The organism is Streptomyces sp. NPDC038707, assembly GCF_040636485.1.
GTDB lineage: Bacteria > Actinomycetota > Actinomycetes > Streptomycetales > Streptomycetaceae > Streptomyces.
Genome location: NZ_JBEZUP010000010.1, coordinates 169,336 through 266,246 on the forward strand (window position 1 = coordinate 169,336; position 96,911 = coordinate 266,246).

At 70.6% G+C, this 96,911-nt stretch carries 104 protein-coding genes, 4 tRNA genes and 2 pseudogenes (1 of these 110 running past the window's edge); 19 read left to right on the plus strand and 91 right to left on the minus strand.

Annotated features, from left to right (window positions below):
• The 4 genes from AB0E62_RS16465 to AB0E62_RS16480 form a co-directional block, all read right to left on the minus strand.
• Nucleotides 1-346, minus strand: the beginning of a protein-coding gene (locus AB0E62_RS16465; protein ID WP_362193239.1) for an alpha/beta hydrolase. The gene continues 920 nt to the left of window position 1, outside the view; the window shows 346 of its 1,266 coding nt (coding positions 1-346); its start codon is at nucleotides 344-346; its stop codon lies beyond the left edge, outside the window.
• Between the two features lie 117 nt (nucleotides 347-463).
• A complete protein-coding gene (alr, locus tag AB0E62_RS16470) occupies nucleotides 464-1,633 on the minus strand; it encodes an alanine racemase (RefSeq protein ID WP_362193242.1) in 1,170 nt (389 codons plus the stop codon).
• Between the two features lie 206 nt (nucleotides 1,634-1,839).
• Nucleotides 1,840-3,273: an NAD(P)H-hydrate dehydratase gene (locus tag AB0E62_RS16475; protein WP_362193245.1), complete on the minus strand. Its 1,434-nt coding sequence runs from the start codon at nucleotides 3,271-3,273 to the stop codon at nucleotides 1,840-1,842.
• Nucleotides 3,274-3,325: 52 nt separating this feature from the next.
• Nucleotides 3,326-3,697: a holo-ACP synthase gene (locus AB0E62_RS16480; RefSeq protein WP_189994091.1), complete on the minus strand. Its 372-nt coding sequence runs from the start codon at nucleotides 3,695-3,697 to the stop codon at nucleotides 3,326-3,328.
• A gap of 63 nt (nucleotides 3,698-3,760) precedes the next feature.
• On the opposite strand from AB0E62_RS16480, the gene AB0E62_RS16485 reads away from it, so the two are divergent.
• Complete coding sequence (locus AB0E62_RS16485) at nucleotides 3,761-4,543, plus strand: SDR family oxidoreductase (RefSeq protein ID WP_362193249.1); 783 nt, start codon at nucleotides 3,761-3,763, stop codon at nucleotides 4,541-4,543.
• Between the two features lie 182 nt (nucleotides 4,544-4,725).
• Here AB0E62_RS16485 and glmS read toward each other — a convergent pair whose 3' ends face one another.
• Entirely contained in the window at nucleotides 4,726-6,573 is a 1,848-nt protein-coding gene (glmS, locus tag AB0E62_RS16490) for a glutamine--fructose-6-phosphate transaminase (isomerizing) (RefSeq protein WP_362193252.1), read from the minus strand.
• A gap of 213 nt (nucleotides 6,574-6,786) precedes the next feature.
• Between glmS and coaA the strand changes: the two genes are divergently transcribed.
• Nucleotides 6,787-7,755 carry a type I pantothenate kinase gene (coaA, locus tag AB0E62_RS16495; RefSeq protein ID WP_362193487.1) on the plus strand — a complete coding sequence of 323 codons (969 nt, stop codon included), beginning with the start codon at nucleotides 6,787-6,789 and terminating at the stop codon, nucleotides 7,753-7,755.
• A gap of 21 nt (nucleotides 7,756-7,776) precedes the next feature.
• Entirely contained in the window at nucleotides 7,777-8,712 is a 936-nt protein-coding gene (locus tag AB0E62_RS16500) for a DUF389 domain-containing protein (protein ID WP_362193255.1), read from the plus strand.
• Nucleotides 8,713-8,725: 13 nt separating this feature from the next.
• Here the strand turns inward: AB0E62_RS16500 and glmM are convergent, their stop codons facing one another.
• From glmM to rplM, 3 genes are all read right to left on the minus strand, one after another.
• Nucleotides 8,726-10,084 (minus strand): phosphoglucosamine mutase, encoded by a 1,359-nt coding sequence (gene glmM / locus AB0E62_RS16505; protein WP_362193258.1) that lies wholly within the window; start codon nucleotides 10,082-10,084, stop codon nucleotides 8,726-8,728.
• Nucleotides 10,085-10,301: 217 nt separating this feature from the next.
• Entirely contained in the window at nucleotides 10,302-10,814 is a 513-nt protein-coding gene (gene rpsI / locus AB0E62_RS16510; RefSeq protein ID WP_103812805.1) for a 30S ribosomal protein S9, read from the minus strand.
• 42 nt (nucleotides 10,815-10,856) lie between these two features.
• A complete protein-coding gene (gene rplM, locus AB0E62_RS16515) occupies nucleotides 10,857-11,300 on the minus strand; it encodes a 50S ribosomal protein L13 (protein ID WP_014674395.1) in 444 nt (147 codons plus the stop codon).
• Between the two features lie 267 nt (nucleotides 11,301-11,567).
• On the opposite strand from rplM, the gene AB0E62_RS16520 reads away from it, so the two are divergent.
• Nucleotides 11,568-12,443: a hypothetical protein gene (locus AB0E62_RS16520; RefSeq protein WP_362193261.1), complete on the plus strand. Its 876-nt coding sequence runs from the start codon at nucleotides 11,568-11,570 to the stop codon at nucleotides 12,441-12,443.
• Between the two features lie 24 nt (nucleotides 12,444-12,467).
• Here the strand turns inward: AB0E62_RS16520 and AB0E62_RS16525 are convergent, their stop codons facing one another.
• The 32 genes from AB0E62_RS16525 to rpsJ form a co-directional block, all read right to left on the minus strand.
• A complete protein-coding gene (locus tag AB0E62_RS16525; RefSeq protein ID WP_362193264.1) occupies nucleotides 12,468-12,635 on the minus strand; it encodes a hypothetical protein in 168 nt (55 codons plus the stop codon).
• 156 nt (nucleotides 12,636-12,791) lie between these two features.
• Nucleotides 12,792-13,655, minus strand: coding sequence for a tRNA pseudouridine(38-40) synthase TruA (gene truA / locus AB0E62_RS16530; RefSeq protein ID WP_362193267.1), 864 nt, complete (start codon nucleotides 13,653-13,655; stop codon nucleotides 12,792-12,794).
• Nucleotides 13,656-13,730: 75 nt separating this feature from the next.
• Nucleotides 13,731-14,231: a 50S ribosomal protein L17 gene (rplQ, locus tag AB0E62_RS16535; RefSeq protein ID WP_362193270.1), complete on the minus strand. Its 501-nt coding sequence runs from the start codon at nucleotides 14,229-14,231 to the stop codon at nucleotides 13,731-13,733.
• 172 nt (nucleotides 14,232-14,403) lie between these two features.
• Nucleotides 14,404-15,426 carry a DNA-directed RNA polymerase subunit alpha gene (locus AB0E62_RS16540; RefSeq protein ID WP_003966937.1) on the minus strand — a complete coding sequence of 341 codons (1,023 nt, stop codon included), beginning with the start codon at nucleotides 15,424-15,426 and terminating at the stop codon, nucleotides 14,404-14,406.
• A gap of 149 nt (nucleotides 15,427-15,575) precedes the next feature.
• Nucleotides 15,576-15,980 (minus strand): 30S ribosomal protein S11, encoded by a 405-nt coding sequence (rpsK, locus tag AB0E62_RS16545; protein WP_003956432.1) that lies wholly within the window; start codon nucleotides 15,978-15,980, stop codon nucleotides 15,576-15,578.
• Between the two features lie 65 nt (nucleotides 15,981-16,045).
• Nucleotides 16,046-16,426, minus strand: a complete 381-nt coding sequence (gene rpsM / locus AB0E62_RS16550; RefSeq protein WP_067240336.1) for a 30S ribosomal protein S13 — start codon at nucleotides 16,424-16,426, stop codon at nucleotides 16,046-16,048.
• 192 nt (nucleotides 16,427-16,618) lie between these two features.
• The gene (gene rpmJ / locus AB0E62_RS16555) at nucleotides 16,619-16,732 is read right to left on the minus strand and encodes a 50S ribosomal protein L36 (protein WP_003998809.1); all 114 of its coding nucleotides are present in this window, start codon (nucleotides 16,730-16,732) and stop codon (nucleotides 16,619-16,621) included.
• Nucleotides 16,733-16,792: 60 nt separating this feature from the next.
• Nucleotides 16,793-17,014 (minus strand): translation initiation factor IF-1, encoded by a 222-nt coding sequence (infA, locus tag AB0E62_RS16560; protein WP_003948620.1) that lies wholly within the window; start codon nucleotides 17,012-17,014, stop codon nucleotides 16,793-16,795.
• A gap of 324 nt (nucleotides 17,015-17,338) precedes the next feature.
• Nucleotides 17,339-18,175: a type I methionyl aminopeptidase gene (gene map, locus AB0E62_RS16565; RefSeq protein WP_362193490.1), complete on the minus strand. Its 837-nt coding sequence runs from the start codon at nucleotides 18,173-18,175 to the stop codon at nucleotides 17,339-17,341.
• Between the two features lie 100 nt (nucleotides 18,176-18,275).
• Nucleotides 18,276-18,938 (minus strand): adenylate kinase, encoded by a 663-nt coding sequence (locus tag AB0E62_RS16570; protein ID WP_362193273.1) that lies wholly within the window; start codon nucleotides 18,936-18,938, stop codon nucleotides 18,276-18,278.
• Nucleotides 18,938-20,251, minus strand: coding sequence for a preprotein translocase subunit SecY (secY, locus tag AB0E62_RS16575; protein WP_362193276.1), 1,314 nt, complete (start codon nucleotides 20,249-20,251; stop codon nucleotides 18,938-18,940). The genes AB0E62_RS16570 and secY overlap by 1 nt, the downstream gene beginning before the upstream one ends.
• A 189-nt stretch (nucleotides 20,252-20,440) precedes the next feature.
• Nucleotides 20,441-20,896 (minus strand): 50S ribosomal protein L15, encoded by a 456-nt coding sequence (gene rplO / locus AB0E62_RS16580; RefSeq protein WP_095748086.1) that lies wholly within the window; start codon nucleotides 20,894-20,896, stop codon nucleotides 20,441-20,443.
• A gap of 2 nt (nucleotides 20,897-20,898) precedes the next feature.
• Complete coding sequence (gene rpmD, locus AB0E62_RS16585) at nucleotides 20,899-21,081, minus strand: 50S ribosomal protein L30 (protein WP_003998814.1); 183 nt, start codon at nucleotides 21,079-21,081, stop codon at nucleotides 20,899-20,901.
• A 2-nt stretch (nucleotides 21,082-21,083) separates the two neighbouring features.
• Nucleotides 21,084-21,689, minus strand: coding sequence for a 30S ribosomal protein S5 (gene rpsE / locus AB0E62_RS16590; RefSeq protein WP_324936594.1), 606 nt, complete (start codon nucleotides 21,687-21,689; stop codon nucleotides 21,084-21,086).
• A 36-nt stretch (nucleotides 21,690-21,725) separates the two neighbouring features.
• The gene (gene rplR, locus AB0E62_RS16595; protein WP_029380981.1) at nucleotides 21,726-22,109 is read right to left on the minus strand and encodes a 50S ribosomal protein L18; all 384 of its coding nucleotides are present in this window, start codon (nucleotides 22,107-22,109) and stop codon (nucleotides 21,726-21,728) included.
• A gap of 3 nt (nucleotides 22,110-22,112) precedes the next feature.
• Nucleotides 22,113-22,652, minus strand: coding sequence for a 50S ribosomal protein L6 (rplF, locus tag AB0E62_RS16600; protein ID WP_362193280.1), 540 nt, complete (start codon nucleotides 22,650-22,652; stop codon nucleotides 22,113-22,115).
• 24 nt (nucleotides 22,653-22,676) lie between these two features.
• Complete coding sequence (gene rpsH, locus AB0E62_RS16605; protein ID WP_014674378.1) at nucleotides 22,677-23,075, minus strand: 30S ribosomal protein S8; 399 nt, start codon at nucleotides 23,073-23,075, stop codon at nucleotides 22,677-22,679.
• Nucleotides 23,076-23,289: 214 nt separating this feature from the next.
• Nucleotides 23,290-23,475 carry a type Z 30S ribosomal protein S14 gene (locus AB0E62_RS16610; RefSeq protein WP_003948630.1) on the minus strand — a complete coding sequence of 62 codons (186 nt, stop codon included), beginning with the start codon at nucleotides 23,473-23,475 and terminating at the stop codon, nucleotides 23,290-23,292.
• A 5-nt stretch (nucleotides 23,476-23,480) separates the two neighbouring features.
• The gene (gene rplE / locus AB0E62_RS16615) at nucleotides 23,481-24,038 is read right to left on the minus strand and encodes a 50S ribosomal protein L5 (RefSeq protein ID WP_030345436.1); all 558 of its coding nucleotides are present in this window, start codon (nucleotides 24,036-24,038) and stop codon (nucleotides 23,481-23,483) included.
• Nucleotides 24,038-24,361 (minus strand): 50S ribosomal protein L24, encoded by a 324-nt coding sequence (gene rplX, locus AB0E62_RS16620; protein WP_030601194.1) that lies wholly within the window; start codon nucleotides 24,359-24,361, stop codon nucleotides 24,038-24,040. The genes rplE and rplX overlap by 1 nt, the downstream gene beginning before the upstream one ends.
• Before the next feature lie 2 nt (nucleotides 24,362-24,363).
• A complete protein-coding gene (gene rplN / locus AB0E62_RS16625; RefSeq protein WP_003998823.1) occupies nucleotides 24,364-24,732 on the minus strand; it encodes a 50S ribosomal protein L14 in 369 nt (122 codons plus the stop codon).
• 103 nt (nucleotides 24,733-24,835) lie between these two features.
• Nucleotides 24,836-25,123 carry a 30S ribosomal protein S17 gene (gene rpsQ, locus AB0E62_RS16630; protein ID WP_020941675.1) on the minus strand — a complete coding sequence of 96 codons (288 nt, stop codon included), beginning with the start codon at nucleotides 25,121-25,123 and terminating at the stop codon, nucleotides 24,836-24,838.
• A complete protein-coding gene (gene rpmC / locus AB0E62_RS16635; protein WP_007494763.1) occupies nucleotides 25,120-25,344 on the minus strand; it encodes a 50S ribosomal protein L29 in 225 nt (74 codons plus the stop codon). Before rpmC ends, rpsQ begins: the two co-directional genes overlap by 4 nt.
• Nucleotides 25,344-25,763: a 50S ribosomal protein L16 gene (gene rplP, locus AB0E62_RS16640; protein ID WP_009190136.1), complete on the minus strand. Its 420-nt coding sequence runs from the start codon at nucleotides 25,761-25,763 to the stop codon at nucleotides 25,344-25,346. Before rplP ends, rpmC begins: the two co-directional genes overlap by 1 nt.
• A gap of 5 nt (nucleotides 25,764-25,768) precedes the next feature.
• Nucleotides 25,769-26,593 carry a 30S ribosomal protein S3 gene (gene rpsC / locus AB0E62_RS16645; protein WP_010036723.1) on the minus strand — a complete coding sequence of 275 codons (825 nt, stop codon included), beginning with the start codon at nucleotides 26,591-26,593 and terminating at the stop codon, nucleotides 25,769-25,771.
• Nucleotides 26,593-26,940, minus strand: a complete 348-nt coding sequence (rplV, locus tag AB0E62_RS16650; RefSeq protein WP_030601197.1) for a 50S ribosomal protein L22 — start codon at nucleotides 26,938-26,940, stop codon at nucleotides 26,593-26,595. The genes rpsC and rplV overlap by 1 nt, the downstream gene beginning before the upstream one ends.
• A 45-nt stretch (nucleotides 26,941-26,985) precedes the next feature.
• On the minus strand, nucleotides 26,986-27,267 hold the full coding sequence (rpsS, locus tag AB0E62_RS16655; RefSeq protein WP_362193287.1) for a 30S ribosomal protein S19: 282 nt from the start codon (nucleotides 27,265-27,267) through the stop codon (nucleotides 26,986-26,988).
• Between the two features lie 12 nt (nucleotides 27,268-27,279).
• Nucleotides 27,280-28,116 (minus strand): 50S ribosomal protein L2, encoded by an 837-nt coding sequence (gene rplB, locus AB0E62_RS16660; protein WP_359326348.1) that lies wholly within the window; start codon nucleotides 28,114-28,116, stop codon nucleotides 27,280-27,282.
• A 40-nt stretch (nucleotides 28,117-28,156) separates the two neighbouring features.
• Nucleotides 28,157-28,576, minus strand: a complete 420-nt coding sequence (gene rplW, locus AB0E62_RS16665) for a 50S ribosomal protein L23 (RefSeq protein WP_121787376.1) — start codon at nucleotides 28,574-28,576, stop codon at nucleotides 28,157-28,159.
• Nucleotides 28,576-29,226 carry a 50S ribosomal protein L4 gene (rplD, locus tag AB0E62_RS16670; protein WP_189750914.1) on the minus strand — a complete coding sequence of 217 codons (651 nt, stop codon included), beginning with the start codon at nucleotides 29,224-29,226 and terminating at the stop codon, nucleotides 28,576-28,578. Before rplD ends, rplW begins: the two co-directional genes overlap by 1 nt.
• Before the next feature lie 8 nt (nucleotides 29,227-29,234).
• Nucleotides 29,235-29,879 (minus strand): 50S ribosomal protein L3, encoded by a 645-nt coding sequence (gene rplC, locus AB0E62_RS16675; RefSeq protein ID WP_103781446.1) that lies wholly within the window; start codon nucleotides 29,877-29,879, stop codon nucleotides 29,235-29,237.
• A 16-nt stretch (nucleotides 29,880-29,895) separates the two neighbouring features.
• A complete protein-coding gene (gene rpsJ / locus AB0E62_RS16680) occupies nucleotides 29,896-30,204 on the minus strand; it encodes a 30S ribosomal protein S10 (protein ID WP_003948644.1) in 309 nt (102 codons plus the stop codon).
• Between the two features lie 482 nt (nucleotides 30,205-30,686).
• Here rpsJ and AB0E62_RS16685 point away from each other — a divergent pair, with 482 nt between their 5' ends.
• On the plus strand, nucleotides 30,687-31,319 hold the full coding sequence (locus AB0E62_RS16685; RefSeq protein WP_362193292.1) for a hypothetical protein: 633 nt from the start codon (nucleotides 30,687-30,689) through the stop codon (nucleotides 31,317-31,319).
• On the opposite strand, the gene AB0E62_RS16690 is transcribed toward AB0E62_RS16685, so the two are convergent.
• The 7 genes from AB0E62_RS16690 to AB0E62_RS16720 all read right to left on the minus strand — a co-directional run bounded on the left by AB0E62_RS16690 (nucleotide 31,309) and on the right by AB0E62_RS16720 (nucleotide 36,058).
• Nucleotides 31,309-31,818: a hypothetical protein gene (locus tag AB0E62_RS16690; RefSeq protein ID WP_362193295.1), complete on the minus strand. Its 510-nt coding sequence runs from the start codon at nucleotides 31,816-31,818 to the stop codon at nucleotides 31,309-31,311. The genes AB0E62_RS16685 and AB0E62_RS16690 overlap by 11 nt on opposite strands.
• Nucleotides 31,819-31,822: 4 nt before the next feature.
• The gene (locus AB0E62_RS16695; RefSeq protein ID WP_362193298.1) at nucleotides 31,823-32,311 is read right to left on the minus strand and encodes a hypothetical protein; all 489 of its coding nucleotides are present in this window, start codon (nucleotides 32,309-32,311) and stop codon (nucleotides 31,823-31,825) included.
• A gap of 29 nt (nucleotides 32,312-32,340) precedes the next feature.
• Nucleotides 32,341-33,669: a hypothetical protein gene (locus tag AB0E62_RS16700; RefSeq protein WP_362193301.1), complete on the minus strand. Its 1,329-nt coding sequence runs from the start codon at nucleotides 33,667-33,669 to the stop codon at nucleotides 32,341-32,343.
• A 65-nt stretch (nucleotides 33,670-33,734) separates the two neighbouring features.
• Nucleotides 33,735-34,148 carry a hypothetical protein gene (locus AB0E62_RS16705; protein WP_362193304.1) on the minus strand — a complete coding sequence of 138 codons (414 nt, stop codon included), beginning with the start codon at nucleotides 34,146-34,148 and terminating at the stop codon, nucleotides 33,735-33,737.
• Nucleotides 34,149-34,301: 153 nt separating this feature from the next.
• Nucleotides 34,302-34,958: a serine/arginine repetitive matrix protein 2 gene (locus AB0E62_RS16710; RefSeq protein WP_362193306.1), complete on the minus strand. Its 657-nt coding sequence runs from the start codon at nucleotides 34,956-34,958 to the stop codon at nucleotides 34,302-34,304.
• A gap of 6 nt (nucleotides 34,959-34,964) precedes the next feature.
• Nucleotides 34,965-35,216, minus strand: coding sequence for a DUF397 domain-containing protein (locus tag AB0E62_RS16715; RefSeq protein WP_362193309.1), 252 nt, complete (start codon nucleotides 35,214-35,216; stop codon nucleotides 34,965-34,967).
• Nucleotides 35,213-36,058: a helix-turn-helix transcriptional regulator gene (locus AB0E62_RS16720; protein WP_362193312.1), complete on the minus strand. Its 846-nt coding sequence runs from the start codon at nucleotides 36,056-36,058 to the stop codon at nucleotides 35,213-35,215. The genes AB0E62_RS16715 and AB0E62_RS16720 overlap by 4 nt, the downstream gene beginning before the upstream one ends.
• A gap of 150 nt (nucleotides 36,059-36,208) precedes the next feature.
• On the opposite strand from AB0E62_RS16720, the gene AB0E62_RS16725 reads away from it, so the two are divergent.
• The 3 genes from AB0E62_RS16725 (at nucleotide 36,209) to AB0E62_RS16735 (ending at nucleotide 38,389) form a co-directional block, all read left to right on the plus strand.
• Nucleotides 36,209-36,685, plus strand: a complete 477-nt coding sequence (locus AB0E62_RS16725; RefSeq protein WP_362193315.1) for an ATP-binding protein — start codon at nucleotides 36,209-36,211, stop codon at nucleotides 36,683-36,685.
• A 200-nt stretch (nucleotides 36,686-36,885) separates the two neighbouring features.
• Complete coding sequence (locus AB0E62_RS16730) at nucleotides 36,886-37,740, plus strand: helix-turn-helix domain-containing protein (protein WP_362193318.1); 855 nt, start codon at nucleotides 36,886-36,888, stop codon at nucleotides 37,738-37,740.
• A 49-nt stretch (nucleotides 37,741-37,789) separates the two neighbouring features.
• A complete protein-coding gene (locus AB0E62_RS16735; RefSeq protein ID WP_362193321.1) occupies nucleotides 37,790-38,389 on the plus strand; it encodes a Uma2 family endonuclease in 600 nt (199 codons plus the stop codon).
• 123 nt (nucleotides 38,390-38,512) lie between these two features.
• Here AB0E62_RS16735 and AB0E62_RS16740 read toward each other — a convergent pair whose 3' ends face one another.
• A complete protein-coding gene (locus AB0E62_RS16740) occupies nucleotides 38,513-39,964 on the minus strand; it encodes an aldehyde dehydrogenase (RefSeq protein WP_362193324.1) in 1,452 nt (483 codons plus the stop codon).
• A 203-nt stretch (nucleotides 39,965-40,167) separates the two neighbouring features.
• Between AB0E62_RS16740 and AB0E62_RS16745 the strand changes: the two genes are divergently transcribed.
• Entirely contained in the window at nucleotides 40,168-40,887 is a 720-nt protein-coding gene (locus AB0E62_RS16745; RefSeq protein ID WP_362193327.1) for a TetR family transcriptional regulator, read from the plus strand.
• A gap of 95 nt (nucleotides 40,888-40,982) precedes the next feature.
• On the opposite strand, the gene AB0E62_RS16750 is transcribed toward AB0E62_RS16745, so the two are convergent.
• Complete coding sequence (locus AB0E62_RS16750) at nucleotides 40,983-44,045, minus strand: glycosyl hydrolase 115 family protein (protein WP_362193330.1); 3,063 nt, start codon at nucleotides 44,043-44,045, stop codon at nucleotides 40,983-40,985.
• A gap of 172 nt (nucleotides 44,046-44,217) precedes the next feature.
• Here AB0E62_RS16750 and AB0E62_RS16755 point away from each other — a divergent pair, with 172 nt between their 5' ends.
• Complete coding sequence (locus AB0E62_RS16755; protein WP_362193333.1) at nucleotides 44,218-44,766, plus strand: hypothetical protein; 549 nt, start codon at nucleotides 44,218-44,220, stop codon at nucleotides 44,764-44,766.
• 294 nt (nucleotides 44,767-45,060) lie between these two features.
• Here the strand turns inward: AB0E62_RS16755 and tuf are convergent, their stop codons facing one another.
• The 16 genes and pseudogenes from tuf to AB0E62_RS16835 form a co-directional block, all read right to left on the minus strand.
• Nucleotides 45,061-46,254: an elongation factor Tu gene (gene tuf, locus AB0E62_RS16760; RefSeq protein ID WP_362193336.1), complete on the minus strand. Its 1,194-nt coding sequence runs from the start codon at nucleotides 46,252-46,254 to the stop codon at nucleotides 45,061-45,063.
• 156 nt (nucleotides 46,255-46,410) lie between these two features.
• A complete protein-coding gene (gene fusA, locus AB0E62_RS16765) occupies nucleotides 46,411-48,537 on the minus strand; it encodes an elongation factor G (RefSeq protein ID WP_362193339.1) in 2,127 nt (708 codons plus the stop codon).
• A 39-nt stretch (nucleotides 48,538-48,576) separates the two neighbouring features.
• Nucleotides 48,577-49,047, minus strand: a complete 471-nt coding sequence (gene rpsG, locus AB0E62_RS16770; RefSeq protein WP_003998848.1) for a 30S ribosomal protein S7 — start codon at nucleotides 49,045-49,047, stop codon at nucleotides 48,577-48,579.
• Nucleotides 49,048-49,049: 2 nt separating this feature from the next.
• On the minus strand, nucleotides 49,050-49,421 hold the full coding sequence (gene rpsL, locus AB0E62_RS16775; RefSeq protein ID WP_003948652.1) for a 30S ribosomal protein S12: 372 nt from the start codon (nucleotides 49,419-49,421) through the stop codon (nucleotides 49,050-49,052).
• Nucleotides 49,422-49,941: 520 nt separating this feature from the next.
• Nucleotides 49,942-53,841 carry a DNA-directed RNA polymerase subunit beta' gene (locus AB0E62_RS16780; RefSeq protein WP_362193342.1) on the minus strand — a complete coding sequence of 1,300 codons (3,900 nt, stop codon included), beginning with the start codon at nucleotides 53,839-53,841 and terminating at the stop codon, nucleotides 49,942-49,944.
• Between the two features lie 97 nt (nucleotides 53,842-53,938).
• Complete coding sequence (rpoB, locus tag AB0E62_RS16785) at nucleotides 53,939-57,424, minus strand: DNA-directed RNA polymerase subunit beta (protein ID WP_362193345.1); 3,486 nt, start codon at nucleotides 57,422-57,424, stop codon at nucleotides 53,939-53,941.
• Between the two features lie 548 nt (nucleotides 57,425-57,972).
• Entirely contained in the window at nucleotides 57,973-58,359 is a 387-nt protein-coding gene (gene rplL, locus AB0E62_RS16790; protein WP_362193493.1) for a 50S ribosomal protein L7/L12, read from the minus strand.
• Between the two features lie 109 nt (nucleotides 58,360-58,468).
• Entirely contained in the window at nucleotides 58,469-58,999 is a 531-nt protein-coding gene (gene rplJ / locus AB0E62_RS16795; RefSeq protein WP_362193348.1) for a 50S ribosomal protein L10, read from the minus strand.
• 863 nt (nucleotides 59,000-59,862) lie between these two features.
• Nucleotides 59,863-60,012: pseudogene (locus AB0E62_RS16800) on the minus strand (ATP-binding domain-containing protein); the annotation flags it as partial.
• Nucleotides 60,013-60,981: 969 nt separating this feature from the next.
• A complete protein-coding gene (locus AB0E62_RS16805) occupies nucleotides 60,982-61,914 on the minus strand; it encodes a hypothetical protein (RefSeq protein ID WP_362193351.1) in 933 nt (310 codons plus the stop codon).
• Between the two features lie 166 nt (nucleotides 61,915-62,080).
• Nucleotides 62,081-62,806, minus strand: coding sequence for a 50S ribosomal protein L1 (rplA, locus tag AB0E62_RS16810; protein WP_362193354.1), 726 nt, complete (start codon nucleotides 62,804-62,806; stop codon nucleotides 62,081-62,083).
• A gap of 109 nt (nucleotides 62,807-62,915) precedes the next feature.
• Nucleotides 62,916-63,350 carry a 50S ribosomal protein L11 gene (gene rplK, locus AB0E62_RS16815; protein ID WP_030601313.1) on the minus strand — a complete coding sequence of 145 codons (435 nt, stop codon included), beginning with the start codon at nucleotides 63,348-63,350 and terminating at the stop codon, nucleotides 62,916-62,918.
• A 130-nt stretch (nucleotides 63,351-63,480) separates the two neighbouring features.
• Nucleotides 63,481-63,870: a hypothetical protein gene (locus tag AB0E62_RS16820; RefSeq protein ID WP_362193358.1), complete on the minus strand. Its 390-nt coding sequence runs from the start codon at nucleotides 63,868-63,870 to the stop codon at nucleotides 63,481-63,483.
• Nucleotides 63,871-63,956: 86 nt separating this feature from the next.
• Nucleotides 63,957-64,841 (minus strand): transcription termination/antitermination protein NusG, encoded by an 885-nt coding sequence (nusG, locus tag AB0E62_RS16825; RefSeq protein WP_362193361.1) that lies wholly within the window; start codon nucleotides 64,839-64,841, stop codon nucleotides 63,957-63,959.
• An 80-nt stretch (nucleotides 64,842-64,921) separates the two neighbouring features.
• Nucleotides 64,922-65,206 (minus strand): preprotein translocase subunit SecE, encoded by a 285-nt coding sequence (secE, locus tag AB0E62_RS16830; RefSeq protein ID WP_362193364.1) that lies wholly within the window; start codon nucleotides 65,204-65,206, stop codon nucleotides 64,922-64,924.
• 106 nt (nucleotides 65,207-65,312) lie between these two features.
• A tRNA-Trp gene (locus AB0E62_RS16835) sits at nucleotides 65,313-65,385 on the minus strand.
• A 261-nt stretch (nucleotides 65,386-65,646) separates the two neighbouring features.
• On the opposite strand from AB0E62_RS16835, the gene AB0E62_RS16840 reads away from it, so the two are divergent.
• Nucleotides 65,647-66,873, plus strand: coding sequence for a pyridoxal phosphate-dependent aminotransferase (locus tag AB0E62_RS16840; protein ID WP_362193367.1), 1,227 nt, complete (start codon nucleotides 65,647-65,649; stop codon nucleotides 66,871-66,873).
• Between the two features lie 127 nt (nucleotides 66,874-67,000).
• Nucleotides 67,001-68,041 (plus strand): adenosine deaminase, encoded by a 1,041-nt coding sequence (locus tag AB0E62_RS16845; protein WP_362193370.1) that lies wholly within the window; start codon nucleotides 67,001-67,003, stop codon nucleotides 68,039-68,041.
• Between the two features lie 75 nt (nucleotides 68,042-68,116).
• On the opposite strand, the gene AB0E62_RS16850 is transcribed toward AB0E62_RS16845, so the two are convergent.
• On the minus strand, nucleotides 68,117-68,740 hold the full coding sequence (locus AB0E62_RS16850) for a helix-turn-helix domain-containing protein (RefSeq protein WP_362193373.1): 624 nt from the start codon (nucleotides 68,738-68,740) through the stop codon (nucleotides 68,117-68,119).
• Between the two features lie 114 nt (nucleotides 68,741-68,854).
• Between AB0E62_RS16850 and AB0E62_RS16855 the strand changes: the two genes are divergently transcribed.
• Nucleotides 68,855-69,487, plus strand: a complete 633-nt coding sequence (locus AB0E62_RS16855) for an NAD(P)H-binding protein (protein ID WP_362193376.1) — start codon at nucleotides 68,855-68,857, stop codon at nucleotides 69,485-69,487.
• 30 nt (nucleotides 69,488-69,517) lie between these two features.
• Here AB0E62_RS16855 and AB0E62_RS16860 read toward each other — a convergent pair whose 3' ends face one another.
• From AB0E62_RS16860 to AB0E62_RS16895, 8 genes are all read right to left on the minus strand, one after another.
• Nucleotides 69,518-70,573: a UDP-N-acetylmuramate dehydrogenase gene (locus tag AB0E62_RS16860; RefSeq protein WP_362193379.1), complete on the minus strand. Its 1,056-nt coding sequence runs from the start codon at nucleotides 70,571-70,573 to the stop codon at nucleotides 69,518-69,520.
• 239 nt (nucleotides 70,574-70,812) lie between these two features.
• A complete protein-coding gene (locus AB0E62_RS16865) occupies nucleotides 70,813-72,222 on the minus strand; it encodes a DHA2 family efflux MFS transporter permease subunit (protein ID WP_362193382.1) in 1,410 nt (469 codons plus the stop codon).
• Between the two features lie 293 nt (nucleotides 72,223-72,515).
• A complete protein-coding gene (locus AB0E62_RS16870; protein WP_362193385.1) occupies nucleotides 72,516-73,088 on the minus strand; it encodes a TetR/AcrR family transcriptional regulator in 573 nt (190 codons plus the stop codon).
• 229 nt (nucleotides 73,089-73,317) lie between these two features.
• Nucleotides 73,318-73,746, minus strand: coding sequence for a MaoC family dehydratase (locus AB0E62_RS16875; RefSeq protein ID WP_362193388.1), 429 nt, complete (start codon nucleotides 73,744-73,746; stop codon nucleotides 73,318-73,320).
• 7 nt (nucleotides 73,747-73,753) lie between these two features.
• The gene (locus tag AB0E62_RS16880) at nucleotides 73,754-74,206 is read right to left on the minus strand and encodes a MaoC family dehydratase N-terminal domain-containing protein (protein ID WP_362193391.1); all 453 of its coding nucleotides are present in this window, start codon (nucleotides 74,204-74,206) and stop codon (nucleotides 73,754-73,756) included.
• Between the two features lie 168 nt (nucleotides 74,207-74,374).
• Complete coding sequence (gene rpmG / locus AB0E62_RS16885; protein WP_003948671.1) at nucleotides 74,375-74,539, minus strand: 50S ribosomal protein L33; 165 nt, start codon at nucleotides 74,537-74,539, stop codon at nucleotides 74,375-74,377.
• A 90-nt stretch (nucleotides 74,540-74,629) separates the two neighbouring features.
• A tRNA-Met gene (locus tag AB0E62_RS16890) sits at nucleotides 74,630-74,702 on the minus strand.
• A gap of 46 nt (nucleotides 74,703-74,748) precedes the next feature.
• Nucleotides 74,749-74,821, minus strand: a tRNA-Thr gene (locus AB0E62_RS16895).
• Nucleotides 74,822-75,112: 291 nt separating this feature from the next.
• Here AB0E62_RS16895 and AB0E62_RS16900 point away from each other — a divergent pair.
• Both AB0E62_RS16900 and AB0E62_RS16905 read left to right on the plus strand, forming a co-directional pair.
• A complete protein-coding gene (locus AB0E62_RS16900; protein WP_362193394.1) occupies nucleotides 75,113-76,405 on the plus strand; it encodes an amidohydrolase family protein in 1,293 nt (430 codons plus the stop codon).
• A gap of 120 nt (nucleotides 76,406-76,525) precedes the next feature.
• The gene (locus AB0E62_RS16905; protein WP_362193397.1) at nucleotides 76,526-77,182 is read left to right on the plus strand and encodes an SDR family oxidoreductase; all 657 of its coding nucleotides are present in this window, start codon (nucleotides 76,526-76,528) and stop codon (nucleotides 77,180-77,182) included.
• A 17-nt stretch (nucleotides 77,183-77,199) separates the two neighbouring features.
• Here AB0E62_RS16905 and AB0E62_RS16910 read toward each other — a convergent pair whose 3' ends face one another.
• The 3 genes from AB0E62_RS16910 to AB0E62_RS16920 all read right to left on the minus strand — a co-directional run bounded on the left by AB0E62_RS16910 (nucleotide 77,200) and on the right by AB0E62_RS16920 (nucleotide 78,554).
• Nucleotides 77,200-77,412 carry a hypothetical protein gene (locus AB0E62_RS16910; protein ID WP_362193400.1) on the minus strand — a complete coding sequence of 71 codons (213 nt, stop codon included), beginning with the start codon at nucleotides 77,410-77,412 and terminating at the stop codon, nucleotides 77,200-77,202.
• 114 nt (nucleotides 77,413-77,526) lie between these two features.
• A complete protein-coding gene (locus AB0E62_RS16915; protein ID WP_362193403.1) occupies nucleotides 77,527-77,751 on the minus strand; it encodes a hypothetical protein in 225 nt (74 codons plus the stop codon).
• A 77-nt stretch (nucleotides 77,752-77,828) separates the two neighbouring features.
• On the minus strand, nucleotides 77,829-78,554 hold the full coding sequence (locus tag AB0E62_RS16920; protein WP_362193406.1) for a class I SAM-dependent methyltransferase: 726 nt from the start codon (nucleotides 78,552-78,554) through the stop codon (nucleotides 77,829-77,831).
• A 91-nt stretch (nucleotides 78,555-78,645) separates the two neighbouring features.
• Between AB0E62_RS16920 and AB0E62_RS16925 the strand changes: the two genes are divergently transcribed.
• Complete coding sequence (locus AB0E62_RS16925) at nucleotides 78,646-81,258, plus strand: SpoIIE family protein phosphatase (RefSeq protein WP_362193409.1); 2,613 nt, start codon at nucleotides 78,646-78,648, stop codon at nucleotides 81,256-81,258.
• 62 nt (nucleotides 81,259-81,320) lie between these two features.
• Here the strand turns inward: AB0E62_RS16925 and AB0E62_RS16930 are convergent.
• A tRNA-Tyr gene (locus AB0E62_RS16930) sits at nucleotides 81,321-81,402 on the minus strand.
• Nucleotides 81,403-81,626: 224 nt separating this feature from the next.
• Between AB0E62_RS16930 and AB0E62_RS16935 the strand changes: the two genes are divergently transcribed.
• On the plus strand, nucleotides 81,627-82,115 hold the full coding sequence (locus tag AB0E62_RS16935; RefSeq protein ID WP_362193412.1) for a YajQ family cyclic di-GMP-binding protein: 489 nt from the start codon (nucleotides 81,627-81,629) through the stop codon (nucleotides 82,113-82,115).
• 84 nt (nucleotides 82,116-82,199) lie between these two features.
• Here the strand turns inward: AB0E62_RS16935 and AB0E62_RS16940 are convergent.
• Nucleotides 82,200-82,304: pseudogene (locus tag AB0E62_RS16940) on the minus strand (GlsB/YeaQ/YmgE family stress response membrane protein); the annotation flags it as partial.
• Between the two features lie 70 nt (nucleotides 82,305-82,374).
• On the opposite strand from AB0E62_RS16940, the gene AB0E62_RS16945 reads away from it, so the two are divergent.
• Nucleotides 82,375-83,628: an amino acid permease gene (locus tag AB0E62_RS16945; protein WP_362193415.1), complete on the plus strand. Its 1,254-nt coding sequence runs from the start codon at nucleotides 82,375-82,377 to the stop codon at nucleotides 83,626-83,628.
• 28 nt (nucleotides 83,629-83,656) lie between these two features.
• On the opposite strand, the gene AB0E62_RS16950 is transcribed toward AB0E62_RS16945, so the two are convergent.
• The 12 genes from AB0E62_RS16950 to AB0E62_RS17005 form a co-directional block, all read right to left on the minus strand.
• Entirely contained in the window at nucleotides 83,657-84,049 is a 393-nt protein-coding gene (locus AB0E62_RS16950) for a YccF domain-containing protein (protein WP_362193418.1), read from the minus strand.
• On the minus strand, nucleotides 84,046-84,906 hold the full coding sequence (gene htpX / locus AB0E62_RS16955) for a zinc metalloprotease HtpX (RefSeq protein WP_362193421.1): 861 nt from the start codon (nucleotides 84,904-84,906) through the stop codon (nucleotides 84,046-84,048). Before htpX ends, AB0E62_RS16950 begins: the two co-directional genes overlap by 4 nt.
• 187 nt (nucleotides 84,907-85,093) lie before the next feature.
• Nucleotides 85,094-86,611, minus strand: coding sequence for an NADH-quinone oxidoreductase subunit N (locus tag AB0E62_RS16960; protein ID WP_362193424.1), 1,518 nt, complete (start codon nucleotides 86,609-86,611; stop codon nucleotides 85,094-85,096).
• Nucleotides 86,608-88,182 (minus strand): NADH-quinone oxidoreductase subunit M, encoded by a 1,575-nt coding sequence (locus AB0E62_RS16965; protein ID WP_362193427.1) that lies wholly within the window; start codon nucleotides 88,180-88,182, stop codon nucleotides 86,608-86,610. Before AB0E62_RS16965 ends, AB0E62_RS16960 begins: the two co-directional genes overlap by 4 nt.
• A 6-nt stretch (nucleotides 88,183-88,188) precedes the next feature.
• Nucleotides 88,189-90,183, minus strand: a complete 1,995-nt coding sequence (locus AB0E62_RS16970; RefSeq protein WP_362193430.1) for an NADH-quinone oxidoreductase subunit L — start codon at nucleotides 90,181-90,183, stop codon at nucleotides 88,189-88,191.
• Nucleotides 90,180-90,560, minus strand: coding sequence for an NADH-quinone oxidoreductase subunit NuoK (nuoK, locus tag AB0E62_RS16975; protein WP_362193433.1), 381 nt, complete (start codon nucleotides 90,558-90,560; stop codon nucleotides 90,180-90,182). Before nuoK ends, AB0E62_RS16970 begins: the two co-directional genes overlap by 4 nt.
• Nucleotides 90,560-91,162 (minus strand): NADH-quinone oxidoreductase subunit J, encoded by a 603-nt coding sequence (locus AB0E62_RS16980; protein WP_362193436.1) that lies wholly within the window; start codon nucleotides 91,160-91,162, stop codon nucleotides 90,560-90,562. Before AB0E62_RS16980 ends, nuoK begins: the two co-directional genes overlap by 1 nt.
• On the minus strand, nucleotides 91,159-91,710 hold the full coding sequence (locus AB0E62_RS16985) for an NADH-quinone oxidoreductase subunit I (RefSeq protein WP_362193439.1): 552 nt from the start codon (nucleotides 91,708-91,710) through the stop codon (nucleotides 91,159-91,161). The genes AB0E62_RS16980 and AB0E62_RS16985 overlap by 4 nt, the downstream gene beginning before the upstream one ends.
• Before the next feature lie 2 nt (nucleotides 91,711-91,712).
• Nucleotides 91,713-92,681 carry a complex I subunit 1 family protein gene (locus AB0E62_RS16990; RefSeq protein ID WP_362193442.1) on the minus strand — a complete coding sequence of 323 codons (969 nt, stop codon included), beginning with the start codon at nucleotides 92,679-92,681 and terminating at the stop codon, nucleotides 91,713-91,715.
• Nucleotides 92,678-94,213 (minus strand): NADH-quinone oxidoreductase subunit C, encoded by a 1,536-nt coding sequence (locus AB0E62_RS16995; protein ID WP_362193445.1) that lies wholly within the window; start codon nucleotides 94,211-94,213, stop codon nucleotides 92,678-92,680. Before AB0E62_RS16995 ends, AB0E62_RS16990 begins: the two co-directional genes overlap by 4 nt.
• Nucleotides 94,210-94,815 carry an NADH-quinone oxidoreductase subunit B family protein gene (locus tag AB0E62_RS17000; protein WP_362193448.1) on the minus strand — a complete coding sequence of 202 codons (606 nt, stop codon included), beginning with the start codon at nucleotides 94,813-94,815 and terminating at the stop codon, nucleotides 94,210-94,212. Before AB0E62_RS17000 ends, AB0E62_RS16995 begins: the two co-directional genes overlap by 4 nt.
• Nucleotides 94,806-95,225, minus strand: coding sequence for an NADH-quinone oxidoreductase subunit A (locus AB0E62_RS17005; protein ID WP_362193451.1), 420 nt, complete (start codon nucleotides 95,223-95,225; stop codon nucleotides 94,806-94,808). Before AB0E62_RS17005 ends, AB0E62_RS17000 begins: the two co-directional genes overlap by 10 nt.
• A gap of 233 nt (nucleotides 95,226-95,458) precedes the next feature.
• Here AB0E62_RS17005 and AB0E62_RS17010 point away from each other — a divergent pair, with 233 nt between their 5' ends.
• A complete protein-coding gene (locus tag AB0E62_RS17010; protein WP_362193454.1) occupies nucleotides 95,459-96,667 on the plus strand; it encodes a sensor domain-containing protein in 1,209 nt (402 codons plus the stop codon).
• Nucleotides 96,668-96,911 lie beyond the last annotated feature (244 nt).

Consider the following 96,911-nt stretch of genomic DNA (forward strand, 5'->3'; position numbering starts at 1 on the left):
ACAGCCGGCGGCGGCGCGGGGAGACGTCCGGGCCGTGGTCGGGCTCGGCCTCGTCGACCTCGTAGTACAGCTCGGTGCCGTCGTCGGCGTACGCCTTGCCGGGGGTGCCGCGCAGGGTGCCGTACGGGCCGGCCGCGTCCAGCGCCAGCCGGGCCTTGCGGCGCATCCCGCGCCCCACCGTCATCCGCTCCACCGCGACGCCGGCCGCCGCGCCGGCGGCGAGCACGCCCAGCGCGGCACCGGCGATGCCGGTCGCCCTGCGCCAGCTCCCGGCCGCCCCCGCGGCGGAGGCGACGGCGGCCGAGGCGACGACGTCCGCCACGGTCTCCGCGCTGCTCTCGCTCACGTACCGCTCCTCTTCGCCTGGTCGGGTGAAACGGATGTGCCGCCGGACGCCGGGCCGGGACGACGGCGTGCCGCACGCGGTCCCGCCGGCCGGGCCGGCCGTCGCTTCCCGGACGGGTTACCCGGCTTCCCGCTCGTTCACATGGACGCGGGGAACCCGGGTGCCGATGCGGGTGACGATCTCGTACGCGATCGTGCCGCAGGCCTGCGCCCAGTCCTCGGCGGTGGGCTCGCCCCGGTCGCCCGGCCCGAAAAGCACCGCCTCGGTGCCCACCGGGGGCTCGTCCCCGCCGAGGTCCACCACGAACTGGTCCATGGCGACCCGCCCGGCGACCGTCCGCCACTTGCCGCCGACCAGCACCGGCCCGGTGCCCGAGGCGTGCCGCGGGATGCCGTCCGCGTAACCGACCGGCACCAGGCCGAGGGTGGTCTCGCCGGGGGTGACGTAGTGGTGGCCGTAGCTGACGCCGTGGCCGCCGGGTGTGTGCTTGACGAGGGCCAGCGAGGCGCTGAGCGTCATCACCGGGCGCAGCCCGAAGTCCGCCGGGGTGCCCAGCTCCGGGCTGGGCGAGACGCCGTACATCGCGATGCCCGTGCGGACCAGGTCGAAGTGGGTCTCGGGCAGGGTGAGGGCGGCCGGCGAGTTGGCGATGTGCCGCACCTCGGGCCGTACGCCCCGCTCCTCCGCGTACGCCACCATCTCCCGGAACCGGTTGAGCTGGGCGGCGATGGAGGGGTGCCCGGGCTCGTCGGCGCACGCGAAGTGCGACCACAGTCCGGTGACGCGGACCAGACCCTCGGCCTCGGCGCGCAGCGCGGCGCCGACCAGCTCGGCCCAGTCGGCGCCGGGCTGGCAGCCGTTGCGGCCGAGCCCGGTGTCGGCCTTGAGCTGCACGCGCGCGGGGCGGCCCGCCGCGCGGGCGGCGGCGGTGACCTCGCGCAGCGCCCACATGCCGCTCAGCGACACGTCGATGTCGGCCTCGACGGCCTCCCGCCAGGGGCCGCCCGGCACCCACAACCAGCACAGCACGCGGCCGGACAGCCCGGCGGCGCGCAGTGCGAGGGCCTCCTCCGCGGTGGCCGTGCCGAGCCAGGTGGCACCGGCCGCGAGGGCGGCGCGGGCGCACGGCACCGCGCCGTGGCCGTAGGCGTCGGACTTGACGACGGCCATCACGGCGGCGCTCTGCGCCCGGGCGCGCAGGGCGCGCACATTGGCGCGCAGGGCGCCCAGATCGATCTCGGCGCGGGCGCGCAGGGCGGCGGTCGGCTCAGGTGCTGTCTCAGTCATCGCGCCCCCAGTCTCTCAGAGCCCCCCGCCGGCCCCCGGCGCCCGGGCCCGCGGCCCCGGCCGGCACGGCCACCGGCGGCGGCGGTGACGAGGCCCCGGACCCCGCGCGCCCGGCCGCGGGCACCCTGTACCCGGCGCGCAGCCGGTCCCCGCCCTCCGCGGGGTCCCGTCCCCGGGTCCTGCGCGGACGGCCCCCTGAGGGTGGCTCAGTCCCGTACGCTCCGCCAGGCCTCCGGGATGCGGGACGCCACGTCGTGGGCGCCCGCCGGGGCGCCGGACGCGGCGAAGCGGCCCGCCAGGCCGTGGAGGTACGCGGCCACGCTCCCGGCGTCCAGCGGGTCCAGGCCGGCCGCCAGCAGGGAGCCGGCGAGGCCGGAGAGGACGTCGCCGCTGCCGGCCGTGGCCAGCCAGGGGGTGCCGGTGGGGTTGACCCGTACGGGTCCGCCGCCGGGGCCGGCGACCAGGGTGGTGGAGCCCTTCAGCAGGACCGTCGCCCGGAACACCGCGGCCAGTTCGCGCACCGCGGCCAGCCGGGCGGCCTCGACCTCCTCCCGCCGCACCCCCAGCAGCGCGGCGGCCTCCCCCGCGTGCGGGGTCATCAGCGTGGGCGCGCCGCGCCGCCGTACGGTGTCCCGGTCGGCCAGCCGCAGCCCGTCCGCGTCGAGCAGCACCGGTACGTCCGTCGCCAGCACCTCCGCCACGGTGGCCGCGTCGTCCCCGGCGCCCGGACCGGTCACCCACGCCTGCACCCGGCCGGCCTTGGCGGGTCCGGCGTCGGAGACCAGGGTCTCCGGGAAGCGCGCGAGGACCGCGTCCCCGGCCGGGCCGACGTACCGTACGGCCCCGGCTCCGCCGCGCAGCGCCCCGGACACCGCCAGCACGGCCGCGCCCGGGTAGCGCGCCGAGCCCGCCGCGATGCCGACCACCCCGCGCCGGTACTTGTCGCTCTCCGCCTCCGGAGCCGGCAACAGCCCGGCCACGTCGGCGTGCTGGAGGGCCTGGAGCACGGCGTCGGCGGGCGGCGGTTCGATGCCGATGCCGACGAACCGCACCACCCCGGCGTACTCCCGCGCGGGGTCCACCAGCAGTCCGGGCTTGTACGCGCCGAAGGTGACGGTCAGGTCGGCGCGCAGCGCGGCCCCCCGCACCTCCCCGGTGTCCGCGTCGACGCCGCTGGGCAGGTCCACGGCGACGACGGCGGCCCCGGAGCGCGCCACCGCCTCGGCGAGCCGTGCGGCGTCCGGCCGCAGCCCGCCCTTGCCGCCGATGCCGACGATCCCGTCCACGACCAGGCGGGCCCGCGCGATCGCCTCCTCGGCCCGGTCCGCCGGGACGGTCCTGCCGCCGGCCCGGCGCAACGCGGCGAGCCCTCCGGCGTGGGCCCGTCCCGGTGTCAGCAGGACGGCGGTCACCCCGGCGCCGCGCCGGGCCAGCCGGGCCCCCGCGTACAGGGCGTCCCCGCCGTTGTCCCCGCTGCCGACCAGCAGTACCACCCGGCTGCCGGACACCCGCCCGAGCAGGCCGGCGCAGGCCGCGGCCAGCCCGGCGGCGGCCCGCTGCATCAGCGCGCCCTCCGGCAGCCGCGCCATCAGGGCCCGTTCGGCCGCCCTTACCGTCTCCACGCTGTACGCAGTACGCATGGCACCGAGTCTGCCCCCGAATCCCCGCCGTCCACACCCGGGGCGGGCGCGGTCAGCCCTCGGCGACCACCACGGCCGAGGCCACCCCGGCGTCGTGACTGAGCGACACATGCCAGGCCCGCACGCCCAGCTCGGCCGCGCGCGCGGCCACCGTGCCCTTCACCCGCAGCCGGGGCTGCCCGCTGTCCTCCACGTACACCTCGGCGTCGGTCCAGTGCAGTCCGGGCGGTGCCCCGAGCGCCTTGGCGAGCGCCTCCTTGGCGGCGAACCGGGCCGCCAGCGAGGCGATGCCGCGCCGCTCCCCGCTGGGCAGCAGCAGCTCCCGCTCCACGAACAGCCGGCCGGCCAGCCCCGGCGTCCGCTCCAGGGACGCCCGGAACCGGTCGATCTCGGCGACGTCGATGCCCACCCCGATGATGCTCATGGCGAGCACCCTACGACTCCGGGCGACGGCGTCCCGGCGACACACGTCGCCTACGCTGCGGACATGACCTCATCGAACGCTTATCTCTCCGGCCTGTTCTCGCTGGACGGCCGGGTCGCGCTGGTGACCGGGGGCAGCTCGGGCATCGGGCGGGCCGTGGCGGGGGCGCTGGCGCGGGCCGGGGCGAGCGTGGTGATCGTGGCCCGGCGCGAGCGCGAACTCACGGAAACGGTGGCCGAGTTGACGGCCGACGGCTGCCGGGCGGCCTGGGTGAGCGCCGATCTGGGCAGCCGGGCGGGGGTGCGTGCGGCCGCCGAGGAGGCGGCGGCCGTGTTCGGGGAGCCCGACATCCTCGTCAACTCGGCCGGGATCAACCTGCGTCCGCCGCTGGGCGAGCTGGGCGAGGACGTGTGGGACGCCACCATGGCGGTGAACCTGGAGGCGCCGTTCCTGCTGGGGCAGCGGTTCGGGCCGGGGATGGCCGGACGGGGCTTCGGCCGGATCATCCACATCAGCTCCCAGCAGGCGCACCGGGCGTTCGTGCAGAGCGGTGCCTACGGCGTGTCGAAGGGCGGGCTCGAGTCGCTGGCCCGTTCCCAGGCCGAGGCCTGGTCTCCGTACGGGGTCACCTGCAACACCCTGGTGCCGGGCTTTGTGATGACCCCGCTCAACGCGCGGCTGTCGGCCGACCCGGAGCGGGTGGCGGCCCTGGCCGCGCGCACGATGACCGGCCGCAACGGCCTGGCCGAGGACTTCGCGGGCGCGGCCGTGTTCCTGGCGAGCCGCGCCTCCGGCTACGTCACCGGCCAGTCGATCCACGTGGACGGCGGCCTGTCCGTGCACTGAGCACCCGCGCGGGGTCCGCGCGACGCCCCTGCGCACCGGGACCGTCGCCGGCGCCGGCCCCGCCTCCGCGGCGTCCCTGCCGAGGGACCGCGGCGAGGCGATCACCGACGTCGAGGCCAAGGAGACCGTCGACGTCCGCACCTCCCGGGTACCGGGCCGTTCACGCCGTCCCGTTCCGGGCGTCACTCCACGGTGACGGACTTCGCCAGGTTCCGGGGCTGGTCCACCTCGTTGCCCCGGGCCGTGGCCAGCTCGCAGGCGAAGACCTGCAGCGGCACGGTGGCCACCAGCGGCTGGAGCAGCGTCGGCGTGGCCGGGACGCGGATCAGGTGGTCGGCGTAGGGGACCACCGTCTCGTCGCCCTCCTCCGCGATGACGATGGTGCGGGCGCCGCGCGCGCGGATCTCCTGGATGTTGGAGACGATCTTGTCGTGCAGCAGGGACCGGCCGCGCGGCGAGGGGACGACCACCACCACCGGCAGGTCCTCCTCGATCAGTGCGATCGGGCCGTGCTTCAGCTCGCCGGCGGCGAAGCCCTCGGCGTGCATGTAGGCGAGTTCCTTCAGCTTCAGCGCGCCTTCCAGGGCCACCGGGTAGCCGACGTGCCGGCCGAGGAAGAGGACGGTGTTCTTGGCGGCCAGGCTGCGGGCCAGCGCCCGGACCGGCTCCATGGTCTCCAGGACCCGTTCCACCTCGTCCGAGATCCGGGACAGGTCTTTGATGACCGCCTGCACCTCGTCTCCCCACTTGGTGCCGCGCACCTGCCCGAGGTACAGGGCGACCAGGTAGCAGGCGACGAGCTGGGTGAGGAACGCCTTGGTGGAGGCGACGGCGACCTCGGGACCGGCGTGCGTGTACAGCACGGCGTCGGACTCGCGGGGGATGGTGGAGCCGTTGGTGTTGCAGATCGCCAGCACCTTGGAGCCCTGCTCGCGGGCGTGCCGCAGCGCCATCAGGGTGTCCATGGTCTCGCCGGACTGGGAGATGGCGATCACCAGGGAGCGACCGTCCAGGATCGGGTCGCGGTAGCGGAACTCGCTGGCCAGCTCGACCTCGCACGGGATGCGGGTCCAGTGCTCGATGGCGTACTTGGCGATCAGGCCGGCGTGGAAGGCCGTACCGCAGGCGACGATGACGACCTTGTCGACCTCGCGCAGTTCGGAGGGGCTGATCCGCACCTCGTCCAGCGTCAGGGAGCCGTTCGGGTCGATGCGGCCGAGCAGGGTGTCGGCGACGGCCTTGGGCTGCTCGGCGATCTCCTTGAGCATGAAGTAGTCGTAGCCGCCCTTCTCGGCGGCCGAGGCGTCCCAGTCCACGTGGTAGGAGCGGACGTCGGCCGGGCGGCCGTCGAAGCCGGTCACCGTGACGCCGTCCCGGCGCAGTTCGACCACCTGGTCCTGGCCCAGCTCGATCGCGGAGCGGGTGTGGGCGATGAACGCGGCGACGTCGGAGGCGAGGAACGCCTCGCCCTCGCCGACGCCCACGACCAGCGGGGAGTTGCGGCGGGCGCCGACCACCACGTCCGGTTCGTCGGCGTGCACGGCGACCAGGGTGAACGCGCCCTCCAGCCGGCGGCACACCAGCCGCATCGCCTCGGCGAGGTCGGCGGTGGCCGAGAACTCCTCGGCGAGCAGGTGGGCGACCACCTCGGTGTCCGTCTCGGAGGTCAACTCGTGCCCGCGTTCGGCGAGTTCGGCGCGCAGCGCGGCGAAGTTCTCGATGATGCCGTTGTGCACCACGGCGACCCGGCCCGCGTTGTCCAGGTGCGGGTGCGCGTTGGCGTCCGTGGGACCGCCGTGGGTGGCCCAACGGGTGTGCCCGATACCGGTCGAGCCGGCCGGCAGCGGACGGTCGACCAGTTCCTTCTCCAGGTTGACGAGTTTCCCGGCCTTCTTCGCGGCGGCCAGCCCACCGTCCGCGAGCACGGCGACCCCCGCGGAGTCGTACCCCCGGTACTCCAGCCGCTTCAGCCCGGCCATCACGACGTCCAGCGCTGACTGTGACCCTACGTATCCCACGATTCCGCACATGAGCGGCAGCCTAAGGGCCAACAGTGATCAGAATCTTCCGAATCCTGCCCGGAATCAGAAATTCCCACCGTCGTACGAAGGCCCTTTGTGTGGACGCACGGACAGAAGTGAGGAAGTGGACGATGTGCCCTGGGGAGGGCCACGTGACCCACCCCACCCCCCACCCCGTTCAAACTCCGTTAACAATGGACTGTGATCTCACCGGTCTCCCCGATGCCCAGGAGCGCCCACCGGCACAGGCCGGAGGCGACTCCCTACGTCGACCTCACCCGCGCCGAGTGGAGCGCGCTGCGCGACAAGACGCCGTTGCCGCTCACCGCCGAGGAGGTGGAGAAGCTCCGCGGTCTCGGTGACGTCATCGACCTGGACGAGGTGCGGGACATCTACCTCCCGCTCTCCCGGCTCCTCAACCTCTACGTCGGCGCCACGGACGGTCTGCGCGGCGCGCTGAACACCTTCCTCGGGGAGAAGGGCTCCCAGTCCGGCACCCCGTTCGTGATAGGCGTCGCCGGCTCCGTGGCCGTGGGCAAGTCCACCGTGGCCCGCCTGCTCCAGGCCCTGCTCTCCCGCTGGCCCGAGCACCCCCGCGTGGAGCTGGTGACCACGGACGGCTTCCTGCTGCCCACCCGGGAACTGGAGGCCCGCGGCCTGATGTCGCGGAAAGGGTTCCCCGAGTCCTACGACCGCCGGGCCCTCACCCGCTTCGTCGCCGACATCAAGGCCGGCAAGGACGAGGTGTCCGCGCCGGTCTACTCCCACCTGATCTACGACATCGTGCCGGGCGAGCGGCTCGTCGTCCGCCGCCCCGACATCCTCATCGTCGAGGGGCTGAACGTCCTCCAGCCCGCCCTGCCCGGCAAGGACGGCCGCACCCGGGTCGGTCTGGCGGACTACTTCGACTTCAGCGTGTACGTCGACGCGAGCACCGAGGACATCGAGCGCTGGTACCTCAGCCGCTTCCGGAAGTTGCGGCAGACCGCCTTCCAGAACCCGTCGTCGTACTTCCGCAAGTACACCCAGGTCTCCGAGGAGGAGGCCCTGGACTACGCGCGCATGCTCTGGCGGACCATCAACAAGCCCAACCTGGTGGAGAACATCGCCCCGACCCGCGGCCGGGCCGGCCTCATCCTGCGCAAGGGCCCGGACCACAAGGTGCAGCGGCTGCGGCTGCGCAAGCTGTAGCCGGTCCGGTTGGATGGGCGCATGCTGCATCTGCGTCTGATCACCCCCGCCGAACGGACGGAGGAGGTGGTGCGGCTGATCGAGCGGACGGTCGGCACCACCCACCTCGTCGTCCTGCCCGGCGCCGCCCGCGACCCGGCCGGCGACCTCGTCCTGTGCGACGTGGCGCGGGAGGCCGGGGACGAACTCATCGCCGGGCTGCGGCGGCTGGGCCTGGAGGAGACCGGTTCCATCGCCGTGGAGGACATCGGCCTGTCGCTGTCCCGGCGGGCCGAGAAGGCCGAGGAGGAGGCACCCGGCGAGGGCGCGGACGCGGTGCTCTGGGAGGGCCTGATCGAGGCCACCCACGAGGAGTCGACGCTGACCGTCACCTACCTCGCGTTCATCACCCTGGCCACGATGATCGCCGCCTGCGGTGTCGTCCTGGACAACGCGATCCTGATCGTGGGCGCGATGGCGGTGGGACCGGAGTTCGGCCCGCTGGCCGGCATCAGCACGGCGCTGGTGCGGCGCCGGCCACGGCTGGCGCTGCGCTCGCTGATCGCGCTGCTGGTGGGCTTCGCCGTGGCGATGGCGGTGACGGGCGGCTTCGCCGTGCTCATGGACGCCCTCGGCCTCTTCCACCGCTCGGACCTGGAGGGTGAGCGGCCCAACACGGCGTTCGTGTACGCCCCCGACACCTTCTCGTTCATCGTCGCGGTCCTGGCCGGCATCGCCGGCACCCTCTCGCTGACCTCCGCGAAGTCGGGGGCGCTGGTGGGCGTGGCCATCTCGGTCACCACGGTGCCGGCCGCGGCCAACGCGGCGGTGGCGCTGACCTACGGCGACATGTCGCAGACCAGCCGCTCGACCGTCCAGCTGCTGCTGAACCTGCTGGGCATCGTCCTGGCGGCGACCGTCACCCTGCTCGCCCAGAAGTACTTCTGGCAGCGGCAACGGCAGCGACGGCGCCCCTGAGGGGCGCCCGGCCCTACCCCAGCGCCGCCTTCACCGCGTCGGCCAGCCGCCCGGCGACCGCCCGGGCCTGCTCGATGTCGGCGGCCTCGACCATGACCCGTACCAGCGGCTCCGTACCCGACGGCCGCAGCAGCACCCGGCCGGTCTCGCCGAGTTCCCGCTCCGCCTCCGTGACCGCGGCGGCGAGGTCCGCGGACGTCTTGACCCGCGACTTGTCCACGTCGGGCACGTTGATCAGGACCTGCGGCAGCCGCTCCATGACGGAGGCCAGGTCCCGCAGCGTACGGCCGGTCTGCGCGACCCGCGCCGCCAGCAGCAGGCCGGTCAGCGTGCCGTCGCCGGTGGTCGCGTGGTCGAGGATGATGACGTGCCCGGACTGCTCGCCGCCGAGGGCGTAGCCGTGCTCCTTCATCTCCTCCAGGACGTACCGGTCGCCCACGGCCGTCTGCACGAGCCGGATGCCCTCGCGTTCCATCGCCAGCTTGAAGCCGAGGTTGGACATCACGGTGGCCACGACGGTGTCGGCCGGCAGCGCGGACCGCTCCCGCAGCGACAGCGCGAGCACGGCGAGGATCTGGTCGCCGTCGACCTCCTCGCCGGTGTGGTCCACGGCCAGGCAGCGGTCGGCGTCACCGTCGTGCGCGATGCCGAGGTCCGCGCCGTGCTCGACGACCGCGGCCTTGAGCAGGTCCAGGTGGGTCGAGCCGCAGCCGTCGTTGATGTTGAGCCCGTCCGGCTCGGCGCCGATCGTGACGACCTGGGCGCCCGCCCGGGCGAACACCTCCGGCGAGACCCCCGAGGCCGCGCCGTGCGCTTCGTCCAGGACGATCTTCAGGCCGTCGAGCCGGTTGGGCAGCACCGCCAGCAGGTGGGCGATGTACTGCTCGAAGCCCTCCTCGTACGACCGTACGCGGCCGACCCCGGCCCCCGTCGGCCGCTCCCAGGGCTCGCCGTGCCGGTGGGAGTCGTAGACCGCCTCGATGCGGTCCTCCAGCTCGTCGGCGAGTTTGTGGCCGCCGCGGGCGAAGAACTTGATGCCGTTGTCCGGCATGGCGTTGTGGCTGGCGGAGAGCATCACGCCGAGGTCGGCGCCGAGCGCGCCGGTCAGGTGCGCCACCGCGGGCGTCGGCAGCACGCCGACCCGCAGGACGTCCACGCCCGCGCTGGCCAGACCGGCCACCACCGCCGCCTCCAGGAACTCCCCGGACGCGCGCGGGTCCCGTCCGACCACCGCCGTCGGCTTGTGGCCCTCGAAGGTGCCCGCCTCGGCCAGCACATGCGCCGCGGCGACGGAGAGGCCCAGCGCCAGCTCGGCCGTCAGATCCGCGTTGGCGACACCGCGCACGCCGTCCGTGCCGAAGAGTCGTCCCACTTGTCCTCCTGAGGAAGCATCGATGTCGGAAGCGGACCGCGCCGCGTCGGGTGGCAGACGACCCGATATCCGATCACACAAGCCTTTGAGCGTCTTGTGCCGTTATACGCCCTTGGCTGGGATAAGCGAACGCCCCGGGGGCACATGTGGCGTGCCGCCGGGGCGTTCGGAGTACGCGGGGCCGAAGCCCGTACCACGTACGAGCAGGCAGCGAAGCTTAGCGCTTGCTGTACTGCGGAGCCTTGCGGGCCTTCTTCAGACCGGCCTTCTTGCGCTCGACCGCGCGGTCGTCGCGCTTGAGGAAGCCGGCCTTCTTCAGCGGGCCGCGGTTGTTGTCGACGTCGGCCTCGTTCAGCGCACGGGCGACACCGAGACGCAGCGCACCGGCCTGGCCGGAGACACCGCCGCCGGCGATGCGGGCGATGACGTCGTAACGGCCCTCGAGCTCCAGGACCTTGAACGGCTCGTTGACTTCCTGCTGGTGCACCTTGTTCGGGAAGTAGTCCTCGAGGGTGCGACCGTTGATCTTCCACTTGCCGGTGCCCGGGACGATCCGGACGCGGGCGATGGCGTTCTTGCGGCGGCCCAGGCCGGCGGCCGGCTGCGGCTCGCCGAAGCGGGAGGCCAGGGACTCCGAGGTGTACTCGCCCTCGACGGGGACCTCGGACTCGGTGGTGTAGCTGTCGATGTCAAGCTCTTCGAGCGGCTGCTCGGCAGTGGTCTCGGCCACGATTCTCCTCAGATTCTGTTCAGTCTTAGGGGGTGGCCGGACTTACTGCGCGACCTGGGTGATCTCGAACGGCACGGGCTGCTGGGCCGCGTGCGGGTGCTGGTCACCCTTGTAGACCTTCAGCTTCGAGAGCATCTGACGGCCCAGGGAGTTCTTGGGGAGCATGCCCTTGACGGCCTTCTCGATGGCCTTCTCCGGGTTCTTGTCCAGCAGCTCGTCGTAACGGACGGAGCGCAGACCACCCGGGTAGCCGGAGTGGCGGTAGGCCATCTTCTGGGTCCGCTTGTTGCCGGACAGGTGCACCTTGTCGGCGTTGATGATGATGACGAAGTCACCAGCGTCGACGTGCGGCGCGTAGATCGGCTTGTGCTTGCCCCGGAGGAGGGTCGCAGCAGTGGTGGCGAGACGGCCCAGGACAACGTCCTGAGCGTCGATGACGTGCCACTGGCGCGTCACATCGCCGGGCTTGGGGCTGTACGTACGCACGGTTCGTAGCCTTCGCTTCGAGTGAATGGTCCTAAACAAGGTCACCGAAACGATCACGACAGCCTTGACCCACGGCGGCGACGCAAACCGCGTGCGTGGGGTCGCTGGTCATCGGCCCGGTGGACCGGTGTAAGGGCCCGTCCCGTGAGAATGAGCAAGCCAATACACAACGAAGAAGCAGGTTACCGGCTGGCCCCCACACGGGTCAAAACGAGGCGGTCCGCCGGACGGCCCCCGTGTCATCGGGCCCCGTCTAAGATGCGCCCCATGAGTAACGGGCAGGGGGGACCCCAGTCTCAGTGGGATCCCTGGAAACCGCATTCCCAGCAGCCGTTCAACGGCGGAGAAGACGACGGGACGCCCGACTGGGCCGCGCTCGCCGAGGCCTCCGAGGCACGGAGCAAGCGCCGCAAACTGCTGTTCATAGCCGGCGGGGCGCTGGCCACGGTCGCGGTGGGCGCCGCGGTCGCGGTGGCCGTGGTCTCCGCGAACGGGGGCGATCCCGAGGCCGGCCCGAGCAACCCGCCCACCGGCGCCTCCGTATCGGGCACCGCCACCGCGACGCCGTCCTTCGAGCCGACCAGCGCCCCGCCGCCGCTGAACCCCGCGGACTTCATATCCAGCGCCGAGAAGGACACCGCTCCGCTCGGCCCCGGCACACTCTTCGCCGGCAGACAGGTCACCGTCGGCGACACCGCGTACACGAAGGGCGCCACCGACGACACCTCCGGCTGTGCCTCCGCCGCCGGGGGCACCCTGCCCGGCATCCTCACCGCCAACGGCTGCACCCGCCTGCTGCGCGCCAGCTACACCCACGGCGACATCGCGGTCACCGTCGGCGTCGCCGTCTTCGACAACGCGGCGCAGGCCGCCAAGGCCAAGGCCCAGACCGACGACCGGTCCATCGTCCGCTCGCTGTTCGGCAAGGGCGGCGTCAAGCCCTTCTGCGACGGGGCCTTCTGCCGCTCCACGCGCAACGCCTACGGCCGCTACGCCTACTTCACCATCTCCGGCTTCACCACCGGCAAGGACGTCACCAAGAAGGACGCCGACGTCTTCGCCGCCGGCAACGGCCTGGCCCAGTTCACCGTGAACCAGATCCACCGCCGGGGCCAGCAACAGGCGGAGGCCGCCGCCCGCTAGCCCGCCCCGCCGCTCAGTACCGCTTCAGCCGCAGCCGCAGTGGCAGCAGCGTCGTCCGACCTGGAAGCTGTGGCCGGCGCTGTCCAGGGACACCAGACCGACGTCCCGCAGGGTCCGCGCCGACCGCAGGTTGAACCCGGCGGTGTACGCCCGGCCCAGCCCGTCCTTCGCGGTGCGGTGCAGCGCGCTCATCCGGACCGGCCGGCGCCGTTGTGCCTCTCGGCCAGCTCCTCCGCGATCCGCCCGGTGCTGTCCGGGCTGGAGTCGTCGACGGTGACCCGGGTCTCGCTCCGTGCCGTCGCTGTCCCTCCCCCGTAGGGCGCCGGCCGGCCGCGGAATGCGACGCGGCTAACACGTCCCGCATCCCGTAGCGCCAGGAAGCGAGCGCTTGTTCCGCGCTTCCCGGCTCCGGGCCGCCAGCAGTTCGTCGGCCGGGTAGCCGACCTCCTCCAGCGTCAGCCCGTGCGGCCGTACGACGTGCACGGCGGAGTCCCGTACGCCCGCGGCCAGCACCTTCCCCGGCCACTCGGGCCCCCGGTGCCCGTCGCCGACGAACAGCAGCGCGCCGATCAGCGAGCGCACCATGTTGTGGCAGAAGGCGTCCGCCCGCACGGTCGCGGTGATGATCCCGTCCTCGCCCCGGACCAGGCTCAGCTCCTGGAGCGTACGGATCGTGGTCGCGCCCTCGCGCTTCTTGCAGTACGCGGCGAAGTCGTGCTCCCCGAGCAGCGCCCGCGCGGCCTCGTTCATGGCGTCCACGTCGAGCGGCCAGTCGTGCCACAGCACGTGGCCCCGCAGCAGGGGGTCCACTCCCCCCGGGTTGTCGGTGACCCGGTACGCGTAGCGCCGCCACACCGCCGAGAACCGCGCGTCGAACCCGCTGGGCGCCTCGCGCAGCGCCCACACCCGGACGTCCTTCGGCAGCCGGCCCGCCAGCCGCTTCAGCAGCTTCTGGTGGTGCTCGCGCCACACGTCCACGGGCAGGTCGACGTGCGCCACCTGCCCCCGGGCGTGCACCCCGGCGTCGGTGCGCCCGGCCACGGTCAGCTCGTAGGTCTCCTTCGACCGCGTGACCGTCCGCAGGGCGTCCTCGATCTCCCCCTGCACGGTCCGCCGGCCCCCGGCCTGCTTCGCCCAGCCGTGGAAGGCGGTGCCGTCGTAGGACAGGTCGAGCCGGACACGGACATGACCGGGCTGTACTTCATCACTCACGCACAGATCCTCTCAGGTGCACGAAAGCGGGCCCGCCCCGAAGGGCGGACCCGCTTACCGCGTTCAGGCAGAGCCTCAGGCGTCCTTGGACTCCTCGGCGGGAGCCTCGGCGGCCTCGGTCTCCTCGACCTTGGTCTCCTCGGCCTTGGCCTCGTCGGCCTCCTTGACCGCGCGCTTCGTCGCGGCCTCGGCCTCGCCCACGGCCTTCTGCTGCACCGTCAGCGCCTCGACCAGCTCGATGACGGCCATGGGCGCGTTGTCGCCACGGCGGTTACCGATCTTGGTGATGCGGGTGTAGCCACCGGGACGGTTCTCGTAGCGCGGGCCGATCTCGGTGAAGAGCGTGTGGACGATGCTCTTGTCCGTGATCACCTGAAGCACCTGGCGGCGGTTGTGAAGGTCGCCCTTCTTCGCCTTGGTGATCAGACGCTCGGCGTACGGGCGCAGCTTGCGCGCCTTCGCCTCGGTGGTGGTGATCTTGCCGTGCTCGAAGAGGCTCTTGGCCAGGTTGGCGAGGAGCAGCTTCTCGTGCGCGGCGCTGCCGCCCAGACGGGCACCCTTGGTGGGCTTCGGCATGTTCCATCTCCTGTATCTCTGCCCCGGCCGTATCAGGTACCGGGGTCAGTATCCGAGCGAGCGGTTGCCCGTCGGAGATCCAGGCCCCCGAAGGAGCCTGGAAGGGGCGCGGGGAACTGCGCGACCAGCCGCGACCGGCCCGCAGACGCAGTACGGCCTCCCCGCGGAGCGCTTAGTACTGCTCGGTCTCCACGAAACCCGCGTCCGCGTCGTCGTCCGCGCCGAACGCGTCCGCCGCGGCGGTCGGGTCGAATCCGGGCGGGCTGTCCTTCAGGGCCAGGCCCATGCCGGCCAGCTTCGCCTTGACCTCGTCGATCGACTTCGCACCGAAGTTGCGGATGTCGAGCAGGTCGGCCTCGGAACGGGCCACGAGCTCACCCACGGAGTGGATGCCCTCGCGCTTGAGGCAGTTGTACGACCGAACGGTGAGCTCCAGCTCCTCGATCGGCAGCGCCAGGTCGGCGGCCAGGGCGGCGTCCGTCGGGGACGGGCCCATGTCGATGCCCTCGGCGTCGATGTTCAGCTCGCGGGCGAGACCGAACAGCTCGACCAGGGTCTTGCCGGCGGAGGCCATGGCGTCACGCGGACGCATCGCCTGCTTGGTCTCGACGTCGACGATCAGCTTGTCGAAGTCGGTGCGCTGCTCGACACGCGTGGCCTCGACCTTGTACGTGACCTTGAGCACCGGCGAGTAGATCGAGTCGACCGGGATACGGCCGATCTCCTGGCCCACCTGCTTGTTCTGCACGGCGGAGACGTAGCCGCGACCGCGCTCGACGGTCAGCTCCATCTCCAGCTTGCCCTTGCCGTTGAGCGTGGCGAGGACGAGGTCGGGGTTGTGCACCTCGACACCGGCCGGAGGCGCGATGTCGGCGGCGGTGACCAGACCCGGGCCCTGCTTGCGCAGGTACATCACGACCGGCTCGTCGTGCTCCGAGGAGACGACCAGCTGCTTGATGTTGAGGATCAGGTCGGTGACGTCCTCCTTGACGCCCGGCACGGTGGTGAACTCGTGCAGGACACCATCGATCCGGATGGAGGTGACGGCGGCACCCGGGATCGAGGAGAGGAGCGTACGGCGCAGGGAGTTGCCGAGGGTGTAGCCGAAGCCCGGCTCCAGCGGCTCGATCACGAACCGGGAGCGGAACTCGTCGACGACCTCTTCGGTCAACGAGGGACGCTGAGCGATCAGCATGTGTGGATCAGATCCTTCTTTCGTGGACGCCCGCTATTTGACGTCCGACGGAAACCGCGCCTGTGTGGAGCGCGGGTACTGCAAGGGTACGGGCGGCACGACCCGAAGGAGCCGTACCGCCCGGGAACCCCAGCCTGCTGAGGCGTGCGTCAGACGCGACGGCGCTTCGGCGGGCGGCAGCCGTTGTGCGGGGTCGGGGTGACGTCCTGGATGGAGCCGACCTCGAGGCCCGTGGCCTGGAGGGAACGGATCGCGGTCTCGCGACCGGAGCCCGGGCCCTTCACGAACACGTCGACCTTGCGCATGCCGTGCTCCTGGGCGCGGCGGGCGGCCGACTCGGCGGCCATCTGCGCGGCGAACGGCGTGGACTTCCGGGAGCCCTTGAAGCCGACGTGGCCGGCGGAGGCCCAGGAGATCACGTTGCCGGACGGGTCCGTGATCGAGACGATCGTGTTGTTGAACGTGCTCTTGATGTGCGCGTGGCCGTGAGCGACGTTCTTCTTTTCCTTGCGGCGCACCTTCTTGGCAGCGCCCTGACGACCCTTGGGGGGCATCTATTAACTCCTACGGGAGGTGGTCGGTCCTACAGCGAAGACCGTGGACAGGTGTCCGCTGCGGACTACTTCTTGCCCGGCTTCTTCTTGCCGGCGATGGCGCGACGCGGGCCCTTGCGGGTACGGGCGTTGGTGCTGGTGCGCTGACCGCGGACGGGCAGACCGCGACGGTGACGGAGACCCTGGTAGGTACCGATCTCGACCTTGCGGCGGATGTCGGCCTGGATCTCGCGACGGAGGTCACCCTCGGTCTTGATGTTGTTGTCGACGTACTCGCGGATCGCGACGAGCTGCTCTTCCGTCAGGTCGCGGACGCGGGTGTTCGGGTCGACGCCGGTCGCAGCCAGCGTCTCCTTCGAGAGGGTCCGGCCGATGCCGAACACGTAAGTGAGCGCGATCTCCACGCGCTTTTCGCGCGGGATGTCGACACCGGAAACGCGTGCCATTCAATGGCTCCTGGTGATTCTTCGGAGGTCTTCCACAGAACCGACTCCCGGCCGCCGTACCAGGTACGAACCGGGTCCCCGGCCTCCGAACCGGGGGTGTCGAGCTGGATGGCTCGGGTCCTGCGTATGAACATATTCAGCTCGCGTCGCGCGAAACTCTGCGATAGAGGTGCAGAGGGATACGGTCGTGCGTCAGCCCTGGCGCTGCTTGTGGCGCGGGTTCTCGCAGATGACCATGACCCGGCCGTGACGGCGGATCACCCTGCACTTGTCGCAGATCTTCTTGACGCTCGGCTTGACCTTCATGGGGTGAGGTTCTCCGGGTCAGTGCCATCGCACCGGGCGGGCCCGGGGCGCGGGCAAGATCTACTTGTACCGGTAGACGATCCGGCCACGCGTCAGGTCGTAAGGAGACAGCTCCACCACGACCCGGTCGTCAGGGAGGATGCGGATGTAGTGCATACGCATCTTGCCGCTGATGTGTGCCAGGACCTGGTGGCCGTTCTGGAGCTCGACCTTGAACATGGCGTTCGGCAGAGACTCGACGACAGTGCCCTCGATCTCGATGGCACCTTGCTTCTTGGCCACGCTTCGCCCTTCGAATCGACTACCTTGATCGACTCTTGCGTGCACCGTTTGTGAGCATGCAGGCATGCGGGTGCACAAGAGCCGACGAGTCAGTCTACGTCGGCGCACCCGGAAAGGCGAATCGAGGAAGTCTGCCCCATCGGGGTGATCCTTACGCGACCGGGGTGGCAGCGGCCGCGACAGGCGGTACCGCGGCTGTGGGCAGTCGTTCCCGCTGGGGCGATGGGGATTCTCCCGCTCGAGCAAAGCCGAGAGCGGGAGAGGGTGGGCACAGCCGGACCCGCGGCCGCCCACGGCGATCGACCCGGCACGGACGGCAGGCGCTTACGCCAGCGGGTCCGGCGCCGCCGTGATGCCGTACTCGGCGAGCTTCGCCCTGCCCCCGTCGGGAGCCGTCAGCACCAGGGGCCCCTGCTCGGTGAGGGCCACCGAGTGCTCCCAGTGGGAGGACCAGGTGCCGTCGGTCGTGATGACCGTCCAGTCGTCGGAGAGCACCTCGGTCTTGGGGGTGCCGAGGGAGACCATGGGCTCGATGGCCAGGCAGAAGCCGGGGACCAGCTTGGGGCCCTTGCCGCGGCGGCGGTCGACGTAGTTCAGCAGGTGCGGGTCCATGTGCATCTCGGTGCCGATGCCGTGGCCGCCGTAGTCCTCGATGATCCCGTACCGGCCGCCGCCCGGCTTGGGCTGGCGGCGGATGTAGGTCTCGACCGCCCGGGAGATGTCGACCAGGCGGTTGCCCTGCTTCATGGCCGCGATGCCGGCCCACATCGACTCCTCGGTCACCCGGGACAGCTCGATCAGCTCCGGGGCGTGACCGGAGCCGACGAACGCCGTGTAGGCCGCGTCGCCGTGCCAGCCGTCGACGATCGCGCCGCAGTCGATGGAGATGATGTCGCCGTCCTTCAGGACGACGTCGTCGGAGGGGATGCCGTGCACGACCACGTCGTTCACGGAGGTGCAGATGGTGGCCGGGAAGCCGCCGTAGCCGAGGAAGTTCGACTTGGCGCCGTGCTCGGCGAGGACCTTGCGGGCCACCTCGTCCAGGTCCCGGGTGGTCGCGCCGGGCACCGCGGCCTCGCGCGTGGCCGCGTGGATGGCGGCTACGACCAGGCCCGCCGCCCGCATCTTCGCGATCTGCTCGGGGGTCTTGATCTGCACCATGGGGGGCCTGCGCTCTCCGTCACTCACGTCGACTGGGATACCTGTACAACACTACGGCCGCGGCGCCCGGGGAGGGCACCGCGGCCGGAAGGGCCGGGATCTACTTCCCGGCCTTCTCGCTCTTGAGGGCCTCCAGCGCCCGCTGCTTGACGTCCTCCACGGAGCCGAGGGCGGAGATCGTCACGACCAGGCCCTGTGCCCGGTAGTAGTCGATGATCGGCTCGGTCTGCGTGTGGTAGACCTCCAGCCGCTTGCGGACGGTGTCCTCGGAGTCGTCGTCGCGCTGGTACAGCTCGCCGCCGCAGACGTCGCAGACGCCTTCCTGCTTCGGCTTGCTGTAGTCCACGTGGAAGACGTGCGAGGAGTCCTTGCGGCAGACGCGCCGGCCGGCGATCCGCTTGACGACCTCGTCCTCGGGGACCTCCAGGTCGAGCACGGCGTCCAGCGTCATGTGCTCGTCCCGCAGCAGCTGGTCCAGCGCCTCCGCCTGCGAGACGTTGCGCGGGAAGCCGTCCAGCAGGAAGCCCTTCTCCGCGTCCGGCTGCTCCATGCGGTCCTTGGCCATCGCGATGGTCACCTCGTCGGGGACGAGGTTGCCGGCGTCCATGTAGGACTTCGCGAGCTTGCCCAGCTCCGTCTGCCGGCTGATGTTGGCGCGGAACAGGTCGCCCGTGGAGATGTGCGGGATGCCCAGCTTCTCTGCGAGCCGGACGGCCTGCGTTCCCTTACCGGCACCCGGCGGCCCGACGAGGACGATACGCATCAGCGGAGGAACCCTTCGTAATTGCGCTGCTGGAGCTGGCTCTCGATCTGCTTCACCGTCTCGAGGCCCACACCCACGATGATGAGGATGCTGGTCCCGCCGAAGGGGAAGTTCTGGCTCGCCCCAAAGCCCACCAACGCCATTGTCGGTACGAGAGCGATCAGACCCAGATACAGCGAACCCGGCCAGGTGATCCGGTTGAGCACGTAGCTCAGGTACTCAGCGGTCGGCCGGCCAGCCCGGATGCCCGGGATGAAGCCACCATACTTCTTCATGTTGTCGGCCACTTCTTCGGGGTTGAAGGAGATGGCGACGTAGAAGAACGCGAAGAAAACGATGAGCAAGAAGTACGAAGTGATGTAAATCGGGTGGTCGCCCTTGGTGAGGTTCTGCTCGATCCAGGTCTTCCAGCCCGAGTTGCCCCCCGCGAACTGCGCGATCAGCGCCGGGATGTAGAGCAGCGAGGAGGCGAAGATGACGGGAATCACACCCGCCTGGTTCACCTTGAGCGGGATGTACGTGGACGTACCGCCGTAGGACCGGCGGCCGATCATCCGCTTCGCGTACTGCACCGGGATGCGGCGCTGGGCCTGCTCGACGAAGACGACGAGCCCGACCATGACCAGGCCGACCGCGATGACGGTGCCGAACTCGATCCAGCCGCCGGCCAGCGAGCCCTGCTTCTTGATGGCCCACAGCGCGGACGGGAAGGTCGCGGCGATCGAGATGAACATCAGGATCGACATGCCGTTGCCGATGCCGCGGTCGGTGATCAGCTCACCGAGCCACATCACCAGGGCGGTACCGGCGGTCATGCAGATGACCATCGTGATGGTCGCGAAGATCGCCTGGTCCGAGACGATGCTCGTGGCGACCGAGCAACCGTTGAAGAGCGCGCCGCTGCGGGCGGTGGCCACCAGGCCGGTGCCCTGGAGGATGGCGAGCGCCACGGTCAGGTAACGGGTGTACTGCGTGATCTTCGCCGTGCCGGCCTGGCCCTCCTTCTTCAGGGCCTCCAGGCGCGGGATCACCACGGTCAGCAGCTGGAGAATGATGCTGGCCGTGATGTACGGCATGATGCCGAGCGCGAAGACCGTGATCTGGAGCAGCGCGCCGCCGCTGAACATGTTCACGAGGCCGAACAGGCCCTGGTTGGCGCCGGCCTCCTTCACGCACTGCTGGACGGCCTGGTAGTTGACGTTGGGGATCGGGATGTGGGTACCGACCCGGTAGACCACGATGATGCCCAGCGTGAAGAGCAGCTTCTTGCGCAGGTCGGGCGTCCTGAACGCCCGGGCGAACGCGGTGAGCACGGTGCCTCCTGCGACCCCCGCGCAACTGCGTCAAGGGTGACGGTCTGAGGTTCGACGAATACGAATAAGAACAGTGCAGGCCACCTTACCGGCGACCATGCCCCCCTAGGAACGACCAACCGGGGATACCTCATTGTGAGGTATCCCCGGTCGGGATCGTTTACGTCATCGACGCTCCGCCTGAGGGACTCAGACGAGCTCGGTGACCGTACCGCCGGCGGCGGTGATCTTCTCCTTGGCGGAGCCGGAGACGGCGTCGACCGTCACCTGCAGCGCCACGGAGATCTCGCCCTGGCCGAGGACCTTGACGAGGCTGTTCTTGCGAACGGCACCCTTGGCCACCAGCGACTCGACGGTGACCTCGCCACCCTCGGGGTAGAGCGCGGCCAGCTTGTCGAGGTTCACGACCTGGTACTCGGTCTTGAACGGGTTCTTGAAGCCCTTCAGCTTCGGGAGGCGCATGTGCAGCGGCATCTGGCCGCCCTCGAAGCGCTCCGGAACCTGGTAGCGGGCCTTGGTGCCCTTGGTACCACGACCGGCCGTCTTACCCTTCGACGCCTCACCACGACCCACACGGGTCTTGGCGGTCTTGGCGCCCGGGGCGGGACGGAGGTTGTGGATCTTGAGCGGGTTCTGCTCCGCCATGATCAGTCGACCTCCTCGACCGTCACGAGGTGGCGGACGGTGTGCACCATGCCGCGGAACTCGGGGCGGTCCTCCTTGACGACCACGGTGTTGATCCCCTTGAGACCAAGCGACCGGAGGGTGTCACGGTGGTTCTGCTTGCTGCCGATGTAGGACTTGACCTGCGTGATCTTGAGCTGCGCCATGATTACGCACCCGCCCCGGCACGCGCACGGAGAAGGGCCGCGGGGGCGACGTCCTCGAGCGGCAGACCACGGCGGGCCGCGATCTCCTCGGGACGCTGCAGGCCCTTGAGGGCCGCCACGGTCGCGTGCACGATGTTGATGGCGTTGTCGGAGCCGAGCGACTTCGACAGCACGTCGTGGATACCGGCGCACTCGAGCACGGCACGCACCGGACCACCGGCGATAACACCGGTACCGGGCGACGCGGGCTTGAGCAGCACGACGCCGGCAGCCTTCTCACCCTGGATCGGGTGCGGGATGGTGCCCTGGATACGGGGGACCTTGAAGAAGTGCTTCTTGGCCTCCTCAACACCCTTGGCGATGGCGGCCGGCACCTCCTTGGCCTTGCCGTAACCGACACCCACGGTGCCGTCACCGTCGCCCACCACGACCAGCGCGGTGAAGCTGAAGCGACGACCACCCTTCACAACCTTGGCGACGCGGTTGATCGCGACGACGCGCTCAACGTACGCGGTCTTCTCGGCGGCAGCAGCGCCGCCGTCACGGCCCTTCCGGTCCCGCCGCTCGCCGCCACCGGCACCGCTTCCGCGGCGCTGGGGTCCAGCCATTGGATTACCTCTCTCTTTCCGCTAGCTACAAGCGGCTCAGAACTTGAGCCCGGCTTCGCGGGCGGCGTCCGCCAGGGCCGCGATGCGGCCGGCGTACTGGTTGCCACCACGGTCGAACACGACGGCCTCGACACCGGCGGCCTTGGCACGCTCGGCGACCAGGGCGCCGACCTGCTTGGCCTGCGCGGACTTGTCGCCCTCGCCACCGCGGATCGACGCGTCCAGCGTGGACGCCGACGCCAGGGTGTGGCCCTTCAGGTCGTCGATCACCTGCGCCACGATGTGGCGGTTGGAGCGGGTCACGACCAGACGGGGACGCTCCGCCGTACCGGAAACCTTCTTGCGGATCCGGATGTGACGGCGCTTGATCGCGGCGCGCTTGTAGGCGTCGCCCTTGAGGATCTTCTGCCCGTATGCCATGGCTTACTTACCCGCCTTTCCGACCTTGCGGCGGATGACTTCGCCCTCGTACTTGACGCCCTTGGCCTTGTACGGGTCGGGCTTGCGCAGCTTGCGGATGTTGGCCGCAACCTCGCCGACCTTCTGCTTGTCGATGCCCTCGACCGAGAAACGGGTCGGGGTCTCCACCTTGAAGGTGATGCCCTCGGGGGCCTCGACCACGATCGGGTGGCTGTAACCGAGAGCGAACTCCAGGTTGGAACCCTTGGCGGTCACTCGGTAACCGACACCGCTGATCTCGAGCTTCTTCACGTAACCCTGGGTCACGCCGGTGATCATGTTCGCCACCAGCGTGCGGGAGAGGCCGTGCAGGGCCTTGCTCTGACGCTCGTCGTTCGGGCGCAGCACCTGGAGGGTGCCGTCCTCGCCCTTAGCGATGTCGATCGGAGCCGCAACGGTGTGGGTCAGTTCGCCCTTGGGGCCCTTGACCTTGACCGTACGGCCGTCGATGGTGACGTCCACGCCGGCGGGAACCGCGATGGGGAGCTTGCCGATGCGCGACATAGCTGTTTCCTCCGTTCCCTTCTGCTACCAGACGTAGGCGAGGACTTCCCCACCCACGCCCTTCTTGCCGGCCTGCTTGTCGGTGAGGAGCCCGTGCGACGTGGAGATGATCGCCACGCCCAGGCCGCCGAGCACCTTCGGCAGGTTGGTGGACTTCGCGTAGACCCGGAGACCGGGCTTGGAGATCCGCTTGATGCCCGCGATGGAGCGCTCACGGTTGGGGCCGAACTTCAGCTCCAGGACGAGGTTCTTGCCGACCTCGGCGTCCTCGACCTTCCAGCCCGTGATGAAGCCCTCCTGCTGGAGGATCTCCGCGATGTGCGACTTGATCTTGGAGTGCGGCATCGACACCGAGTCGTGGTACGCCGAGTTCGCGTTCCGCAGACGCGTCAACATGTCTGCGATCGGATCAGTCATGGTCATGAATTGGCCTGTGGCCTTTCTCGCCGGGGTTTCCTATATGCGCCATCCCTCTCCCCGTACTTCTGCAGACGGGACGGGTGCGGCGCGGGGACCTACGGCGTAGTAAGTCGTTCAGGGCGGCAGAGCCCAACCCCACCAGCCTACGGCATGCGGGGTTCGGGCCCTGCCGTCCCGGTTGCTTACCGAGAGGTCCAGGAATCCCTAAAGGTGGGGATTACCAGGAGCTCTTGGTCACGCCCGGCAGCTCGCCACGGTGAGCCATCTCACGGAGGCACACGCGGCACAGGCCGAACTTGCGGTACACGGAGTGCGGACGACCGCAGCGCTGGCAGCGGGTGTAGCCACGCACACCGAACTTGGGCTTGCGAGCAGCCTTCGCGATGAGAGCCTTCTTCGCCATCTCGCTCACGCCTCCTTGAACGGGAAGCCGAGGTGACGGAGAAGGGCACGGCCCTCTTCGTCGTTGGTCGCCGTGGTGACCACGGTGATGTCCATACCCCGGACGCGGTCGATCTTGTCCTGGTCGATCTCGTGGAACATGACCTGCTCCGTGAGACCGAAGGTGTAGTTGCCACGGCCGTCGAACTGCTTCGGGGACAGGCCGCGGAAGTCGCGGATGCGCGGGAGCGCCAGCGACAGGGTGCGGTCCAGGAACTCCCACATGCGGTCGCCACGGAGCGTGACGTGGGCACCGATCGGCTGACCCTCGCGCAGCTTGAACTGCGCGATGGACTTGCGGGCCTTGGTGACGGCCGGCTTCTGACCGGTGATGGTGGTCAGGTCGCGGATCGCGCCCTCGATCAGCTTCGAGTCACGGGCGGCGTCGCCGACACCCATGTTGACCACGATCTTGACGAGGCCGGGAACCTGCATGACGTTCTCGTACTTGAACTCGTCACGCAGCTTGCCCGCGATCTCCTCGCGGTACTTCTGCTTCAGACGCGGAGTGGTGGTGGTAGCCATCAGATGTCCTCACCCGTCCGCTTGGCAACGCGGATCTTGTTGCCCTCTTCGTCGAAGCGGTAGCCGACACGCGTGACGACCTTCTTGCCGTCCTTCTCCACGACCAGCTGGACGTTGGAGACGTGGATCGGCGCCTCGGTGGTCACGATGCCGCCGGCCTGGGAACCGCTGGCAGTCGGACCGGCCTTGGTGTGCTTCTTGACCCGGTTGACACCCTCGACCAGGACGCGCTCCTCGCGCGGGTAAGCGGCAATGACCTTGCCCTGCTTGCCCTTGTCCTTGCCGGTGATGACCTGGACCAGGTCGCCCTTCTTGATCTTCATGCTTACAGCACCTCCGGCGCGAGCGAGATGATCTTCATGAACTTCTTCTCGCGCAGCTCACGGCCGACCGGGCCGAAGATGCGGGTGCCGCGAGGGTCGCCGTCGTTCTTCAGAATGACGGCGGCGTTCTCGTCGAAGCGGATGTACGAGCCGTCCGGACGGCGGCGCTCCTTGACGGTGCGAACGATGACCGCCTTGACGACGTCACCCTTCTTCACGTTGCCACCGGGGATCGCGTCCTTGACGGTGGCGACGATGACGTCACCGATGCCCGCGTAGCGGCGACCGGAGCCACCGAGCACACGGATGCAAAGGATCTCCTTCGCACCAGTGTTGTCGGCGACACGCAGTCGCGACTCCTGCTGGATCACGTCTATCTCCTGATCGTCTGCCGGTTCCCGGCAGGAGCTGGCTTTTCAGACCGAGCCCCTGCCGAGCCTGGCGGAACTGACCTGCGGGTTTGCCCCGCAGGAATTACTTGGCCTTCTCGAGGATCTCGACGACGCGCCAGCGCTTCGTCGCGGACAGCGGCCGGGTCTCCATGAGGAGGACGCGGTCGCCGACGCCCGCAGCGTTCTGCTCGTCGTGGGCCTTGAGCTTGTTCGTACGGCGGATGACCTTGCCGTACAGCGCGTGCTTCACACGGTCCTCGACGGCGACGACGACGGTCTTGTCCATCTTGTCGCTGACGACCAGACCCTCACGGGTCTTGCGGAAGCCTCGGGCTTCGGTGTTCTGCTCAGTCACGTTGTTCTCGCTCATGCGTTCTCCACCGTTTCGATGCCCAGCTCGCGCTCGCGCATCAGGGTGTAGATCCGCGCGATGTCCTTACGGACGGCCTTCAGCCGACCGTGGTTTTCGAGCTGACCCGTGGCCGCCTGGAAGCGGAGGTTGAACAGCTCTTCCTTGGCCTCGCGGAGCTTCGCCAGAAGCTCCTCGTTGCCCAGCTCGCGCAGCTCGGACGCCTTGGTACCGGCCGACATCACGCTTCACCTGCCTCGCGCTTGACGATCCGGCACTTCATCGGCAGCTTGTGGGCCGCACGGGTCAGCGCCTCACGGGCGATCTTCTCGTTGGGGTACGACAGCTCGAACATCACACGTCCGGGCTTGACGTTCGCGATCCACCACTCCGGGGAACCCTTACCGGAACCCATGCGGGTCTCGGCCGGCTTCTTGGTGAGGGGACGGTCCGGGTAGATGTTGATCCAGACCTTGCCGCCACGCTTGATGTGGCGGGTCATCGCGATACGGGCCGCCTCGATCTGGCGGTTCGTGACGTAGGCCGGGGTCAGCGCCTGGATGCCGTATTCGCCGAACGCAACCTGCGTTCCACCCTTGGACATACCGTTGCGCTTCGGGTGGTGCTGCTTGCGGTGCTTGACCCTACGGGGGATCAGCATTTCGGTCAGGCCTCCGTTCCGGTGCTCTCAGCCGGAGCGGCAGCCGCGGGGGCCTCGGCCTTGGGGGCCTCGGCACCGGCAGCCTGCTGCGGCTTGCGACCGCGCCGCTCGCCACCGCGGCCACCACGGGCCGGGCGGTCGGCGCCACCGCGGGCCGGGCGGTTACCCGCACGGGCGGCAGCGTTCTCGGCGCGGACCTCGGCGATGTTCTTGACGTCGCCCTTGTAGATCCAGACCTTCACGCCGATGCGGCCGAAGGTCGTCTTGGCCTCGAAGAAGCCGTAGTCAACGTTCGCGCGGAGCGTGTGCAGGGGCACGCGGCCCTCGCGGTAGAACTCCGAGCGGGACATCTCGGCGCCGCCGAGGCGGCCACCGCACTGGATCTTGATGCCCTTGGCGCCGGCCTTCATGGCGGACTGCATGCTCTTGCGCATGGCCCGACGGAAGGAGACGCGGGAGGACAGCTGCTCGGCGACGGCCTGGGCCACCAGCTGAGCGTCCGTCTCCGGGTTCTTGACCTCGAGGATGTTGAGCTGGACCTGCTTGCCGGTCAGCTTCTCCAGGTCACCGCGGATGCGGTCGGCCTCGGCGCCGCGGCGGCCGATGACGATGCCCGGGCGAGCGGTGTGGATGTCCACGCGGACGCGGTCACGGGTGCGCTCGATCTCCACCTTGGAGATGCCGGCGCGCTCCATGCCGGACGTCATCATCCGACGGATGGCGACGTCTTCCTTGACGTAGTCCTTGTACAGCTTGTCGGCGTACCAACGCGACTTGAAGTCGGTCGTGACACCGAGCCGGAACCCGTGCGGGTTTACCTTCTGGCCCATTACCGGGTTCCTTCCTTGCTGCTGACGACCACGGTGATGTGGCTGGTCCGCTTGCGGATCCGGTAGGCACGGCCCTGGGCGCGCGGCCGGAACCGCTTCAGGGTCGGGCCCTCGTCGACGTAGGCCTCGGAAACGAAGAGGCTGTCGACATCGGTGTGGTCGTAGTTGTGCGCGGCGTTGGCGATGGCGCTGTCGAGCACCTTGCCGACGGGCACGGAGGCTGCCTGCGGAGCGAATCGCAGAACAGCCTGGGCCTCCGTGGCGTTCATGCCACGGATGAGGTCCACCACACGGCGGGCCTTCATGGGCGTCACGCGGATGTACCGCGCCTGTGCCCTGGCTTCCATGGTTGTCCCTTCAGAGTTACTTACGTGTCTGAATGCGATCCGCTACTAGCGGCGCTTCGACTTCCGGTCTTCCTTGACGTGACCCCGGAAGGTGCGCGTCGGCGAGAACTCGCCGAGCTTGTGGCCGACCATCGCCTCGGTGACGAACACCGGGATGTGGGTCTTGCCGTTGTGCACCGCGATCGTGTGGCCGAGCATGGCCGGGACGATCATCGAGCGACGGGACCAGGTCTTGATGACGTTCTTGGTGCCGGCATCGTTCTGGGCGTCCACCTTCTTCATCAGGTGGTCGTCGACGAAGGGCCCCTTCTTCAAGCTACGAGGCATCTCAACCCGTCCTTAGCGCTTCTTGTTCGTCTTGCGGCGGCGGACGATGTACTTGTTCGACGCCTTCTTGGGCGAACGAGTACGGCCTTCCTTCTTGCCCCACGGGGACACAGGGTGGCGGCCACCGGAGGTCCGGCCCTCACCACCACCGTGCGGGTGGTCGACCGGGTTCATGACCACACCACGGACGGTCGGGCGAACGCCCAGCCACCGCTTACGGCCGGCCTTGCCCCAGTTGATGTTCGACTGCTCGGCGTTGCCGACCTCGCCGACGGTGGCGCGGCAGCGCACGTCGACCAGACGGATCTCACCGGACGGCATGCGCAGGTGGGCGTAGGCGCCCTCCTTCGCGAGCAGCTGCACGGAGGCACCCGCGGAGCGGGCGAACTTGGCACCGCCACCGGGACGGAGCTCGATCGCGTGGATCGTGGTACCGACCGGGATGTTGCGGAGGGCCAGGTTGTTGCCCGGCTTGATGTCGGCCCCGGGACCGTTCTCCACGGTGTCGCCCTGGTGCAGGTTGCGCGGGGCGAGGATGTAGCGCTTCTCGCCGTCGGCGTAGTGCAGCAGCGCGATGCGCGCGGTGCGGTTGGGGTCGTACTCGATGTGCGCGACCTTCGCCGGCACGCCGTCCTTGTCGTGACGACGGAAGTCGATCACTCGGTAGGCGCGCTTGTGTCCGCCACCCTGGTGGCGAACGGTCACACGACCGGCGTTGTTACGGCCGCCCTTGCTGTGCAGGGGACGGACCAGCGACTTCTCCGGCGTGGACCGCGTGACCTCGACGAAGTCGGCAACGCTGGCGCCACGACGGCCCGGCGTAGTCGGCTTGTACTTGCGGATTCCCATTTCTCAGTCCTCGTCCGATATCGGACGATCCGGACCGCCCTTAGGCGGTCGGACCGCCGAAGATGTCGATACGGTCGCCCTCGGCGAGGGTCACGATCGCGCGCTTGCTGCCGGCACGCTGACCGAAGCCGGTCTTCGTGCGCTTGCGCTTGCCCTGGCGGTTGATCGTGTTGACCCCGGTGACCTTGACGTCGAAGACCGCCTGGACGGCCTGCTTGATCTGGGTCTTGTTGGCGCCCGGGGCGACGATGAACGTGTACTTGTTCTCGTCGAGGAGCGCGTAGCTCTTCTCGGAGACGACCGGCTTGAGCAGCACGTCACGGGGGTCCGTGAAGGACTTGCTCAGCGGGGTCTCGACGGTGTTCTTGCCCTCGGCGGCGTGACGACGCGCCTTGGCGACGCGCGCGGCCTTGGCGGCCTTGGCGGCCTTCGAGGCGATAGCGGGGTGACGGATGGCCATCAGACCTCGCTCCCTTCGGTGTCGTTGGCCTTCGGGCCGGCGACGAAGGACTCGAAAGCGGCCTGGGTGAAGACCACGTCGTCCGAGACGAGAACGTCGTACGTGTTCAGCTGGCCCGGCTCCAGGATGTGGACCTGGGGCAGGTTGCGGGCGGACAGCCACGCGGCCTCGTCGGAGCGCTCGGCGACCAGGAGCAGGTTCTTGCGCTCCGAGATCTTGCCGAACAGGCTCTTCGCGGCCTTCGTGGAGATGTCACCCTCGACCACGCCGGAGACGACGTGGATGCGGTTGTGACGCGCCCGGTCGGTGAGGGCACCGCGCAGGGCGGCGGCCTTCATCTTCTTCGGGGTCCGCTGCGAGTAGTCACGCGGCACGGGACCGTGCACGACGCCACCACCGGCGAACTGCGGCGCGCGGGTCGAACCCTGGCGGGCGCGACCGGTGCCCTTCTGGCGGTACGGCTTCTTGCCGCCACCACGGACTTCACCGCGGGTCTTGGTCTTGTGCGTGCCCTGGCGGGCAGCGGCCAGCTGCGCGACGACGACCTGGTGGATCAGCGGGACGCTGACCTTGGCGTCGAAGATCTCCGCGGGGAGCTCGACGGAACCGGCCTTCTCGCCCGCCGGCGAAAGGATGTCAACAGTGCTCATCGGTTACCTCAGGCCCCCTTGGCCGCGGTGCGGACCAGGACGAGGCCGCCGTTCGGACCGGGAACCGCGCCCTTGATGAGCAGCAGACCCTTCTCCGCGTCAACGGCGTGGACGGTCAGGTTCTGGGTGGTGACCCGCTCGTTGCCCATGCGACCCGCCATGCGGAGGCCCTTGAACACACGGCCCGGGGTGGCGCAGCCACCGATGGAACCGGGCGAGCGGTGCTTGCGCTGGGTGCCGTGACCGGCGCCGAGGCCACCGAAGTTGTGACGCTTCATGACACCGGCGAAGCCCTTGCCCTTGCTCTTGCCGGTGACGTCGACCTTCACGCCGGCCTCGAACACCTCAGCGGTGATCTCCTGGCCCAGCGTGTACTCGGAGGCGTCCGCGGTGCGGATCTCGACGAGGTGGCGACGGGGGGTGACGTCGGCCTTGGCGAAGTGACCCTTGAGGGGCTTGTTCACCTTGCGCGGGTCGATCTCGCCGAAGGCGATCTGGACCGACTCGTAGCCGTCGACGTCGTTCGTACGAACCTGGGTCACGACGTTGGGGCCGGCCTTGACGACGGTGACCGGAACAACACGGTTGTTCTCGTCCCACACCTGCGTCATGCCGAGCTTCTCGCCCAGGATGCCCTTGATCTGCTTAGCCATTCTCAGCCCACCAGCCTCAGAGCTTGATCTCGATGTCGACACCGGCCGGGAGGTCGAGTCGCATCAGAGAGTCAACGGTCTTGGGGGTCGGGTCGAGGATGTCGATCAGGCGCTTGTGCGTGCGCATCTCGAAGTGCTCGCGCGAGTCCTTGTACTTGTGCGGCGACTTGATGACGCAGTACACGTTCTTCTCAGTGGGCAGCGGCACCGGGCCCGCGACCGACGCACCAGTGCGAGTCACCGTCTCGACGATCTTCTTCGCCGAAGAGTCGATGACCTCGTGGTCGTAGGCCTTGAGCCGGATGCGGATCTTCTGTCCCGCCATGGCTACTCAGTAGTCCTGTCTCTCTAACGCTCTGGAACCCGGTGTTTCTTCTGGGTGACCCTTGCTCCTCCGACCCACGCGGTCGGGCGTGTCGCGCTCCCGCTGACATGGATGTCCCTTGTCCGAACATCCCTGCGGGATTGACACGGCCCTTCCGGAACCGCGGACCGGGGACCTGGGGCCCACCGGGCGCCTGGCCGGTATCGCGCTCACACTTCCCGGAAGATTCCCGTACGTCCGCCCCAGTGCTGCCCGAGGGCAGTTAGGACGACGAGTACTGTGGGACTCGCTTCCGGTCCTCCCGGCGGGAGGCGCGCAGCATCAACACTCGACCGAGCAACTCGGACAGTCTGCCATATGGGGCGGCCGCTGTGCCAATCGGGCCGAAGAGATTACCCCGAAGGTGACGTAGGTCAAACCGGAGTGCCGGTGCGGCGCACCGCGGCTTCCGGTACGAGATCACCGGCACCGAAGATGACCGTGTGCACGACATCACCCCGTACGCCTTCCGGATCTCGGCGGACAACCCGGTACCGCTGCCCGCCTCCGACAGGGAGCTGGTCTCGACGGTCTCCCACCGCTCCGGGAACGCGCCGCTGGCCCGGGTCTACGCCTCCCGTACGGCCGGACGCCCGCTCTGGATCCACACCGCCCCGGACGACCGCCCGCTGTGTTCCCTCACCCCCGCCGGTCCGGACGCCCACGACGTCCACGCGCCCGACGGCACTCCCCTGGCCCGCGTCACCCGCCGCCCCGGCCGCCTCCTGCCCTGGCCCCGCCGGACCCGCTGGACCGCGCGGCTCGCCGGTCAGCAGGTGCACATCACTGGCAAGGCCGGCACCTGGTACGCCTGGCTGCTCTACGTGGTCACCGCGCCCGCCTGGCTCCTCTGGGTGGTCTGCGCGACGGTGTACTCGTTCTTCGACGGCAGCCCGGACGACTTCACCTTCGGCCGCCCCGCCCGCGTCCGCTGGCGCGCCCCCGGCACCGGCACGATCCTGGACCACCGGGGCCTGAGCAGGACCTACCGTCACGCTCCCCGGCACCTGGACACCCGGGTCGCCTACGCCCTGGCGGTCCTGCACCACCGGGACCGCGAGCGGATCAGAGCTTGAACAGTGCCCCGCGCCAGGTCCACCCCGCGCCGAGGACAGCCTCCTGCAAAGGCGTCTTCAGCTCGGCGGTGTCGAAGTGGAAGTCTTCCGTCGCCCTGATCCTGCCGTCGTCGCCCCGCTCGACCGTCCAGCGCCGGGACACGGTTTTGACCTGCCCGCGGGACCGCTCGGCCGACAGCACCAGCTTGGGCGTCCCGCCGGCCCAGGTGACCTCCCACTCCCGGTCGAGGGCGCGCACCTCCCGGTTCTCCGGGACCAGGCGCATCCGGACCTCGAAGGCGCGGCTGACCTGGGTCCGGGCGAAGAAGGTGTGCCAGGCGGGGTCCCGGATGCGCCATTCGGCGACCAGATCGGCCCCGTCGGCGAGCCCCTCCCGCACGACGTACGGCGCGTCCGGCCCGCCGACGGCGAGCAGGGCGGCGCGGACCTCGTCGGCGGACCGGGGCGGGACGCCGCGGTCGGGGTGCCTGGTGCCGGTGAACAGGTCTCGCAGGCCCATGTGATCACCTTCCCGTGTCCGGGCGGATGGAGCGCACGAACTCCTGGAAGTCCGGGAGAACGGCGTCGTGCTGCGTCGTGGTGGCGGTCAGGTACGCCCGGATCACCGCCTGCCTGTGCGGATTCCCGGTGTCCAGGAGGGCCAGGTGCACCTGGGACTGGACGAGGTCACGGCGCGCCCCGTCCACGACGGCCGTGAACGTCAGCCGCTGCGTCAGGGCGGGCGCGGCGTCGGTGCCGGTCTCGCGACGGCTCACCACCACCACCGGGCCGGCCACTGCCTGCAAGCGCTGGACCGACTCGTCGGCGGACTCGGTCAGGCTCCCGTCGGCCCGGAACTCGCCGTCGATGGTGATGTTGGCGGTGAACCCGGAGTCCGGCCCGGGGTGGAGCGCGACGAAGGCGGCGGTGGAGGCGCCGACCTCGTCCGGAGGTGCCGGCCGCCAGCCGTCCGGCAGCCTGAATTCGATCGGTACCGGCAGGGTCGAGGGCATGGGAGTCGTTCCTTCCACGGGGTGGCCCATCAGAACAGACTGGTGAAGCCGTGCTTGATCGAGCCCGCGGCGTCACCGGCGAAATCGACCACGTCCCCCAGGGCGTCGGCCGCGTCGCCCGCGGCCTCGCCCACCTTGTCCGGGTCGACGGTGAACTCGGCGCCGACGGAGCCACCGAGTCCGACAGCGAGGCCCACCTTGGTACCGACATGGAACTTACCGTCGTCGCCCTTGCCGAACGTCAACTTGGCTTCCGCACCCGCACCGGCCCATCCCTCGGCCGTGGCACCGGCGCCGATCCCCGCGACCTCGCCTCCCGCCGCGCCGCCGGCCTTGCCCCCGGCGAACGCCTTCGCGCCGGCGTTGAGGCCCTCCAGTCCCACACCGGCACTCGCCTGGGCCTCGGCACCGTCGAACCCGGTACCGCGCAGGTAGCCGGCGCCGAGGTAGCCGTACTCGGCCCGCCCTTCCACGAGGGCCCGTGCTCCCGCGGACACCTCGGCGGACCCGGATATGCCCTTGTCGGTCATGGCACCGGACGCCGACGCCCGGGCGCCCACCACGAGATCACCCACCATGGCGAGCTTGAAGTCGCCGTTGGAGAGCGTGCCCTCCCCGGTGATGTGGTCGAGGTCCGCGTATGCCTTGGCCGTCCCCTCCTTGCCGTACTTCGGGCCGCTCACGCTGACTCCGGCGTCGGGCCCCGAGCCCTTGCCCTCGCCGTGCCACTGCCACCCGTCGGTCTCCGTCCGGGCCTTGCCGTCCTTGGCCGGTCCGGGGGCGTGGTACGTGCTCAGGTCCCCGTGCGCCGTGCCGTTGAAGCCGTTCATCGTGCCGTCGGTGATGTCGGTGTCGGCCACCACGGTCTGGAGGGCGAACTGGACGTCCTGGTCGGCCGTGTCCACGTTCTTCACGCACTGGTCGATGTGGGCCTGCCAGGAGGCCACGGCCTTGCGGACGCTCTCCTGGTAGTCGGGGTCGTGCGCGAGGGCCTGGTGGTCCCCGGCACTGAGCTTCGACGTGTCGTACGAGACGACGCCCTGGTCCGACACCTTCATCCCCTGGTCGACGGCGTCGTCCCGGGCCGACTCCAGTTTCTTGCGCAGGTCCACGAAACGGGTGTGCGCGTCCCGCAGGAGCGAGGCGATGGCCTTGGCCTCCACCTGGGCCTTCTGGAACTCCTTCAGCGTGTCGCCGAGGCGCTTCTGGGCGACGTCCCCGCTGAACCCCATCCAGGACGAACCGAGGGTGATGCCGTGCACGCTCTTCGCGTACGCCGTCTCCTGGTCGTGGAACTGTTTCGCCATCCCGTCCCAGCGGTCGGCCGCCGTGGTGAGCGTGGACAGGTCGGTCGTCATGACTTCGTGGTACGTCGGCATGGGTCCCCGTTGAATGCGATGCCTGTGAGTCGGATCGAGCGAAGTCAGTGCTGCGGCGGCGGCGAGTACTGGTCGAACACCGACGGTCTGCGCGTCGCCGCGCCGACCCCGGCGTCGGTGCCCTGCAAGGTGGTGTCGGCGGCCCGCAGCGCCCCCTTGTCCTGCGCCAGGAGGGTCATCAGGTTCTTGACCTGCTCACCCCACGTCTTGTGCATCGTCTGCACGGCCTTGGACGTCAGCCAGCCGTCGCCGTCCTTCGCGCCGAACGCCTTCACCGCCGCGTCCGTCTCGCCGTCCGCCCAGGCCCCCGCCGTGCGCGTGCCCGGCTCGATGTCCCGCTCGATCGAGTTCGCGGCGGCCTGCTTCTCGGCGGACGACGACGTGAGGCGCCCGCCCGCGGCACCGCCGCCCCCGGGATCGGCCAGGTGGTTCAGCCGCATCCCCGCGGGCTGGGCCACCGCCCCTGTTGTGCCCTGTTCTCCTGGTGCGCCAGTCACAACGCGTTGCCCCCGTTCCAGGTGGTGTTGTGCACCTGCCAGGGTAGCGATCATCGTGGCGCCTGCGGGGCGGGGATGTTGATCTGTGACCCGCCCGACGCGTCGGCCGTACGGCTAGGAGACCGGGCCGGACGGGGGCGGCCCCCACTGCGGCGGCCGGGCCCAGGCTGCCGTGAGCCGACGGCGGTGGCGGCTGCGGCGGACGGCGGTGACGACGACGATCGTCGCGGACGCGAAGAACGCGGCGAGCAGACAGCCGATTCCGGCGGCGATGCTGCCGATCGTGGACCCCACCTGGGGCTTGTCCCCCAGCGCGAACTCGGCCTGCACCTCAGAGGTGCAGGTGAGGGAGTAGTCGCCGCTGCTGCCGGGTTTCACCTCGAAGACCCGCTCCCAGGTGCGGGACCCCGTGGTGACGCGGAACGTGCTGTCCGGCTGGGTCATCGACCCGGACCGCATCTCCGGGATCCGGCACTCGACATGGGCCCGCCCGGCCTGGGAGACGTAGATCGCCTTGGTCTCCCCCTCCACGAAGCGGAACGTCCGCGACTCACCGTTGGAGAAACTCCGGTCCGTGTCGATCGAGTGGACCGTGTCCTTCACCGTCACCACCAGGAAGACGGCCCCGACAGCGGCCAGCACGATCCCCAGCAGCGCGGCGACCAGGTACCAGACGCGCCGCGGCCGCAGGTCCCTGGCCGGGATGCTCGGCGGCACGGGCGGCGGGCCGGCGTACGGCTGTCCCCACGGGTGGGGGTTCTGTATCGCCAAACCGGCTCACCGACCCACGGCGTACGTCAGGAAGTCGGCCCAGGCGGCCGGGGCGACGGTGAGGCAGGGGCCGTCGGTGTTCTTGGAGTCGCGGACGTGGATGGTGGTGGGGGTGGGGGCGAATTCGAGGCAGTCGTTGCCGTTGCTGCTGTCGCTGTAGCTGCTCTTGGACCAGGTGAGAGCCGCCTCGATGCAGTCGTTGCCGTTACTGCTGCTGCTGTAGCTGCTCTTGAACCAGCGGAGTTCCGGGGTGCTCATAGTTCTCCCAGCGCTTTCTCGATGATGTCCAGAGACTCCTCTGGAGGGAGCGCCTGCGACCGGATGATGCCATAGCGCAAGTCGAGGATGCGGAGCTGCCTCGGGGTCGAGACGGGGCGGCCTGAGAAGTCGCCGTCGGTGCGGCCCAATCCCGTACCGTCAGCAAACTTCAGCACCTGGATACGACCGCCCGTACCGGGATGGTTCGCACGGACCGTCGGCATCACCTGAAGCTCCACGAACGGCAACTGGGCAACCTCCAGCATGTGTTCGAGCTGACGGCGCAGCACCATTGTGTCGCCAACCGGGCGCCGCAGCGTCACCTCTTCCTGAACGAAACTGATCTCTGGTACGGGCGAGCGGTCGAAGACGGACTTGCGGGCCATCCGTGCACCCACCATGCGCTCCAACTGGTCGGGCGAGTATGCCGGGCGCCAAGTGCGAAGCAGTGCTCGCGCGTACTCCTCCGTCTGCAACAGCCCATGGATGTTGTGGTTGCTGTAGAGCAGCATCTCCACCGCCCGCCCCTCCAGCTCTGCCAACGCCCGTACCTTCTTCGGATACCGCGCCTTCCTCATGTCCTCCCGGAAGGCCCGTAGATGCCCCTGGGCCTTCAGGAACGTGTCCGCGCTATCCAGGAACTCCGGCCTCGGGATACGCACCCCGCGTTCGATCTTGCGGATCATGTCCTCGCCGTAGCCCAAGGCCTCCGCCAGCTCCGGGACACTCACGCCGGCCGACTCCCGGCAGACCCTGAGCAGTCGGCCCACCGCCTGGACCACCGGCTCGATCTCGTCGCCCGGCTCGACGTCCCAACCGGCCTCGTCCACACCGTCACCCATGGCTCCTCCTTCGGCGCGCAGCTTTACCCGTACAACGCCGGAGACAGCCGAGACAGCCGAGACAAATCGGGAGACAGTGACTGTACGTACAGGCGTTGTCACTCCCCTACGGAACCAGGCTTCGCCACGCTCTGTGATGTGAACCAAGAAATGGGTGCCCCTGAAAACCACCCCACCGGCCACATCCCCACCTTCGACATCCGGCTGTCCCCCACACCCCGTGGTGCCCGACTCGCCCGGCTGCTCGCCGAACAGCATCTGCGGTCGTGGGGGCTGCCGGTGGAGCAGGTGACGCAGATCGTCGCCGAGCTGGCCGCGAACGCCGTCACGCACGGTCGCGTACCCGGCCGGGACTTCCAGCTCCTGATCTACGTCGTCGGACACACGCTCCGCATCGAGGTCACCGACACCCGCGACGACCGCTTCCCCCGGCTGCGGCTCCCGAGCGAGGAAGGGGAGTCCGGGCGCGGGCTCCTCCTCGTGGAGGCGCTGGCCGACAAGTGGGGCGTGGCCGTGGGCCGTCGCCCGCGCAAGACGGTGTGGGCCGAGGTGACCCTGCCGCACCGGGACCCGGCGGACCGTGCTCCGGTGACGCGGGCGGTCACTCCCCAAGGAACACCGGGGTGAAAGGACCCCACCAAGCCCCACCCCTCCCGCCCACGGCGCAAACTCACCCGCGAGGGTGAACAACGCCAACTTGGCTGGATTTGGGGCCGGTTGTCTGTCCTACGCTCAGCGCGACAGACCTGCCGACATGAGTCGGCCCTCGCCGGGAGTAGCGATCCCAGTGCGAGGGCCTGACCACCGAGGAAGGCACTAACTTCCCGATGGATATCGAGGACCCTAGCGCGCCTCCGCACGCCCAGTCCCGCGTAACCGCAAACAACCACCCGAACCGGCGGAACCATCACACCGGCTGGCTCGTCCACGACCACACCCGGCACACCACCCGCTTCACGGTGATCGGCAACCACCTCGTCCAGCACGCGGAGTTGTCGCTGCTGGCGATCGGTCTGGCGTGCCACATCCAGTCGCTGCCGCCCGGCGCCCGCGTCGACATCAAGACCCTGGCCGCCCGCTTCCCGGAGGGCGCGATCCGCATCGCGGCGGCGCTGCGGGAGCTGGAGGCCCACGGCTATCTGCGCCGCGAACGCACCCGGGTCCCCGGCGGCCGGATCGTCACCCGCACGGTCTCCTGCAACCAGCCGGGCCGCCGCGCCGAGGAACCACCCGCACCCCGACGGCGGCAGCAGCAGCAGCCCCGCCGTACGGCCCTCCCGGCGGTACCGAAGCCCGCGTACTCCTCCCCGGAGCTACTCCGCGTGGCCACGGACGTCCTCGCCGGCCTGCGCCGCGGGGACCCCCGCCTGCTTCTCTCCGCCACGGAGGCCGAACACCTGGCACCGGGGGTCGCGGCCTGGCTGGAGCGCGACCTCACCCCCACGGCGGTACACGAGGCCCTGACCGGCAACCTCCCACCGGACCCCCTGACCCGCCCGGCCGCCCTCCTGGCCCACCGCCTCACGGCCAACCTCCCGCCCCTCCCGCCGTACCGCACCCCCGAACCACCCCCTCCGGTCCGCCACCCCCTCCAGACCTGCGAATCCTGCGACCGGGCCTTCCGGGCCCCGGCTCCGGGCCACTGCCGAGACTGCCGGACCCTTCTCCTGGAGGCCGCCTAGCATGAAAGCGACGATCCTTGACCCCGGGCACAGACGAGGAGCGGGCGCCATGACCATCGCACCGGACGGCCCCCGGCAGAGCGCCACCCACCTGTACCGGACCATGCGGGATGTCGTTCAGTCGATGGATGACGCCCTCCCGGGGAAATTCGAGATCACCAAGGAAGGGATCGTTCACGACATGATGTCGCCGGGTGGGCCGCACGAGGTCACGGCCGCGCGCGTCAGCCGTCGCCTGGAGAAGGTGATGCCGGACGACCTGCTGGCCCACAACGGCACACCGGACGTGGAGGACGAGCCCGAGGCGATCCTGCGACACCCCGACGTCATGGTGATCGCCTGGGAAGACCTCGATACCGAAGGCTCCATCGACCCCCGTACCGTCCTCGCCGCCATCGAGATCGTCTCCCGTTCCAACCCGGACAACGACTGGGTGGGCAAGGTCCGCGACTACGCCCTGATGGGCATCCCCGTCTACGCGGTCTTCGACCCGCGCACCGGCACCGGCGCCGTCTTCACGGACATCCACCCCACCCCGGCCGGCCCGCGCTACGCCACCCGGAAGGACTTCGTCTACGGCGAGGACGTGACCATCGCCGACTGGACGATCCCGACCCAGGGCCTGCCGCTCTACGGGACGACGACATGAGCACGCAGGCCGACCACGGGCACGAGCCGATCCCCCGCCCCGCACCGACTGACAAGTGAGAAGGGACAGCCCCAGGACGGGTTCATAAGTGGCCGGGCGGTGCTCCCCCGGTGCACGCGGTGCTCAGTCGCGGGCCGGGGCCACCCCGTAGATGGTCTTGGTCTCGCGGTAACCGGCCAGACCCTCTTCGCCCATCTCGCGGCCGATGCCCGACGCCTTGAAGCCGCCGCCCGGCGCACCGAAGTCCGGCGCGTAGCCGTTGACGCCCATGGTGCCGGTGCGCACCGCCCGGGCGACCGCGAAGGCCCGCTCCGCGTCTTCGCTGAAGACCGCTCCGCCCAGACCGTAGGCCGAGTCGTCGGCCAGGCGGACGGCGTCGTCGTCACCGTCGTGCGGGATCAGCGCCAGCACCGGGCCGAAGATCTCCTCCTGGGCGATCGTCATGCCGTTGTCGACGCCGGTGAAGACGGTCGGTTCCACGTACCAGCCGCGCTCCAGCCCCTCCGGGCGGCCGCCGCCGGTGGTGATGCGCGCGCCCTCGGCGAGACCGGCGGCGATGTAGCCCTCGACGCGGTCCCGCTGCCGCTCGGAGATCAGCGGACCGATCTGTGTGTCCTCGTCCCACGGGTCGCCGACCTTCAGCGTCCTGACGGCGGAGGTGATGGCCTGGGCGAACTCCTCGTAGCGGGCGCGCGGCAGCAGGATGCGGGTGAGTGCCATGCACGCCTGGCCGTTGTTGGGCACGATGCCACCCGCCAGTGCGTATTGGACCACCGTGTCCAAATTCGCGTCGTCCAGGACGACGGCCGCGGATTTCCCGCCCAGCTCCAGGCTCACGCGCTTGAGGTCGTTGCCGCAGATGGAGCCGATCGTGCGCCCCGCGCGCGTGCTGCCGGTGAAGGACACCTTGTCGATGCCGGAGTGGCGCACCAGGTACTCGCTGACCCGGCGGTCGGCGGCCACGATGTTCAGCACACCGGCCGGCAGGCCGGCCGCCAGCGCCGCTTCGGCCAGGAAGTAGAACTCCAGCGGTGTCTCCTCGGGCGCCTTGGCGACGACCGTGCAGCCGGCCGCCAGCGCCGGAGCGACCTTGGCCAGCAACAGGAACAGCGGGCTGTTCCACGGCACGATCGCGGCGACCACACCGACCGGCTCGTGGCGCACGGTGAACTCGGTTCCGGTCAGACCGGTCCGCACCTCCTCCATGCCGTCCCTCTCGGCCATGTCGGCGTAGTACCGGAGCAGGCCGGCGCCCGCCTGGCCGATCCACAGGTTGTTGGCGCGCGTGGTGCCGACCTCGTCGGTCATCACATCGGCGATCGCCTCTCCGGACGCGGTCAGGTTCTCCGCCAGCCGGCGCAGGATCACGCCCCGCTCGCCCGGTGACATCCGCGGCCACGGGCCCTGGTCGAACGCCCGGCGCGCCGCGTCGACGGCCCGGTCGATGTCGTCGGTGACGCCCAGCGGCGCCCGGCCGACGACCTCCTGGGTGGACGGGGAAACCACGTCGGTCATCAAGGCACCGGCCGGCTTCTGCCACTGGCCGTCGATGGAGAAGTGCTCGTAGTCGTACATGTCAGTTCTTTTCGGGAGGGCTCCGCAGCGGGGTGCGGGGGCGGCTGTGCGGGAAGGGAGGAGTTCGCTCGTCCGGCGGGCTCGGTTCCGGGAACGATCTGCACCCGCCATTAAGTACCGCCGGTATCTTGACTCGGCGTCCCCACGGTAACGGACCACCGGTCGCTTATCAACGGACCGGCGGTCTGTAATACGCTGATCCCGTGGACTTCCAACGCGCCCGCAGTGACGAACAGCGCGCTCAGAGGCGGCGGCACATCCTCGAGGTGACGGCCGGGATGCTGACCGAGATGCCGGTCGCGCAGCTGAGCCTGAACGAACTGAGCCGGCGCGTGGGCCTGGCCAAGGCGAACGTGCTGCGGTACTTCGAATCACGCGAGGCGATCCTGCTCCAGCTGCTGGACGCCGAGCTGCGGGACTGGCTCACCGAGCTGGACGCACTGCTCACCCCCGTCCAGGGAACGCCGCGCGAGCGCGGAGACCGGCTCGCCCGGGTGCTGGCCGGGTCCCTGGCCCGGCGACCGGTGCTGTGCGACCTCATCAGCGCCCAGGCCGCCGTCCTGGAACGCAACGTCTCGGCCCAGGTGGCCCTCGCGCACAAATACGCGACGCTGCGCAGTTTCCGCGCCCTGGCCGAGCTGGCCCGCCGCTGCCTTCCCGAGCTCGGCGCGGAGGACGCCTTCCGGCTGACGGGCTTCGTCTCGCTGGCGGCCAGTGCGGCCTGGCCCTACATCCAGCCGTCACGGGCCCTGACGGCGGAGTACCCGGACGATCCGGTGGTGGCGGCCATGCACGTCGACTTCGCCGGCGTCGTCCGCCAGATCCTGGAGGTGTCCATCTCCGGGCTGCTGGAGCGCCAGGAGGACGTACCGCTGGGCGCCGGGCCCCTGGCCGGGATACCGCACGGCATCGGGCAGGAGTAAGGAGAGGGGGACTCCCCCAAGGGTTCGGGGAGCCGGTCTCCCGGGGACGGACCGTGTCGTACCCCGGGAGGATCCGACGCAGCTCTACACGGTCGTCACAACCGCCGGCTCTCCAGCGGCCCCAGGTACAGCTCCGGAAGCCCGCCCGTGTCGATCAGCAGCCGCTGGACCACCACCGTCGGGTCGACCATCCAGAACCTCAGGCGGTGGACGCCCGGTGAGGTCACCGTGTGGCGGGTGGCCGTGCGGTTGATGTTGTCGGAGGTGTTACGGGCCCACACCGTGTTCAGCAGGCCGTCGTCCGCGCCCTCGGTGATGTCCACCGTGCGGATCGGGCCGTCGTCCAGCGAGACGCCGTAGCGCAGCCCCGTCACCCCGGGGAGGGACGGGTTCCGGGGGGAGAGGTACGCCCAGACCGTCACCTCGCCGGGGGCGGACAGCAGCGTCACCTCGTACTCCAGGTGGGGGGTGGAGCCCCCGGGGGTCTGGCGTGGAGCCGTCACCGGCCACGGGGTCACGCCCGCCCCCGTGCGGCCGATGCCGTCGATGCGGCGCCACTGGCCGACCGCACGGTCATAGTGCTCGGCGTCGATCGCCACGTACCCGCCGGCCTCCACGAAGCCCCGTGCCCGGACGCCCGACGGGCGCTCCGCCACACAGCGGACCGGAACCGACACGCCCGCGCCCCGCACCGTCAGGGTCGCCTCCGCGCGCCCCTCGGGGGCCCGGGACCAGTCGACCTCCACCTCCAGACGGACCTGCTTCTCCACCCGGCCCCGGGGACGGTCCACCCGCAGCCAGGGCGCCGAGACCGACACCTCGTAGGAGAAGGGCGTGCGGCCCCGGTTGAAGATCTCCACGTACTGGCGGGGGCGGGTCTGGTAAGGGCTGAAGGGCGGGAGGGCCGCCGTACCGGAAGAACCTCCGGGCCACCACTCGCCCTCGTCCTCCGCGCCGTCCACCGACACGCCCAGCTCCGCCGCCTCCGGCACCTCGATCCGCCGCACCGCCGGGAACAGCACGTCGGGTATGGCCACGTTGTCCTTCTCCGGCTGCTGCCAGCCCGCGTTCGGGCCGTAGCGCTCCACATCGCCGTAGTCGATGTGCGGCTGGGTCTGGAAGCCCTGCCACTTGCCGTCCGCCACCCGGGAGTTGAAGCGGTCGGCGAGGGCGAAGTCCCGGGCGAGGCCCGCCTCCGCCCGGGCCGCGCGGTCGTTCGCCGCGGCCCGGCCCTGCGCCGCGTAGAGCAGGTTCGTGAACTCCGCCTCCCGCAGCTCGTACAGGTTCGCGGTCGCCGTCACCTCGTAGCCGGCCAGTTCGAACCACGCGTCCCGCAGCCGCTCCGGCAGCCTGCGCTCGACGCGTTCGGCGCGGCGGCCCAGCTCGCGCCACTCCTCGGTGACCCGTTCCAGCTCCCGGTGCCCGAAGTAGTACGGGGTCTGCTGGTCGTCGTAGACGACCTTGTCACCGGAAAGAGTGATCCGGCGGTTCAGCAGCTCGGGCTTGCGGCGGGCCTGGAGCCGGCCGTACTCCGCCAGCAGCGACGCGATCTCCTTCGCCTGCGCCTCGCCGAAGTTCTGCCGGGCGTAACGTTCCTCCCAGGCGCCGAGACGCTCCAGCGGCAGGCGGTCCGGGTTCCAGGCGTAGGCGAGGAAGAACTCCGTCGGCAGTTCGTTGCCCTTCAGGTCGCCGACGTTGACCACCCACAGACCGTGGTTCCCGTAGGCGTGCGCCTGGTGGAGCTGGTCCCAGACGTTGCGGAGGTTCGCGGTGTCGACCCACTTGTAGTTGCGGCCGGCCCCGACGTAGTCGAAGTGGTAGTACAGGCCGTAGCCGCCGGTCCGCGGGCCGTCCGGGTGCTTGCGGATGTTTCCCCAGTTGTCGTCCGTGAGGACCACGGTGACGTCGTCGGGGGCACGAAGACCCCGGTCCCAGTAGCGTTGCACCTCCTTGTAGAGGGTCCACACCTGGGGCGTCTCGGCGGCCGGTTTCCCGGTCACCTCCTCGATGATCTTCCGCTGGTCGGCGATGATCTGCTGCATCAGTTCGATGCCGTCGCCGTCGGGCAGGCTGGTGTCGCCGTTGCCGCGCATGCCGAGGGTGACGACGCCCTCGAAGCCCTCGTCGACCATGCGCTGGATGCCCGCGCGCCAGTACGCCCGGATCGCCTCCGGATTGCGGCGGTACGACCACTCCCCCGTACCCCCGTAGGGGTCGGTACCCGAGCCCGCGTGCCGGTTCCACTCCTCGATGCCGCGCATCATCGGCGCCTCGTGGGAGGTGCCCATCACGATCCCGTACTGGGCGGCCCTGCGGTGGTTCTCCGGGTCGTCCTCGGCGAACGCCCGGCCCCACACCGCCGGCCAGAGGTAGTTCGCCTTCAGGCGCAGCAGGACCTCGAACACCTTCGCGTAGAAGTCGGCCGTGAAGCCGTTGGGGAACCCCGGCGCCTTTCCGGAGCCGAAGTAGGCCGGGGCCCAGGTGCCGAGCGCCGGGTTCTCGTCGTTGACGAAGATGCCCCGGTACTTCACCGCCGGGGTCCCCTGGGTGAACCGGCCGGGCTTCACCCACACGTGCTTGCGCCGCGTCGGCGGCACGTCGTCCCACCAGTGCCAGGGCGAGACCCCGATGCCGTACGAGACGTCGTACGCCCCGAAGATCGTGCCCCGCGGATCGCTGCCCGCGATGACGAACGCCCGCTCCACCCCGGGCATCGGGTGGTCCACGACGGTCTGGAGCGAGGTCTCCCACTTGCCCCGCACGCCGGTCACGTCGAGCTTGCCGGAGCGGACCAGGCCGTCGATCAGCGGGCTGCGGCCGATCGTGCCGACCAGCACCGGGAAGCGGCCGATGGTCGTACCCGGGCGGACGCCGGTCACCCGCGCGAGGTCGTCCCGCAGGTCCCCCGCGACCCGTACGACTCCGGGGTGATCCTCCGGGCTGACCACCACCGGCGCGCCCACCAGGGAGAACACCCCGCCCGTGAACGAGATGTACGACCCCGGGTCCGTCACCCGCAGCCCCTCCCCGGAGACGGCCCCGGACCCGGACCCCGGCCCGGACGCGGCCCCCGCCACCGGCCCCGACACCGCGGCCAGCCCGGCCCCCAGGACCGTCCCGCCCAGGACCGTCCTACGGCTGACGTGCGCAGACGACATACGGCACTCCTCCAGTCCCACGCGCCTCGCTATTTGCTCAGCGGCATGACAAATAGTGGGCGAGGCGACGGCACCGGGGAACGGGTCGTACGCACCGAATAGTTTCGAGACCCGTAAGGGACGCCCCCGAGACGCCCGCGGCCTGGTCGGCAGGGCTCGCTAGCCTCCGGGCATGACCCGGACGACTCCCCCGCGCCCCCTGGACATCACCGTCCCCTTCCCCGAGCTGGCACCGCTCGCCCGCACCGCCGTACGGCTGCACCCGCGGGCCGGCACCCCCGCCCCGGCGGACAGCTCGCTCGGCGGGCCGCTGCTGTGGCCGGCCGGGGAGGCGTGGCCGGGGTGCCCGGAGCACGCCGGGCCCTGGCACCGGGGAACCCCGCCCGACGACGTACGACGGGCCCGGCGCGTGCTGCGCGAGGCGTGGGCCCGGCCGCGCGCCGCGGGCGCCGCGCTGCTGACCGAGGCGGAGGAAGCCGTCGTGGACCGGGGGCGGGCGCGGACCCGGATACCCGTGGAGGGCCGCTCCCGATGGTGCCGGCGCTCCAGCTATACGCCGCCGACGTGCCCGCCCTGCCCCGCCCCGCCGGCACCGACCTGCTCCAGGTGCTGTGGTGCCCCTTCGACCACGGCCCCGGCCACCTCCCCCGGGTGGAGCTGCGCCGGCGCGACTCGGCCGCCGTCACCGGTCCGCTCGCCGCACCGCCACGGCCCGCCGTGATCGGCAACGCCGACTACCTGCCCGAACCCTGCGTGCTGCACCCGGAGACCGTCACCGAATACCCCGCCCCGGGACGCCGGGTACACCGGACCGATGTTCCAGGGGCCGTCCGGGCAGACCGAGCTGAACTTCGGCCGCGGGTACTGCCTGCAGATCTACGGGTGCGAGGCGTCGTACGACCACCCCCCGCTGACGAACATGCAGTGAAGGCCCGGGAAAGCAGAAGAGGCCCGTACGACCGGAGTCGTACGGGCCTCCCCTCAGGTCAGGTGCTGACCCTCAAGCAAGCGGAACTTACTTCAGGATCTTGGTGACCTGGCCGGCGCCCACGGTGCGGCCACCCTCACGGATGGCGAACTTCAGGCCCTCTTCCATGGCGACGGGCTGGATGAGCGACACCGTCATCTCGGTGTTGTCACCCGGCATGACCATCTCGGTGCCCTCGGGGAGGGTCACCACGCCGGTCACGTCCGTCGTGCGGAAGTAGAACTGCGGACGGTAGTTGTTGAAGAACGGCGTGTGGCGGCCACCCTCGTCCTTGGACAGGATGTAGGCCTGCGCCTCGAACTCGGTGTGCGGGGTGACCGAGCCCGGCTTGATGATGACCTGGCCGCGCTCGACGTCCTCGCGCTTGATGCCACGGAGGAGCAGACCGACGTTCTCACCGGCCTGGCCCTCGTCGAGCAGCTTGCGGAACATCTCGATGCCGGTGACCGTGGTGGAGGTCTTCTCGGTCTTGATGCCGATGATGTCGACGTTCTCGTTGACCTTGAGGACACCACGCTCGATACGGCCGGTGACGACCGTACCGCGACCGGTGATGGTGAAGACGTCCTCGATCGGCATGAGGAACGGCTTGTCGACGTCGCGCTCCGGCTGCGGGATCGACTCGTCGACGGCCTTCATCAGCTCGAGGACGGAGTCCACCCACTGCTGCTCGCCCTCGAGGGCCTTGAGCGCGGAGACCTTGACGACCGGAACGTCGTCGCCCGGGAACTCGTACTCGGAGAGGAGCTCACGGACCTCGAGCTCGACGAGCTCCAGGATCTCCTCGTCGTCCACCATGTCGGCCTTGTTCAGGGCGACGACGATGTACGGAACGCCGACCTGGCGGGCCAGGAGCACGTGCTCCTTGGTCTGCGGCATCGGGCCGTCGGTGGCGGCGACCACCAGGATCGCGCCGTCCATCTGCGCGGCACCGGTGATCATGTTCTTGATGTAGTCCGCGTGACCCGGGCAGTCGACGTGGGCGTAGTGACGCGCCTCGGTCTGGTACTCGACGTGCGCGATGGAGATGGTGATACCGCGCTGACGCTCCTCGGGCGCCTTGTCGATGTTGTCGAACGGGGTGGCCTCGTTCAGGTCCGGGTACGCGTCGTGCAGCACCTTGGTAATGGCGGCCGTGAGGGTCGTCTTACCGTGGTCGATGTGACCGATGGTGCCGATGTTGACGTGCGGCTTAGTCCGCTCGAACTTCGCCTTCGCCACTGGGGTCCTCCTGTGGAGTGGTTCTGTACGCCTTACTTCATCGGCGCCAGGTGATCTTTGCTGTAAAGGCCCGGAACCCGGGGCAAACGCTCGCGATAGCGGACGTTTGCCCCTGGAGGCTCCGGAGTCAAGCCTACGGCGTGTTTACGCGGTGCGTTACTCGCCCTTGGCCTTCGCGATGATCTCCTCGGCGACGTTCCGCGGAACCTCGGCGTAGGAGTCGAACTGCATCGAGTAGCTTGCGCGACCCGACGTCTTGCTGCGGAGGTCGCCGACGTAGCCGAACATCTCCGACAGGGGCACGAGGCCCTTCACGACGCGGGCACCAGCCCGCTCCTCCATGGCCTGGATCTGGCCACGGCGGGAGTTGATGTCGCCGATGACGTCACCCATGTAGTCCTCGGGCGTGGTGACCTCGACGGCCATCATCGGCTCGAGCAGCACGGGGCTGGCCTTGCGCGCGGCCTCCTTGAAGGCCTGCGAACCGGCGATCTTGAAGGCGAGCTCGGAGGAGTCGACCTCGTGGTAGGCACCGTCGTGGAGGATGACACGGACACCGGTCATCTCGTAGCCCGCGAGGATGCCGAACTGCATGGCCTCCTGGCAGCCGGCGTCCACCGAAGGAATGTACTCCTTCGGGATACGGCCACCGGTCACCTTGTTCACGAACTCGTACGAGGTGTCGCCGCCCTCGAGCGGCTCGATGCCGATCTGCACCTTCGCGAACTGACCGGTACCACCGGTCTGCTTCTTGTGGGTGTAGTCGACGCGCTCGACGGCCTTGCGGATCGTCTCGCGGTAGGCCACCTGCGGCTTGCCGACGTTGGCCTCGACCTTGAACTCGCGCTTCATGCGGTCCACGAGGACCTCGAGGTGAAGCTCGCCCATACCGCCGATGACGGTCTGGCCGGTCTCCTCGTTGGTGTGCACCTGGAAGGAGGGGTCCTCCTCCGCGAGACGCTGGATGGCGACACCCAGCTTCTCCTGGTCACCCTTGGACTTGGGCTCGATCGCGACCTCGATGACCGGCGCCGGGAAGTCCATGGACTCCAGGATCACCGGGTTCTTCTCGTCGCAGAGCGTCTCACCGGTGGTGGTCTGCTTCAGGCCCATGACGGCGACGATGTCGCCCGCGCCCACCGACTCGATCTCCTCACGCTTGTTGGCGTGCATGCGGTAGATCTTGCCGATGCGCTCCTTGCGGCCCTTGACGGAGTTCAGCACGGCGGTGCCGGACTCCAGGCGGCCGGAGTACACGCGGACGAAAGTGAGCTTGCCGAGGTGCGGGTCGCTCATGATCTTGAACGCCAGCGCCGACAGCGGCTCGTCGTCGGACGGCTTGCGCTTGACGACCTCCTCCGCGTTGTTGACCGCGTGGCCCTCGATGGCCTCGATGTCAACCGGGGAGGGGAGGTAGCGCACGACCGCGTCGAGCAGGGGCTGGACACCCTTGTTCTTGAACGCGGTACCGCAGAACACCGGGGTCACCGTGGTGCCGGTGCCCTTGCCGGAGGCGATGGTGATACGACGGATCGCGGCGTACAGCTGCTCCACGGAAGGCTCCTCGCCCTCCAGGTACAGCTCCATGATCTCTTCGTCGTTCTCGGCCACGGCCTCGAGCAGCTTGCCGCGCCACTCCTCGGCCGCCTCGGTGTGGGTCTCCGGGATGTCGACGATGTCGTACATCTCGCCCTTGGTGGCCTCGGCGGACCAGACGAACGCCTTCATCGTCACCAGGTCGACGACACCCTTGAAGTCCGCCTCGGCACCGATCGGCAGCTGCATGACCAGCGGCTGCGCGCCCAGGCGGTCGGAGATCATGTCGACACAGCGGTGGAACTCGGCACCGGTGCGGTCGAGCTTGTTGACGAAGCAGATACGCGGCACGCCGTAGCGGTCCGCCTGACGCCACACCGTCTCGGACTGCGGCTCGACGCCGGCGACGCCGTCGAACACCGTCACGGCACCGTCGAGCACGCGCAGGGAGCGCTCCACCTCGACGGTGAAGTCGACGTGACCCGGGGTGTCGATGATGTTGATGGTGTGGTCGACGTTCTCCAGCGACCAGTGACAGGTGGTGGCAGCAGAGGTGATCGTGATGCCACGCTCCTGCTCCTGCTCCATCCAGTCCATGGTGGCAGCGCCGTCGTGGACCTCACCGATCTTGTAAGACACACCGGTGTAGAACAGGATCCGCTCGGTGGTGGTCGTCTTGCCCGCGTCGATGTGGGCCATGATCCCGATGTTGCGGACCTTGGCCAGGTCAAGTGAAGTGGTAGCCATAAGGCTTCAGTCTTCTCTCGGTCTCGATGTGGGTAGCGACTACCAGCGGTAGTGCGCGAAGGCCTTGTTGGACTCGGCCATCTTGTGGGTGTCCTCGCGCTTCTTCACGGCCGCACCGAGGCCGTTGGAGGCATCGAGAAGCTCGTTGAGGAGACGCTCGGTCATGGTCTTCTCGCGACGGGCGCGGGAGTAACCGACCAGCCAGCGCAGCGCCAGGGTGTTGGCGCGGCCGGGCTTGACCTCGACCGGCACCTGGTAGGTGGCGCCACCGACACGGCGGGACTTGACCTCGAGGGTCGGCTTGATGTTCTCAAGAGCGCGCTTGAGCGTGATGACCGGGTCGTTGCCGGTCTTCTCGCGCAGGCCCTCCATGGCGCCGTAGACGATGCGCTCGGCGGTGGAGCGCTTGCCGTTCAGCAGCACCTTGTTGATCAGGGAGGTCACCAGAGGAGAGCCGTAGACCGGGTCGATGATGACCGGGCGCTTCGGGGCGGGGCCCTTACGAGGCATTCTTACTTCTCCTTCTTGGCGCCGTAACGGCTGCGAGCCTGCTTGCGGTTCTTGACACCCTGGGTGTCGAGCGAACCGCGGATGATCTTGTAGCGAACACCCGGCAGGTCCTTCACACGGCCGCCGCGCACGAGCACGATGGAGTGCTCCTGCAGGTTGTGTCCCTCACCCGGAATGTAAGCGGTGACCTCGATGCCGCTGGTCAGACGCACACGCGCGACCTTGCGGAGGGCCGAGTTCGGCTTCTTCGGGGTGGTCGTGAACACACGCGTGCAGACGCCGCGACGCTGGGGCGAACCCTCGAGTGCGGGCGTCTTGTTCTTTTCGACCTTGTCCTGCCGGCCCTTCCGGACCAGCTGCTGGATCGTAGGCACTACTTCTCCGGTTTCTGTGTGCCGATGGGTACAGCTAACCTGGAACGTCGCCGACCCACGCGGTCGGGTGTGTCGAATCCGCCAGACTCCCGCCGCAAGGCGGAAAGGGCGCGAATTACGGTGGCCGCTCGTGACTCGCCGCACGGTTTACAGGCACGCACAGGAGCCAGGGCACACCCCAGGCACAAGGTCTGAGCGTACCTACCTCATTCGCTGCGGTCAAAACAAATGGGGCCCACCCCAACCGGACAGGCCCGGGCTGTGCGCATGGTCACTCCCCCGGCACCTCCACCGAGTTCCCGTAGCAGGGCAGCCGGCCCGCCGCCGGCGATCCAGGCCGTCGGCGCAATGGCCCCCCAGAGCTACAGAACCGCGGCACAGAGCGCCGCTCGGGCCCGCACGCGGTCCGTGTACGCGAAGACGGCGCGGCCGCCGCACAGGAGCAGCAGAGGGGCCGCGGTCCGGACACGCCGAAGGGCGGCCACCCCGTACCGGGATGGCCGCCCTTCATGCTGCTCGCTTACTGGTTGTACGGACCGTAGTCGTAGTCCTCCAGCGGGACGGCCTGGCCGGAGCCGGTGCCGAACGGCGAGTAGTCGATGTCGTCGTAGCCGACGGCCGAGTACATCGCGGCCTTGGCCTCCTCGGTCGGCTCGACCCGGATGTTGCGGTAGCGGGACAGACCCGTACCGGCCGGGATGAGCTTACCGATGATGACGTTCTCCTTGAGGCCGATGAGGCTGTCGGACTTGGCGTTGATCGCCGCGTCCGTCAGGACTCGGGTCGTCTCCTGGAAGGAGGCGGCCGACAGCCAGGATTCCGTCGCCAGCGAGGCCTTGGTGATACCCATCAGCTGCGGACGACCGGAGGCCGGGTGACCGCCCTCCTGGACCACACGACGGTTCTCCTGCTCGAAGCGGGAGCGCTCGACCAGCTCGCCGGGCAGCAGCTCGGCGTCGCCGGACTCGATGATCGTCACGCGGCGCAGCATCTGCCGGATGATGATCTCGATGTGCTTGTCGTGGATCGACACACCCTGCGAGTTGTAGACCTTCTGGACCTCGCCGACCAGGTGGACCTGGACGGCACGCTGGCCCAGGATGCGCAGCACGTCGTGCGGGTTGGTGGCACCCACGGTGAGCTGCTGGCCCACCTCGACGTGGTCGCCCTCGCGCACCAGGACCTTGGCACGCTTCGAGATCGGGTACGCCGTCTCGTCGCTGCCGTCGTCCGGGGTGACGACGATCTTCTTGGTCTTCTCGGTCTCCTCGATACGGACGCGACCGGAGGCCTCGGAGATCGGGGCGACACCCTTCGGGGTACGGGCCTCGAAGAGCTCGACGACACGCGGCAGACCCTGGGTGATGTCGTCACCGGCCACACCACCGGTGTGGAAGGTACGCATCGTCAGCTGGGTACCGGGCTCACCGATGGACTGGGCGGCGATGATGCCGACCGCCTCACCGATGTCGACCAGCTTGCCGGTGGCCAGCGAACGGCCGTAGCACATCGCGCAGGTACCGACGGCGGACTCGCAGGTCAGCACCGAACGGGTCTTGACCTCCTCGACGCCGCGGGAAACCAGTTCCTCGATGAGGACGTCACCCAGGTCGGTGCCGGCCGGGGCCAGCACCTGCCCGTCGACCACGATGTCCTCGGCGAGGCAGCGCGCGTACACGGACGTCTCGACGTCGTCCGCCTTGCGCAGCACGCCGTCCGCGCCCCGCTCCGCGATCCGCAGCTTGAGACCGCGCTCGGTGCCGCAGTCCTCCTCGCGGATGATGACGTCCTGCGAGACGTCCACCAGACGACGGGTCAGGTAACCCGAGTCGGCGGTACGCAGGGCGGTGTCCGCCAGACCCTTACGGGCACCGTGCGTGGAGATGAAGTACTCCAGCACGGACAGACCCTCACGGAACGACGCCTTGATCGGACGCGGGATGGTCTCGTTCTTCGCGTTCGACACCAGACCACGCATACCGGCGATCTGCCGCATCTGCATCATGTTTCCTCGGGCACCCGAGTCAACCATCATGAAGATGGGGTTCGTCTTGGGGAAGTTCTCGTTCATCGCCTCGGCGACCTCGTTGGTCGCCTTGGTCCAGATCGCGATGAGCTCCTGAGTGCGCTCTTCCTTGGTGATCAGACCGCGCTCGTACTGCTTCTGGACCTTCTCGTCCTGCGCCTCGTAGCCCTTGACGATCTCCTTCTTCGCCTCGGGAACGACGACGTCGGAGATGGCCACGGTGACACCGGAACGGGTCGCCCAGTAGAAGCCGGCCGCCTTCAGGTTGTCGAGCGTCGCCGCCACGATGACCTTGGGGTAGCGCTCGGCCAGGTCGTTGACGATCTCGGAGAGCTGCTTCTTGCCCACCGAGTAGTCGACGAACGGGTAGTCCTCGGGCAGCAGCTCGTTGAACAGCGCGCGGCCCAGGGTGGTGCGCAGGCGGAACGAGTCGCCCTGCTGCCACTCGGGCTCGCCCTCCTCGCGGGCCGGCGGCGTCCAGCCCCGCGGCGGGATGGTGCCCACCGGGAAGCGGATGTCGATCTGCGACTGCAGCGCCAGCTCGCCGGCGTCGAACGCCATGATCGCCTCGGCCGTGGAGCCGAACGCGCGGCCCTCGCCCTTGGTGTCACGCAGCTCGCCGTCGGTGGTGAGGAAGAACAGACCGAGGACCATGTCCTGGGTCGGCATCGTCACCGGACGGCCGTCGGCCGGCTTGAGGATGTTGTTCGAGGACAGCATCAGGATGCGGGCCTCGGCCTGCGCCTCCGCGGACAGCGGCAGGTGCACGGCCATCTGGTCACCGTCGAAGTCCGCGTTGAACGCGGTGCACACGAGCGGGTGGATCTGGATGGCCTTGCCCTCGACCAGCTGCGGCTCGAAGGCCTGGATGCCGAGGCGGTGCAGGGTGGGAGCACGGTTCAGCAGCACCGGGTGCTCGGCGATGACCTCTTCGAGGACGTCGTACACGACCGTGCGGCCGCGCTCCACCATGCGCTTGGCGCTCTTGATGTTCTGCGCGTGGTTCAGGTCGACCAGGCGCTTCATCACGAACGGCTTGAACAGCTCCAGCGCCATCGCCTTGGGCAGACCGCACTGGTGCAGCTTCAGCTGCGGGCCGACGACGATGACGGAACGCGCCGAGTAGTCGACACGCTTGCCGAGCAGGTTCTGACGGAAACGGCCCTGCTTGCCCTTCAGCATGTCGCTGAGGGACTTCAGCGGACGGTTGCCGGGGCCCGTGACCGGACGGCCGCGACGGCCGTTGTCGAACAGCGCGTCGACGGCCTCCTGGAGCATGCGCTTCTCGTTGTTCACGATGATCTCGGGCGCGCCGAGGTCGAGAAGCCGCTTCAGGCGGTTGTTGCGGTTGATGACACGGCGGTACAGGTCGTTCAGGTCGGAGGTCGCGAAGCGGCCACCGTCCAGCTGCACCATCGGACGCAGGTCCGGCGGGATGACCGGGACGCAGTCCAGGACCATGCCCTTGGGGCTGTTGGAGGTCTGCAGGAACGCGGAGACGACCTTCAGCCGCTTCAGGGCGCGGGTCTTCTTCTGGCCCTTGCCGGTGCGGATGATCTCGCGGAGCTTCTCGGCCTCCTCCTCGAGGTCGAAGGACTCCAGGCGCTTCTGCAGCGCGGCGGCGCCCATCGAGCCGTCGAAGTAGGTGCCGAAGCGGTCGCGCAGCTCGCGGTAGAGCAGCTCGTCGCCCTCCAGGTCCTGGACCTTGAGGTTCTTGAACCGGTTCCACACCTCGTCGAGACGGTCGATCTCGCGCTGCGCACGGTCGCGCAGCTGCTTCATCTCACGCTCGGCACCCTCGCGCACCTTGCGGCGCACGTCGGCCTTGGCGCCCTCGGCCTCCAGCTCGGCCAGGTCGGTCTCGAGCTTCTTGGCGCGGGCCTCGAGGTCGGCGTCGCGGCGGTTCTCGATCTGCTGGCGCTCGACCGAGACGTGCGCCTCCAGGGAGGGCAGGTCGCGCTGACGGCGCTCCTCGTCGACGTACGTGATCATGTACGCCGCGAAGTAGATGACCTTCTCGAGGTCCTTCGGCGCCAGGTCCAGCAGGTAGCCGAGGCGCGAGGGGACACCCTTGAAGTACCAGATGTGGGTGACGGGAGCGGCCAGCTCGATGTGGCCCATCCGCTCACGGCGCACCTTGGCGCGGGTGACCTCGACGCCACAGCGCTCGCAGATGATGCCCTTGAAGCGGACGCGCTTGTACTTGCCGCAGTAGCACTCCCAGTCCCGGGTCGGACCGAAGATCTTCTCGCAGAAGAGTCCGTCCTTCTCGGGCTTGAGGGTGCGGTAGTTGATGGTCTCGGGCTTCTTGACCTCGCCGTGGCTCCACTGACGGATGTCGTCAGCGGTGGCCAGGCCGATCCGGAGCTCGTCGAAGAAGTTGACGTCGAGCACTATGCGTCAATCCCTCTCAGGGTCGTAAGTCTGTGGTCTGTACGGGGGCCTGGGGGTCGGCGGGCCCCTGGTCGGTCAGGGGCCCGCCGGACTCCCGTCAGACCTCTTCGACGCTGCTCGGCTCGCGCCGGGACAGGTCGATACCGAGCTCCTCCGCAGCGCGGAAGACATCTTCGTCGGTGTCGCGCATCTCGATGGACATACCGTCGCTGGACAGCACCTCCACGTTCAGGCAGAGCGACTGCATCTCCTTGATGAGCACCTTGAAGGACTCGGGGATGCCGGGCTCGGGGATGTTCTCGCCCTTGACGATGGCCTCGTAGACCTTCACGCGGCCGGTGACGTCGTCGGACTTGATGGTCAGCAGCTCCTGGAGCGCGTAGGCGGCGCCGTACGCCTCGAGTGCCCACACCTCCATCTCGCCGAACCGCTGGCCACCGAACTGGGCCTTACCACCCAGCGGCTGCTGGGTGATCATCGAGTACGGGCCGGTCGAACGCGCGTGCAGCTTGTCGTCGACCAGGTGGTGCAGCTTGAGGATGTACATGTAGCCGACCGAGATCGGGTCCGGGAACGGCTCACCGCTACGGCCGTCGAACAGCCGTGCCTTGCCGGACGGGAGCACCAGGCGCTCGCCGTCGCGGTTCGGGATGGTGTGCTGCAGCAGACCCGCCAGCTCGTCCTCGCGGGCACCGTCGAAGACCGGGGTGGCGACGTTGGTGCGCGGGGCGACCTTGTCGGCACCGATGGCCTGCAGACGCTGGGCCCACTCGTCGGCCAGGCCGGAGACGTCCCAGCCGCGGCTGGCGAGCCAGCCGAGGTGGATCTCCAGGACCTGTCCCGGGTTCATTCGGGACGGCACACCCAGCGGGTTGAGGATGATGTCGACCGGGGTGCCGTCCTCCAGGAACGGCATGTCCTCGATCGGCAGGATCTTGGAGATGACACCCTTGTTGCCGTGCCGGCCGGCGAGCTTGTCACCGTCGGTGATCTTGCGCTTCTGCGCGACGTAGACGCGGACCAGCTGGTTCACGCCCGGCGGCAGCTCGTCGCCCTCCTCGCGGTCGAAGACGCGCACGCCGATGACCTTGCCGGTCTCGCCGTGCGGCACCTTCAGCGAGGTGTCACGGACCTCACGGGCCTTCTCACCGAAGATCGCGCGCAGCAGGCGCTCCTCGGGGGTCAGCTCGGTCTCACCCTTCGGGGTGACCTTGCCGACGAGGATGTCGCCGGCGATGACCTCGGCGCCGATGCGGATGATGCCGCGCTCGTCGAGGTCGGCGAGGACCTCCTCGGAGACGTTCGGGATGTCCCGGGTGATCTCCTCGGGGCCGAGCTTGGTGTCACGGGCGTCGACCTCGTGCTCCTCGATGTGGATCGAGGAGAGGACGTCGTCCTGCACGAGGCGCTGCGACAGGATGATCGCGTCCTCGTAGTTGTGACCCTCCCACGGCATGAACGCCACGAGCAGGTTCTTGCCGAGGGCCATCTCGCCGTTCTGGGTGGCCGGGCCGTCGGCGAGGACCTGGCCCTCGATGACGCGGTCGCCCTCGTTGACGATGACCTTCTGGTTGACCGAGGTGCCCTGGTTCGAGCGGGCGAACTTGGCCAGGCGGTACGTGATGTACGTGCCGTCGTCGTTGGCGGTGGTGATGTAGTCCGCGGAGACCTCCTGGACCACACCGGCCTTCTCGGCCTTGACGACGTCGCCGGCGTCGACGGCGGAGCGGTACTCCATGCCGGTACCGACGAGCGGGGCCTCCGACTTAATCAGCGGAACGGCCTGGCGCATCATGTTCGCGCCCATGAGGGCACGGTTGGCGTCGTCGTGCTCGAGGAAGGGGATCATGGCGGTCGCGACCGACACCATCTGGCGCGGCGAGACGTCCATGTAGTCCACGTCCTCGGGGCCGACGTAGTCGACCTCGCCGCCGCGGCGGCGGACCAGGACGCGGTTCTCCTCGAAGCGGAGGTCGCTGGTCAGCGGCGCGTTGGCCTGCGCGATGACGAAGCGGTCCTCCTCGTCGGCGGTCAGGTAGTCGACCTCGTCGGTGACCTGGCCGTCGATGACCTTGCGGTACGGGGTCTCGACGAAACCGAACGCGTTGACCCGGCCGTAGGAGGCGAGCGAGCCGATCAGACCGATGTTCGGGCCTTCGGGCGTCTCGATCGGGCACATGCGGCCGTAGTGCGAGGGGTGCACGTCACGGACCTCGAAGCCGGCCCGCTCACGGGACAGACCACCGGGGCCCAGCGCCGACAGACGGCGCTTGTGCGTCAGACCGGACAGCGGGTTGTTCTGGTCCATGAACTGCGACAGCTGGCTGGTGCCGAAGAACTCCTTGATGGAGGCGACGACCGGCCGGATGTTGATCAGGGTCTGCGGCGTGATCGCCTCGACGTCCTGGGTCGTCATGCGCTCGCGCACGACGCGCTCCATACGGGCGAGACCCGTACGGACCTGGTTCTGGATCAGCTCGCCGACGCTGCGCAGGCGGCGGTTGCCGAAGTGGTCGATGTCGTCGGTCTCGACGACGACCGTCTCGCCGTTGTCACCGGTGGTCTCGGTCTCGCCGGCGTGCAGCTTCACCAGGTACTTGATCGTCGAGATGATGTCCTCGACGGTCAGGATGCCCGCGTCCAGCGGGGTGTCCGTACCCAGCTTCTTGTTGACCTTGTAGCGACCGACCTTCGCGAGGTCGTAGCGCTTCGGGTTGAAGTAGAGGTTCTCCAGCAGCGTCTGCGCGGCCTCGCGCGTGGGGGGCTCGCCCGGGCGCAGCTTGCGGTAGATGTCGAGCAGCGCGTCGTCCTGGCCCTGGGTGTGGTCCTTCTCCAGGGTGGCGCGCATCGACTCGTAGTCGCCGAACTCCTCAAGGATCTGCTCGGTGGTCCAGCCGAGCGCCTTCAGCAGCACGGTGACCGACTGCTTGCGCTTGCGGTCGATGCGGACACCGACCATGTCGCGCTTGTCGATCTCCATCTCCAGCCAGGCACCCCGGGACGGGATGATCTTGGCGGAGAAGATGTCCTTGTCGGACGTCTTGTCGATGCTGGAGTCGAAGTAGACACCGGGGGAACGGACCAGCTGAGACACCACGACACGCTCGGTGCCGTTGATGACGAAGGTGCCCTTGTTCGTCATGAGCGGGAAGTCGCCCATGAAGACCGTCTGGGACTTGATCTCACCGGTCTCGTTGTTGGTGAACTCGGCGGTGACGAAGAGCGGGGCGGCGTACGTGAAGTCGCGCTCCTTGCACTCGTCGATCGAGTTCTTCGGCGGCTCGAAGCGGTGGTCCCGGAACGTCAGCGACATCGACCCGGAGAAGTCCTCGATCGGGGAGATCTCCTCGAAGATCTCCTCCAGACCGGACTTGGTGGGGACGTCCTGACCGTTCTCCAGAGCCTCCTCGACCCGAGTCTGCCAGGCGGTGTTGCCGAGCAGCCAGTCAAAGCTCTCGGTCTGCAGCGCGAGCAGGTTCGGAACCTCGAGGGGCTCCTTGATCTTTGCAAAGGAGATGCGCAGCGGGGCGGTGCTGGCGCCGTTGTTCGTATTCGCGGTCGAGGCAGTGCGCGAGGCGGCCAAGAGGGGGTCCTTCCGAGGGCTCGGACTCACTACGCGCGTACCGTTCCCTCTCCTGCACACAGGGACGGAAACCCCAGGTCGGGGGGTATCGGTCGACTGTGCTCAAGTGAGGGCAGACCCCTGGTGACGGGCAGGGGACAGCTAACAGGCAGCGCAAAGGGTCAGTGTAGCCACTTGGCACACTGATGTCCAGCGCGGGTTTTCGAAGACCCTCGTTGTGCTCAACGCCTCTCTCAACGCCCTCGGCATCCTGCCCTCAACGCACGTTGATACTGCCCTCTTCGTCGTCGATCCATGCCTCGGATTCGGATCCTTGTGACGACGCGTCCTGAGAATTGCGCGCTGCGTGCGGTTCGTCAAGGGTTCCTTGCCGGAACCGGGGCGTCCGGAGACACGACGAAGATCACCTTACCCCGCACGAACACAGGTGCAAGGCAGCCCTCGCCAGGCTCCGGGGAACGCCGAAGGGCGACCACCCAGATGGATGATCGCCCTTCGGTGCGTTCGCGTTACAGCCCTAGCGGGCCGCTGTGGCGGTCGCGAAGGTCTTACTTGACCTCGACGGAGGCACCGGCGCCCTTGAGGGCCTCGGCGGCCTTGTCAGCGGCCTCCTTGTTGACCTTCTCGAGGACCGGCTTCGGGGTGCCGTCGACGAGGTCCTTGGCCTCCTTCAGACCCAGGGAGGTCAGCTCACGCACGACCTTGATGACCTGGATCTTCTTGTCGCCGGCACCGGTGAGGATGACGTCGAACTCGTCCTTCTCCTCCTCGGCGTCGGCGGCCGGGGCACCCGGGGCGCCGGCGGCGGCAACCGCGACGGGGGCGGCGGCGGTGACGTCGAACTTCTCCTCGAACGCCTTCACGAACTCGGCGAGCTGGATCAGGGTCATGCCCTCGAACTCGGCGAGCAGTTCGTCCTGGGTGAGAGCCATGATGGCTTTCCTTCCACTAAATCGGCTGGTGCCGGGATGTACATGAATGGCGGGCGTACGTTCGGCCCGCTACGACCGCTGCCTGGAGGCGGCGGTCATGATGCGAGCCGAATTACTCGGCACCGCCCTGCTCGGCCTGCTTGGCGCGCAGCGCGTCCACGGTGCGGACGAGCTTCGACGGGAGCGCCTGGAAGAGCGCGGCAGCCTGGGACTGCTTGCCCTTCATGGCGCCCGCCAGCTTGGCGAGCAGAACCTCGCGGGACTCGAGGTCCGCAAGCTTCTTGATCTCGTCGGCGGACAGCGCCTTGCCGTCAAGGACACCGCCCTTGATGACGAGATCGGGGTTGTCCTTGGCGAAGTCACGCAGACCCTTCGCCGACTCCACCGGGTCACCGGTGACGAAGGCGACGGCCGTCGGGCCAGCAAAGAGCTGGTCCTCCAGCGTGATCCCGGCCTCCTTGGCCGCAATCTTGGTCAGCGTGTTCTTCACCACGGCGTACTGGGCGTTCTCACCGAGCGACCGGCGCAGCGTCTTGAGCTGCGCCACGGTGAGACCGCGGTACTCGGTCAGCACGGCGGCGTTGGAGCTGCGGAACTTGTCCGTCAGCTCAGCAACCGCGGCAGCCTTGTCGGGCCTCGCCATAGAGCCTCGGCCTCCTTCCGGGTGATTCGGACCGCGCGGACCCGAAGGAGGACTGGGAAAAAGAAACGCCCCGGCGCAGGCGCACGGGGCGGACTCGACCGGCCTTGCACACGCTGGGCGCGCGCACTCCGGGAGCACTTCCACAGTCACCTGCGCGGGTCGCCCACTTTTCAGCGGATCCTTCGGCCACCGCGCCCTCATTCGAGCGCACGGCAACGACCAGCGGTCTTTGGCTTCCCCCAGAGAGTACGGGACCGGATCGTCCCTGAGCAAATCGGTCCGTTTGGGGGAGGAGACTGGTGGGCACGGGGCGACGAACCGACGGCGCCGCACGTGGCGGAGGGGACACTTCGGCGGGAGCGGGGGCGGGCCGAAGCCGGACCCCGGCCAGCCCCAGGCGACACGGCGGTGAGCCAGCGCATGGAGGAGACCTGGCAGGGACGCCGGCTGAGCTGGGTCCGGCGCTGGAGTGGTGCCCGGCGACGACACCGCGCCGGAACGGCGGACAGGCGACGCGAGCCGGAGCCAGGGCCGGGGCCGGGCCGGGAGGCGGTCGGTACTGCGGTGAGCCGGCGCGTGGCGGTCGCGTGGGGAGGGGCGCTGATCGAACTGGCTCCGGCCGTACGACGGCGAACCCACGGGACGGCAGACACGCGGCGCGAGCCGTAGCCAGGGCCGGGGCCTGGAGACGGCCGGTACTGCGGTGAGCCGGCGCATGGCGGACGCGCGGGCGGAAACGCTGACCGCACCCCTCCGGCCGTAACGCGGCGACACCTCGGACGGGATGGCAGACACGCGGCGCGCTCCACGATCACGGGCGAGCACCTGGCGGAGTACGCCGGCCGCTGAGCCCCCGCGGGGTCTCAGAACGGCAGCGGGCGGGCGTGCACCACGTCCAGGCGGGAGACCGCCCGGGTCAGCACCACGTACAGCCGGTGCGCGCCCCGCTCCTCCGCCTCCGCCACGGCCGCCGGTTCGACGGCGATGACGTGGTCGTACTCCAGGCCCTTGACCAGGGTCGGGCGCGGGAGCGGGCCGAAGCCGGACACGGGCCAGCCCCAGGCGACATGGCGGTGAACCGACGCCGCCGCGGAGACCCGGACAGGGACGCCGGCTGAGCTCTGTCCGGCTCGGCGGCGACACCGCGACGGGAACGGCGGACTGGCGTGCGAGCGGGAGCCAGGGCTGGGAGGCGGTCGGTACTGCGGTGAGCCGGCGCGTGGCGGTCGCGCGGGGAAGGGCGCTGATCGACCTCCCTCCGGCCGTGCGGCGGCGGGCCGACGGCGACACCGCGGCGGGACGGCAGACACGCGGCGCGAGTGAGCGAGGGCTGCCGGAGCCGGGCCCGGGCCAGGCAGCGGCGGTGTGTCGGCGTATGGCGGGCGGGCGGGCAAGGCCGCTGACCCAGCCGCCTCCGCGGGCCGGTGAGGGGGCCGTACAGGTGTCTTGGCGCTGCGGCGGACAGGCGACGCGAGCCGGAGCCAGGGCCGGGAGGCGGTCGGTACTGCGGTGAGCCGGCGCGTGGCGGTCGCGCGGGGAAGGGCGCTGATCGAACTGGCTTCGGCCGTACGGCGGCGGGCCGACGGCGACACCACGACGGGACGGCAGACACGCGGCGCGAGTGAGCGAGGGCTGCCGGAGCCGGGCCCGGGCCAGGCAGCGGCGGTGTGTCGGCGTATGACAGGCGGGCGGACAAGGCCGCTGACCCAGCCGCCTCCGCGGGTCGGTGAGGGGGCCGTACAGGTGTCTTGGCGCTGCGGCGGACTGGCGTTGCGAGCCGGAGCCGGGCTGGGGCCTGGGGCGGGCCAGGAGGGCTCCCCTGGGGCCCGGGACGGGGCCGTGGGTCGTAGTCGGCGCCGGGGTCGGGGGCGGTTACAGGCGGCGCGAGAGGCGCCTGCTGCGGGGCAGGGGGCCGGGCCCCCGGAGCCTGCCGGCCGGCGCGGGCCGGGAGCGGGCTCAGGGGGCCGAGGGCGTCGGCCGGGTCAGGAGGCGGTGCCTGCGGTGCCCGCGCCCGTGCCGCCCGTGGTCATGCCGCCGGACTTCATCATCTCCCCGAAGTCCTTGGTGTCGCCGGCCGGCGGGGCCTCGGCGGTGACCTTCACGCCGTAGTCCGAGTAGAACGTCGTGTTGTTCAGGGTGCCGTTGGCGGTCGCGGCCTTCTCGGTCTTCTTGATCAGGAGGTCCTGGTCATTGACCCAGATGTCGATGGTCTCGGTGGTGACCCCGGCCTGGCTGAGCTGCTTCTTCAGGGCCGCCATCTGGTCGGCGCCGAGGTTGCTGGTCTTGTCGGCGAGGTCGGCGACCTTGATCTTGCCGGAGTAGTGCGTGGTCTGGACGCCGGAGACCTTCTCCTCCCCGACCTTCTTCACGTCACCGGAGGCCAGCAGCATCTTCACGGACTGGTTCGGGGTGGCGTTCTGGAGCTGGTCCTTCATGTACGACCCGGACGCGCCGCCGAGCTTGGCGAGGTCGTCGTAGGAGTACTTGATCCAGTGCTTGCCGCCGCCCGCCTGCTGGGCGTACGCCTCGCTCATGTGCGCGTAGTAGGCGTCCGGCATATACCGGGCCTCCATCGACTGGGTGCCGGCCTTCTTCATCAGCTCGGCCATCTGGCCACCGGTGTAGGTGATGGTCAGGTTGCCCTTGAGACCGTCGCTCCAGGTCAGCGCGCCGTTCGCGGTCATCGACATGATGTCGCCGAGGGACGTCGTGGATCGCACCTTCGCCGAGTCGGCCTGGTCGGTGGACTTCTCGACGGACCGCAGCGCGGCGATCGGGCTGAGGTGTATCGGGCCCTTGCCGGCCGCCTTGTCACCGCCCTTGTCGGAGTCGGAGGAGCCGCAGGCGGCCACTCCGGTCAGCGCGGCCACCACCGCTATGGAAAGGGTCGCCCGGCGCACGGTCGTGCTCTTCATCTACTCCCACCCCTGTTGAGTGTCCTGTGCCCTGCACCGTAGCCCAGGCCACTGACAGTCGTTCGAAAGGCCGTACACAGAAAGGACGGGCCCGGAACCGGAGAGGTTCCAGGGCCCGCCCTTTTGTTCACGCGTCGCTGACGCGGCTACCGAACCGAGCCGGGGCTCAGACGGCGGCCGGGTCCTCCTCGACGAGGAGGTTGCGGGTGCGGTTCGGGTCGACCGGAATGCCGGGGCCCATCGTGGTGGTGATGGCGGCCTTCTTGATGTAGCGACCCTTGGCGGCGGACGGCTTCAGACGGAGGATCTCCTCCAGCGCGGCGCCGTAGTTCTCCACCAGCTTGTCGTCCTCGAAGGACGCCTTGCCGATGATGAAGTGCAGGTTCGAGTGCTTGTCGACGCGGAACTCGATCTTGCCGCCCTTGATGTCCGTGACGGCCTTGGTCACGTCGGGGGTGACGGTGCCGGTCTTCGGGTTCGGCATCAGACCACGCGGGCCGAGGACGCGGCCGAGGCGGCCGACCTTGCCCATGAGGTCCGGGGTGGCGACGACGGCGTCGAAGTCCAGACGGCCCTTCGCGACCTCGTCGATCAGCTCGTCGGCACCGACGATGTCGGCGCCCGCGGCACGCGCGGCCTCGGCACGGTCGCCGGTCGCGAAGACCAGGACCCGGGCGGTCTTACCGGTGCCGTGCGGAAGGTTCACGGTGCCACGGACCATCTGGTCGGCCTTGCGCGGGTCGACACCCAGACGGAAGGCGACCTCGACGGTGGCGTCGAACTTGGTCGTGGAGGTCTCCTTGGCGAGACGGACGGCCTCGAGCGGGGCGTACAGCTTCTCCCGGTCGATCTTGGCGTCCGCAGCGCGGAGAGCCTTGCTGCGCTTGCTCACAACTTGCTCCTGTGTGTTCTGAAAGGAGTCGTGGTCCCTGGGCCGAGCAGGCCCTGCCACGTGCGGCCGCGAAATGCGGGCAGCCGCATGACTGCTACGAAGGTGGGGTTCAGCCCTCGACCGTGACGCCCATGGAACGCGCGGTGCCGGCGATGATCTTCGCGGCGGCGTCCAGGTCGTTCGCGTTCAGGTCGGGCATCTTGGTCTGGGCGATCTCACGGACCTGCGCCTGGGTGATCTTGGCGACCTTGGTCTTGTGCGGCTCGCCGGAGCCCTTCTCGATGCCCGCGGCCTTGAGGATCATCTTCGCGGCCGGCGGCGTCTTGGTGACGAAGGTGAAGGAACGGTCTTCGTAGACCGTGATCTCCACCGGGATGACCCAACCGCGCTGCGACTCGGTCGCGGCGTTGTAGGCCTTGCAGAACTCCATGATGTTGACGCCGTGCTGACCCAGCGCCGGGCCGACCGGCGGAGCCGGGTTGGCGGCGCCGGCCTGGATCTGGAGCTTGATGAGCCCCGTGACCTTCTTCTTCTTGGGAGGCATGCTCTCTCCGGGTCCTTACTGAGAGGTTGATGGCCGTCTGCGACTCCGGATCCATGCCGATGCACGATCCCGCAGATGGCATACCGCACAACGATAGCCGCTGTCCCCTCGGGACAAGAAATCCCCCAGGTCAGGCGGCCCGCGCGGACTCTTCGGGGCGCCGGTCGCGCAGCACGTGCACGGCCGCGGCGAGCAGTGCGAGCAGGGTCGCGCCCACGGGCACGGCGAGCACCGCGGCGACGGCCGTACGCCCGGTCTCGGCGGCGAGCGCCACCCGCTCCGGCTCTCCGGGCGCGACCCGCACGGACACGGAGTCGCCCTCGGCGCGGCCCCACGCGCGCGTGCCGATCGGCAGGCCGGCCGTCACCCGCTGCCCCGCGAGGGAGTAGGTCACCGTGCAGCCGCCCAGGAGGCAGGACCCGTCGTGGAAGGTGGCGGCGACCGGCTCGGCGCCGCGCAGCCCGGTGCGCTGCCAGGCCACCGGGAAGCAGACGGCGTACGTCAGCACGAGGAGCGCCACCGCGGCCACGGTGGCGGCGACGGCGGGCCGGACACGGCGGAAGCGCCCCGGGCCGGTGACCGGCGGGGCGCTTCCGGGGTGTGCGTTCAGTTCTTCTGGATCTGGTCGAAGGACAGCTCGACCGGCGTCTCGCGGCCGAAGATCTCGACGAGACCCTTGACCTTCTTGGAGTCGGGGTTGATCTCGTTGATGGTCGCCTGGAGCGTGGCGAACGGGCCGTCGGTGACGGTGACCGAGTCGCCGACCTCGAAGTCCAGCACCTGGACCTCGACCTTGCGCTGCGGGGCGGGCTTGCCCTCGGCCGCGGCGGCCTCCCGGGCGGCCTTGTCCTCGGCCTCCGGGGCGAGCATCTTGACGATCTCGTCCAGGGTCAGCGGGTAGGGGTCGTAGGCGTTGCCGACGAAGCCGGTGACGCCCGGGGTGTTGCGGACGACGCCCCAGGACTCGTTGGTCAGGTCCATGCGGACCAGGACGTAACCCGGCAGCTTGTTCTGCTTGATCGTCTTGCGGTCGCCGTTCTTGATCTGGACGACCTCCTCCTGCGGCACCTCGGCCTGGAAGATGTAGTCCTCGACGTTCAGCGAGACGGCGCGCTGCTCCAGGTTGGTCTTCACGCGGTTCTCGTAACCGGCGTAGGTGTGGATGACGTACCACTCGCCGGGCAGGGTGCGCAGTTCCTCGCGCAGGGCCTCGACCGGGTCGACCGGCGCGGCGGGCTCCGCCTCGGCGGTCTCCTCGGCGGCCTCGTCGCCCTCGTCCTCGTCCTCGGACTCCTCGGATGCGTCGTCGTCCTCGGATTCGTCCTCGGCGTGCACGGCGGCCTCCTCGGCCGGCTCCCCCGCCTCGGCCTCGGCAGCCTCGAACTCGTCCTGGTCGTCCGCGCCCTCGACGATGTCGAGCTCGTCGTCCACCGTCTCGGCAGCCAGCCCGCGGGGCTCGGTGGCGTCGTCGTTCAGGTTCGGGTCAGACACGATGGCTGCTTCTTCCTGGATACATAGGGGTGGAACATGCGAAAAGGGGCGCCGGTACCACGGCGCCCTTCGCTTTTGGCTCAGCCGAAGACGTACTTGGCTGCGTGGTCGAGCCCATAGTCAATCACGGTCACCAGAGCGATCATGATGACGACGAAGAAGATCACCACGGTGGTGTACGAAGTCAGCTGGTTGCGCGTCGGCCAGACGACCTTGCGGAGCTCCGCGATGATCTGGCGGTAGAAGGTGGCGAGGCGCTTCAGCGGGCCCTTCTTGGCGCGCTTTCCGCCCTTGCGGGCCCTCTTGGACTCGGGCACCTCGTCCTGGGCGTCAGGCGTGTCGATGGAGCCTACGGCGTCCGTCATAGTCCTCACCTGATCCCGGGTCGTGGCCGTGCCGCGCCCGGTTTCTGAGCCGCACGGCGGTGCATTGCTGTACGTACATGCGCACACATCCTGGCGGTGTGTGTAGCAGGGCCGGAGGGACTTGAACCCCCAACCGCCGGTTTTGGAGACCGGTGCTCTACCAATTGAGCTACGACCCTTTGTGTGTCCCCCAACGTACCGCATCCGACCGGGTGCCCGATGTGCACCGGCTCGACGGCGGCCGCCCGAAGGCCAACGAGGTGAGAGTGTACGTGGTCCGGGGCCCGGCGTCGAACAGAAAGTGCCCGTCGGGACCGCGGATAGGAAGATCGTCCAGGCCGGAGGCCGGATTCGGATCCGTGTTCACCCCTCGGCCCCTGACCGTTCAGTCTGTGAAACCCGTGTGCCGGGGGCATTTCCGGTCTGGAACGATGGGCCGCATGAGCGCTGCAACCCCTCCCACCGAGCGCCGGGTCTCCGCCCGAGTCGGCGCGATCTCCGAGTCCGCGACCCTCGCCGTCGACGCCAAGGCCAAGGCCCTGAAGGCCGCCGGGCGTCCGGTGATCGGCTTCGGCGCCGGTGAGCCCGACTTCCCGACCCCGGACTACATCGTCGAGGCGGCCGTCGAGGCCTGCAAGAACCCCAAGTACCACCGCTACACCCCGGCCGGCGGCCTGCCCGAGCTGAAGGCCGCGCTGGCCGCCAAGACGCTGCGCGACTCCGGCTGGGAGCCCGACGTCTCCCAGATCCTGGTGACCAACGGCGGCAAGCAGGCCATCTACGAGGCCTTCGCCGCGATCCTCGACCCGGGCGACGAGGTCATCGTCCCGGCGCCGTACTGGACGACGTACCCGGAGTCCATCCGCCTGGCCGGCGGTGTCCCGGTGGAGGTCGTCGCCGACGAGACCACCGGCTACCGGGTCTCGGTGGAGCAGCTGGAGGCGGCGCGCACGGAGCGGACGAAGGTCGTCCTGTTCGTCTCCCCGTCCAACCCCACCGGCGCGGTCTACACCGAGGCCGAGACCGAGGCGATCGGCCGCTGGGCCCTCGAGCACGGCCTGTGGGTGCTCACCGACGAGATCTACGAGCACCTGGTCTACGGCGACGCCGCCGCGGTGTCCCTGCCGGCGCTGCTGCCCGAGCTGCGCGACAAGTGCATCGTGGTCAACGGCGTGGCGAAGACGTACGCCATGACCGGCTGGCGGGTGGGCTGGGTCATCGGCCCGAAGGACGTCGTCAAGGCCGCGACGAACCTCCAGTCGCACGCCACCTCCAACGTCTCCAACGTGGCCCAGGCGGCCGCCCTGGCCGCCGTCTCGGGCGGCCTGGAGGCGGTGGCGAAGATGCGCGAGGCGTTCGACCGGCGCCGCAGGACCATCGTGCGGATGCTCAACGAGATCGACGGCGTGGTCTGCCCGGAGCCCGAGGGCGCGTTCTACGTCTACCCCTCGGTCAAGGCGCTGCTCGGCAAGGAGATCCGCGGCAAGCGCCCGCAGGACACCGTCGAGCTGGCCGCGCTGATCCTGGAGGAGGCCGAGGTCGCGGTCGTCCCGGGCGAGGCGTTCGGCACGCCGGGCTACCTGCGGCTGTCCTACGCGCTCGGCGACGAGGACCTGGCCGAGGGCGTGAGCCGCATCCAGAAGCTGCTGGCCGAGGCGCGGGACTAGTTCCCGGCCGCCACGCGCGCGTGCGGGCCGTCTCCCTGCGGGGAGGCGGCCCGTTCTGGTGTACGAGCGAGCCCACCTCCGGTGAAACGGCTACCCGGAAGGCGGTGGTGTACGGCAGGATCTGGGAATGGAGCGTGTACGTGATCTCTCTGAGCTGCCGAAAGCCCATCTGCACCTGCACTTCACCGGATCGATGCGACCAGAGACCGTGCTGGAGCTGGCCGACAAGTACGGCGTACGGCTGCCCGACACGCTGAGGGACGCCCTAGTCAGCGGTGAGTCGCCCCGGCTGCGCGCCACGGACGAGCGGGGCTGGTTCCGTTTCCAGCGGCTGTACGACGCGGCCCGCTCCTGCCTGCGCGCCCCGGAGGACATCCAGCGCCTGGTCCGGGAGGCCGCGGAGGAGGACCTGAAGGACGGCTCGGGCTGGCTGGAGATCCAGGTCGACCCGACGTCGTACGCGCCCCGGCTGGGCGGGCTGATCCCGGCCATGGAGGTCATCCTGGACGCGGTCGACACGACGTCCCGGGACACCGGCCTCGGCATGCGCGTCCTGGTCGCCGCGAACCGGATGAAGCACCCGCTGGAGGCGCGCACGCTGGCCCGGCTGGCGGTGCGGTACGCGGACCGGGGCGTGGTCGGCTTCGGGCTCTCCAACGACGAGCGGCGGGGCATGGCGCGGGACTTCGACCGGGCCTTCCACATCGCGCGCGAGGGCGGTCTGCTGTCGGCCCCGCACGGCGGCGAGCTGACCGGCCCGGCGTCGGTCCGCGACTGCCTGGACGACCTGCACGCCGCGCGGATCGGGCACGGCGTACGGGCCGCCGAGGATCCCCGGCTGCTGAAGCGGCTGGCCGACCGGGGCGTGACCTGCGAGGTGTGCCCGGCCTCGAACGTGGCGCTCGGCGTGTACGAGAAGCCGCAGGACGTGCCGCTGCGCACCCTCTTCGAGGCGGGGGTGCCGATGGCGCTCGGCGCGGACGACCCGCTGCTGTTCGGCTCCCGGCTGGCCGCGCAGTACGAGTTCGCCCGGCACGCCCACGGCTTCTCGGACGCGGAGCTGGCGGAACTGGCCCGGCAGTCGGTACGGGGCTCGGCCGCGCCGGAGGAGGTCAAGGAGCGGCTGCTGGCGGGCGTGGACGACTGGCTGACCCGTCCGGCCGCCTAGCCGGGCCGGCCGGGGCCGGGGGCGCCTGGAGCGGTGTGGTGGGCTCCGGGGTCACCTTCGGGGTCGTCTCCGGGGTCACCCGGCGGGCTCGTGGGAGGGCCCGATGCCGCCGAGCAGGGTCCGTACGAGCCGGGTGGCGAACTCGTCCACCGGTGGCCGCTGCCCGGTCTCGGTGGCGTCGTAGGCGAAGGCCCGCTGGGCGCAGGCGCCCAGGAGGAGCGAGGCGGCGGCGTAGGTGTCGGCGTCGGCGCGGACCCGGCCGGCCGCCTGTTCGGCGCGGAGGTAGGCGTCCAGGCCCTGGATGGGCAGGTGCGGGCCGGAGCCGAGGGCGCGCAGGGTGTCGTCGTGGCGCCGCTTGAGCTGTGTCTCGGCGTACAGAGAGGCGACGATCGGGAAACTGTGCTCGTAGAAGAGCGCGGCCTGGCGGGCGATCTCGGTGAGGTTCTCCTCCAGGGTGGCCCCGCCCGGTGCGGCGGCGAGGCTGCCGAGCAGCGGGGTGAGCCGGGGCAGCCGCTCTGTGAGGACCCGTACGAACAGCTCCTCCTTGCTGTCGAAGTACTTGTAGAGGGCCGCTTCGGAGCAGCCGGCCGCGCGGGCGATCTCCTTGGTGGTGGCGCGGGCGAGCCCGAGGGTGAGCATCAGCTCGTGTGCGGCGTCGAGGATGCGCACACGCGCGGGCTTCGTCTCCACGGGCTCCATGGAACTCCTAATCGGCCTTGACGGATGAGTAAGTGATTACTCACTCTAGGAGGCACGTAGGTGAGTGAGCACTCACCCACCTTGGGCGCCACTCGGGAATCGGGGAAGGTCACCATGAAGCTCACTGTTTTCGGCGCCACCGGGGGGACCGGCCGGGAGCTGGTCCGCCAGGCCCTGGACGCCGGTCACGAGGTCACGGCGGTCGTGCGGGACCCCGCCCGGCTCCCGGTGTCCGGGGACCGCCTGGAGGTCGTCCGCAGCGGCCTCAAGGACCCGGAGGAGCTGCGCGCCGCCGTCCGGGGCCGGTACGCCGTCCTGTCCGGCCTGGGGCCGCGCGGACGCAAGGCCGACGGGGTGACCGCCCGGCTCACCCGTACGATCACCCGCGCCATGGAGGCGGAGGGCGTGCGCCGGCTGCTGGTGGTCAGCGCCGCACCGGTCGGCCCGGCCCCCGAGCACGACAACCCCCTGGACCGCGGGGTGCGGAGCATCGTGTCGGCGCTCCTGAAGGACGTCTACGCCGACCTGCGCGAGATGGAGGCCGGCCTGGCCCGCAGCGACACCGACTGGACGTGCGTACGGCCGCCGCGGCTCCAGGACAAGCCGCTCACCGGCCGCTACCGCACGGTGATCGGCGGCTCCCCGTCCCGGTCCCGCTTCCTCGCGCGCGCGGACGTCGCGCACGCGATGCTGTCCATGATCGACGCCAAGGAGACCGTGCGGCAGGGCGTCGGAGTGGCGTACTGATCCGGTACGCCACCACCTCGAGGGCCGTCGTTACAGGCTCACGCCCACGGTCACCGGCTCGTTGACGAGCGTGACCCCGAAGGCCTCACGGACCCCGGCGACCACCTCGCGGGCCAGGGCGAGCAGGTCCTCCGTGGTGGCCTCGCCCCGGTTGGTGAGGGCGAGGGTGTGCTTGGTGGAGATGCGGGCGGGGCCGGCGCCGTAGCCCTTCGTGAAGCCCGCCTTGTCGATCAGCCAGGCCGCGGACGTCTTCGTACGGCCCTCCCCCGCCGGGTAGGCGGGCGGTTCGACACCGTCGCCGAGCCGCTCGCGCACGCGCGCGCGGAAGGCGGCGAACTGGTCGTCGGTGAGGATCGGGTTGGTGAAGAAGGACCCGGCGGACCAAGTGTCGTGGTCCTCGGGGTCCAGCACCATGCCCTTCCCGGCGCGCAGCTTCAGCACGGTCTCGCGGGCGTCGGCGAGGGGCACCCGGTCGCCGGTCGCCACCCCGAGCGCGCGGGCGGTCTCGGCGTACTTCAGCGGCGCGGACAGCCCGCCCGCGTCCTCCAGACCGAAACGGACCCGGAGCACCACATAGCGTTCCGGATCGGCCTTGAAGCGGCTGTGCCGGTACGAGAAGGCGCACTCCTCGTTCGTGAGGGTGACGGTCTCGCCGGCCCGGCGGTCGTACGCGATCACCTCCGTGATCGTCGAGGAGACCTCCTGGCCGTAGGCACCGACGTTCTGGATCGGCGTGGCGCCCGCGGAGCCGGGGATGCCGGCCAGGCACTCGATCCCGGCGAGCCCGGCCTCCACGGTGCGGGCGACGGCGTCGCTCCAGACCTCGCCGGCCGCCAGCTCCAGCGTGGTGCCGCGCAGTTCGACCCCTCGCGTGGCGATGCGCAGCGCGGTGCCGTCGAACCCCTTGTCGCCGATGACCAGGTTCGAGCCGCCGCCGATGACCAGCAGCGGCGTCCCGCTGTCGTCGGCCTCGCGCACCGCGGCGATCACCTCGGCGTCGGTGCCGGCCGTGACCAGCCGGGTCGCGGGACCGCCCAGCCGGAAGGTGGTCAGCGGGGCAAGGGGGGCGTCGTGGAGTACCTGCACGGGCCAAGCGTACGAGACGTGACCGAGGGAGCCGGGCACGCGGCCGGGCACGTGAGGATCACCTGCCTTCGGGGAGGCCGGGCACATGGGGATCGCCTGCGTTGGGGGACGCCCGCGTTGGGGATCGCCTGCGTTGGGGGACGCCTGCGTTGGGGGACGCCTGCGTTGGGGGACGCCTGAGACGCGCGCGTGGACCGGGGTCGTCCGCGGGTCCACGCGCGCGTGCTCGGTGCCGCCGGTCAGCGGGAGGCGGTTTCCAGGGCCGGGGCCGGGCCCGGTCCGGCCGCCGTGGTGGCCGGGACCGCGCGCCGGCGGCCCGGGACCAGCAGGGCGGCGACCGCGGCCAGGGCGACCACCGCGGCGCCGGTGACCAGAGCCGGCCGCAGTCCGTCCACGAAGCTCTGGGCGGACTCGTAGCCGCCCCGCGCGGAGAAGATCGACGACATGACGGCGATGCCGAGCGCGCCGCCCACCTCGCGCAGGGCGTTGTTCGCGCCGGAGGCGATGCCCTGTTCCTGCGGACGGACGCTGGACATGACCAGGTGGGCGGCCGGTGCGAAGTACAGGGCCATGCCGACGCCGTTGAGGATGAGGGCGGGCAGTTGGACGGCGTAGGAGGCGTCGGCGGTGGCCACCAGGGCCAGGTAGCCGAGGCCGGCGGCCTGGAGGAACAGACCCGTGGCGACGACCGGGCGGCCGCCGACGCGGTCGGCGAGGAACCCGGCGACGGGCGCCACCAGCATCGGCATGCCGGTCCACGGCAGCAGCCGGAGCCCCGCCTCGGTCGGCGAGTAGCCGAGGACGCCCTGCATGTACTGGCTGAGCAGGAAGATCGAGCCGAACATGCCGACGAACATCAGCAGGCTGGCCGCGTTGATGCCGGAGAAGGCGCGGGAGCGGAACAGCCGCATCGGCAGCATGGGCGCGGCGGCGCGGGAGCTGTAGCCGACGAAACCCGCGAGGAGCACGCCGGCGGCGGTCAGCGCGGTCAGCACCACGGAGTCGGTCCAGCCGTCCGCGGGACCCCGGACCAGGCCGTAGACGAGCCCGAAGAGTCCGCCGCTGGCGAGCAGGGTGCCGGGGACGTCGAGCCGGGCGCCGGTGCCGCGGGACTCGGTGAGGCGCATCCGGGCGAGCGGCAGCGCGGCCAGGCCGAGCGGGACGTTCAGCCAGAAGATCCAGTGCCAGGAGACGTGCTCGGTGAGGCTGCCGCCGATCAGCGGCCCGGAGGCGACGCCGAGCCCGTTCACGGCGCCCCAGATGCCGTAGACCATCCCCCGCCTGGCCGCCGGCACCGCCGCGGTCAGCAGCGTGAGCGTGAGCGGCATCATGACGGCGGCGCCGACGCCCTGCACCGCGCGGGCGGCGATCAGTGAGCCGATGCCGGGGGCCAGGGCCGCGGCGGCGGAGGCGCCGGTGAACACGGCGAGCCCCACCATGAAGAGCCGGCGGCGCCCGAAGCGGTCGCCGAGCGCGGCGCCGAACATGAGCAGCACCGCGAAGGTGAGCGTGTAGGCGCTCACGGTCCACTCCAGGTCCTCCAGGGCGCCGCCGAGGTCCTTGCGGATGGAGGGCAGGGCGGTGCTGACGACGAGGTTGTCCAGGGCCGCCATGAACCCGGCGACGCTGGTGACGAGGAGGGTCCACACGGTTCGGGAGCGTGTCGTGGTGGCGCCGGGCGGTGCGGGCGGTGTGGGCGGTGTGGGCGGTGATGTCTGCTGGGCCATTGTTCCCCCCTGGGAATGGCGAGCTAGTGATTGATAACTAACTTAGATGGTTAGTGATTGATGGCTAACTTTTGTTGTGACTGGTGGCTAGTGGTGGCGCTGGCCGAGCCACGGTTAGTGGTTGATGACTAGCTTTGAGTTAGTGACTGATGACTAACTTAGCCGCCCACGAAAAGGCACCACACGAAAAGGCAACGACGCCTTCCTGCGGACGCTCAGCCTTCCTCCTGCTGCACCTGCAGTCCGGCCGACGCGTACAGGCCCTCCCACACCCGGTGCTCCGGCGGGAACCCCATGGCCACCAGACAGTTGATGAGCATCCCGTACGCCATGAACTGGGCGGTCCCGTTCACCTCCGCGCCGAGCGGCAGGTGTACGGCATCCCACAACCGCATCCAGCCGGCACGCACCTTCTCGCCGAACTCGTGGTCGCCCTCTGCCTCGGCCGCGGAGACGGCGATGTACATCTGCATCTGCATCAGCAGCCGCTCGGGCCGCTCAGCGATGACCTTGGTGTACGCCGACGCCATGGCGTGCAGGGCGTCTTCGCCCCGCATCCCCTCCGCGGCCTCTTCGAAGGTCCGGATCGTGTCCTCCACGCAGCGTTCGGCCGCCGCGAGGAAGATCGCTTTCTTGCTCGGGAAGAGGCGGAAGAGATACGGCTGGGAGACGCCGACCAGCTTGGCGATCGCCTCCGTGGAGGTGCCGTGGTACCCGCCGCGCGCGAACTCCGCGGTCGCGGCACGGATGACGCTCTCGCGCCGCTCCTCTGCACTCATCCTGGGCATGGAAGGAAGTTAGTACTCAATAACTAACTTCGTCAAGGCGGAGACGACACGTGCTCGCCGGGCGCCTATGAGGCGCTTCCGCAGGGGGAGCGTGTCATAAGGGGCGCCTCCCGTAGGAGGAGCGACTCGTAAGGAGTGCCCTTCCGCAGGGGAGCGACTCGTGAGGGGCGCCTCCCGTGGGAGAACGCCCCCTACACCGCACCGGCACACCGCACCGGCCCCAGGCCCCTCAGGCCAGCCGTACGACCGCCCGCGACATGCCCAGCACCTTCTGGCCGGCGCTCGTCGCCGTCAGGTCCACCCGGACGGTGTGGTCGTCCAGCTTGGCGGCGACCTTGCCGCTGACCTCGATGAGCGCGCCCTGGTCGTCGTTCGGGACGACGACGGGCCGGGTGAAGCGGACGCCGTACTCCACGACCGCGCCCGGGTCACCGGTCCAGTCCGTGACCACGCGGATCGCCTCGGCCATGGTGAACATGCCGTGCGCGATGACGTCCGGCAGGCCCACCTCCTTGGCGAACTTCTCGTTCCAGTGGATCGGGTTGAAGTCCCCGGAGGCACCGGCGTAGCGCACCAGGGTGGCGCGCGTCACGGGGAAGCTCTGGGCCGGCAGCTCGGTGCCGACCTCGACGTCGTCGTACGCGATCTTCGCCGTCATCGGATCCTCACGCCTCCTCGGCCGCGCGGGCCACGAGCTTGGTCCAGGCGGTCACGACGAGTTCGCCGGACTCGTCGTGGACGTCACCGCGGATGTCCAGGATGTCGTTGCCCGCGAGGGACTTGATCGCCTCGATGGTGGAGGTGACCGTGAGCCGGTCGCCGGCGCGCACCGGGCGGGCGTAGGCGAACTTCTGGTCGCCGTGCACCACGCGGTTGTAGTCCAGGCCGAGCTGCGGGTCCTCGATGACCTGTCCGGCGGCCCGGAACGTGATGGAGAACACGAAGGTCGGCGGGGCGATCACATCGGGGTGGCCGAATTCCTTGGCGGCCTCCGGGTCGGTGTAGACCGGGTTGGTCTCGCCCACCGCTTCGGCGAACTCGCGGATCTTCTCCCGGCCCACTTCATAGGGCGCGGTGGGCGGGTAGGTCCGTCCCACGAAGGACTGGTCGAGCGCCATGGCCCGGCACCTCCTGATCTCTGCTGTGACGGCCCCAAATTAGCCGGATGCCGGTCGCGCAATGCGCACGGGACCGGAGAGGGGATGAGGGGCGCGATGAGGGACGCGTCGCGAAAACGCCGTGAGGCCGCCCCCTCGGAAGGGGACGGCCTCACGAACGAGCCTGATTTATCGCGTTTCGCGGTGCGCGGTGTGCGCGTTGCAACGCGGGCAGTGCTTCTTCATCTCAAGACGGTCCGGGTTGTTACGCCGGTTCTTCTTGGTGATGTAGTTCCGCTCCTTGCACTCCACGCAGGCCAGCGTGATCTTCGGGCGGACGTCGGTGGCAGCCACGTGAGTGCTCCTAAGACGAACGGATGGACTGGTTCAACGCAAGAAAGAGTAGCCGATCGAAGGACCGACCCCACAATCGGCTACTGTCAGTAGCGGTGACCGGACTTGAACCGGTGACACAGCGATTATGAGCCGCTTGCTCTACCGACTGAGCTACACCGCTTTGATGAGATCAGCCCCCGCCTTGCGGCGGGAACCTCTCACACCAGAGCCCCAAAACGGAATCGAACCGTTGACCTTCTCCTTACCATGGAGACGCTCTGCCGACTGAGCTATTGGGGCGAGCGATGAAGACATTACACGGTCCGCAGCCGTTCGCCCAAATCCGTATCCCGGCGCCCTCCGCGGCACCCCTCCCGGCCCGTCCGTGGCGCCCCTCCCGGCCCGTCCGCGGCGCCTCAGCCGGCCCGTCCGGCAGGGGCGGACCACGCCGGTACGACTATTGCGCTCCTGCCGGATCCGCGCGGCTCGCGAGCCTAGGCTCGACTCGCCCTGCGTGATCTTGGGGCCACCCACGCGCCCCGCGCCCTCACGCCGGCCCGCCCGAGCCCCTCCCGCCCTGCCTGGAGCGCGATGCCCGACAGCCAGCCGCAGCCGCCACCGCCGTCGAACCCGCCGGGGTCCTCGGGACCGTCCGGCCCGGCCGCCCTGCTGCTGTGCGGGGCGCGGCTGACCGACGGCCGGACCGTGGACGTACGGCTGGGTGACGGGCGCATCGAGGCGGTGGGCACCGCCGGCAGTCTCGCGCCGGGCGCGGCCCGCACGGGCGTCACACGGGTGGAGCGGGTGGAGCGGGTGGAGCGGGTGGACCTGAGCGGCTATCTGCTGCTGCCGGCCCCGGCCGAACCGCACGCCCACGGGGACACCGCGCTGTCCGCCGAACAGCCGGGCCCGGTGTCGTACGCGCCCGAGGACGTCCAGCGCCGGGCGACGGAGGCGGCCCTGCTGCACCTGGGGCTCGGAGCGACGGCGGTGCGCGCGCACGTACGAGTGGGCGACGTCCGGGGGCTCGGGGCGCTCGGCGCGGTACTGCGGGCCCGGCGGTCGCTGCGGGGGCTGGCGGACCTGACGGCGGTGGCGATGCCCCGGCTGCTGACCGGGGTGGCCGGCGCGGACGGGCTGGCGATGCTGCGGGACGCGGTGCGGATGGGCGCCTCCGTGGTGGGCGGCTGCCCCGACCTGGACCCGGACCCCGCCGGCTACGTGGAGGCGGTCCTGGAGGTGGCCTCGGAGCACGGCTGTCCGGTGGACCTGCACACCGACGCCGCCGACCCGGCCCGGCTGTCCCGGCTCGCGGCCATGGCCGGGGGTCTGCGCCCCGGCGTGACCATCGGGCCGTGCGCCGGTCTCGCGCGCCTGCCCGCCCAGCTCGCCTCGCGCACCGCCGACCGGCTCGCGGCGGCCGGCGTGACCGTGGTGTGCCTGCCCCAGGGCGGCTGCGACGGCGCCGGCCGGCGGGGTACGGCACCTGTACGGCTGCTGCGCGCGGCCGGGGTGCGGGTGGCGGCCGGCAGCGGAGCCTTGCGCGATGTCTCGAACCCCGTCGGCCGCGGCGACCCCCTGGAGGCGGCGTACCTCCTCGCGTCCGTCCACGGGGTGCGCCCCGAGGATGCCTACGACGCGGTGTCCGGCTCGGCCCGTGCGGTGCTGGGCCTGCCGGAGGTCCGGGTGGAGGCGGGCTTCCCGGCCGAGTTGCTGGCTGTGCGCGGCGACCGGCTGACCGGGGCGCTGTCCCTGGCGTACAGCCGGATCGTGGTGCACCGGGGCCGCGTGGTGGCCCGTACGAGCGCGGTGCGGGAGTACTGCCATGCGACGGGGACGGGGGAACCCGGGCTGCCCCGGCAGGGGCGCGGGGAGCTGTCGTGAGGAAGCGCCGGGCGGCGCCCGGCGGGGGCACGCGCGCGGGGACACGCTCGTCCGCGGGGCTGGTGTCACGCCGGTCAACTCGTGCGGCGGACGTGGCCCTTCGGGCGTACGGTCGGAATCATGCGCATTGTCATCGCTGGTGGTCATGGTCAGATCGCGCTGCGGCTGGAGCGGCTGCTCTCCGCGCGCGGTGACGAGGTCGCGGGGATCATCCGCAAGCCGGAGCAGGGCGACGACTTGCGGGCGGCCGGCGCCGAACCGGTCCTGCTCGACCTGGAGTCGGCCCTCGTGGAGGAGGTCGCCTCGCAACTGCGGGGCGCGGACGCTGCGGTGTTCGCGGCCGGCGCCGGTCCGGGCAGCGGCGCGGCCCGCAAGGACACGGTGGACAGGGGCGCCGCGGTGCTGTTCGCGGACGCGGCCGTCCGCGCGGGTGTGCGGCGCTTCCTGGTGGTCTCCTCGATGGGCGCGGACCCCGCGCACCAGGGAGACGAGGTCTTCGACGCGTATCTGCGCGCCAAGGGCGAGGCCGACGCGTACATCACCCGGCAGGAGGCGCTGGACTGGACGGTCCTGCGCCCGGGCGCGCTGACGGACGACCCGGGCACCGGGCTGGTCCGCATGGAGGCGCACACGGGGCGCGGACCGGTCCCCCGGGACGATGTCTCGGCCGTCCTCGCGGAACTGGTGGACACACCGGCGACGGCCGGTCTCACGCTCGAGCTGATCAGCGGTTCGACGCCGGTGTCGGTCGCGGTCAAGTCGGTGGCCGGGAACTGAGCAAGGGCCGGAGAGGCTCAGAACAGGGGCAGCTGACCGGGGAAGTCCGGTACGACGTAGCCGTCCAACGAGGGCTGGGCGGCACCGAGTTGCGCGTGCTGCCGGGAGCCGGCGCAGGAGACGAGTTCGCCGCCGGCCCGCGCCCCGGGAGGGTCGTGCCGCGCGAAGCGGCCCGCGACGACGGCGATGTCGCGGTGGCACACGGGACAGGTTCTGCGTCGGGAGGACATGCCGTTCAGTGTGCCCGCCGGGGGGCCGGGAATCGACCGGCCGCGCGCCCCCTCAGGCGCGTCCCCCGCGACCGTCGCGTCCGCGCACACGTGGCGGTGGCGGCCGGGGGAGGGTCAGGTCCGGGTCTCCGCCTCCCACCGGTCGGGGCCCACGCCGCGCCAGTCGATCAGCGGCGAGTCGGCGACCTCTTCCGGTTCGATCTCCAGCCCCGCCCGGCGCAGGAACTCCACGAGGTCCCGCACGTTGTGCGCGAGGCCGAGGATCTCGCCGTCCACCCGCACCCGGCGACCGCCGGTCGGGGACGGCAACTGCACGATGATGGGACGTTTCCCGGCCATGGCTCCAGCATCGTCCGGACCACCCGGACGCGCACCCGGGGCGGCCGCGCGGCTCACGGGCGCCGGGCCACGAAGACTCACGGGCGCCGGGCCACGAAGACGAACTCCCTTCCCGGTCTGTCGGGTGCGTCGCGGACCTCCTCCAGGGCGTAGCCGTGCGTGCGCAGGTCCCGCTCGATCTCCGCGCGCTCCCGGAAGCGCAGCGTCGAGTCCGAGGTGAGCACCCGGCCGTCCGCGGCGAAGGCGTAGCTCTGGCGGAAGGTCACCAGTTGCCCGTCCACCTCGGTCACTTCGACCCAGTACTCGACCGTGCCGGCGCCGGGGACCTCCGTCACGAAGTACGACTGCTCACGGGTCCACTCCTCCCAGCCCCGCCGGGCCGGGTCGCGGGTCTCGAAGACCAGCCGCCCGCCGGGCCGCAGCGCTTCCCGGGCCCCGCGCAGTGTCTCCTGCCACGCGTGCGGTTCGACGATGGCCTGGGCGACGTTCCCCGTCATCGTCGCCAGGTCGACCCGGAGCGGCGGCAGCCCGGTCGCGTCGCCGTGGATCCAGCGGACCCGCTCACCGCCCGCTCCGGCCCGGGCGACGTCGAGGGAAGCCCGGGCGGGATCGACGCCGACGACCTCGATCCCGCGGCCGGCCAGGAGGAGGGCGAACGCCCCGGTCCCGCAGCCGATGTCCAGCACCCGGCGGGCCCCGGACCGCTCCGCGATGCCCAGGTACGCGTCCAGGTCCGCGCGGACCGGGTGGAGCGCGTCGTAGACCGCGGCGAGCCGTGGATGCGCGAAGCAGTCGTCAGCCATGCGGAGGAACGTACGAGTGCCGGGTCCGGGGGGCGAGGGGTTTTCCGGGGCGGGCGGAGTTCATGCGGGCGGTTCTGGGCACCCAGCGGGTATGAGCAGCCCGATTCCACCGGGAGCGCCGGCGCGGCGGCTGTCTCCGGCGCCGGAGAACGTCGCGGTGGCCCGGAGGTTCGTACGGTCGGTGCTGGGCGGTCTCGTGCCGGACGTGGTGGACACCGCCGAGTTGCTGACCGGCGAGCTGGTGACCAACGCGGTCGTGCACGCGCGCACCGAGATCGAGGTGGAGGCCTGGGCCGTCGACGGCCAGGCCCATGTGCGGGTCAGCGACCGCCGCCCGGACAGCGGGCTGGTGCCGCACGTCCGTCACCTGTACGCCTGCACCGGCAGGGGCCTCGCCCTGGTCGAGGACCTGGCCACCGTGCACGGGGTCCACAGCGGGGCGGACCGCAAGACGGTCTGGTTCGAGGTGTGGCCCGAGGCACCGGCGCCGCCGGCGTCCGCGTGGGAGTGCGTGGCGCCGCCCGGCATGACCGTCACCGTGACGCTGAACGACGTCCCGTACACCCTCTACCGGGCGGCCCAGCAGCAGTGGGAGGGGCTGCTGCGCGAACTGTTCCTCGTCCAGGCCGGCCCCTCCCGGGCCGGGGTGCGCCCGGCGGACCTCGCCGTCGCCCAGGACACGAGCAGCATGATCTGCGCCTCCATGACGGCGGCGGTGGAGCAGGAGACCCTGGACAGTTCGACGCTCTCCCTGCTGGTGGGGTTCGCGGCGGACGCGGCGCCCCGTGTCGAGACGCTGCGCCGGGTCCTCGACGCCGCCGACGCGGCGGCGCAGCAGGGAAGCCTGCTCACCCTGCCCGCCCTTCCCCACATCCGGGCCTTCCGGCACTGGCTGCTCGACCAGATCACCGGTCAGCTGCCCGGCGGGCATCCCACCTCCTGGACCCAGGTCACCGGCGCCCCGGGCACCAGCCCGACGGATCTGGCGCCCTGGGACGCGAGCGAGGTGGAGACGGCCCTGGTGCCGACCGTCGCGGCCGACGACGGCAACCGGATCGTCGCGGTCAACGACGCCGCCTCCAGCCTGCTCGGCTGGCCGGCGCACGAACTGGTCGGCCGGCGGCTGACCGTGCTCATGCCCGAGCACCTGCGCCACCGCCATGTGACGGCCTTCACCTCGCTGCTGCTCACCGGCGAGTCCCGCATCCTGGGCCGTCCGATACCGGTTCCCGCGCTGCACCGGGACGGCCGGGTGATCCCCATCCGCCTCACCATCCAGACGCAGGAGGCGATCGACGGGCGGACCGTGTTCGTCGCCCAGCTGTCCATGACGACGGCTCCCCCGGTCCCGCCGGAGGCCCCCGAGGACGGCCGGGCCGCCACCCGGCCGGCCCCGGTGCACCTGCCGGCCAGCAGCAAGAAGGCGAAGACGGTGAGCATGGAGACGGTGGCGCCCGAGTGGCTGTCCCTGTTCGCCGACACCGGCATCGCGCTGACCAGCAGCCTCGATCCGGACGAGCGGCTGCGGCGGGTGTGCCAGGTGCTGACCCGGAGCCTGGCCGACTGGTGCGTGGCGGACCTCGTCGACGAGCACGGGCGGCCGGAGCGGGTCTGCGTCGTCCACCGCGATCCCCGGGTACGGGTGCCCGAGGCGCACCTCGGCCCGCTCCCGCCCGCGTCCGAGGACACCCAGGGCTCGCTGCACCGGGTGCTGCGCGGGGCCGGCCCGTTGCTGGTCACCGACGTCTGCCCGGCCGGCGACCCGCCGAGCCCCCTGGACGCCCGGCAACGGGAGCTGGCCGCGCGGCTGGGCGCCGGCAGCGCGGTCGTCGCCCCGCTGCGGGCCCAGCGCGAGGTCTTCGGCGCCCTCACCATGGTCCGTACCGGGGCCGGGAACCCGTTCACCAAGGAAGACGTCCCCCTGATCTCGGAGCTGGTCCGTGCCGTCGCGCTCGGGGTGGACAACGCCCGGCTGCACCAGTACGCCCGCTCCAACGCCGAACAGCTCCAGCGCGCGCTGCTGCCCGAGCTGCCCCGTCCCGAACACCTGGAACTGACCGCACGCTATGTGCCCTCCAGCACCACGGCCGAGGTCGGCGGCGACTGGTACGACGCCTTCACGCTGCCCGACGGCGACATCACGCTGGTCATCGGGGACGTGTCCGGTCACGATCTCCAGGCGGCCGTCGCCATGAGCGCCCTGCGCAACATGCTGCGCGGTATCGCCGTGGACCGCCAGGAACCGCCCGGCGAGGTCCTGCGCCGCCTGGACCTGGCGAGCCAGACCCTGAACTCGCAGTCCACCGCCACGTGCATCTACGGCGTCGTCAAGACCGACGGCCGTACGACGTACCTGCACCACTCCTCCGCCGGCCATCTGCCGCCCCTGCTGACCAGCCGGGAGGGCGGGACGCGGTACCTGGACGCGGGCCGGGGCCTGCTGATCGGGATGGACCCGGGGCTGCCCCGCCGATCGGCCTGGGAACTGCTGCCGCCCCGGTCCACGCTGCTGTTCTTCACCGACGGGCTCATCGAACGCCGCGGGGAATCGCTCGACGACGCCATGCACAGGCTCCGCCGGGCCGCCGCTGCCCAGGCCCGGGCCCCGCTGGACGTCTTCTGCGACGAACTGATCCTCAAGTTCGGCCGCGACACCACCGACGACATCGCCCTGCTCGCCCTGCGCCCCGGTCCGCCGGCCTGACCCGGGTACGACGAGAGCCCCGTGACCTGCGTATCACAGGTCACGGGGCTCTCGTTCCCGTGTGGCGGCGCCAGGATTCGAACCTGGGAAGGCTGAGCCGGCAGATTTACAGTCTGCTCCCTTTGGCCGCTCGGGCACACCGCCGGGTAACGCTGCCGTTCGAACCCGCTTTCGGCGGTGTTCCCCGGCAACGACGTAAACAATACCCGATGCACGGGGGTGCTTCGCCACCCGGTTGATCTCCGCGTCCCGGGGCGCGGGGTGGCTAGGCTGGTGCGGATGCGGCCCGGTGCTCCACCGGGCCCGGCGGCCGCCGCCGCGCGCCGGCACCCACCCCATCCGCACCCCGATACAAGGAGCCACAGGACATGGCCGACTCCAGTTTCGACATCGTCTCGAAGGTCGAGCGGCAGGAGGTCGACAACGCCCTCAACCAGGCCGCCAAGGAGATCTCGCAGCGCTACGACTTCAAGGGCGTGGGGGCTTCGATCTCGTGGTCCGGTGAGAAGATCCTCATGGAGGCGAACTCCGAGGACCGGGTGAAGGCCGTCCTCGACGTGTTCGAGTCCAAGCTCGTCAAGCGCGGCATCTCGCTGAAGTCGCTGGAGGCGGGCGAGCCGCAGCTCTCCGGCAAGGAGTACAAGATCTTCGCGACGATCCAGGAGGGCATCTCCCAGGAGAACGCCAAGAAGGTGGCGAAGATCATCCGCGACGAGGGCCCGAAGGGCGTGAAGGCGCAGGTCCAGGGCGACGAACTGCGCGTCAGCTCCAAGAGCCGCGACGACCTCCAGACCGTGATCGCCCTCCTGAAGGGCAAGGACTTCGATTTCGCGCTGCAGTTCGTGAACTACCGCTAGCCACCGCACGCGGAACGGAGAGGGGCGGGCGCTCGCCGGGTGCCCGCCCCTCCGCGCTGCCCGTGCCGGGTCCGGCCGCGGTCGGTCGCGGGAGTTGCCGAACAGGACGCGGTGGACGATCAGCGGCACCAGGGAGCCGCCGATGGCCGCCGCCCGGGGCGCGCCGTCGTAGAAGTGCTTGGTGACCGGGCAGCACCTTGGCGATGGCTCCGGCCGGCAGCGCTGTCCGCGGGGTGCCGCGCTCAGTAGGGTGCGGCGCATGACACGTACGGACGCCGGTCTGCGCCGCCGCCTGGGCGTGTGGGACGCCGTGGTCGTGGGCCTGGGATCGATGATCGGTGCCGGGGTGTTCGCCGCGCCGGGCCCGGCCGCGCGCGCGGCCGGCTCCGGGCTGCTCGCCGGGCTCGCGGTCGCCGCCGTGGTGGCCTGCTGCAACGCGTGGTCCTCCGCCCGGCTGGCCGCCCGCCATCCGGCCTCCGGCGGCACGTACGTGTACGGCAGGGAGCGGCTCGGCGCCTTCTGGGGGTACCTCGCCGGCTGGGCCTTCGTGGTCGGCAAGACGGCCTCCTGCGCGGCCATGGCGCTCACCGTGGGCGCGTATGTGTGGCCGGGGCAGGCGCACGCGGTGGCGGTCGCCGCCGTGGTGGTGCTGACCGCCGTGAACTACGGCGGGATCCAGAAGTCGGCGTGGCTGACGCGGGGCATCGTGGCCGTCGTCCTGGCCGTTCTGGCGGCCGTGGTCGTGGTGTGCCTGGCCTCGGGGCGGGCGGACGCCGGGCGGCTCGGGGCCGGACCGCCGGCGGGCCCGGGCGGGGTGCTCCAGGCGGCCGGGCTGCTGTTCTTCGCGTTCGCCGGGTACGCGCGGATCGCCACCCTCGGGGAGGAGGTGCGCGATCCGGCGCGCACGATCCCGCGTGCCGTCCCGCTGGCCCTGGGGATCACCCTGGTGGTGTACACGGCCGTGGCCGTCGCGGTGCTCGGCGTGCTCGGCCCGGACCGGCTCGGGCACGCGGCGGCGCCGCTGGCCGACGCGGTGCGGGCGGCCGGGGCGCCCGGGCTGGTGCCCGTGGTGCGGGCCGGGGCGGCGGTGGCCGCGCTGGGTTCGCTGCTGGCGCTGATCCTGGGGGTGTCCCGTACGACGTTCGCCATGGCCCGCGACGGGCATCTGCCGGGCGCGCTGGCGGCCGTGCACCCGCGGTTCCGGGTGCCGCACCGGGCGGAGGCGGCGGTCGGCGCGGTGGTCGCCGTGCTGGCCGCGACGGTGGACGTGCGCGGCGCGATCGGTTTCTCGTCCTTCGGTGTGCTCGCCTACTACGCCGTCGCCAACGCGTCGGCCTGGACGCTGAGCGCGGCCCCGCGCGCCCGCGTGGTGCCCGCGGTGGGCCTGCTGGGCTGCGCCGCGCTGGCGTGCGCGCTGCCGCCGGCCTCGGTGGCCGTCGGCGCGGGCGTGCTGGCCCTGGGCGGGGCGGCCTACGGTGTACGGCGGTGGGCGGCGGGCCGCCGCCGGGCCTGAGCCCTCTTCCCGGCGCCGAGCGGTGTGCTCAGCGGGCCGCGAACGGCCGGTCGGTGGGGACGATCTCGCGGCCCAGCGGCAGCAGGGAGACCGGTATCAGCTTGAAGTTGGCGATGCCGAAGGGGATGCCGATGACCGTGACGCACAGCAGGACGCCGGTGACAATGTGGGCGAGGGCCAGCCACCAGCCCGCCAGGACCAGCCACAGCACATTGCCCACGCAGGAGGGTGCGCCCGCGTCCCGGCGCTCGGCCGTGGTGTACCCGAAGGGCCACAGTGCGTAGACGCCGATGCGGAAGGCGGCGATGCCGAAGGGGATGCCGATGACCGTGACGCACAGCAGGACGCCGGCGAGGAGATAGCCGAGGAACAGCCAGAAGCCGGACAGGACGAGCCAGATGAGGTTCAGAATGGTCTTCACGGTCGGCCTGCCATCTTCTCGAGGCGGGTGATGCGCTCCGCCATCGGCGGGTGCGTGGAGAACATCCTGGACATTCCCTGGCCCGGGCGGAAGGGATTGGCGATCATCATGTGGCTCGCCGTCTCGATCCGGGGCTCGGGGGGCAGCGGAAGCTGCTGGGTGCCCGTCTCGAGCTTGCGCAGGGCACTGGCGAGGGCGAGCGGGTCGCCGGTGAGCTGGGCGCCGGAGGCGTCCGCCTCGTACTCCCGGGAGCGGCTTATGGCCAGCTGGATCAGGGAGGCCGCGAGCGGGCCGAGGATCATGATCAGCAGCATGCCGAACAGGCCGGGCCCCTCGTCGTCGTCCGAGCGGCCGACCGGGATCAGCCAGGCGAAGTTCACCAGGAACATGATCACGGAGGCGAGGGCGCCGGCGACCGACGAGATGAGGATGTCCCGGTTGTAGACATGGCTCAGCTCATGGCCGATGACGCCGCGCAGCTCACGCTCGTCCAGCAGGCGCAGGATGCCCTCGGTGCAGCACACGGCCGCGTTGCGCGGGTTGCGGCCGGTGGCGAAGGCGTTCGGGGCCTCCGTCGGCGAGATGTACAGCCGGGGCATGGGCTGGCGGGCCTGCGTGGACAGCTCCCGCACCATCCGGTACAGCACCGGGGCCTCGAACTCGCTGACCGGGCGGGCCCGCATCGCGCGCAGGGCGAGCTTGTCGCTGTTCCAGTACGCGTACGCGTTCGTGCCCAGGGCGACCAGGACGGCGACGATCAGTCCCGAGCGGCCGAAGAAGCCTCCGATGACGATGATGAGTGCGGACAGCCCCCCGAGGAGTACGGCCGTCCTGAGCCCGTTGTGCCGGCGGTGCACGGTGCGCCCTCCAAGTCGTGCTGCTGGGAACACTCTGATCCAGTGGACCCTCCCGCTCCGACAACGGCGGACGGGGTCCACGAGTTCCCGCGCGCCCGCGGCCGCCCGCCCCGGCCGGGCGGGTGACGTGCCCTTCCGGCCGTACGCGCGCGAGCGGCACGGGTGCCCCGCGCGCGCGGGACGACTCCTAGAACAGTCCGCCGGCCGTGAAGCGGAGGACCAGCTGGGGCGCTCCGGACAGGGCGACGCCGAGGACTCCGGTGAGGGCGAGCGCGGCCGTGAGGGGGGCCGGGACCCGGTGCCGGGCGGGCTCGCCCTCGGGGGCGCGGAACAGCAGGGCCGCCCACTGGAGGTAGTAGAAGAGGGCGATCACGACGTTGACGGCCATGACGACGGCCAGCCAGCCGAGGCCCGCGTCGACGGCCGCCGAGAACACGGTGACCTTGGCGAACAGGCCGATGACACCCGGCGGCAGCCCGGCCAGGCACAGCAGGAAGAAGGCCAGCAGCAGGGCGCCGACCGGGTTGGTGGCGTACAGGCCCCGGTAGTCGGCGATCCGGTTCAGTGCCCGGCTGCGGCCCACCAGGGCGGCCACCGCGAAGGCGCCGAGGTTCACGGCGGCGTACATCAGGGCGTACGCGACGGTGGAGCCGATGGCCCGCTCGGCGTCCCGGGTGTGACCGGCGGCGGCGATCGGCACCAGCAGATACCCGGCCTGGCCGACCGAGGACCAGGCGAGCAGCCGTACGGCGCTGTACGCGCGCGTGGCCCGCTGGCGCAGGGCGGCGACGTTGCCGACGGTCATGGTGAGGGCGGCGAGCGCGGCGAGCGCGGGCCCCCAGACGTCGGCGTACGACGGGAACGCGACGACGGTGACGAGGATCAGGCCGGAGAAGCCGACCGCCTTGCCGACGACCGACAGATAGGCGGCGACGGGCAGGGGCGCGCCCACGTAGGTGTCGGGCACCCAGAAGTGGAAGGGCGCGGCGGCGGTCTTGAAGGCGAAGCCCACGAGGGTGAGCACGACACCGGCCTGGACGAGGGTGTGCAGCTGTCCGTCGACGTGCGGCAGGCGCTGGGCCACCTGGGTGAGGTGGAGCGTGCCGGTGGAGGCGTAGACGAAGCTGACGCCCATCAGGCTGACCGCGGTCGCCGTGACCGAGGACAGGAAGAACTTCAGCGCGGCCTCGGAGGACCGCTTGTCGCCGTGCCGGATGCCGACGAGGGCGAACGCGGGCAGGGAGGCGACCTCCAGGGCGACGATCAGGGTGGCCAGGTCGCGGGAGGCGGGCAGCAGGGCGGCACCGGCCGCGGAGGACAGCAGCAGGAACCAGAACTCGCCCGCCGGGACGCGCCGCCGTTCGTCGTCCAGGTGGGTGATGGACAGCAGGGCCGCGAGCAGGGCGCCGCCGAGCACGAGGAACTGGATGACGAGGGTGAAGCGGTCGGCGGTGTAGCTGCACGCGCGCGCGGGGGCGTCGGTGCAGAAGGTGCTGCGGTCGCCGTCCAGGAGGGGCAGCAGCAGCGCGGTCGCCGCGGCGAGGCCGGCGACCGAGACCCAGCCGAGCACGGCCTTGCGGGACTCGGGCACGAACAGGTCGGCGACGAGGACGGCGAGCGCGACGAGGGCCGCGAGGGTGGGCGGGGCGATCGCGAGCCAGTCGACGGACTGGACCAGCGACTCGGCAAGCGGCTGGGCGCTCATCGGGTGCCTCCTGCGAGGAGCTGCTGCACGGCCGGGTCGGTCAGGCCGAGCAGGGCCTTCGGCCACAGTCCGGCGAGGACGGTGAGGACGGCCAGCGGGGTCCAGGCGGCGAACTCGTAGCCGTGGACGTCGGGGAGCCCGGGTGCCTCGCGCTCCGTGCCACCCATGCAGACGCGGCGGACCACGATCAGCATGTACGCGGCCGTCAGCAGGGTGCCGAACGCGCCGATCGCCATGAACGTGAGGAAGGCCGGCCGGCTGAGGCCGTCGGCGGGCCGGAAGGAGCCGAACAGGGCGAGCATCTCGCCCCAGAAGCCGGCGAGTCCGGGCAGGCCGAGGGAGGCGACCGCGCCGAAGGCGAGCAGACCGCCGAGGCGCGGGGCCCTGCCGTACAGCGCGGCGCCGGTCTCCTCGGCCAGGGTGTCCAGGTCGGTCGTCCCGGTGCGGTCCTTGAGCGCGCCGACCAGGAAGAACAGCAGGCCGGTGATGAGGCCGTGGGCGATGTTGGCGAACAGGGCGCCGTTCACGCCGGTCGGGGTGGTGCTGGCGATGCCGAGCAGGACGAAGCCCATGTGGCCGACGGAGGAGTACGCGATCAGGCGCTTGAGGTCGCCCTTGGCGCCCTGCCGGGCGAGGGCGAGGCAGGCCAGGGATCCGTAGACGATCCCGACGACGGCGAGCGCGGCGAGGTACGGCGCGAAGGTGTGGAAGCCGTCCGGCGCGACCGGCAGGACGATCCGCACGAAACCGTACGTGCCCATCTTCAGCAGGACACCGGCCAACAGGACCGAGCCGACGGTCGGGGCGGCGGTGTGGGCGTCGGGCAGCCAACTGTGCAGCGGCCACATCGGCGTCTTCACCGCGAGCCCGATCCCGATCGCCAGAACGGCGATGACCTGCACGGACGTGGTCAGCGACCGGCCGTTGTCAGTGGCGAGTGCCACCATGTCGAATGTGCCCGCCTTGATCCCGATCAGGAGCAGGCCGAGCAGCATGACCACGGAGCCGAGCAGCGTGAACAGGATGAACTTCCACGCGGCCCGGGTCCGGCCCGCACCGCCCCAGCGGGCGATGAGGAAGTACATCGGGATGAGCACCGTCTCGAACGCGAGGAAGAACAGCAGCAGGTCGAGCACGGCGAAGGTGGCGAGGGTGCCGGACTCCAGCAGGAGCAGGAGTGCGACGAACGCCTTCGGATCCGGGCCGGCCGGCGGCTTGAAGTAGGAGTAGAGCGCGCAGAGGAAGGTCAGCAGCGCGGTCAGGACCAGGAGGGGGAGGGAGATGCCGTCGATGCCCAGGTGGATCCGCACGTCGAGCGCGGGGATCCAGCTGATGTCGGTCGTGGCCTGCATCTTCGACGGGTGGTCGTGGTCGAAGCCGAGCGCGAGGACGACCGCGGCGACGAGGATCACGCCGGTGACGGTCACGCCGTGCCGCAGCACGGCCTGCGCGGGCGACTTCCCCTTCAGTCCGGGCGGGGCCGGGAGGAGGGCGGCGACGGCGCCGAGGAGCGGGCCGGCGACGACGAATGCCAGAAGGAACTGCATCACGGACTCGTTGATATCGATCACGCCTGCTCACGCTCCCGTGGCGACGAGGAGGACGGCGACCGTCAGGACGACGGTGCCAGCGAGCAGCGCGCTCACATAGGTCTGCACATTGCCGGTCTGCGCCCGCCGTACGGCGGCCCCGAGCAGCCGGGGCAGGGCGGCGGCGCCGTGTACGTAGGTGTCGACGACCTCGCGGTCCAGGAACCGGACGAGGCGCGCCCCGGCCTGGACGGGGCGGACGAACAGCGCCGCGTACACGGCGTCCAGGTGGAAGCCCGCCGCGGCGGGCCGGTGCAGCGGCCCGAGCAGCAGCCGTCCGGGGTCCGCCGGGTCGGGCGCGGAGGCGACGTCTCCGTAGGCCGGCCGGTGGGTGGCGATGGCCTCCGCCTCGACCAGTCCGGCGTCGGCCTCCGGGTGGGCGGCCACCGCGCCGAGCGGGGAGCGGGCGGCGAGCGCGGTGGTGCGCTGCCAGGCGCCGTAGGTGAGCAGCCCGCCGACCAGGGCGAGGCCCGTGCCGAGGAGGGAGGTGAGCGGGGTCGGGGTCAGGTCACGGCCGTCGAACCAGTCGGGCAGGACGCGGTAGGCGAGCCCGCCGAGGGCGAGGGAGGGGATCGCGAGGACCCACAGCACCACGGTCATCGTCAGCGGCTGGCGGCCGTGATCGGGGGCCTCGGCGCCCCGGCCGCGGAAGGCGAGCAGCCAGAGCCGGGCGGCGTACGCGGCGGTCAGCAGGGCGGTGAGCAGGCCGGCGACGAGGACGATCCAGCCGGCCGCGCCCGGGGCGTGCCCGGTGTGGCCCTGGGTGACGTGTTCGGCGGCGCCGAGGACGGACTCCTTGGAGAAGAAGCCGCTGAACGGCGGGATCGCGGCGAGCGCGAGCAGCGCCACCGTCATCGTCCAGTAGGCGTCCGGGACGCGGTCGCGCAGGCCCCGCATGCGGGACATGGCGGCCAGTGAGTTGGTGCCGGCGGCGTGGATGATCACGCCGGCCGCGAGGAACAGCAGCGCCTTGAAGGCGCCGTGCGTAAGGAGGTGGAAGACGGCGGCACCGCGGTCGCCGACGGCGAGGGCGCCGGTCATGTAGCCGAGCTGGCCCACGGTCGAGTAGGCGAGGACGCGCTTGATGTCGTCCTGGGCGAGCGCGGCGAGGGCGGAGCCGGCCATCGTGACGGCGGCCATGACGGCGAGGACCACCATCGCGGCCCGGGAGGCCTCGAACAGCGGGAGGAGACGGGCGATGAAGTAGACGCCGGCGGCGACCATCGTCGCGGCGTGGATCAGCGCGGAGACGGGCGTCGGGCCCGCCATCGCGTCCGGGAGCCAGGTGTGCAGCGGGAACTGCGCCGACTTGCCCGCGACGCCCGCGAGCAGCAGCAGCGCGGCCAGTGCCGGGTGGTCGATGCCGCCGCTGGTGACGGCGCCGAGGATCCGGGTGATCCGGAACGACCCGGCGTCGCCGGCCAGGACGAACAGGCCGATGAGGAAGGGCACGTCGCCGAGCTTGGTGACCAGGAAGGCCTTCAGGGAGGCGGCGCGGGCCTCGGGGGTCTCCCAGTAGTGGCCCACCAGGAAGTAGGAGCAGATGCCCATGACCTCCCAGCCGACCAGCAGCACGATCAGGTCACCGGAGTAGACGACCAGGAGCATCGCGGAGGTGAACAGGGAGACGAGCGCGGCGTACGACGGGTAGCGCGGGTCGTCGCGCAGATAGCCGGTGGAGTAGATCTGCACGCAGGCCGCGACGCAGGCGACCAGGACGGCGACGAGCGCGGCGAACCCGTCGATGTGCAGGGCCAGCTCGACGGGCACGGACCCGGTGGGCGTCAGCTCGGTGTGGGCGTCCACGGCCGTGCCGCCGCCCTGGCGCACGGCGACCAGCACGGCCAGGACCAGCGAGGCCAGCGGCGGGAGTACGGCGAGCGGGCGGACGAACCCGGGGGCGGTGCGGCCGAGCAGCAGGCCGGCGGCGGCGCCCAGGAACGGCAGGAGGGGGACGAGGACGGCGAGGGTGGTCGTGGTCACGCGGTGGCCTCAGCCTTCTCGGCCGCGGGGTGATCGCCGTCGGGGCCCTCGGTCCCGGGGCCCTCGGCGGTGTCGCGGAGCTTGTCGATGTCGGAGGTGCCGCGGTTGCGGTACACCGCGAGCACGATCGCCAGGCCGATGCCGATCTCGGCGGCGGCGATGGCGATGGTGAACAGGGTCAGCGCCTGGCCGGAGTGCAGGGTCTCCTTCGCGGTCCGGCTGAGCCACACGTCGAAGGCGACCAGGTTGAGGTTGACGGCGTTGAGCATCAGCTCGACCGACATCAGGACCAGGATCGCGTTGCGCCGGGCGAGGACGCCGTACAGGCCGGTGCAGAACAGGAGGGCGGAGAGGACGGCGGGATAGGCGAGGTGCATCAGCGGGCGCCTTCCTCGCCGGGGGCCGCGGGTACGGCGTCGGTGTCGGTGTCGGCGTCGGCGTCGGCCCTGGCCTTGCGGGACAGCACGATCGCGCCGACCAGTGCCGCGAGGAGCAGCACGGACAGGGCCTCGAACGGCAGCACCCAGTGCCGGAACAGGCTCGCTCCGGTGACCTCGGTGGTGCCGGCGGCCGGGCCGTCCAGGTCGATCCAGGTGGCGCGGAAGGCGTCCGCGACCACCCACACCAGGGCGACGGCGGCGACGGCCGCGACGGTCAGGGCGGCCCAGCGGTTGCCGGAGTCGGCGTCCGGGGAGCGGCCGATGGGGGCCTTGGTGAGCATCAGACCGAACAGCAGGAGGACGACGACGGAACCGACGTAGATCAGGACCTGCACCCAGGCGATGAACTCGGCCGTGAGCAGCAGGTACTCCACGGCGAGGCCGCCGAGCGCGACCACCAGCCACAGGGCGGCGTGCACCAGCTGCCGGGTGGTGACGGTGATCAGCGCGGCGCCGAGGGTGACCAGGCCGACGAGCAGGAAGGCGATCTCGACGCCGGTCGGGGACAGGAAGCCGTGCGCGGCCTGGGCGAGCGTCATGACGTGCCCTCCTGCGGCTGCGCCTGCGCGGCGGCCAGCTTCTCGGCGGTCTTGCGGGCGGCGGCGATCTCCTTGGGTTCCTCCGCGCCCGGGTCGAGGGCGGGCGGGGCCGGCACGGTCCACATCCACTCGCGGAGCTTGTCCCGCTCGTGGGTGAGGTCGCGGATGTCGGTCTCGGCGTACTCGAACTCGGGGGACCAGAACAGCGCGTCGAAAGGACAGACCTCGATGCAGATACCGCAGTACATGCACAGGGAGAAGTCGATCGCGAACCGGTCGAGGACGTTGCGGCTGCGTTCCCGGCCGCCGGGGGCGGCGGGCGGGACGGTCTCCTTGTGGGAGTCGATGTAGATGCACCAGTCCGGGCACTCGCGGGCGCACAGCATGCAGACGGTGCAGTTCTCCTCGAACAGGCCGATGACGCCGCGGGTGCGGGGCGGCAGCTCGGGCAGGACGTCCGGGTACTGCTCGGTGACGGTCTTCTTCGTCATCGTGCGCAGGGTGACGGCCAGGCCCTTGGCGAGGCCGGAGCCGGGGATGGGGGCCATGGTTAGCCGATCACCACCTTGACGATGCCGGTGAGGGCGATCTGGGCGAGGGAGAGCGGGACGAGGAGGGTCCAGGACAGTTTCTGGAGCTGGTCCTCGCGCAGCCGCGGGTAGGTCACGCGGAGCCAGATCACCAGGAAGGCGAGGACCGCGGTCTTCAGCAGGGTCCACACCCAGCCGAGGCCGTCGGCGCCCCACGGGCCGTGCCAGCCGCCGAGGAAGAGGACGGTGGTCAGGCCGCACAGGACGACGATGCCGGCGTACTCCGCGAGCAGGAACAGGGCGAAGCGCAGGCCGGTGTACTCGGTGTACGCGCCGAAGATGATCTCGGAGTCGGCGACCGGCATGTCGAACGGCGGGCGTTGCAGTTCGGCGAGTCCGGCGACGAAGAAGACGATCGCGCCGACGATCTGCCACGGCAGCCACCACCAGTGGAAGGCGTGCACGATGCCGGGCAGGGAGACGGTGCCGGCCGCCATCGCGACGGAGGCCGCCGCGAGCAGCATCGGCAGTTCGTAGGAGAGCAGCTGGGCGGCCGTGCGCAGGCCGCCGAGCAGGGAGAACTTGTTGGCGCTGGCCCAGCCGGCCATCAGCGAGCCGAGGACGCCGACGCCCATCACCGCGAGCACGAAGAACACGCCGGCGTCCAGCACCTGGCCGACGGCGCCCTCGCCCGGGCCGATGGGGATGGCGAGCAGCACGAGGAGGTACGGCAGCAGGGCCACGGCGGGGGCGAGCTGGAAGACCCGGCGGTCGGCGCCCGCCGGGACCACGTCCTCCTTCTGCGCGAACTTCACGCCGTCGGCGACCAGCTGGGCCCAGCCGTGGAATCCGCCCGCGTACATCGGGCCGAGGCGGCCCTGCATGTGGGCCATCACCTTGTGCTCGGTCTGGCCGACGATCAGCGGGAAGGTGAGGAAGACGACGAACACGACGAGGAGCCGCAGCGCGACGTCCAGCACGTCGTTCACTGCGGGCCTCCTGGGGAACGGGGGTCTTCGTTGTCGGGGGCGGCCGGGGCTTGGGGAGCCTCCGGGTCGCGGGGAGGCGGCGCGGACCCGGACACCGGGCCGGACTCGGATGCCGGGCCGGACTCGGATGCCGGGGCCTCGCTCGGTGCCGGTCGCGGTTCCGGATCGCGTTGCGGCGCCGGCTCAGGTCGCGGTGCCTGTTGCGGCTGAGGCACGGGTTGCGGCACCTCTTCCGACTTCGGTTCGGGGGTCCGCTCAGGCTTCGGCTCCGGGGCCCGCTCCCGCTCCGGGGCCTGCTCCCGCTCCGGGGCGGGTTCCGGTTCGTCGAAGGCCGGGCGGGCATGGTGCCAGGGGGCGTCCGCGCTGCGCGGGGCGCGGGGCCGCTGGGAGGCCGACCCCTCCGAGGCGCTGCGGGCGCGGCGGGGCCCGGCGGGCGTGGCGCCGGGCTCATAGGCCACCGAGGCCTCGGCGGCGGGGTCTTCCGCCGGTCCCTGCGCCGCCGCGGCCGTGGCATCGCCCTCGGCGGCGGCCTCCTTGCGCGGCGCCGCGTCCTCGGCCCGGCCCGCCTGCTGGCTAGCCGAGCCCTCGCTCGCACTCCGCGTCCGCCGCGGTCGCGCGGGAGCACCCGCGTCCCCACCCGGCACCACGGCATCCGGCTGAGCCGCCTGGCTCACCGAGCCCTCGCTCGCACTCCGCATCCGCCGCGGTCGCGCAGGAGCACCCGCGTCCCCACCCGGCACCACGGCATCCGGCTGAGCCGCCTGGCTCACCGAGCCCTCGCTCGCACTCCGCGTCCGCCGCGGTCGCGCAGGAGCACCCGCGTCCGCACCCGGCACCACGGCATCCGGCTGAGCCGCCTGGCTCGCCGAGCCCTCCGATGCCGAGCGGGTGCGCCGTACCGGGCGGTCGGCTGCCGGGCGGGCGGCCGCCGTCCTGGCCGGGCGGGCCGGGGCCGGTGGGAGCTGGCCCTTCAGCGGGCCCCATTCGTTGGGGTCGGGGACGCCGGGGGGCAGCATCTGGCGGCGCTTGGGACCGCCGTGCTCGGACTCGCCCGGCTCCTTGGCGCCCGGCCATGCCTTGGCGACTCGGGCGGCGAGGACGAAGTCCTTGCGGAGGGGGTGGCCCTCGAAGTTCTCGGGGAGGAGCAGGTGCTCCAGACCCGGGTGGCCCTCGAAGACGACGCCGAACATCTCGTGGGTCTCGCGTTCGTGCCAGCCCGCGCCCGCGTAGACGCCGACGGCGGAGGGCAGGACGGCGGCCCCGTGCGGGACCGTCGTACGGACCAGGAGACGGCGGACCGGGTGCAGGGCGACGACGTGCGCGGCGACCCTGAAGCCCGTGCCCGGTTCGTCGACCGCGCTCAGCCAGTCGAAGTAGGTGCAGCCCAGGGTCGTACGGGCCGTCTCCAGGGCGGTGAGCCAGGCGGACGGCGGTACGTCCACGGTCAGGAGGTCGTACGACTCCTCCGCCGTGGCGTCCGGGCCGAAGAGTTCCCCGGCGGGGGCGGGCAGCCAGCCGGCGGCGGTGCTCATCGCGGACCCTCCTCACCGGCCGGTGCCGGGGGCCGCACCAGACCGCTCCGCAGGGCCGCGGCGGACGGCCGGACGGCGGGCCCGTCGCCGTACCGCTCCCCCAGCGACTCGCGGGCGATCTTCTCCTGGAGCTTGAGGATGCCCTGGAGCAGCGCCTCGGGGCGCGGCGGGCAGCCGGGGACGTAGACGTCCACCGGGATGATCTGGTCGACGCCCTTGGTCACCGAGTAGGAGTCCCAGTAGGGACCTCCGCAGTTGGAGCACGCGCCGAAGGAGATGACGTACTTCGGCTCGGGCATCTGCTCGTACAGGCGCTTGACGGCCGGGGCCATCTTGTCCGTGACCGTGCCGGACACGACCATCAGGTCGGCCTGGCGGGGGCCCGGCGCGAACGGGATGACGCCGAGCCGGATGAAGTCGTGGCGGGCCATCGACGCGGCGATGAACTCGATCGCGCAGCAGGCGAGGCCGAAGTTGAACACCCAGAGCGAGTAGCGGCGGCCCCAGTTCAGGACCACCTTCATCGGCTCGGGCGCCAGCCGCGCCAGCGCCCCCAGCCGCTTGGGCTCGGGCAGGAGGACGGGGTCCGGGTTCACGTCCATGCCAGGACGCCCTTCTTGTATGCGTACAGCAGGCCCACGGCGAGGAAACCGAGGAAGACGAACATCTCCACCAGGGTCGCCGCGCCGAAGCCGGGGGCGGCGAAGACGGTCGCCCAGGGGAACAGGAAGATCGAGTCGACGGCGAAGATCACGTAGAGGAAGGCGTAGACGTAGTAGCGGACCTGGGTGTGGGCCCAGCCCTCGCCGACGGGGTCGACACCGCACTCGTAGGTCAGCAGTTTCTCCGGTGTCGGTACGACCGGGCGCAGCAGGCGCCCCGCGCCGAAGGCGACCGCGACGAACAGCACGCCGACGAGGGCGAGCAGCCCGACCACCGAGTAGGACCGGAAGTATCCGGCCGCGACGACGTGCGCCGCGGCGGCCGTCGAGTCCCCCAACGTCTCCCGCACCGTCCGTCCCTCGCTCCCTGACCTCGTGACCGTGGTGCACCAGTGCACTGTGTGATGCCTCGTGATTCGAGGATCTGTACGCACGCGAGTCTAGGCCCTGATAAAGAGCGGGTAAGCGGCCCGTCGCGCTGTGGGACGGCACCGGGCGAGTCGGGGGGTGGGGTTTTCCCCCGGCGGGGCAGGGCGGCGTACCACATGGCGGGAACGGTGCCGGGCACGGCAGGCTGACCAGCATGACCGCTCCCAGCCCCGCCGCCGCCCCGAACGGCGGCACCGACGCAGACGACGGACGCGCCGGCTCCCACCGGCTGCCTCCGCCCCGGCCGGCCTACGACGCGCACACCTGGAAGGAGATCGCGCACCTGCTGCTGAACCTGCCGGTGGCGGTGCTCGGCTTCACGTACGCGTTCACCGTGGTGGTGGTCGGCGGCGCCCTCACCCTCACCGTGATCGGGCTCCCGCTGCTCGCGCTGTGCCTGCTGGTCGCCCGGCAGCTGGGCAAGGTGGAGCGGGCCCGGGCCCGGGCGCTGCTCGGGGTGCGGGTGGAGGAGCCGTCGCCGCTGCCGCTCGCCCGGAGCGGGGGGCCGGTGCACCGGGTGTGGATGGCGCTGAAGGACCCGGTGGGCTGGCGCACCCTGCTGTACGACGTGATCCGGCTGCCGTGGGGCATCCTCACCTTCGTCATCACGCTGACCTCGCTTTTCGTGCTGTGGCCGGTGCTGCCGTACCTGGCGCGGCTGATGGCCAACCTGGACCGGGCGATGGTGCGCGGGCTGCTGTCGCCGTCGGACGAGCTCGAGCGCCGGATCGCCGAGCTGGAGTCCGACCGCGGGATCGTGGTGGACACGGCGGCGGCGGACCTGCGCCGGATCGAGCGGGATCTGCACGACGGTGCCCAGGCTCGGCTGGTCAACCTGGCCATGGGGCTGGGCCTGGCCAAGGAGAAGCTGCTGGAGGACCCGGACGCGGCGGCGGCGATGGTGGACGAGGCGCACGGCGAGGTGAAGCTGGCCCTCCAGGAGCTGCGCGACCTGGCCCGGGGCATCCACCCGGCGGTGCTCACCGACCGGGGTCTGGACGCGGCCCTGTCGGCGGTCGCCTCCCGCTGCACGGTCCCGGTGAAGGTGAGCGTGGACCTGCCGGCCCGGCCGGCCGCGGCCATCGAGGGCATCGCCTATTTCACCGTCTCCGAGCTGCTGCAGAACGTCAGCAAGCACAGCGGAGCCCGGACCGCCTCGGTCGACGCCTGGCGGGCGGACGACCGGCTGCTCCTCCAGGTCCGGGACGACGGCCGGGGCGGCGCCCGGCTGGACGGCGGCAGCGGCATGCGGGGCCTGGCGGAGCGGCTGGGGGCGGTGGACGGCCTGTTCGTGGTCGACTCCCCGCCCGGCGGCCCGACGGTGGTCACGGCGGAACTGCCCTGGCGGGACCGGCAGGAGTAGCCGCGCCGGACCGACCGCGGGGCCCGGGGCGGGCCGGCCACGGGGCTCAGGGCAGACCGGCCGCACGGCCCAGGGCAGACCGACCACGGGCCCAGGGCAGACCGGCCGCACGGCCCAGGGCAGACCGACCACGGGCCCAGGGCAGGCCAGCCGCACGGCCCAGGGCAGACCGACCACGGGCCCAGGGCAGGCCAGCCGCACGGCCCAGGGCAGACCGACCACGGGCCCAGGGCAGGCCAGCCGC

What these genes read in the sequence shown, in the direction of transcription:
- alr (WP_362193242.1), bottom strand. Translation starts at nt 1,633, where the DNA reads ATGACTGAGACAGCACCTGAGCCGACCGCCGCCCTGCGCGCCCGCGCC.
- AB0E62_RS16475 (WP_362193245.1), bottom strand. Translation starts at nt 3,273, where the DNA reads ATGCGTACTGCGTACAGCGTGGAGACGGTAAGGGCGGCCGAACGGGCC.
- AB0E62_RS16480 (WP_189994091.1), bottom strand. Translation starts at nt 3,697, where the DNA reads ATGAGCATCATCGGGGTGGGCATCGACGTCGCCGAGATCGACCGGTTC.
- AB0E62_RS16485 (WP_362193249.1), top strand. Translation starts at nt 3,761, where the DNA reads ATGACCTCATCGAACGCTTATCTCTCCGGCCTGTTCTCGCTGGACGGC.
- glmS (WP_362193252.1), bottom strand. Translation starts at nt 6,573, where the DNA reads ATGTGCGGAATCGTGGGATACGTAGGGTCACAGTCAGCGCTGGACGTC.
- coaA (WP_362193487.1), top strand. Translation starts at nt 6,787, where the DNA reads ATGCCCAGGAGCGCCCACCGGCACAGGCCGGAGGCGACTCCCTACGTC.
- AB0E62_RS16500 (WP_362193255.1), top strand. Translation starts at nt 7,777, where the DNA reads ATGCTGCATCTGCGTCTGATCACCCCCGCCGAACGGACGGAGGAGGTG.
- AB0E62_RS16520 (WP_362193261.1), top strand. Translation starts at nt 11,568, where the DNA reads ATGAGTAACGGGCAGGGGGGACCCCAGTCTCAGTGGGATCCCTGGAAA.
- AB0E62_RS16525 (WP_362193264.1), bottom strand. Translation starts at nt 12,635, where the DNA reads ATGAGCGCGCTGCACCGCACCGCGAAGGACGGGCTGGGCCGGGCGTAC.
- rplQ (WP_362193270.1), bottom strand. Translation starts at nt 14,231, where the DNA reads ATGCCGAAGCCCACCAAGGGTGCCCGTCTGGGCGGCAGCGCCGCGCAC.
- AB0E62_RS16540 (WP_003966937.1), bottom strand. Translation starts at nt 15,426, where the DNA reads ATGCTGATCGCTCAGCGTCCCTCGTTGACCGAAGAGGTCGTCGACGAG.
- rpsK (WP_003956432.1), bottom strand. Translation starts at nt 15,980, where the DNA reads ATGCCCCCCAAGGGTCGTCAGGGCGCTGCCAAGAAGGTGCGCCGCAAG.
- rpsM (WP_067240336.1), bottom strand. Translation starts at nt 16,426, where the DNA reads ATGGCACGCGTTTCCGGTGTCGACATCCCGCGCGAAAAGCGCGTGGAG.
- rpmJ (WP_003998809.1), bottom strand. Translation starts at nt 16,732, where the DNA reads ATGAAGGTCAAGCCGAGCGTCAAGAAGATCTGCGACAAGTGCAGGGTG.
- map (WP_362193490.1), bottom strand. Translation starts at nt 18,175, where the DNA reads ATGGTGCAGATCAAGACCCCCGAGCAGATCGCGAAGATGCGGGCGGCG.
- AB0E62_RS16570 (WP_362193273.1), bottom strand. Translation starts at nt 18,938, where the DNA reads ATGCGTATCGTCCTCGTCGGGCCGCCGGGTGCCGGTAAGGGAACGCAG.
- rplO (WP_095748086.1), bottom strand. Translation starts at nt 20,896, where the DNA reads ATGGCGGAGCAGAACCCGCTCAAGATCCACAACCTCCGTCCCGCCCCG.
- rpmD (WP_003998814.1), bottom strand. Translation starts at nt 21,081, where the DNA reads ATGGCGCAGCTCAAGATCACGCAGGTCAAGTCCTACATCGGCAGCAAG.
- rpsE (WP_324936594.1), bottom strand. Translation starts at nt 21,689, where the DNA reads ATGGCTGGACCCCAGCGCCGCGGAAGCGGTGCCGGTGGCGGCGAGCGG.
- rplR (WP_029380981.1), bottom strand. Translation starts at nt 22,109, where the DNA reads ATGGCATACGGGCAGAAGATCCTCAAGGGCGACGCCTACAAGCGCGCC.
- rplF (WP_362193280.1), bottom strand. Translation starts at nt 22,652, where the DNA reads ATGTCGCGCATCGGCAAGCTCCCCATCGCGGTTCCCGCCGGCGTGGAC.
- rpsH (WP_014674378.1), bottom strand. Translation starts at nt 23,075, where the DNA reads ATGACCATGACTGATCCGATCGCAGACATGTTGACGCGTCTGCGGAAC.
- AB0E62_RS16610 (WP_003948630.1), bottom strand. Translation starts at nt 23,475, where the DNA reads ATGGCGAAGAAGGCTCTCATCGCGAAGGCTGCTCGCAAGCCCAAGTTC.
- rplE (WP_030345436.1), bottom strand. Translation starts at nt 24,038, where the DNA reads ATGGCTACCACCACCACTCCGCGTCTGAAGCAGAAGTACCGCGAGGAG.
- rplX (WP_030601194.1), bottom strand. Translation starts at nt 24,361, where the DNA reads ATGAAGATCAAGAAGGGCGACCTGGTCCAGGTCATCACCGGCAAGGAC.
- rpsQ (WP_020941675.1), bottom strand. Translation starts at nt 25,123, where the DNA reads ATGAGCGAGAACAACGTGACTGAGCAGAACACCGAAGCCCGAGGCTTC.
- rpmC (WP_007494763.1), bottom strand. Translation starts at nt 25,344, where the DNA reads ATGTCGGCCGGTACCAAGGCGTCCGAGCTGCGCGAGCTGGGCAACGAG.
- rplP (WP_009190136.1), bottom strand. Translation starts at nt 25,763, where the DNA reads ATGCTGATCCCCCGTAGGGTCAAGCACCGCAAGCAGCACCACCCGAAG.
- rpsC (WP_010036723.1), bottom strand. Translation starts at nt 26,593, where the DNA reads ATGGGCCAGAAGGTAAACCCGCACGGGTTCCGGCTCGGTGTCACGACC.
- rplV (WP_030601197.1), bottom strand. Translation starts at nt 26,940, where the DNA reads ATGGAAGCCAGGGCACAGGCGCGGTACATCCGCGTGACGCCCATGAAG.
- rpsS (WP_362193287.1), bottom strand. Translation starts at nt 27,267, where the DNA reads ATGCCTCGTAGCTTGAAGAAGGGGCCCTTCGTCGACGACCACCTGATG.
- rplB (WP_359326348.1), bottom strand. Translation starts at nt 28,116, where the DNA reads ATGGGAATCCGCAAGTACAAGCCGACTACGCCGGGCCGTCGTGGCGCC.
- rplW (WP_121787376.1), bottom strand. Translation starts at nt 28,576, where the DNA reads ATGGCCATCCGTCACCCCGCTATCGCCTCGAAGGCCGCCAAGGCCGCC.
- rplD (WP_189750914.1), bottom strand. Translation starts at nt 29,226, where the DNA reads ATGAGCACTGTTGACATCCTTTCGCCGGCGGGCGAGAAGGCCGGTTCC.
- rplC (WP_103781446.1), bottom strand. Translation starts at nt 29,879, where the DNA reads ATGGCTAAGCAGATCAAGGGCATCCTGGGCGAGAAGCTCGGCATGACG.
- rpsJ (WP_003948644.1), bottom strand. Translation starts at nt 30,204, where the DNA reads ATGGCGGGACAGAAGATCCGCATCCGGCTCAAGGCCTACGACCACGAG.
- AB0E62_RS16690 (WP_362193295.1), bottom strand. Translation starts at nt 31,818, where the DNA reads ATGGGCCTGCGAGACCTGTTCACCGGCACCAGGCACCCCGACCGCGGC.
- AB0E62_RS16695 (WP_362193298.1), bottom strand. Translation starts at nt 32,311, where the DNA reads ATGCCCTCGACCCTGCCGGTACCGATCGAATTCAGGCTGCCGGACGGC.
- AB0E62_RS16700 (WP_362193301.1), bottom strand. Translation starts at nt 33,669, where the DNA reads ATGACGACCGACCTGTCCACGCTCACCACGGCGGCCGACCGCTGGGAC.
- AB0E62_RS16715 (WP_362193309.1), bottom strand. Translation starts at nt 35,216, where the DNA reads ATGAGCACCCCGGAACTCCGCTGGTTCAAGAGCAGCTACAGCAGCAGC.
- AB0E62_RS16720 (WP_362193312.1), bottom strand. Translation starts at nt 36,058, where the DNA reads ATGGGTGACGGTGTGGACGAGGCCGGTTGGGACGTCGAGCCGGGCGAC.
- AB0E62_RS16725 (WP_362193315.1), top strand. Translation starts at nt 36,209, where the DNA reads ATGGGTGCCCCTGAAAACCACCCCACCGGCCACATCCCCACCTTCGAC.
- AB0E62_RS16730 (WP_362193318.1), top strand. Translation starts at nt 36,886, where the DNA reads ATGGATATCGAGGACCCTAGCGCGCCTCCGCACGCCCAGTCCCGCGTA.
- AB0E62_RS16735 (WP_362193321.1), top strand. Translation starts at nt 37,790, where the DNA reads ATGACCATCGCACCGGACGGCCCCCGGCAGAGCGCCACCCACCTGTAC.
- AB0E62_RS16740 (WP_362193324.1), bottom strand. Translation starts at nt 39,964, where the DNA reads ATGTACGACTACGAGCACTTCTCCATCGACGGCCAGTGGCAGAAGCCG.
- AB0E62_RS16750 (WP_362193330.1), bottom strand. Translation starts at nt 44,045, where the DNA reads ATGTCGTCTGCGCACGTCAGCCGTAGGACGGTCCTGGGCGGGACGGTC.
- AB0E62_RS16755 (WP_362193333.1), top strand. Translation starts at nt 44,218, where the DNA reads ATGACCCGGACGACTCCCCCGCGCCCCCTGGACATCACCGTCCCCTTC.
- fusA (WP_362193339.1), bottom strand. Translation starts at nt 48,537, where the DNA reads ATGGCTACCACTTCACTTGACCTGGCCAAGGTCCGCAACATCGGGATC.
- rpsG (WP_003998848.1), bottom strand. Translation starts at nt 49,047, where the DNA reads ATGCCTCGTAAGGGCCCCGCCCCGAAGCGCCCGGTCATCATCGACCCG.
- rplJ (WP_362193348.1), bottom strand. Translation starts at nt 58,999, where the DNA reads ATGGCGAGGCCCGACAAGGCTGCCGCGGTTGCTGAGCTGACGGACAAG.
- AB0E62_RS16805 (WP_362193351.1), bottom strand. Translation starts at nt 61,914, where the DNA reads ATGAAGAGCACGACCGTGCGCCGGGCGACCCTTTCCATAGCGGTGGTG.
- rplK (WP_030601313.1), bottom strand. Translation starts at nt 63,350, where the DNA reads ATGCCTCCCAAGAAGAAGAAGGTCACGGGGCTCATCAAGCTCCAGATC.
- secE (WP_362193364.1), bottom strand. Translation starts at nt 65,206, where the DNA reads ATGACGGACGCCGTAGGCTCCATCGACACGCCTGACGCCCAGGACGAG.
- AB0E62_RS16840 (WP_362193367.1), top strand. Translation starts at nt 65,647, where the DNA reads ATGAGCGCTGCAACCCCTCCCACCGAGCGCCGGGTCTCCGCCCGAGTC.
- AB0E62_RS16845 (WP_362193370.1), top strand. Translation starts at nt 67,001, where the DNA reads ATGGAGCGTGTACGTGATCTCTCTGAGCTGCCGAAAGCCCATCTGCAC.
- AB0E62_RS16850 (WP_362193373.1), bottom strand. Translation starts at nt 68,740, where the DNA reads ATGGAGCCCGTGGAGACGAAGCCCGCGCGTGTGCGCATCCTCGACGCC.
- AB0E62_RS16855 (WP_362193376.1), top strand. Translation starts at nt 68,855, where the DNA reads ATGAAGCTCACTGTTTTCGGCGCCACCGGGGGGACCGGCCGGGAGCTG.
- AB0E62_RS16870 (WP_362193385.1), bottom strand. Translation starts at nt 73,088, where the DNA reads ATGCCCAGGATGAGTGCAGAGGAGCGGCGCGAGAGCGTCATCCGTGCC.
- AB0E62_RS16875 (WP_362193388.1), bottom strand. Translation starts at nt 73,746, where the DNA reads ATGACGGCGAAGATCGCGTACGACGACGTCGAGGTCGGCACCGAGCTG.
- AB0E62_RS16880 (WP_362193391.1), bottom strand. Translation starts at nt 74,206, where the DNA reads ATGGCGCTCGACCAGTCCTTCGTGGGACGGACCTACCCGCCCACCGCG.
- AB0E62_RS16900 (WP_362193394.1), top strand. Translation starts at nt 75,113, where the DNA reads ATGCCCGACAGCCAGCCGCAGCCGCCACCGCCGTCGAACCCGCCGGGG.
- AB0E62_RS16905 (WP_362193397.1), top strand. Translation starts at nt 76,526, where the DNA reads ATGCGCATTGTCATCGCTGGTGGTCATGGTCAGATCGCGCTGCGGCTG.
- AB0E62_RS16910 (WP_362193400.1), bottom strand. Translation starts at nt 77,412, where the DNA reads ATGTCCTCCCGACGCAGAACCTGTCCCGTGTGCCACCGCGACATCGCC.
- AB0E62_RS16915 (WP_362193403.1), bottom strand. Translation starts at nt 77,751, where the DNA reads ATGGCCGGGAAACGTCCCATCATCGTGCAGTTGCCGTCCCCGACCGGC.
- AB0E62_RS16920 (WP_362193406.1), bottom strand. Translation starts at nt 78,554, where the DNA reads ATGGCTGACGACTGCTTCGCGCATCCACGGCTCGCCGCGGTCTACGAC.
- AB0E62_RS16925 (WP_362193409.1), top strand. Translation starts at nt 78,646, where the DNA reads ATGAGCAGCCCGATTCCACCGGGAGCGCCGGCGCGGCGGCTGTCTCCG.
- AB0E62_RS16935 (WP_362193412.1), top strand. Translation starts at nt 81,627, where the DNA reads ATGGCCGACTCCAGTTTCGACATCGTCTCGAAGGTCGAGCGGCAGGAG.
- AB0E62_RS16945 (WP_362193415.1), top strand. Translation starts at nt 82,375, where the DNA reads ATGACACGTACGGACGCCGGTCTGCGCCGCCGCCTGGGCGTGTGGGAC.
- AB0E62_RS16960 (WP_362193424.1), bottom strand. Translation starts at nt 86,611, where the DNA reads ATGAGCGCCCAGCCGCTTGCCGAGTCGCTGGTCCAGTCCGTCGACTGG.
- nuoK (WP_362193433.1), bottom strand. Translation starts at nt 90,560, where the DNA reads ATGCACCTCGCCTATCCCGCCGTCCTCTCCGCCCTCCTGTTCTGCACC.
- AB0E62_RS16980 (WP_362193436.1), bottom strand. Translation starts at nt 91,162, where the DNA reads ATGACGCTCGCCCAGGCCGCGCACGGCTTCCTGTCCCCGACCGGCGTC.
- AB0E62_RS16985 (WP_362193439.1), bottom strand. Translation starts at nt 91,710, where the DNA reads ATGGCCCCCATCCCCGGCTCCGGCCTCGCCAAGGGCCTGGCCGTCACC.
- AB0E62_RS16995 (WP_362193445.1), bottom strand. Translation starts at nt 94,213, where the DNA reads ATGAGCACCGCCGCCGGCTGGCTGCCCGCCCCCGCCGGGGAACTCTTC.
- AB0E62_RS17000 (WP_362193448.1), bottom strand. Translation starts at nt 94,815, where the DNA reads ATGGACGTGAACCCGGACCCCGTCCTCCTGCCCGAGCCCAAGCGGCTG.
- AB0E62_RS17010 (WP_362193454.1), top strand. Translation starts at nt 95,459, where the DNA reads ATGACCGCTCCCAGCCCCGCCGCCGCCCCGAACGGCGGCACCGACGCA.